The sequence below is a fragment of the Streptomyces sedi genome, assembly GCF_006335015.1.
In the GTDB taxonomy this organism is placed as follows: domain Bacteria; phylum Actinomycetota; class Actinomycetes; order Streptomycetales; family Streptomycetaceae; genus Streptomyces; species Streptomyces sedi.
Window position 1 is genome coordinate 1 of the sequence record NZ_VDGT01000006.1, and the last position, 114,394, is coordinate 114,394.

The 114,394-nt window shown below is 73.7% G+C and carries 106 protein-coding genes, 1 pseudogene and 1 riboswitch (1 of these 108 cut by a window edge); of the genes and pseudogenes, 38 read left to right on the plus strand and 69 right to left on the minus strand.

Annotation, left to right across the window (positions count from 1 at the left end):
• Positions 1–511 (minus strand): hypothetical protein (locus FH715_RS09780; protein WP_139643119.1); only part of this gene is annotated, 511 nt, incomplete at its 3' end.
• Positions 512–673: 162 nt separating this feature from the next.
• Here FH715_RS09780 and FH715_RS09785 point away from each other — a divergent pair.
• The 5 genes from FH715_RS09785 (at position 674) to FH715_RS09805 (ending at position 6,599) form a co-directional block, all read left to right on the plus strand.
• Positions 674–2,215, plus strand: coding sequence for a PstS family phosphate ABC transporter substrate-binding protein (locus FH715_RS09785; protein ID WP_139643121.1), 1,542 nt, complete (start codon positions 674–676; stop codon positions 2,213–2,215).
• Positions 2,216–2,603: 388 nt separating this feature from the next.
• Positions 2,604–3,908 (plus strand): ABC transporter substrate-binding protein, encoded by a 1,305-nt coding sequence (locus FH715_RS09790; RefSeq protein ID WP_139643123.1) that lies wholly within the window; start codon positions 2,604–2,606, stop codon positions 3,906–3,908.
• Positions 3,909–4,084: 176 nt separating this feature from the next.
• Positions 4,085–5,035: a carbohydrate ABC transporter permease gene (locus FH715_RS09795; protein WP_139643127.1), complete on the plus strand. Its 951-nt coding sequence runs from the start codon at positions 4,085–4,087 to the stop codon at positions 5,033–5,035.
• Positions 5,032–5,967, plus strand: a complete 936-nt coding sequence (locus FH715_RS09800) for a carbohydrate ABC transporter permease (RefSeq protein ID WP_139643130.1) — start codon at positions 5,032–5,034, stop codon at positions 5,965–5,967. The genes FH715_RS09795 and FH715_RS09800 overlap by 4 nt, the downstream gene beginning before the upstream one ends.
• A 5-nt stretch (positions 5,968–5,972) precedes the next feature.
• Entirely contained in the window at positions 5,973–6,599 is a 627-nt protein-coding gene (locus FH715_RS09805; RefSeq protein ID WP_139643135.1) for a hypothetical protein, read from the plus strand.
• A gap of 23 nt (positions 6,600–6,622) precedes the next feature.
• Here the strand turns inward: FH715_RS09805 and FH715_RS09810 are convergent, their stop codons facing one another.
• Both FH715_RS09810 and FH715_RS09815 read right to left on the minus strand, forming a co-directional pair.
• Complete coding sequence (locus FH715_RS09810; protein WP_139643136.1) at positions 6,623–7,633, minus strand: LppU/SCO3897 family protein; 1,011 nt, start codon at positions 7,631–7,633, stop codon at positions 6,623–6,625.
• A 164-nt stretch (positions 7,634–7,797) separates the two neighbouring features.
• Complete coding sequence (locus FH715_RS09815; protein ID WP_139643140.1) at positions 7,798–8,706, minus strand: LysR family transcriptional regulator; 909 nt, start codon at positions 8,704–8,706, stop codon at positions 7,798–7,800.
• A gap of 123 nt (positions 8,707–8,829) precedes the next feature.
• Between FH715_RS09815 and FH715_RS09820 the strand changes: the two genes are divergently transcribed.
• The 3 genes from FH715_RS09820 to FH715_RS09830 all read left to right on the plus strand — a co-directional run bounded on the left by FH715_RS09820 (position 8,830) and on the right by FH715_RS09830 (position 12,291).
• On the plus strand, positions 8,830–9,561 hold the full coding sequence (locus FH715_RS09820; RefSeq protein ID WP_139643143.1) for a succinate dehydrogenase cytochrome b subunit: 732 nt from the start codon (positions 8,830–8,832) through the stop codon (positions 9,559–9,561).
• Between the two features lie 82 nt (positions 9,562–9,643).
• The gene (locus FH715_RS09825; RefSeq protein WP_246108678.1) at positions 9,644–11,554 is read left to right on the plus strand and encodes a fumarate reductase/succinate dehydrogenase flavoprotein subunit; all 1,911 of its coding nucleotides are present in this window, start codon (positions 9,644–9,646) and stop codon (positions 11,552–11,554) included.
• On the plus strand, positions 11,551–12,291 hold the full coding sequence (locus FH715_RS09830) for a succinate dehydrogenase/fumarate reductase iron-sulfur subunit (protein ID WP_139643149.1): 741 nt from the start codon (positions 11,551–11,553) through the stop codon (positions 12,289–12,291). Before FH715_RS09825 ends, FH715_RS09830 begins: the two co-directional genes overlap by 4 nt.
• Positions 12,292–12,304: 13 nt before the next feature.
• Here FH715_RS09830 and FH715_RS09835 read toward each other — a convergent pair whose 3' ends face one another.
• The 5 genes from FH715_RS09835 to FH715_RS09855 all read right to left on the minus strand — a co-directional run bounded on the left by FH715_RS09835 (position 12,305) and on the right by FH715_RS09855 (position 17,328).
• Positions 12,305–12,784, minus strand: a complete 480-nt coding sequence (locus FH715_RS09835) for a universal stress protein (RefSeq protein WP_139643152.1) — start codon at positions 12,782–12,784, stop codon at positions 12,305–12,307.
• Positions 12,785–12,837: 53 nt separating this feature from the next.
• On the minus strand, positions 12,838–14,085 hold the full coding sequence (locus FH715_RS09840) for an SLC13 family permease (protein ID WP_246108659.1): 1,248 nt from the start codon (positions 14,083–14,085) through the stop codon (positions 12,838–12,840).
• Positions 14,086–14,191: 106 nt separating this feature from the next.
• Positions 14,192–15,082 carry a carbohydrate ABC transporter permease gene (locus FH715_RS09845; RefSeq protein ID WP_139643157.1) on the minus strand — a complete coding sequence of 297 codons (891 nt, stop codon included), beginning with the start codon at positions 15,080–15,082 and terminating at the stop codon, positions 14,192–14,194.
• Positions 15,083–15,088: 6 nt separating this feature from the next.
• Positions 15,089–16,015 (minus strand): carbohydrate ABC transporter permease, encoded by a 927-nt coding sequence (locus FH715_RS09850; RefSeq protein ID WP_139643160.1) that lies wholly within the window; start codon positions 16,013–16,015, stop codon positions 15,089–15,091.
• The gene (locus FH715_RS09855) at positions 16,012–17,328 is read right to left on the minus strand and encodes an ABC transporter substrate-binding protein (protein ID WP_139643163.1); all 1,317 of its coding nucleotides are present in this window, start codon (positions 17,326–17,328) and stop codon (positions 16,012–16,014) included. Before FH715_RS09855 ends, FH715_RS09850 begins: the two co-directional genes overlap by 4 nt.
• Positions 17,329–17,542: 214 nt before the next feature.
• Between FH715_RS09855 and FH715_RS09860 the strand changes: the two genes are divergently transcribed.
• Both FH715_RS09860 and FH715_RS09865 read left to right on the plus strand, forming a co-directional pair.
• On the plus strand, positions 17,543–18,619 hold the full coding sequence (locus tag FH715_RS09860; protein ID WP_139643166.1) for a LacI family DNA-binding transcriptional regulator: 1,077 nt from the start codon (positions 17,543–17,545) through the stop codon (positions 18,617–18,619).
• 44 nt (positions 18,620–18,663) lie between these two features.
• On the plus strand, positions 18,664–20,529 hold the full coding sequence (locus FH715_RS09865) for a beta-L-arabinofuranosidase domain-containing protein (protein WP_139643194.1): 1,866 nt from the start codon (positions 18,664–18,666) through the stop codon (positions 20,527–20,529).
• Between the two features lie 49 nt (positions 20,530–20,578).
• On the opposite strand, the gene FH715_RS09870 is transcribed toward FH715_RS09865, so the two are convergent.
• Positions 20,579–21,406 carry an NAD(P)H-binding protein gene (locus FH715_RS09870; protein WP_139643197.1) on the minus strand — a complete coding sequence of 276 codons (828 nt, stop codon included), beginning with the start codon at positions 21,404–21,406 and terminating at the stop codon, positions 20,579–20,581.
• Positions 21,407–21,493: 87 nt separating this feature from the next.
• Between FH715_RS09870 and FH715_RS09875 the strand changes: the two genes are divergently transcribed.
• Positions 21,494–22,363 (plus strand): AraC family transcriptional regulator, encoded by an 870-nt coding sequence (locus tag FH715_RS09875; RefSeq protein WP_139643198.1) that lies wholly within the window; start codon positions 21,494–21,496, stop codon positions 22,361–22,363.
• An 89-nt stretch (positions 22,364–22,452) separates the two neighbouring features.
• Here FH715_RS09875 and hisF read toward each other — a convergent pair whose 3' ends face one another.
• Genes hisF through hisD form a run of 8 tightly spaced genes read right to left on the minus strand, consistent with a single transcriptional unit; the run spans position 22,453 to position 28,217 of the window.
• Positions 22,453–23,223: an imidazole glycerol phosphate synthase subunit HisF gene (hisF, locus tag FH715_RS09880; protein ID WP_139643201.1), complete on the minus strand. Its 771-nt coding sequence runs from the start codon at positions 23,221–23,223 to the stop codon at positions 22,453–22,455.
• Complete coding sequence (locus FH715_RS09885) at positions 23,223–23,621, minus strand: Rid family hydrolase (RefSeq protein WP_139643204.1); 399 nt, start codon at positions 23,619–23,621, stop codon at positions 23,223–23,225. The genes hisF and FH715_RS09885 overlap by 1 nt, the downstream gene beginning before the upstream one ends.
• Positions 23,618–24,376 carry a bifunctional 1-(5-phosphoribosyl)-5-((5-phosphoribosylamino)methylideneamino)imidazole-4-carboxamide isomerase/phosphoribosylanthranilate isomerase PriA gene (gene priA, locus FH715_RS09890; RefSeq protein ID WP_211367519.1) on the minus strand — a complete coding sequence of 253 codons (759 nt, stop codon included), beginning with the start codon at positions 24,374–24,376 and terminating at the stop codon, positions 23,618–23,620. Before priA ends, FH715_RS09885 begins: the two co-directional genes overlap by 4 nt.
• Positions 24,373–25,023 (minus strand): imidazole glycerol phosphate synthase subunit HisH, encoded by a 651-nt coding sequence (gene hisH / locus FH715_RS09895; protein WP_139643844.1) that lies wholly within the window; start codon positions 25,021–25,023, stop codon positions 24,373–24,375. Before hisH ends, priA begins: the two co-directional genes overlap by 4 nt.
• Positions 25,017–25,178: a hypothetical protein gene (locus FH715_RS28165; protein WP_170184687.1), complete on the minus strand. Its 162-nt coding sequence runs from the start codon at positions 25,176–25,178 to the stop codon at positions 25,017–25,019. Before FH715_RS28165 ends, hisH begins: the two co-directional genes overlap by 7 nt.
• Complete coding sequence (hisB, locus tag FH715_RS09900) at positions 25,175–25,765, minus strand: imidazoleglycerol-phosphate dehydratase HisB (RefSeq protein WP_139643207.1); 591 nt, start codon at positions 25,763–25,765, stop codon at positions 25,175–25,177. The genes FH715_RS28165 and hisB overlap by 4 nt, the downstream gene beginning before the upstream one ends.
• Entirely contained in the window at positions 25,762–26,886 is a 1,125-nt protein-coding gene (locus FH715_RS09905) for a histidinol-phosphate transaminase (RefSeq protein WP_139643211.1), read from the minus strand. The genes hisB and FH715_RS09905 overlap by 4 nt, the downstream gene beginning before the upstream one ends.
• Entirely contained in the window at positions 26,883–28,217 is a 1,335-nt protein-coding gene (gene hisD, locus FH715_RS09910; RefSeq protein ID WP_139643214.1) for a histidinol dehydrogenase, read from the minus strand. The genes FH715_RS09905 and hisD overlap by 4 nt, the downstream gene beginning before the upstream one ends.
• Positions 28,218–28,310: 93 nt before the next feature.
• Here hisD and FH715_RS09915 point away from each other — a divergent pair, with 93 nt between their 5' ends.
• Both FH715_RS09915 and ybaK read left to right on the plus strand, forming a co-directional pair.
• Complete coding sequence (locus tag FH715_RS09915; RefSeq protein ID WP_139643217.1) at positions 28,311–29,093, plus strand: LON peptidase substrate-binding domain-containing protein; 783 nt, start codon at positions 28,311–28,313, stop codon at positions 29,091–29,093.
• Positions 29,094–29,121: 28 nt separating this feature from the next.
• Positions 29,122–29,619 (plus strand): Cys-tRNA(Pro) deacylase, encoded by a 498-nt coding sequence (ybaK, locus tag FH715_RS09920; RefSeq protein ID WP_139643220.1) that lies wholly within the window; start codon positions 29,122–29,124, stop codon positions 29,617–29,619.
• Positions 29,620–29,635: 16 nt separating this feature from the next.
• Here ybaK and FH715_RS09925 read toward each other — a convergent pair whose 3' ends face one another.
• From FH715_RS09925 to FH715_RS09940, 4 genes are all read right to left on the minus strand, one after another.
• Entirely contained in the window at positions 29,636–30,304 is a 669-nt protein-coding gene (locus FH715_RS09925) for a GlsB/YeaQ/YmgE family stress response membrane protein (protein WP_139643223.1), read from the minus strand.
• A gap of 89 nt (positions 30,305–30,393) precedes the next feature.
• Positions 30,394–31,182, minus strand: coding sequence for an ABC transporter permease (locus tag FH715_RS09930; protein ID WP_139643847.1), 789 nt, complete (start codon positions 31,180–31,182; stop codon positions 30,394–30,396).
• Between the two features lie 32 nt (positions 31,183–31,214).
• Complete coding sequence (locus FH715_RS09935) at positions 31,215–32,231, minus strand: ABC transporter ATP-binding protein (RefSeq protein WP_139643849.1); 1,017 nt, start codon at positions 32,229–32,231, stop codon at positions 31,215–31,217.
• Between the two features lie 130 nt (positions 32,232–32,361).
• Positions 32,362–33,552, minus strand: a complete 1,191-nt coding sequence (locus FH715_RS09940; protein ID WP_139643230.1) for an NYN domain-containing protein — start codon at positions 33,550–33,552, stop codon at positions 32,362–32,364.
• Positions 33,553–33,737: 185 nt separating this feature from the next.
• Here FH715_RS09940 and FH715_RS28170 point away from each other — a divergent pair, with 185 nt between their 5' ends.
• On the plus strand, positions 33,738–33,881 hold the full coding sequence (locus FH715_RS28170) for a hypothetical protein (RefSeq protein WP_170184688.1): 144 nt from the start codon (positions 33,738–33,740) through the stop codon (positions 33,879–33,881).
• A gap of 246 nt (positions 33,882–34,127) precedes the next feature.
• Here the strand turns inward: FH715_RS28170 and FH715_RS09945 are convergent.
• From FH715_RS09945 to dnaE, 3 genes and pseudogenes are all read right to left on the minus strand, one after another.
• Positions 34,128–34,362: pseudogene (locus FH715_RS09945) on the minus strand (RNA polymerase sigma factor); the annotation flags it as partial.
• Positions 34,363–34,470: 108 nt separating this feature from the next.
• Positions 34,471–34,716 carry a hypothetical protein gene (locus FH715_RS09950; RefSeq protein WP_139643233.1) on the minus strand — a complete coding sequence of 82 codons (246 nt, stop codon included), beginning with the start codon at positions 34,714–34,716 and terminating at the stop codon, positions 34,471–34,473.
• 101 nt (positions 34,717–34,817) lie between these two features.
• Complete coding sequence (gene dnaE / locus FH715_RS09955) at positions 34,818–38,360, minus strand: DNA polymerase III subunit alpha (RefSeq protein WP_139643238.1); 3,543 nt, start codon at positions 38,358–38,360, stop codon at positions 34,818–34,820.
• Positions 38,361–38,719: 359 nt separating this feature from the next.
• Here dnaE and FH715_RS09960 point away from each other — a divergent pair, with 359 nt between their 5' ends.
• The 3 genes from FH715_RS09960 (at position 38,720) to FH715_RS09970 (ending at position 42,113) form a co-directional block, all read left to right on the plus strand.
• Positions 38,720–39,403 carry a hypothetical protein gene (locus tag FH715_RS09960; protein ID WP_139643241.1) on the plus strand — a complete coding sequence of 228 codons (684 nt, stop codon included), beginning with the start codon at positions 38,720–38,722 and terminating at the stop codon, positions 39,401–39,403.
• Between the two features lie 66 nt (positions 39,404–39,469).
• Positions 39,470–40,423 (plus strand): thioredoxin domain-containing protein, encoded by a 954-nt coding sequence (locus tag FH715_RS09965; protein WP_139643244.1) that lies wholly within the window; start codon positions 39,470–39,472, stop codon positions 40,421–40,423.
• A 130-nt stretch (positions 40,424–40,553) separates the two neighbouring features.
• Positions 40,554–42,113 (plus strand): serine/threonine-protein kinase, encoded by a 1,560-nt coding sequence (locus FH715_RS09970; protein WP_139643247.1) that lies wholly within the window; start codon positions 40,554–40,556, stop codon positions 42,111–42,113.
• A 13-nt stretch (positions 42,114–42,126) separates the two neighbouring features.
• On the opposite strand, the gene FH715_RS09975 is transcribed toward FH715_RS09970, so the two are convergent.
• Positions 42,127–42,690, minus strand: a complete 564-nt coding sequence (locus FH715_RS09975) for a dienelactone hydrolase family protein (RefSeq protein WP_139643852.1) — start codon at positions 42,688–42,690, stop codon at positions 42,127–42,129.
• A gap of 147 nt (positions 42,691–42,837) precedes the next feature.
• Here FH715_RS09975 and FH715_RS09980 point away from each other — a divergent pair, with 147 nt between their 5' ends.
• Complete coding sequence (locus FH715_RS09980; RefSeq protein ID WP_139643250.1) at positions 42,838–43,890, plus strand: mechanosensitive ion channel family protein; 1,053 nt, start codon at positions 42,838–42,840, stop codon at positions 43,888–43,890.
• A 30-nt stretch (positions 43,891–43,920) separates the two neighbouring features.
• Here FH715_RS09980 and FH715_RS09985 read toward each other — a convergent pair whose 3' ends face one another.
• Genes FH715_RS09985 through FH715_RS10000 form a run of 4 tightly spaced genes read right to left on the minus strand, consistent with a single transcriptional unit; the run spans position 43,921 to position 47,651 of the window.
• Positions 43,921–45,513 carry a Na+/H+ antiporter gene (locus FH715_RS09985; RefSeq protein ID WP_139643253.1) on the minus strand — a complete coding sequence of 531 codons (1,593 nt, stop codon included), beginning with the start codon at positions 45,511–45,513 and terminating at the stop codon, positions 43,921–43,923.
• Between the two features lie 10 nt (positions 45,514–45,523).
• Positions 45,524–46,465 (minus strand): RluA family pseudouridine synthase, encoded by a 942-nt coding sequence (locus tag FH715_RS09990; protein ID WP_139643256.1) that lies wholly within the window; start codon positions 46,463–46,465, stop codon positions 45,524–45,526.
• Between the two features lie 25 nt (positions 46,466–46,490).
• Positions 46,491–47,144, minus strand: a complete 654-nt coding sequence (locus FH715_RS09995) for a signal peptidase II (RefSeq protein WP_139643259.1) — start codon at positions 47,142–47,144, stop codon at positions 46,491–46,493.
• 42 nt (positions 47,145–47,186) lie between these two features.
• Entirely contained in the window at positions 47,187–47,651 is a 465-nt protein-coding gene (locus FH715_RS10000; protein WP_246108660.1) for a TraR/DksA family transcriptional regulator, read from the minus strand.
• 467 nt (positions 47,652–48,118) lie between these two features.
• Here FH715_RS10000 and ileS point away from each other — a divergent pair, with 467 nt between their 5' ends.
• A complete protein-coding gene (gene ileS, locus FH715_RS10005) occupies positions 48,119–51,259 on the plus strand; it encodes an isoleucine--tRNA ligase (protein ID WP_139643262.1) in 3,141 nt (1,046 codons plus the stop codon).
• Positions 51,260–51,370: 111 nt separating this feature from the next.
• Here ileS and FH715_RS10010 read toward each other — a convergent pair whose 3' ends face one another.
• The 16 genes from FH715_RS10010 to rsmH all read right to left on the minus strand — a co-directional run bounded on the left by FH715_RS10010 (position 51,371) and on the right by rsmH (position 69,639).
• Positions 51,371–52,723, minus strand: a complete 1,353-nt coding sequence (locus FH715_RS10010) for a DivIVA domain-containing protein (RefSeq protein ID WP_139643265.1) — start codon at positions 52,721–52,723, stop codon at positions 51,371–51,373.
• A gap of 49 nt (positions 52,724–52,772) precedes the next feature.
• Positions 52,773–53,060 (minus strand): YggT family protein, encoded by a 288-nt coding sequence (locus tag FH715_RS10015; RefSeq protein ID WP_097229029.1) that lies wholly within the window; start codon positions 53,058–53,060, stop codon positions 52,773–52,775.
• Between the two features lie 70 nt (positions 53,061–53,130).
• Positions 53,131–53,754 (minus strand): cell division protein SepF, encoded by a 624-nt coding sequence (locus FH715_RS10020; protein WP_139643267.1) that lies wholly within the window; start codon positions 53,752–53,754, stop codon positions 53,131–53,133.
• 134 nt (positions 53,755–53,888) lie between these two features.
• Positions 53,889–54,620, minus strand: coding sequence for a YggS family pyridoxal phosphate-dependent enzyme (locus FH715_RS10025; protein WP_139643270.1), 732 nt, complete (start codon positions 54,618–54,620; stop codon positions 53,889–53,891).
• Positions 54,617–55,348: a peptidoglycan editing factor PgeF gene (gene pgeF / locus FH715_RS10030; protein WP_139643273.1), complete on the minus strand. Its 732-nt coding sequence runs from the start codon at positions 55,346–55,348 to the stop codon at positions 54,617–54,619. Before pgeF ends, FH715_RS10025 begins: the two co-directional genes overlap by 4 nt.
• A complete protein-coding gene (gene ftsZ / locus FH715_RS10035; protein ID WP_139643277.1) occupies positions 55,345–56,580 on the minus strand; it encodes a cell division protein FtsZ in 1,236 nt (411 codons plus the stop codon). The genes pgeF and ftsZ overlap by 4 nt, the downstream gene beginning before the upstream one ends.
• Positions 56,581–56,873: 293 nt before the next feature.
• A complete protein-coding gene (locus FH715_RS10040; protein WP_211367524.1) occupies positions 56,874–57,683 on the minus strand; it encodes a cell division protein FtsQ/DivIB in 810 nt (269 codons plus the stop codon).
• Positions 57,684–57,734: 51 nt separating this feature from the next.
• Positions 57,735–58,826, minus strand: a complete 1,092-nt coding sequence (gene murG / locus FH715_RS10045; protein ID WP_139643282.1) for an undecaprenyldiphospho-muramoylpentapeptide beta-N-acetylglucosaminyltransferase — start codon at positions 58,824–58,826, stop codon at positions 57,735–57,737.
• Between the two features lie 6 nt (positions 58,827–58,832).
• A complete protein-coding gene (gene ftsW, locus FH715_RS10050) occupies positions 58,833–60,245 on the minus strand; it encodes a putative lipid II flippase FtsW (protein WP_139643286.1) in 1,413 nt (470 codons plus the stop codon).
• 48 nt (positions 60,246–60,293) lie between these two features.
• Entirely contained in the window at positions 60,294–61,721 is a 1,428-nt protein-coding gene (gene murD, locus FH715_RS10055; protein ID WP_139643289.1) for a UDP-N-acetylmuramoyl-L-alanine--D-glutamate ligase, read from the minus strand.
• On the minus strand, positions 61,718–62,782 hold the full coding sequence (mraY, locus tag FH715_RS10060) for a phospho-N-acetylmuramoyl-pentapeptide-transferase (protein ID WP_139643291.1): 1,065 nt from the start codon (positions 62,780–62,782) through the stop codon (positions 61,718–61,720). The genes murD and mraY overlap by 4 nt, the downstream gene beginning before the upstream one ends.
• Complete coding sequence (locus FH715_RS10065) at positions 62,779–64,203, minus strand: UDP-N-acetylmuramoyl-tripeptide--D-alanyl-D-alanine ligase (protein WP_139643293.1); 1,425 nt, start codon at positions 64,201–64,203, stop codon at positions 62,779–62,781. Before FH715_RS10065 ends, mraY begins: the two co-directional genes overlap by 4 nt.
• Position 64,204: 1 nt before the next feature.
• Complete coding sequence (locus FH715_RS10070) at positions 64,205–65,887, minus strand: UDP-N-acetylmuramoyl-L-alanyl-D-glutamate--2,6-diaminopimelate ligase (protein WP_139643296.1); 1,683 nt, start codon at positions 65,885–65,887, stop codon at positions 64,205–64,207.
• Between the two features lie 152 nt (positions 65,888–66,039).
• On the minus strand, positions 66,040–67,920 hold the full coding sequence (locus tag FH715_RS10075) for a peptidoglycan D,D-transpeptidase FtsI family protein (protein ID WP_139643298.1): 1,881 nt from the start codon (positions 67,918–67,920) through the stop codon (positions 66,040–66,042).
• An 85-nt stretch (positions 67,921–68,005) separates the two neighbouring features.
• The gene (gene ftsL / locus FH715_RS10080; protein ID WP_246108662.1) at positions 68,006–68,668 is read right to left on the minus strand and encodes a cell division protein FtsL; all 663 of its coding nucleotides are present in this window, start codon (positions 68,666–68,668) and stop codon (positions 68,006–68,008) included.
• Positions 68,665–69,639, minus strand: a complete 975-nt coding sequence (gene rsmH / locus FH715_RS10085; protein WP_139643300.1) for a 16S rRNA (cytosine(1402)-N(4))-methyltransferase RsmH — start codon at positions 69,637–69,639, stop codon at positions 68,665–68,667. Before rsmH ends, ftsL begins: the two co-directional genes overlap by 4 nt.
• A gap of 316 nt (positions 69,640–69,955) precedes the next feature.
• Here rsmH and FH715_RS10090 point away from each other — a divergent pair, with 316 nt between their 5' ends.
• From FH715_RS10090 to FH715_RS10105, 4 genes are all read left to right on the plus strand, one after another.
• Positions 69,956–70,468, plus strand: a complete 513-nt coding sequence (locus tag FH715_RS10090) for a beta-class carbonic anhydrase (protein ID WP_139643303.1) — start codon at positions 69,956–69,958, stop codon at positions 70,466–70,468.
• Between the two features lie 136 nt (positions 70,469–70,604).
• The gene (locus FH715_RS10095; protein WP_139643306.1) at positions 70,605–71,597 is read left to right on the plus strand and encodes an AAA family ATPase; all 993 of its coding nucleotides are present in this window, start codon (positions 70,605–70,607) and stop codon (positions 71,595–71,597) included.
• Positions 71,597–72,910, plus strand: a complete 1,314-nt coding sequence (locus FH715_RS10100) for a DUF58 domain-containing protein (RefSeq protein ID WP_139643309.1) — start codon at positions 71,597–71,599, stop codon at positions 72,908–72,910. The genes FH715_RS10095 and FH715_RS10100 overlap by 1 nt, the downstream gene beginning before the upstream one ends.
• The gene (locus FH715_RS10105; protein ID WP_139643312.1) at positions 72,907–75,237 is read left to right on the plus strand and encodes a transglutaminase TgpA family protein; all 2,331 of its coding nucleotides are present in this window, start codon (positions 72,907–72,909) and stop codon (positions 75,235–75,237) included. The genes FH715_RS10100 and FH715_RS10105 overlap by 4 nt, the downstream gene beginning before the upstream one ends.
• Positions 75,238–75,454: 217 nt before the next feature.
• Here the strand turns inward: FH715_RS10105 and FH715_RS10110 are convergent, their stop codons facing one another.
• From FH715_RS10110 to FH715_RS10120, 3 genes are all read right to left on the minus strand, one after another.
• The gene (locus FH715_RS10110) at positions 75,455–75,853 is read right to left on the minus strand and encodes a DUF3040 domain-containing protein (RefSeq protein ID WP_139643316.1); all 399 of its coding nucleotides are present in this window, start codon (positions 75,851–75,853) and stop codon (positions 75,455–75,457) included.
• A 202-nt stretch (positions 75,854–76,055) separates the two neighbouring features.
• Positions 76,056–76,853: a class I SAM-dependent methyltransferase gene (locus FH715_RS10115; protein ID WP_139643320.1), complete on the minus strand. Its 798-nt coding sequence runs from the start codon at positions 76,851–76,853 to the stop codon at positions 76,056–76,058.
• Positions 76,854–76,894: 41 nt separating this feature from the next.
• Positions 76,895–77,365 carry an SAV_6107 family HEPN domain-containing protein gene (locus tag FH715_RS10120; protein WP_170184689.1) on the minus strand — a complete coding sequence of 157 codons (471 nt, stop codon included), beginning with the start codon at positions 77,363–77,365 and terminating at the stop codon, positions 76,895–76,897.
• Positions 77,366–77,506: 141 nt separating this feature from the next.
• On the opposite strand from FH715_RS10120, the gene FH715_RS10125 reads away from it, so the two are divergent.
• Entirely contained in the window at positions 77,507–78,133 is a 627-nt protein-coding gene (locus FH715_RS10125; protein WP_139643325.1) for a TetR/AcrR family transcriptional regulator, read from the plus strand.
• A complete protein-coding gene (locus FH715_RS10130; RefSeq protein ID WP_139643327.1) occupies positions 78,130–79,584 on the plus strand; it encodes a phytoene desaturase family protein in 1,455 nt (484 codons plus the stop codon). The genes FH715_RS10125 and FH715_RS10130 overlap by 4 nt, the downstream gene beginning before the upstream one ends.
• A 45-nt stretch (positions 79,585–79,629) precedes the next feature.
• On the opposite strand, the gene FH715_RS10135 is transcribed toward FH715_RS10130, so the two are convergent.
• From FH715_RS10135 to FH715_RS10155, 5 genes are all read right to left on the minus strand, one after another.
• On the minus strand, positions 79,630–80,748 hold the full coding sequence (locus FH715_RS10135) for a hypothetical protein (RefSeq protein ID WP_139643330.1): 1,119 nt from the start codon (positions 80,746–80,748) through the stop codon (positions 79,630–79,632).
• Positions 80,749–80,769: 21 nt separating this feature from the next.
• Positions 80,770–81,696: a methylenetetrahydrofolate reductase [NAD(P)H] gene (gene metF / locus FH715_RS10140; RefSeq protein ID WP_139643333.1), complete on the minus strand. Its 927-nt coding sequence runs from the start codon at positions 81,694–81,696 to the stop codon at positions 80,770–80,772.
• Positions 81,697–81,706: 10 nt separating this feature from the next.
• The gene (thiE, locus tag FH715_RS10145) at positions 81,707–82,375 is read right to left on the minus strand and encodes a thiamine phosphate synthase (protein ID WP_139643336.1); all 669 of its coding nucleotides are present in this window, start codon (positions 82,373–82,375) and stop codon (positions 81,707–81,709) included.
• A gap of 66 nt (positions 82,376–82,441) precedes the next feature.
• Positions 82,442–82,807, minus strand: coding sequence for a helix-turn-helix domain-containing protein (locus FH715_RS10150; RefSeq protein ID WP_139643339.1), 366 nt, complete (start codon positions 82,805–82,807; stop codon positions 82,442–82,444).
• A 32-nt stretch (positions 82,808–82,839) separates the two neighbouring features.
• Entirely contained in the window at positions 82,840–84,042 is a 1,203-nt protein-coding gene (locus FH715_RS10155) for an NAD(P)/FAD-dependent oxidoreductase (RefSeq protein WP_246108663.1), read from the minus strand.
• A 60-nt stretch (positions 84,043–84,102) separates the two neighbouring features.
• A riboswitch (TPP riboswitch) is annotated at positions 84,103–84,191 on the plus strand.
• 12 nt (positions 84,192–84,203) lie between these two features.
• Here FH715_RS10155 and thiO point away from each other — a divergent pair.
• The 7 genes from thiO (at position 84,204) to FH715_RS10190 (ending at position 91,961) form a co-directional block, all read left to right on the plus strand.
• Positions 84,204–85,418, plus strand: a complete 1,215-nt coding sequence (gene thiO, locus FH715_RS10160; protein WP_139643342.1) for a glycine oxidase ThiO — start codon at positions 84,204–84,206, stop codon at positions 85,416–85,418.
• Positions 85,415–85,627, plus strand: coding sequence for a sulfur carrier protein ThiS (gene thiS / locus FH715_RS10165; protein ID WP_139643344.1), 213 nt, complete (start codon positions 85,415–85,417; stop codon positions 85,625–85,627). Before thiO ends, thiS begins: the two co-directional genes overlap by 4 nt.
• 2 nt (positions 85,628–85,629) lie before the next feature.
• Positions 85,630–86,472, plus strand: coding sequence for a thiazole synthase (locus FH715_RS10170; RefSeq protein ID WP_139643347.1), 843 nt, complete (start codon positions 85,630–85,632; stop codon positions 86,470–86,472).
• Positions 86,473–86,710: 238 nt separating this feature from the next.
• A complete protein-coding gene (locus tag FH715_RS10175; RefSeq protein WP_139643350.1) occupies positions 86,711–87,748 on the plus strand; it encodes a septum formation family protein in 1,038 nt (345 codons plus the stop codon).
• 162 nt (positions 87,749–87,910) lie between these two features.
• Positions 87,911–89,845, plus strand: a complete 1,935-nt coding sequence (pknB, locus tag FH715_RS10180; protein WP_139643352.1) for a Stk1 family PASTA domain-containing Ser/Thr kinase — start codon at positions 87,911–87,913, stop codon at positions 89,843–89,845.
• 331 nt (positions 89,846–90,176) lie between these two features.
• Positions 90,177–90,998, plus strand: coding sequence for a transglycosylase SLT domain-containing protein (locus tag FH715_RS10185; RefSeq protein ID WP_139643355.1), 822 nt, complete (start codon positions 90,177–90,179; stop codon positions 90,996–90,998).
• Between the two features lie 63 nt (positions 90,999–91,061).
• Positions 91,062–91,961, plus strand: a complete 900-nt coding sequence (locus FH715_RS10190; protein WP_139643358.1) for a deoxyribonuclease IV — start codon at positions 91,062–91,064, stop codon at positions 91,959–91,961.
• A gap of 27 nt (positions 91,962–91,988) precedes the next feature.
• On the opposite strand, the gene FH715_RS10195 is transcribed toward FH715_RS10190, so the two are convergent.
• The gene (locus FH715_RS10195; RefSeq protein ID WP_139643361.1) at positions 91,989–92,615 is read right to left on the minus strand and encodes a sulfite oxidase-like oxidoreductase; all 627 of its coding nucleotides are present in this window, start codon (positions 92,613–92,615) and stop codon (positions 91,989–91,991) included.
• A gap of 196 nt (positions 92,616–92,811) precedes the next feature.
• On the opposite strand from FH715_RS10195, the gene bfr reads away from it, so the two are divergent.
• The gene (gene bfr, locus FH715_RS10200; RefSeq protein WP_139643364.1) at positions 92,812–93,294 is read left to right on the plus strand and encodes a bacterioferritin; all 483 of its coding nucleotides are present in this window, start codon (positions 92,812–92,814) and stop codon (positions 93,292–93,294) included.
• A gap of 30 nt (positions 93,295–93,324) precedes the next feature.
• On the opposite strand, the gene FH715_RS10205 is transcribed toward bfr, so the two are convergent.
• On the minus strand, positions 93,325–93,579 hold the full coding sequence (locus FH715_RS10205; RefSeq protein ID WP_139643365.1) for a (2Fe-2S)-binding protein: 255 nt from the start codon (positions 93,577–93,579) through the stop codon (positions 93,325–93,327).
• Positions 93,580–93,753: 174 nt separating this feature from the next.
• Positions 93,754–95,100 carry a class II 3-deoxy-7-phosphoheptulonate synthase gene (locus FH715_RS10210; protein ID WP_139643368.1) on the minus strand — a complete coding sequence of 449 codons (1,347 nt, stop codon included), beginning with the start codon at positions 95,098–95,100 and terminating at the stop codon, positions 93,754–93,756.
• Between the two features lie 315 nt (positions 95,101–95,415).
• Between FH715_RS10210 and FH715_RS10215 the strand changes: the two genes are divergently transcribed.
• On the plus strand, positions 95,416–97,380 hold the full coding sequence (locus tag FH715_RS10215) for an anthranilate synthase family protein (protein ID WP_211367528.1): 1,965 nt from the start codon (positions 95,416–95,418) through the stop codon (positions 97,378–97,380).
• A 16-nt stretch (positions 97,381–97,396) separates the two neighbouring features.
• On the opposite strand, the gene FH715_RS10220 is transcribed toward FH715_RS10215, so the two are convergent.
• Positions 97,397–98,119: a lysophospholipid acyltransferase family protein gene (locus tag FH715_RS10220; protein WP_139643371.1), complete on the minus strand. Its 723-nt coding sequence runs from the start codon at positions 98,117–98,119 to the stop codon at positions 97,397–97,399.
• Positions 98,120–98,258: 139 nt separating this feature from the next.
• On the opposite strand from FH715_RS10220, the gene FH715_RS10225 reads away from it, so the two are divergent.
• Entirely contained in the window at positions 98,259–99,041 is a 783-nt protein-coding gene (locus FH715_RS10225) for an alpha/beta hydrolase (protein WP_139643374.1), read from the plus strand.
• The gene (locus FH715_RS10230; RefSeq protein ID WP_139643377.1) at positions 99,038–99,514 is read left to right on the plus strand and encodes a hypothetical protein; all 477 of its coding nucleotides are present in this window, start codon (positions 99,038–99,040) and stop codon (positions 99,512–99,514) included. The genes FH715_RS10225 and FH715_RS10230 overlap by 4 nt, the downstream gene beginning before the upstream one ends.
• Positions 99,515–99,587: 73 nt before the next feature.
• Here FH715_RS10230 and FH715_RS10235 read toward each other — a convergent pair whose 3' ends face one another.
• The 5 genes from FH715_RS10235 to FH715_RS10255 all read right to left on the minus strand — a co-directional run bounded on the left by FH715_RS10235 (position 99,588) and on the right by FH715_RS10255 (position 103,761).
• Positions 99,588–100,280, minus strand: coding sequence for an endonuclease/exonuclease/phosphatase family protein (locus tag FH715_RS10235; RefSeq protein ID WP_246108664.1), 693 nt, complete (start codon positions 100,278–100,280; stop codon positions 99,588–99,590).
• A 17-nt stretch (positions 100,281–100,297) separates the two neighbouring features.
• A complete protein-coding gene (locus FH715_RS10240) occupies positions 100,298–101,239 on the minus strand; it encodes an ROK family glucokinase (protein ID WP_139643380.1) in 942 nt (313 codons plus the stop codon).
• Between the two features lie 76 nt (positions 101,240–101,315).
• Complete coding sequence (locus tag FH715_RS10245) at positions 101,316–101,867, minus strand: DUF5304 family protein (protein WP_170184690.1); 552 nt, start codon at positions 101,865–101,867, stop codon at positions 101,316–101,318.
• Positions 101,868–101,989: 122 nt separating this feature from the next.
• A complete protein-coding gene (locus tag FH715_RS10250; protein ID WP_139643383.1) occupies positions 101,990–103,303 on the minus strand; it encodes an ArsA family ATPase in 1,314 nt (437 codons plus the stop codon).
• Complete coding sequence (locus FH715_RS10255) at positions 103,300–103,761, minus strand: SRPBCC family protein (RefSeq protein WP_139643386.1); 462 nt, start codon at positions 103,759–103,761, stop codon at positions 103,300–103,302. Before FH715_RS10255 ends, FH715_RS10250 begins: the two co-directional genes overlap by 4 nt.
• 238 nt (positions 103,762–103,999) lie before the next feature.
• Between FH715_RS10255 and FH715_RS10260 the strand changes: the two genes are divergently transcribed.
• Positions 104,000–105,805 (plus strand): AMP-dependent synthetase/ligase, encoded by a 1,806-nt coding sequence (locus FH715_RS10260; RefSeq protein ID WP_139643388.1) that lies wholly within the window; start codon positions 104,000–104,002, stop codon positions 105,803–105,805.
• A gap of 34 nt (positions 105,806–105,839) precedes the next feature.
• Here FH715_RS10260 and FH715_RS10265 read toward each other — a convergent pair whose 3' ends face one another.
• The 5 genes from FH715_RS10265 to FH715_RS10285 form a co-directional block, all read right to left on the minus strand.
• Positions 105,840–106,460, minus strand: a complete 621-nt coding sequence (locus tag FH715_RS10265; protein ID WP_139643391.1) for a dihydrofolate reductase family protein — start codon at positions 106,458–106,460, stop codon at positions 105,840–105,842.
• Positions 106,461–106,551: 91 nt separating this feature from the next.
• Positions 106,552–107,706, minus strand: coding sequence for a glycosyltransferase family 4 protein (locus tag FH715_RS10270; protein WP_139643394.1), 1,155 nt, complete (start codon positions 107,704–107,706; stop codon positions 106,552–106,554).
• Between the two features lie 24 nt (positions 107,707–107,730).
• Positions 107,731–108,795 (minus strand): C40 family peptidase, encoded by a 1,065-nt coding sequence (locus FH715_RS10275; protein ID WP_211367530.1) that lies wholly within the window; start codon positions 108,793–108,795, stop codon positions 107,731–107,733.
• Positions 108,796–109,028: 233 nt separating this feature from the next.
• Positions 109,029–110,075, minus strand: a complete 1,047-nt coding sequence (locus tag FH715_RS10280; protein WP_139643397.1) for a C40 family peptidase — start codon at positions 110,073–110,075, stop codon at positions 109,029–109,031.
• Positions 110,076–110,514: 439 nt separating this feature from the next.
• Positions 110,515–111,891 carry an NYN domain-containing protein gene (locus FH715_RS10285; RefSeq protein WP_139643400.1) on the minus strand — a complete coding sequence of 459 codons (1,377 nt, stop codon included), beginning with the start codon at positions 111,889–111,891 and terminating at the stop codon, positions 110,515–110,517.
• A 248-nt stretch (positions 111,892–112,139) separates the two neighbouring features.
• Between FH715_RS10285 and FH715_RS10290 the strand changes: the two genes are divergently transcribed.
• The gene (locus FH715_RS10290; RefSeq protein WP_097229077.1) at positions 112,140–112,421 is read left to right on the plus strand and encodes an Lrp/AsnC family transcriptional regulator; all 282 of its coding nucleotides are present in this window, start codon (positions 112,140–112,142) and stop codon (positions 112,419–112,421) included.
• A gap of 78 nt (positions 112,422–112,499) precedes the next feature.
• On the opposite strand, the gene trpD is transcribed toward FH715_RS10290, so the two are convergent.
• Together trpD and qcrB are read right to left on the minus strand one after the other, a co-directional pair.
• Complete coding sequence (gene trpD, locus FH715_RS10295; protein WP_139643402.1) at positions 112,500–113,564, minus strand: anthranilate phosphoribosyltransferase; 1,065 nt, start codon at positions 113,562–113,564, stop codon at positions 112,500–112,502.
• A 252-nt stretch (positions 113,565–113,816) separates the two neighbouring features.
• Positions 113,817–114,394, minus strand: the end of a protein-coding gene (gene qcrB, locus FH715_RS10300; RefSeq protein ID WP_139643405.1) for a cytochrome bc1 complex cytochrome b subunit. It continues 1,069 nt past the right edge of the window; 578 of the gene's 1,647 nt are visible here — the last part of the coding sequence; the start codon falls outside the window, past its right edge — the gene reads right to left on this strand; its stop codon occupies positions 113,817–113,819.

Here is a 114,394-nt window from a genome sequence, read left to right on the forward strand (position 1 = left end):
CCCCGCCCGCGACCCGCGTGACGGTGCGATAGCCGTCGGGGTCGATCTCCAGGGTGAACAGGCCGTCGACGGTGTAGAGGCCGCGGCCCAGGTTGCCGCCGTTCTCCGCGACGCCGACCAGCACGGGGCCGGCGACGGACCAGTGCTCCGAGCCGTCCGTGCCGTAGCGCACCAGCGCGGTGCCGCCGATGTCCGTGTCGTGGGCGGCGCCGGTCTCGGCATGGGTGACGCGCACCACCAGCGGACCCCGGTAGACCACGGCGGCGGGCGTGCCGTCCGCGTGGGTCGACAGCACCAGCCGTTCGACCTCGTCCACCACCGGCACCCCGGTCACCGGCGCGTCGCAGCGCTCCCCCGCCGGCATCTCCCACGGCGCGGACGGCGCGGGCTCCCAGCCTCCGGCCTCCGCGCCGTCGACGGTCGCGCCGGCCGCCGGCGGGGCGCCCGCCCCCAGCAGCAGGGCGGCGACGGCAGCCGCCAGCAGGGGAGTTCGCCCGTTCCTCAGTCGCATCTTTCTCTCCGTTCGACGAGACACGACGCGGCGCACTCGGCGCGCCACTCGCGCCCCGCGTCCCACGCGGGCGCGGGCGCCTCGTTGACGCCCGGATGAACAGCCGTCGACGGCTGGACCACCTTGCCCACGCCCCGTCAACCTAGGTCATACGTTTGCCGGGTGGACATCCTTCGGTGGGACGTCTTCCTCACCGTTCTCGGTGTGGTGGTCCCCATCTTCGCCGCGCTCTACGAGTTCGTCTTCGTCGGCCGCAAGCGCCTCGGCTACCGGGTCCAGATGGACACCATCGCCAGTGACGAGGTGCACTCGGCGTACGCCGGCTCGCTCCAACGGCTGGAACGCGACGACGGCGACCCGCTGGTCGACCCGTCCTTCGTGCTGCTGCGCTTCGAGAACAACGGCGCCACCCACATCGACGAGACCGACTACGCGGTCCTCGACGACGACCGGGTCGGCATCCGCGTCGTCTTCCCCGGCCGGAGGGTGGCGGGGCTCGTCGTCACCGAGCTGAGCCACGACTATCTGCGGCCCTCGTTCGAGGGCGACTCGGGGCTGCATGTCAGGGACGGCGTCATCCAGTTGCCCCGGGTGCCGATGAACCGGGGCACGCACTACAAGGTGTTGGCCACGCTGGAGCGCGAGCCGGGCGAGAACCGGGCGGCCGGCGCCGCGTTCGCCCCTCCCAAGGTGATCGGCGGGATCAAGGGCGGCGTCGGCTCGGGCGACATACCGGAGACCCGCAGCCGCACCGGCACCTCGGTCCCGGCCATCGCGCTGGTCTGCTTCCTGGTGACCATCATCGTCACGCAGTTACTCATCTCGCTCAACGACGAGAACGCGCCGCTCGACTGCGCCTCCGGCAGGCTGACCCTGACGGGATCCACGGCGTTCGAGCCGGTGCTCGAAGACGCGGCGGAGATGTACGAGAGGACCTGCCCCGACGCGACGATCGCGGTCGAGACCCGGGGCAGCAGCGACGGACTGACCGAGCTGGAGAGCGCCGGTCGCGACCACGAGCGGGGCAGACCCCCGATGCTGGCCTTCTCCGACGGCCCCAAGCCGGAGGACCACCCGCTGCTGCTGCCGCGCCCCGTCGCCCTCTCCCTCTTCACCCTGGTGGTCAACGAGGAGGCCGGCGTCCTGGATCTGACGCCCGAGCAGCTGCGCTCCGTCTTCGACGGCACGTACACCAACTGGTCCCAGCTGGGCGGCGAGGACATGCCGATCCGGGTGGTCGGCAGGGACGACGGTTCCGGCACCCGGCGGGTCCTCCAGCACCAGGTACTCGCCGGCGACCGCGAGCCGGGCAGCACCTCGGACAACTGCCGCGACCGCGACCCCGGCGCCCCGGTGACCCGCTGCGAACGCCGCTCGACGCCCGAGGTGTTGGACGCGGTCACGGAGACCCCCGGCGCGATCGGCTACGCCGAGCTGGGCGCCGCCCTGAACCGCGAGGAGCTGCCCCGGCTCCGGCTCTCCGGGCACGAGGCGTCGACCGAGACCGCCGACCACGGGGCCTACCCGTTCTGGGAAACCGAACTCGCCTATACCTATGGCGAGTTGGACGCGGATTCGCTGGCCGCGAGCTTTCTGCGCTACCTCACCAAGGACGTCGGCCGCGACCTCATCCGCGCCCAGGGCCACCGCCCCTGCACGGAGCTGCGGAACCCGGTCCTCTGCCGTCCGGCGTCCGGGGAGTAGGGGCGCCTGCCGCGCCCCGCCCCTCCGCGGCCCCGCGCCACGGCCGGACGGGCGCGGGGTCGCGGAATACCCCGGGTGGAGGGCGTTCAATGAAGCGTTTCACGCCATTCGAGCGGGCTCGGACGCGACCTGTGGCGCGCCTCGTTCGGTACTGCGGACGAGCGGCGCGCGACGCGGCGGGCGGAGCGCCATGGGGCCCTGCACACCCCTTGACGGGGACAAGTTGGCGTTGTCAGACTCCGGGGACCCGAGCGCTCGCCGATCACCCAGGGGGGCGGGTGCTGGGGCCCCTCTTCCCATCGCTCAGCCGTGCCGTTCTCCGGCCGTTAAATGAATCGATTCACGGCGGGCCGTTCCCGTTTTGTTCACCGAGCAAGGAGGCTCTTCGATGCCCAACACGAAGACCGCGCTGAGAGGGCTCGCCGTGGCCCTGGCCGGCGCGCTGACGCTGACCGCCTGCGGCGGCGACGGCGGGAGCGGCGACGGAAAGGTGACGCTCCGGTTCACCTGGTGGGGCACCGAGGGGCGGGCCGACCGCTACCAGGAGGCCGTCGACCTCTTCGAGGAGCAGAACCCCGACATCACCGTGCAGACCAGCTTCGCCGAGTTCAACGACTACTGGACCCAGCGCAGCACCGACGGCACCTCGGGCGAGCTGCCCGACGTGATGCAGATGGACCTCTCCCGCCTGCTGGAGTACGGCAACGGCGGGCTCCTCCACGACCTCGGCGAGTTCGAGGGCGACGTGTTGGACACCTCCGGCATCGAGGAGGAGCTGCTGGCCTCCGGGCGGGCCAACGAGCAGCTGGTCGCCGTGCCCACCGGCACCAACACCTTCGCGCTCTTCTACAACCCGGACCTGATCGAGGAGTTGGGCGTCGAGCTGCCCGAGTGGGACTACGACTGGGACGAGTACCGGGAGTTCATGAGGGCCACCGGCGAGGCCGGCGCCGGGGCGGACCCGCGGGTCCACGGGCCCAACGACTACACGATGATCTGGTGGCTGTTCATGATCCACCTGGTGCAGCAGGGGGTCGAGCCGTTCGCGGAGAACGGCGAGATGAACTTCTCCGAGGACGACATGCGGGAGTTCATCGGCTCGGCCGACGGGCTGCGGGAGCCGGAGAACCTCACCTTCCCCACGGCCCGCACCGAGCAGCTGCTGCCGAAGAGCGGCTTCACCTCGGCGGAGACCCCCGTCGAGTTCAACTGGGACAACATGCTCAGCCAGGCGTCCCAGGACGCGGGCAGCGACAACCTCCAGCTGATGCCGCCGCCTTCGGGGCCCGACGGCGAGAAGCACCTGTTCCTGAAGCCGACCATGCAGCTGGCGGTCGGGGCGAACAGCGCGCACCCCGAGGAGTCGGCGAAGCTGATCGACTTCCTGATCAACTCGCCCGAGGCCGGCGAGATCATCGGCACCGAGCTGGGCATCCCGGCCGCGCGGGAGCGCCTCGACTCGCTCCAGGTCGAGCCCGGCAGCCCCGACGAGCGGGTCGTCGAGTACGAGCAGCGGGTGCGGGACGAGGGGTATGTCACCGAGTCGGCCCCGTTCCACCCGGAGGGCTTCGGCGCGGTCGAGCAGGAGTACGTGCACGTGCTGGGGAACGAGTTCGGCTACGGGGACATGAGCGTCGACGACTTCGTCGAGCGCTGGTTCTCCGAGGCGCGGAACCTGCTGATCACCTACTGACCGGCCACTGACCGCCCCGCGGGCGGCCGGCCCCGGCGCCCCCACCGGCCCGGCCGCCCGCGCGGGCGTCCCCCTGGCACGCGCCCCCGTCGCGCGCGCTCCCTTCGCGCGCCGGGGCACGCGCCCCTCCCCCAGCCGGACCTCCCCCGCCGAACCCCCCCGAACGGAAAACGCCCATGTCGCTGTCCCCGCAGGCGTCCAGGGCCGCGCCCAAGCGCCGGCCAGGACCGCCCCGTTCCCGGCGGCGCACCGCCGAGACGCGGGCCGGTTACGCCTTCCTCGCGCCCTGGCTCCTCGGCTTCCTCGCCCTGACGGCCGGGCCGATGATCGCCTCGGCCTATCTCGCCTTCACCGACTACCACCCGATCAGGGGCGGCAGTTGGATCGGGCTCGACAACTTCGACCGGCTCCTCGACGACCCGCGCTTCCTGGACTCCGTCGAGGTGACGGCGACCTACGCCGTGGTGGGCACGCCCATCAAGCTGGCCGCCGCGCTGGGCGTGGCGATGCTGCTCAACTCGCGGCGCCGCGGGCAGGGCACCTACCGCTCGCTCTTCTACGCGCCGTCGCTGATCGGGGCGAGCGTCTCCGTGGCCATCGTCTGGAAGGCGATGTTCAACGACCAGGGCATCGTCGACGACATCGGCCGGTTCTTCGGGATGTCGGGCGGCGGCTGGGTGGGCAACCCGGACCTGACGCTGCCGATGATGATCCTGCTGGCGGTCTGGCAGTTCGGCGCGCCGATGGTGATCTTCCTCGCCGGGCTCAAGCAGATCCCCCACGAGCTGTACGAGGCGGCGCAGGTGGACGGCGCCGGGCCGGCGCGGCGGTTCTTCCGGATCACGCTGCCGATGCTCTCGCCGGTGCTCTTCTTCAACCTGGTGCTGGAGACGATCAACTCGTTCCAGATCTTCGCCTCGGCGTTCATCATCTCGGGCGGCCAGGGCGGTCCCGCCAACTCCACGCTCTTCTACACCCTCTACCTGTACCAGCGCGGCTTCGGCCAGGGGCAGCTCGGCTACGCCGCGGCGATGGCCTGGCTGCTGGTGATCGTGGTCGGGATCATCACCCTGGTGTTCTTCAGGACCTCCAGGTACTGGGTCCACTACTCGGGAGACGGCCGATGAGCACTCCACTTCAGACGGAACCGCGACCGGAGCCACACGGGAACCCCGAGCCGGCGCGGGAACCGGCGCGCGGCGCGCTCGCACGGCGCGCGGCGGGCCGCAGGCGCGGGCGCACGCTCGGCTTCCACCTCGCGGCGTGGGCGCTGGCGGTGGTGGTGCTCTACCCGGGCGTGTGGATGGTGCTCTCCGCGTTCCGGCCGAGCAGCGAGATCATCGGCCAGACGGGGCTGATCCCCGACCAGACCACCCTGGACAACTTCCGCAAGGCGTTCGAGGGCATCGGCGGGATCTCGTTCTGGACCTTCTTCGGGAACTCGCTCTTCCTGGCCGCCGCCTCGGTGATCGGCGTCTGCCTGTCCTGCTCGGTCTCCGCCTACGCCTTCGCGCGGATCGACTTCCCCGGGCGGAGCGTCTTCTTCGCGCTGATGATCGGGACGCTGCTGCTCCCGTTCCATGTGGTGATCATCCCGCAGTTCATCATGTTCAACGAGATCGGCTGGACGGACTCCTATCTGCCGCTGCTGGTCGGGAAGTTCCTGGCGACCGACGCGTTCTTCGTCTTCCTGATGGTGCAGTTCATGCGGAACCTGCCGCGTGAACTGGACGAGTCGGCGCGGATCGACGGCGCGGGGCATCCGCGGATCTTCGTCTCGATCGTGCTGCCGCTGATGCGGCCGGTGCTGGCGACGGCGTCGATCTTCGCGTTCATCTGGAGCTGGAACGACTTCCTGGCGCCGTTGATCTACCTGCGGTCGCCCGACTCCTATCCGCTGCCGCTGATGCTGCGGCAGTACACGGACCAGACGACGACGTCGGACTACGGCGCGCAGATGGCGGCGGCGGTGCTGGCGCTGGTGCCGGTGCTGATCTTCTTCGTGCTGTTCCAGCGGTACATCGTCGAAGGTGTCGCGACCCAGGGTCTGAAGGGCTGAGGCGGATGGCGGCGGCGGGGCCCTGCGGGCGGGGGCGGTCGGAACGGTCCGGCGAACGACGGGAACGGGCCGGCGGGCTCGCGCTCTTCGGCGAGGTGGTGATCGTCGGCGCGGTGGTCGCGGTGCTGGCCGTTCCGCTGGTGACGCTGCTGCCGGCGCTCGCCGCCGGGGTCGCCCATCTGCGGCGGCAGCTGACCGGGCACAGCGTGCGGATGGCGGATCTGCTGCGGGACTTCGCCACCGCGTGGGGTGAGCTGTGGCGGCTGTCGCTCGCGGCGCTGGGGGCCGCGCTGGTCCTGCTGTGGAACGTGTCGCTGGCGCAGGCCGGGCTGGTGCCGGGCGCCGGCGGACTGCGGGTGCTGACCTGGGCGCTGCTGCTGGCGTGGGCGGTGCTGCTGCTGCGGGTCGCGGCCCGGTGGCGCCCCGGCGCGGAACGGGGGGCCGCGCTGCTGCGGCTGTCCGCCGAGGAGGCGCCGCGCGACCCGGGCGGCTCCGCGCTGCTGGCGGCCGGGGTGCTGCTGTGCGGCACGTTCGTGTGGATGCTGCCGCCGCTGCTGCTGCTGGCGGGCGGGCTGCTTGCGCTGGCGTCGCTGGGCGTGGAGACGAGGGCCGCGGCCCGCGGCGAGGGCTGAGGGTTGCCGCGCGTCGCGCCCGTTCACAGCCACTGCCAGCAGACCGTGTACCCCAGCTCGGGGAAGTGCTCGTGCCGCCAGGTCGTCGCCCCGTAGTCGCCGCAGAAGTCGCCGCCGGGACCGCCGTCGGCACGGCCGGTGACATAGACGTTGGCCTGGCCGCAACCGGTGAAGGAGAACGTGGGCGCGTTCTCAGGGCCCGTCATCAGCAGGCAGTTGTCGACGGCCGCGAGGCCCGCGTCGTCCGGGTAGTTCATCCGCAGGCACAGCCGGACGTCCAACGTGTCCCAACCGGAGACCGAGAAGGACCGACCGTGGTGCCCGGGGGCGGAACGGTCGCAGTCGTCCCAGGAACTCTCGCCGTCGAAGCGGTCGACGACCGTGAAGTTGCCCGTCTGGCAGGGGGTCTCTTCCCACGGCGCGTCGTCGGTCTGACCGCCGTAGACGCAGCCGCCCGCCCCGGCGTGGTACGCGCTCCCCCCGCTGTGCCGGTAGGCGAGGCATAACCTGACGTCGAGTGAGGGGTAGGCCACGGTCCAGTCCACGGTCTCGGCGTCCGTGTAGTCCAGGCAGTCGGCGTGGGCCGGGATGACCTCCCTCACCTCGAACACGCCGTCACCGCAGGTCACGGGCTCCAGGTCGGCGTCGTCCGGCGTTCCCGCGTTGGCGAAGCAGTCGCCCGCCGACGCGTCCTCGACGGGGTGGGGCTCCGGCTGGGGCTGGGCGTCGTGGTCCTCGGCCGGCTCGTCCCATCCCGCCCCGGAGTCGGCGGGAGGCGGAGAAGGCGAGGCCGAGCCGCCCGGTCCCCGCTCGTCGTTCTCGGCGAAGGCCGCGAACAGGGCCAGCGCGACCAGCAGGAGGAGGGCGAGGCCGCAGCCGGAGCCCCTGTCCCGGCCCCCCGTTGCCCGCCCGCCCCCGTGGCCGTCTCCCGCTCCTCCCCCGCCTCCCCCCGTGAACCGGCTCCGCCCCCCTCCGTCGCCGAGCCAGTCGCCGTCGTCCCCGCCGAAGCCGCCCCCACCGTCGCCGTCACTCACGGGCAATCCCTCCTCGGCACACCGTGAACCCCCGCCCGGAACCACGCCGCCCGCGGGCTCGCCGGTTCCCGGGCCCGGGAGCGCTCGGGCCGTTACGGGAGAGGGGCCGCCCCGGGGACGCCATGCCGCGAAGGACGCGGGCGCGGGCCGCGGGCGGGCGTCCGCTACAGAAGGTCCCCGCTGTGGGTGAGGATGATGCGGCGGAGTTCGCGGGCCGCCCTCGGGGGTGAGACGTCGCCGCGGTGGGCCAGGGAGATCGTCCGGTTGAGGCCGGGTGGGACGAAGCGGGTCGTGCGCAGCCCCGACCGTTCGGCGACCGTGCGGGGGACCACCGCGATGCCGAGCCCGGCGCGGACGAAGCTGAGCACCGCGTCCATCTCGCCGCCCGCCACTCCGAAGCGCGGGTCGAAGCCCGCCGCCTGGCAGGCGGCCAGCGTCAGCTCCCGCAGGTCGTACCCGTGGCGGAACATTACCAGCGGCCGGTCCCGCAGCTCCTCGATCGCGATCGGACCGGCGGGCAGCGGCCGTTCGCCCTCGACCGGCGGCGCCTCGACCGGCGGCGAGATCACCACCAGCTCCTCGCGCGACAGCTCCTCCGTCGCCAGCGCCGGCGCCTGCCCGGTCAGCGGGGTGATCACCAGCGCGAGGTCCAGCTCGCCCGAGGCGAGCGCGCGGACCAGGTCCTGCGAGCCGTCCTCGTGGACCAGCAGCTCGATGCCGGGGTAGCGGTCGCGGAACTCGCGCAGCACGTCCGGCACCAGGCTGGCGCACAGGCTCGGCGGCGCGCCCAGCCGCACCCGGCCGCGCCGCAGCTGGGCGACCTCCTGCACCTCGCGCCGCGCGGTCTCGGTGTCGGCGAGGATGCGGCGGGCCAGCGGGAGCAGCGCCGCGCCCGCGTCGGTCAGCGAGATGTGGCCGCGCGCCCTGTGGAACAGCTCGGCGCCCAGATCCCGCTCCAGCGCGCGGATCTGCTGGGAGAGGGACGGCTGGGAGACATGCTCGCGCCGCGCGGCGCGGGTGAAGTGCCGGGTCTCGGCCACCGCCGTGAAGTACCTGAGCTGTTGCAGCTGCACCCGCCCGCCTCCTGTCTCTCACCCCGGTCACCAGCGGTTCATTCCAGAATAGCCATTGCCTATCGAAATCACTCGATCTATGTCTTGGACCGATGCGGTGGCCGCTCCCTACCGTCGTGTGTCATGGCACTGGCGACGCGCACCCGGCGCACCGAACGCGGCGAACGGCCCGAACGTCCCCCGCCGACCCTGGTCCGGCTCTGGCGTTCCACCGTCGGCAAGAAGACCGTGATGGCCGTCAGCGGCGCGCTGATGCTGCTGTACCTGGTCTTCCACATGCTGGGGAACCTCAAGGTGTTCTTCGGCCCCGACGACATGAACGGCTACGCCCACTGGCTGCGCACCGTCGGCGAACCGGTGCTGCACCACGAGTGGTTCCTGTGGCTGGCGCGGGTCGGGCTGCTGGCCGCCGTCGTCGCCCACGGGGTGGCCGCCTACCAGCTGACCCGCCGTGACATCGCCGCCCGCCCGGTCGGTTACCGGCACCGGCTGGCGCGCACCAGCTACGCGACCCGCACGATGCGCTGGGGCGGCGTGATCCTCGCGCTGTTCGTCGTCTGGCACCTGCTGGACCTGACCACCGGCCATGTGAACCCCAACGGCGAGGCGGGCCGCCCGTACGAGAACGTCGTCGCCACGTTCAGCACCTGGTACGGCAACGCGATCTACGGCGTCGCGATGGTGGCCGTCGGCCTCCATGTCAGGCACGGCTTCTTCAGCGCCGCCCAGACCCTCGGCGCCGGCTCCGTCGGCCGGGACCGCGCGCTGCGGCTGACGGCCGACGCGCTGGCGCTCGTGCTGACGCTCGGCTTCCTCGCCGTGCCCATCGGCGTGACCACCGGAATCGTGGAGTGAGACGGTGAACGGAACACCCCCCGCGGACACACCCCCCGCGGACGCATCCCCCGCCTACACCGACTACCGGGTCGGCGCGCCCGTGGTCGACGCCAAGGCGCCGGAGGGGCCGATCGAGGAGCGCTGGGCGCGCCGGCGCTTCGAGGCGAAGCTGGTCAACCCGGCCAACCGCCGCGCCCACACCGTGATCGTCGTCGGCACCGGCCTCGCGGGCGGGGCCGCCGGCGCCACCCTGGCCGAACAGGGCTACCGCGTCCTCCAGTTCTGCTACCAGGACTCGCCGCGCCGCGCGCACTCGATCGCCGCGCAGGGCGGGATCAACGCGGCCAAGAACTACCGCAACGACGGCGACTCGGTGCGCCGGCTGTTCTACGACACCGTCAAGGGCGGCGACTTCCGGGCGCGCGAGTCCAACGTGCACCGGCTGGCCGAGGTGTCGGTGGAGATCATCGACCAGTGCGTGGCGCAGGGCGTGCCGTTCGCCCGGGAGTACGGCGGGCTGCTGGACACCCGCTCGTTCGGCGGGGTCCAGGTGTCGCGGACGTTCTACGCCAGGGGGCAGACGGGGCAGCAGCTGCTGCTCGGCGCCTACCAGGCGCTCTCGCGCGGCATCGCCGCCGGCTCGGTCGAGATGCGTCCGCGCACCGAGATGCTGGACCTGATCGTGGTGGACGGCCGGGCGCGCGGCATCGTGGCCAGGGACCTGGTCACCGGCCGGATCGACACCCATCTCGCGGACGCGGTGGTGCTGGCCACCGGCGGCTACGGCAACGTCTTCCACCTCTCCACCAACGCCAAGAACTCCAACGCCACCGCGATCTGGCGGGCCCACCGGCGCGGCGCGCTCTTCGCCAACCCGTGCTTCACCCAGATCCACCCGACCTGCGTGCCGCGCTCAGGGGACCACCAGTCGAAGCTGACGCTGATGAGCGAGTCGCTGCGCAACGACGGCCGGATCTGGGTGCCCAGCCAGGCCGGCGACACCCGCGCGCCGGCCGACATCCCGGAGGACGAGCGGGACTACTACCTGGAGCGGATGTACCCCTCCTTCGGGAACCTGGTGCCGCGCGACATCGCCTCCCGCGCCGCGAAGAACGTCTGCGACGAGGGGCGCGGCGTGGGCCCCGGCGGGCAGGGCGTCTATCTGGACTTCGCCGACGCGCTGGCCCGGCTGGGCCGGGAGACGGTCGAGGCGCGGTACGGGAACCTCTTCGAGATGTACCAGCGGATCACCGACGAGGACCCGTACCGGGTGCCGATGCGTATCTATCCGGCCATCCACTACACGATGGGCGGGCTGTGGGTCGACTACGACCTGGCGACGACGATCCCGGGGCTCTTCGCCATCGGGGAGGCCAACTTCTCCGACCACGGCGCCAACCGGCTGGGCGCCTCCGCGCTGATGCAGGGCCTGGCGGACGGCTACTTCGTGCTGCCGGCGACGCTCGCCGACTTCCTCGCGCGCCACCCGCACGACGAGGTTCCGCGCGACCACCCGGCGGTCACCGACGCGGTGTCCGAGGTGACGGACCGGCTGTATCTGCTGCTCTCCAACAACGGCGACCGCTCCCCCGAGTCCTTCCACCGCGAGCTGGGCGAGCTGCTGTGGGACACCTGCGGGATGTCGCGTTCGGAGACGGGGCTGCGCAAGGCGCTGGAGCGGATCCCGGAGCTGCGCGCCGAGTTCTGGCGGCGGGTGCGGGTGCCGGGCGGCGGGAAGTCGCTCAACCAGTCGCTGGAGAAGGCCAACCGGGTCGCCGACTACCTGGAGCTGGCGGAGCTGATGTGCCTGGACGCACTGCACCGCGCGGAGTCCTGCGGCGGCCACTTCCGGGAGGAGAGCCAGACCCCGGACGGCGAGGCGGCGCGCAGGGACGGGGAGTTCACCTACGCGGCGGCGTGGGAGTTCACCGGGCCCGGCAGCGCGCCCGTACTGCACCGGGAGGCCCTGGAGTTCTCCCACGTCCACCCCACCCAGCGGAGTTACGCGTGAAGATCACCCTGCGCATCTGGCGCCAGTCGGGCCCCGAGGACCGGGGCGGGATGCGGACCTACGAGCTGGACGACGTCACCCCGGAGATGTCCTTTCTGGAGATGCTGGACACCCTCAACGAGAAGTTGATCGAGAACGGCGAGGAGCCGGTCGCGTTCGATCACGACTGCCGGGAGGGCATCTGCGGCGCCTGCGGGATGGTGATCAACGGCGAACCGCACGGCCCGGACCGCACCACCACCTGCCAGCTGCACATGCGGCACTTCGACGACGGCGCGACGGTGGACGTCGAGCCGTGGAGGGCGGCGGCGTTCCCCGTGGTCAAGGACCTGGTGGTGGACCGTTCCGCGTTCGACCGGGTGATCGGCTCCGGCGGCTACATCACCGCGCCGACCGGCTCGGCGCCGGAGGCGCACGCCACCCCGGTGGCGAAGGCGACGGCCGACGCCGCGTTCGAGAACGCCGAGTGCATCGGCTGCGGCGCGTGCGTCGCGGCCTGCCCCAACGGCTCGGCGACGCTCTTCACCGCGGCGAAGGTGGCGCATCTCAACGCGCTGCCGCAGGGGGCGCCCGAGCGGGAGAGCCGGGTGCTGGACATGGTGGAGACCATGGACGCCGAGGGCTTCGGCGGCTGCACCAACACCGGGATGTGCACCTCCGTCTGCCCCAAGGGCATCCCGCTGGCGTCGATCTCCACCATGAACCGCGAGTACCTGCGGGCCCTGCGCAAGGCGTGACCGGCGGCCGGCCTCAGTCCGGCGGCGGGGGCGGAAGCGTCGCCGCCTCGGGCGCCGGCCCCGGCCAGACCAGCAGCACCGGGCAGGGGGCGTGGTCGACGACGAAGCGCGCCGCCGGACCCAGGCTGTGCGGGCCGAGCCGGTCGCGTTCCCCGTCGCGGGCCAGCACCAGCAGCTCGGCGCCGACGGCCGCCCGCACCACCTCCCGTTCGACCCGGCCGGCCAGGCGGGCGGTGCGGCAGGGGCGGCCGAGCCGGTCGGCGGCGGCCTGGAGCAGCCGCTCGGCGTGGCCCTCGGCCAGCTCCTCCAGCGCGTCGCCGGGGTCGGCGTCGCCCCGGCCGAGCAACCCGGCGTAGGCGCCGTGCGCGGCGGCCGGCGGCCCGGGGTCGGTGACGTGCAGCAGCACGACCTCGCCGGTGGCCGGGGCGTGCGCGCGGGCGGCGTCCACGGCCGCGGGCCAGGTGTCCTCGACGAGCCAGACGACGGCGGACACGGGGGTCTCCCTTCGGTTGGGGGCGGGGGCGGGGGCGTTCACGTCGTGGGCGTTCATGCCGTGGGCGCGCCGATCAGCGCGAGCGCGGCCCACAGTGCCAGCACGGCGGCGGTCAGCGCGGGCACCACGGTCAGCAGGCCGAGCCGGGTGAACTCCCCGAGGCCCACCTCCTCGCGGTGCGCCCGCACCACGCGCCGCCACAGCAGCGTGGCCAGGGAGCCGGCGTAGGTCAGATTGGGGCCGATGTTGACGCCGAGCAGCACGGCCAGGACCGCGCCGGGGCCGAGCGGGGCGACCAGCGGCAGCAGCACCAGCACGGCCGGCAGGTTGTTGACCAGGTTGGCCAGCACGGCGGCCAGCGCCGCCAGCACCAGCAGCTCCCCCAGCGCCGCGCCGTCGGGCAGCAGCGGGCCCAGGACGTCGGCCAGGCCGTGGTCGACCAGCGCGCGGACCACCACCCCGAGCGCCAGCACGAAGAGCAGGAAGGTGGGCGACGCCGAACGCAGCACGGCGAGCGGCGTGGTGCGGCCCCTGGCCAGCCCGCGCGCGGCGAGCACGGCGGCGCCGGCCGCCGCCGCCCACACCGGCTCGAAGCCGAGCGGGGCGGCCACCACGAAGCCGAGCAGCGTGCCCCCGAGGACGCACAGCGCGAAGACCGGCACCGGCGGCGCGGGCGCTTCGGGGTCGGGGACGGGGGCCGCCGCCGCGAGGTCCGCGGCGAAGAACCGCCGCATCACCAGGTACTCCACGCCGATCGCCACCGCCCAGGGCAGCGCCATCAGCGCGGCGAAGCGCGGCAGGCTCAGCCCGCTGGCGGCGAAGGCCAGCAGGTTGGTCAGGTTGGAGACCGGCAGCAGCAGCGAGGCGGTGTTGGCCAGATGGGTGCAGGCGTAGACGTGCGGTCGCGGCCTGGCGCCGACCGCCGAGGCGGTCACGAAGACGACGGGGGTCAGCAGCACCACCGTGGCGTCCAGGCTCAGCACGACGGTGACCAGCGAGGCCGTCAGAAAGACCCGGCCGAGCAGCCGCCGCGGGTGTCCGGACGCGCCCCTGGCCATCCACCGGCCGCAGGCGGTGAAGAGACCCTCGTCCTCACACCCCTTGGCCAGCACGAGGACGGCCGCCAGAAAGCCGACGACGGGGGCGAGATGGCGCACCTCGGCGGCCACCGCGTCCCAGGAGACCGCGCCGACGGCGAGCGCCACCGCGGCGGCCGGGACGGCGAAGGCCGCCTCCGGCAGTCCGCGCGGCCGGAGCACCGCGCCGGCGAGCACGACGAGCAGCAGCAGGACCGGCAGCACCTCGACGAGCGGAACGTTCAGCCTGGCCTCCGGGCGGCGCGCGGTCGGTTCCCCACCGCCGGGCGGCGGGGAGCGGTCGCCGGATGCTATCGGGCACCGCGCGCGCTCACCCCTTGACGGCCCCGGTGGCCAGGCCGGCGACGTAGAAACGCTGGAGGGCGACGTAGAGCACCACGCACGGCACCATCGCGATCACCGCACCGGCCGCCAGCAGCCCGAAGTCGACCTGACCGTAGGTGCCCTGCTGGAGGTTGGCCAGCGTCACGGGCAGGGTGTACAGGTCCTGGTCGGTGAGGAAGGTCAGCGCGCCGAGGAACTCGGTCCAGGAGACCAGGAACGCGTAGAGCGCCACCGTGGCCGCCCCCGGGGTGACCAGCGGGCGCAGCACGGAGGTCAGCATCCGGAGCGTTCCGGCGCCGTCCACGTGCGCGGAGTCCTCCAACTCGCCGGGCACGGCGGCGAACGCGTTGCGCATCACGAAGACGCCGAACGGCAGGTTGACCGTCGAGTAGAACAGGACGAGCCCGAGCAGCGAGTCCGTCAGCCGCATCGTATTCATCTGGAGGTAGAGCGGGGTGAGGATCGCCTGGAACGGGACCATCATGGTCAGCACCAGCACGCTGAAAAGCCCGCCCCTGCCCCGGAAGGAGAAGCGCGCGAAGCCGTAGCCGGCGAGGGTGGCCAGCAGCGCCGTCAGCGCGGCGGTGGCGAGCGAGACGAGCAGGCTGTTGAGGATGGGGCGGGCCAGCTGCCCCTGGTCGAGCAGGGTGGTGAAGTTCCCGGCCGACCAGTCGAAGAAGGTGTCCAGGGTGGGGCGTTCGACGATGACCGCGTTCGACTGGAGCGAGCGGGCCAGCGCGAAGGCCAACGGCATGAGGAAGACGAGCGCGGCCCCTCCCCCGCCCAGCAGGTAGAGGGTGCGCCGCAGCCGGGGTTCCGTGTCGCGGCCGGTCGCGCGGCGGGGGGCGGTCGCGCGGCGGGGGGTCTCGGTGGTCATGGGCTCTCAGTCCCTCTCGCGGAACAGCCAGAACTGCGTGGCCGTGATGACGGCGATGATCGCCACGAGGATCAGCGACATCGCGGCGGAGGCGCCCAGTTGGAGGTCGATGAACGCGCGCCGGTAGATGGACATCACCACGGTGGTGGTGTCCGAGCCGGGTCCCCCCTGGGTGAGGATGTAGAACTGGCCGAACGCCAGGAAGCTGCCGATCACCGAGATCACCGTGGCCAGCACCAGCGAACGGCGCACCATCGGCAGCGTGATGTCGCGTTCGGTGCGCCACCAGCCGGCGCCGTCCAGCTCGGCCGACTCGTAGACCTCGCGCGGGATGCCCTGCATGGCCGACATCAGCAGCACCATGGTCAGCCCCGAGGTGCCCCAGACGACCAGCGCCACGATCAGCCCGGTGGCCATCGGCCCGTCCGCCAGCCAGGCGGTGGTGCCGTCGGTGAGGCCGAGCGCCTTGAGCAGCACGTTGACGCCGCCGCTGTTCGGTTGGGCCTCCAGCAGCATCACGAAGCTGATGGTGGTGAGGCCGATGATGTACGGCAGGAAGAAGACGGTGCGCAGCAGCTTCGCCCCGCGCCGGTGGGAGCGCACCAGCACGGCCAGCGCGTAGCCCAGCAGCAGGATCGGACCGGTGACGATCGCCGTGTACAGCAGCGTGTACAGGATCGATCGGCCGAAGACCGGGTCGGACCAGGCGAGTGCGTAGTTGCGCAGTCCGATGAACTCGTAGTCGCCGATCAGCGGGAAGTCGGTCAGCGAGATGTAGACGGCGACCAGCAGCGGGGTGAAGACGAACACGACGACGAAGAGCACGGCCGGCAGCACCAGCGCCAGCCCCGTGCGCGCCGGGTGGGTGAGGGAGCCCGCACGCCCGCGCGGCGGCCGGCTCCCGGCGTCGGTGGCGGTGTCGGTGGTGGTCACGCGTCCCCCTGTCGCAGGATCTCGTCGAAGCGGGGCTGGGCCGCCCGCAGGGCGCGCTCCACGCCGTCGCCGAAGACCGCCTCGCGGATCATGGCGAGCCAGGGGCCGTCGTTCTGGTTGTAGATGCGGGCGTAGGCGAGGGAGAGCGGGGCGTGGCCGGCGTCGAGTTCCAGCAGCGGGGGCGCGGCCAGCGGCCACCTCGCGCGGAACGCGTCGGTCGCGGCGTCGGCGCGGACCGGGATGTAGCCGGTCTCCGGCAGCGAGGTCTGCTGCTCCAGCTCCAGGCAGAACGTGACGAACTCCCATGCGCCGACCGGGTTGTCGGAGCCGTTGGGCAGGCAGAGGTTGGTGCCGCCGTCGAAGAACGAACGGCCGCCCTCGGGCCCGGCCAGCAGCCGCACCTCGCACTCGGCGAGGAGTTCCTCGCTGGCGTCGGCGGTGACGATGCCGAAGCCGCAGGGCATCATCCCGACGCGGCCGGCCTGGAACTGGGAGGCCCAGCGGGAGCCGTCGTCGGAGTCGACCGCCGGCGGGGTCAGCCCCTCGGTCCACAGGGTGCGCAGGAACTCCAGGGTGGCGCGCAGCGGTTCGTTGCCCAGGACGTGGGCGCGCTGGGCGCCGACCTCGCCGGTGATCAGGTCGGCGCCGCCGGCCCAGACGTGCGGCTGGACGGTGAAGGCGAGGGCGCCGGCGGCGTTGCCGGGGAAGAACCAGCCGTGGGTGTCGTCGCCGAGCCCCGCGACGGCGCGCGCCGCCTCCAGATAGCCCTCGAAGGAGCCGGTGGTCTCGTCGACGTCGACACCGGCCCGTGCGAAGAGCGCGGCGTTGCACCAGAGCGTGGAGTTGTCGGCGAGCGAGGGGGCGCCGAACGAGCGGCCGTCGCGGGCGCTGAGCGCGAGATGGCCGGGGCTGAGCCGGTCGCGGTAGGGCAGCGCGTCGATCAGCGGGGTGAGGTCGGCGAAGACGCCGCGGTGCACGAAGAGCGCCGAGTTGATGTCGTCGATGTCCACCAGGTCGGGCACCCGGCCGCCGCGGATGGCGGTGGCGAGCTTGGTGACGTACTGGCCGTCGGGCACCGGGGTGAGGTCGACGCGGACCCGGTCCTGGGCGGCGTGGAAGCGGTCGACGAGCCGCTGGGTGGTGGGTTGGAGCCCGCCCCGGCACCAGAGCCGGACGGTGCCGGAGGGTTCGGTGTCGGCGAACTCCGGCGCGGTGACGTCGATCGGCGGCGGCGAGCTGGCGCAGCCGCCGAGCAGCGCCCCGGCGGCGCCGGCCCCCATGAGTCGGAGGAACTGCCCTCTGCTGAGTCCCATCGTCGCCCCATCTCCCGTTCCCGGACTCGTCTTCCGGCCATTCCGTCGGCGGTTTTCGGAAACGAAGGAAACCGATGTCCGGGACCCTAGAAAGGCACCCCCGAGCGCGTCAACCCTCTGTAAGCAGGGGAAAATAGAGACGTCAGGCACCCTGGACAGCTCCCGTTCCGCCACTGCTACGGTGCGTGGGAACGGGCGGAAACTCGGAGGAATCATGAAGCGCGACGCCAGCCGTGGTGCCGGACACGGTGCCGGGCGCGACGTCAGGACCGTGCGGATCACCGACGTGGCCCGCGCCGCCGGCGTCTCCCCCAGCACGGTGTCGAAGGCGCTCAACGGCTCGGGTTCGCTGCGCGAGGCGACCCGCGAGCGGGTGCGGGCCGCCGCCGAACAGCTCGGCTTCGTGTCGGACGCCGGCGCGCGCGCCCTGTCGATGCGCCGCACGTTCATCGTGGGCCTGCTCTCCACGGACAACGTGGGCCGCTTCAGCCTGCCCGTGATGCTCGGCGCGGAGAACGCCCTCAGCGTCGGCGAGATCTCGACCCTGGTGGCGACGGCCCGGCGCGGCTCGGTGCAGGAGCAGCACCATCTGCGGACCCTGGTCGCGCGCCGGGTGGACGGCATCATCGTCACCGGCAAGGCGACCGACCCGAGGGAGCCGATATCCGTACCGGTGCCCGTGGTCTACGCGTTGGCGCCCTCGACCGACCCCGACGACATGTCGGTGGTCCCCGACGACGCGGCCGGGATGCGGCTGGTCGTCGACCATCTGCGGACCCTCGGCCACCGCCGGGTCGCGCATGTCGGCGGCCGTCCCGAGCACCGCACCTCCCGGGTGCGGCTCGCCTCGCTGCGCGCGTCGCTGGCCGAGGCCGGGATGGAGCTGGTCGGCGAGCCGCTGCTGGGCGAGTGGAGCGAGCCCTGGGGGCGGCAGGCCGTCGACCTGCTGCTCCGCCGCGACGGCGACGCCGCCGCGCGGCCCCCCATGACCGCCGTGGTCTGCGCCTCCGACCAGCTGGCCCGCGCGGTCGGCGACCGGCTGCGTGAGCGGGGCGTCCGGGTGCCGCACGAGGTGGCCGTCACCGGCTACGACAACTGGCAGGTCATGTGGGAGGCCAGCCGGCCGCCGCTGACCACCGTGGACATGGACCTCGAAGGACTCGGCCGGCGCGCGGCGGAGCGGCTGCTCGCCGCGATCACCGCCGAACCCGGCGGAGGGTTCGCCGACGCCGGCACGGAGCTGGTCCCGCCCCGGCTGGTGGTGCGCGGCTCCTCCATGGCGGACGACTGACACCGGGCGTCCGTTCGGCACCGACGAGAGGGATCGATCAGCACATGGGTACCCGTCACACGCAGCTCGCCCTCGGCGAGATCCGGCCCGCCGGCTGGCTCCGCCGCCAACTCCGCCTCCAGGCCGAGGGGCTGACCGGCCGGGTCGAGGAGATATGGCCCGACCTCGGCCCCGGTTCCGGCTGGCTCGGCGGGCCGGGCGAGGACTGGGAGCGCGGCCCCTACTACCTCGACGGGCTCGTCCCGCTGGCGCACGTGCTGGACGACGCGGCCCTGCGCGAGAAGGCCGCCAGGTGGATCGAGTGGATGCTGGCCAGCCAGCGCCCGGACGGCCAGTTCGGCCCGGAGAGCAACGACGACTGGTGGCCGCGGATGGTCGCCCTCAAGGTGCTGGTGCAGCACGCCGAGGCCACCGGCGACGCACGCGTTCCCGGCTTTCTCGCCCGTTACTTCACCTACCAGTTGGCGCACCTGCCCGGCCGCCCCCTCACCGAGTGGGGCGCGGTGCGCGCCACCGAGAACGTGCTGGCCGCGCTCTGGCTGCACGCCCGCGACCCCGACCCGCGCTGGCTGGCCCTCTCCGAACTGCTGCTGGAGCAGAACGCCGACTGGGTCGGCTACCTCACCGGCGACGAGCTGATCACCGGCCCCGCCACGGTCTTCGAGCACCGCACCCACGGGCCGAACGTCGCCATGGGTCTGAAGGTCCCGGCCGTCCGCGCGCTGCTCGACGAGGCGTCCGGGCGCGGAGGGGAGGGCGGCTACGCACGGCTCACCGCCTGCCTGGCCGCGCTGGACCGCTGGCACGGCCAGGTGCACGGCATGTTCTCCGGCGACGAGTGGCTGGCCGGCCGAGAGGCGCACCACGGCATCGAGACCTGCCAGGTGATGGAGTACCTCTTCACCCTGGAGCAGTCGGCGCTCGCCTTCGGCGAGGGGGCGCTCGGCGACCTGGCCGAGCTGGTCGCGTTCAACCACCTGCCCGCCGCGTTCGACCCCGAGATGCGCGCCCACCAGTACCACCAGCAGGCCAACCAGATCTCCGCCACGGTCGCCGAGCGCCGCTGGACGCTCAGCTCGGACGACGCCAACATCTTCGGTCTGGAGCCGCACTTCGGCTGCTGCCTGGCCAACATGCACCAGGGCTGGCCCAAGTTCGTCGCCTCGCTGTGGATGCGGTCGGTCGGCGACGACGGGCTGACGGCGTTCGCCTACGGGCCCAGCACGGTGCGCACCCGGGTCGGCGGGACCGAGGTGACCGTCGAGCAGACCACCGACTACCCGTTCGAGGAGACCGTCCGCCTCGACGTGTCGGTCTCCGCACCGGTCCGCTTCCCGCTGCGGCTGCGCGTCCCCGGCTGGTGCCGCGGCAGCGCCACCCTCACCGTCGACGGCGAACCCCACCCGCTCGCACCCGGCGCGGACGGCTACGCCGTCCTGGACCGCACCTGGTCGGGCGGCGAGACCCTGCGCCTCACCCTTCCCATGCGGCTGCGCAAGGAACGCCGCGAGCGCGGCGCGCTCGGGCTGCGCCTCGGCCCGCTGGTGCTGGTCGCGGCCGTGCCCGAGTCCTGGCGCCCGCTGCCGGACGCGCGCGGGCTCGGCGAGTGGGAGGTGGTGCCGCTCGGCTCGTGGAACCACGGCCTCTACCTCGGCGACGGCCTGGAGAACTGGCCGATCCGACGCACCCCCGTCCCCGAGGTCCCGTTCGCCGCCGCGACCGCACCGGTCACGGTGCGCGGCCGGGGCGCCCGCGTGTACTCCTGGCGCATCGAGGACAACTCGGCCGCCGTGCCGCCCGACAGCCCCGTCCCCGTCGGCTCCCCGCTCGGCGACCTCCGCCTTGTCCCCTACGGCTGCGCCCGCCTCCGCCTCGCGGAACTCCCCACCGTCCTCCCGCCCCGCCGCTGACCCGCGCGCCCCCGCACGCTCCTCGCGGAGCGCGCGGGGGCGTTCCCGATCAGGACCACGTCCCCCGCGCCGCCTCCTCCGCCACGAAGTCCTCGAAGGCGATCGGCTCGCGCCCCAGCACGCGGCGCACGTCGTCCGAGGGCTCGGCCAGGTGGCCGGCGCGCAGCATCTCGAAGGTGGTGACGAGTTCGGCGAGTTCGTCCCCCGTGATCCCCTCGGCCCTCAGCTCGGCCACGTACTCCTCCGGGGTCAGGTCGACGAAGTCGATCCGGCGTCCTGAGGCTTCGGCGATCAGCCGGATCGCCTCGCCGAAGGGGAACGCGCGCGGCCCTGACACGTCGTAGGCCCGCCCGTCGAGGCCGTCCCCGGTCAGCAGCGCGGCGGCGACCTCCGCGATGTCGCGGGTGTCGACGAACGGCTCCGGCACGCCCGCCGTGGGCAACGCCAGCCGGCCGGCCCGCAGCGGGTCGCGCCAGTAGTCCTGCGAGAAGTTCTGGTGGAAGTTGTTGGCCCGGATGATCGCCCACTCCACGCCCGACTCCCGCACGGCCCGCTCGGCCTCGGCCATCTCCGGGAACGAGCCGGGCGGGCAGTGCTCCATGCCGCGCCCCGAGAGGGCGACCAGCCGCCGCACCCCGGCGTCCACCGCCCGCCGGGCGAGAAGCCCGTTCCGCCCGGGCGGCCCCGCGACCAGATAGAGGGCGCGCGCCCCCTGGAGCACCGCCGGCCACGTCGACTCGTCCGCCCAGTCGAACCGCACCTCGCCGGAACGGGACGCCGGCCGCACCCGGTGGCCCGCGTCCCGCAGCGCACGCGTCACCAGCCGCCCGGTCTTGCCGGTACCGCCGAGGACCACGATCTCTTCGTTGTTCGTCATGCCCCCAGTCAACGCGCGCCGCCGCGCGGGGGGCATGGTCGACGGTACGCGGAACATCCGCGGCCGTCCGGCCGTTGAACCCCGGCGATGGACCCCTACGACGAGCTGCTCCGCGGTGTCCGGACGGACGAGGTCCGCTTCCGGCGCTTCGCGCTGTCGCCCCCGTGGACGCTGCCGCTTGAGGGCGGCGCCGGCTGTCTGACGCTGGTCGCGCCGCTGCGCGGCGGCGGCTGGGTCGAGGGCGCGCCGGGCGAGGACGGCGCACGCCCCCGGCGCTTCGGCGCGCACGACGCGGTGGTCCTCCGTGGCCCCGGCCGCGGCCGGCTGACCGACCACCCCGGCGGGGGCAGGCCCGCCGGCGGGCGGGAGCCGACCGTGCTGCTGGTCGGGACGTACCGGGTGACCGGCGAGCTCTCACGGCGGCTGCTCGGCCTGCTGCCGCCGACGCTGCTGGTGGACGGCGAGGAGGACGACTGCGCCCCGCTGATGGACTTCCTCGACACGCAGGTCGCGGCCTCCCCACCGGAGCAACAGGCCGTGCTGGACCGGCTCTTCGACTGGCTGCTGGTCTGCACCCTGCGCAGCTGGTTCGACGGTCCCGAGGCCGCCGCCACGCCCGGGCTGCTCCCCGCGCTGGGCGACCCGGTGGTGGGCCCCGCGCTGCGCGCGCTGCACGCCGCGCCGGCACGCCCGTGGACGCTGGCCGCCCTCGCGCGGGAGGCGGGGGTGTCGCGGACGACCCTGGCGGGCCGGTTCACCCGGCTCGTGGGCGAGCCGCCGCTGACCTATCTCACCGAGTGGCGCATGTCGCTCGCCGCCGAGCTGCTGACCGAGTCGAAGGCGCCGCTCGCCTCGGTGGCCCAACGCGTGGGCTACGCCGACGCGTTCGGCTTCAGCACCGCCTTCAAACGGGTCCACGGCACCAGCCCCAGCACCTACCGCGCCACCCGCGCCTGACCGGCCGAGCAGGGGGCGCGGGGAACGGCGCGAGCGCCCCACCACCGGGCCGCGGACGGCAACCCCGCCGACGCCCCGCGCGCCCGCGGCTAGCGGACCTCGTGGCCCGCCGCCCGCAACGTGGACTTCACCTCGCCGACGCGCAGCTCACCGAAGTGGAAGACGGAGGCCGCCAGCACCGCGTCCGCGCCCGCCTCGACGGCCGGCGGGAAGTCGGCGAGGCCGCCCGCGCCGCCCGAGGCGATGACGGGGATCACGACCCGCGCCCGCACCGCCGCCGTCAACTCCGTGTCGTAGCCGTCCCTGGTGCCGTCCGCGTCCATCGAGTTGAGCAGGATCTCCCCCGCCCCCAGCCCGGCCGCGCGCTCCGCCCACTCCACCGCGTCGATCCCGGTGCCGCGCCGCCCGCCGTGGGTGGTGACCTCGAACCCGGACGCCGTCTCCGTGCCGGGCGGGCAGCGGCGGGCGTCGACGGAGAGCACCAGCACCTGGCGGCCGAAGCGCTCGGCGATCTCCCGGATCAGCTCGGGCCGCGCGATGGCCGCCGTGTTGACCCCGACCTTGTCGGCGCCGGCCCGCAGCAGCCGGTCCACGTCCTCGGTGGTGCGGACGCCGCCGCCCACGGTCAACGGGATGAAGACCTGCTCGGCGGTGCGGCGCACCACGTCGTAGGTGGTCTCCCGGTCCCCCGACGAGGCGGTGATGTCGAGGAACGTCAACTCGTCGGCGCCCTCCGCGTCGTAGACCTTCGCCATCTCCACCGGGTCGCCGGCGTCCCGCAGGTTCTGGAAGTTGACGCCCTTGACCACCCGGCCGGCGTCCACGTCCAGGCACGGGATCACCCGCACCGCCACGCCCATCAGGAACCGCCCCCCCGGTACGCCTCCAACTCGACCTGGACCAGCACCCGCGAGTCGGGGAAGCCCACCACCAGCACCGTGCACACCGGCCGCACCCCGCCGAACACCTCGCGGTGCGCCAGCGTCGCGTCCTCCGCGTCCCGGCCGTGCGCCAGGTAGAGACGGGTGCGCACCACGTCCGCCGCGCCGAGCCCGAACGGCTCCAGCGCCGCGACGGCGTCGGCCAGCGCCGAACGCGTCTGCTCGTACGGGTCGCCGAGCGCCGCCGCCCCGGCCGCCGGCGGGAGCGTGCCGCCGACCAGCACCAGCGGGCCGGCCGCCACCGCCGTCGAGGCGCCCACCGCCCGCTCCCACTCGGCCTCGCCGCCCTCACGGCGCACCGCCGTCGGCTCGGTCATGCGGCGGCCACCGTCTCCAGCGCCTCCTCCAGGCTGAACGCCCGCGCGTACAGGGCCTTGCCGACGATGGCGCCCTCCACGCCCAGCGGCACGAGGCCGGCGATGGCCCGCAGGTCGTCCAGCGAGGAGACCCCGCCGGAGGCCACGACCGGGCGGTCGGTCGCGGCGCAGACGTTCCTCAGCAGGTCGAGGTTGGGGCCCTGGAGGGTGCCGTCCTTGTTGATGTCGGTCACCACGTACCGGGCGCAGCCCTCCGCGTCGAGCCGCTCCAGCGTCTCGTAGAGGTCGCCGCCGTCCCGGGTCCATCCGCGCCCGCGCAGCGTGGTGCCGCGCACGTCGAGGCCGACGGCGATCCGGTCGCCGTGCTCGGCGATGGCCCTGGCGACCCACTCGGGGGTCTCCAGCGCCGCCGTGCCCAGGTTGACCCGGGTGCAGCCGGTGGCGAGCGCGGCGGCCAGGGTCTCGTCGTCCCTGATACCGCCGGACAGCTCGACCTCGATCTCCATGGCGGCGGTCACCTCGGCGATCCGCGCGCGGTTGTCCCCGGTGCCGAACGCGGCGTCGAGGTCGACCAGGTGCAGCCACCGGGCGCCGGCGCGCTGCCAGGTGAGCGCGGCGGCCAGCGGGTCGCCGTAGGAGGTCTCGCTGCCCGACTCGCCGTGGACCAGGCGGACCGCCTGGCCGTCGCGCACGTCGACGGCCGGCAGCAGCTCCAGCGTGCGGGAGGCGGGGGTGGTGTCGGTCTGGGTCGTCACAGGGTCTCAATCCAGTTGGTGAGGAGGTGGGCTCCGGCGTCACCGGACTTCTCCGGGTGGAACTGGGTGGCCCACAGCGGGCCGTTCTCCACGGCGGCGACGAAGGGCCGGCCGTGCGTGGACCAGCTGACCTTCGGCGGCACGACGGCGGCGCTCCCGGAGGGCGGCAGGGGGAAGTCGTGGACGGCGTAGGAGTGGACGAAGTAGTACCGCTCCTCGGGCCCGAGGCCGGCGAAGAGCCGCGAGCCCTCGGCGGCGTCCACCGTGTTCCACCCCATGTGGGGCACGACCTCGGCCTTCAGCGGGCCGACGGTGCCCGGCCACTCGGCCAGGCCCTCGGACTCCACGCCGTGCTCGACGCCCCGGGCGAAGAGGATCTGCATCCCGACGCAGATCCCCAGCACCGGCCGGCCGCCGGCCAGTCGGCGCTCCACGGCCCAGTCGCCCCTGGCCTCGCGCAGCCCCGCCATGCACGCGGCGAACGCGCCGACGCCGGGGACCAGCAGCCCGTCGGCGGCCAGCGCGGTCTCCAGGTCCCGGGTGATCCGCACCGAGGCGCCGGCGCGCGCGACCGCGCGCTCGGCCGAACGGACGTTGCCGAAGCCGTAGTCGAAGACGACCACGGACTTCTTCGGGGCGCTCACCAGACGTCCAGCCGCAGCACGCCGGCCACCAGGCACAGCGCGCTGGCGATGGCCAGCAGCACGATGACGCCCCGGGGCAGGCCCTGCTTGGCGAACGAGTACACGCCGGTGCCGAGGAAGAGGCCGGCGGCGATCAGCAGCGTGGACGTGCCGTTCACAGGGCGCCCTTGGTGGAGGGCACGCCGGTCTGCCGGGGGTCGATCTCGCTGGCGTAGCGCAGCGCCCTGGCCAGCGCCTTGAACTGGCACTCGACGATGTGGTGCGCGTTCCTCCCGTAGGGAACGTCGACGTGCAGCGCGACCTGCGCCTGGGCGACGAAGGACTCCAGGATGTGGCGGGTCATCGTCGTGTCGTAGGAGCCGATCATCGGCGCCATGCCCGCCGGCTCCGAGTGCACCAGGTAGGGGCGTCCCGAGAGGTCGACGGTGACCCGGGCCAGGGACTCGTCGAGCGGCACCGAGGCGTCGGCGAAGCGCGTGATGCCGCGCTTGTCGCCGAGCGCCTGCCGGAACGCGGCGCCCAGCGCCAACGCCGTGTCCTCGATGGTGTGGTGGCTGTCGATGTGCAGGTCACCGTCGGTCTTGACGGACAGGTCGAAGAGACCGTGCCGCCCGAGTTGGTCCAACATGTGGTCGAAGAAGCCCACCCCGGTGGACACCTCGACCGCTCCCGTGCCGTCCAGATCGATCTGGACGGTGACGGACGTCTCCTTGGTGGTGCGCTCCACCCGACCCACGCGGCTCATTCGTCGCTCTCCTTCGTCACTGCGCGTACCGCGTCCAGAAACGCGTCGTTCTCCGCCCGGGTGCCGGTGGTGACCCGCAACCGCCCCGGCACGCCGTTGTCCCGCACCAGCACCCCGTGGTCCAGCAGCCGGCGCCAGACGGCGGCGGCGTCCGCGAACCGGCCGAACTGCACGAAGTTGGCGTCCGACTCGGTGACGTCCAGGCCCAGCGCCCGCAGCTCCTCGACCACCCGGTCCCGCTCGCCCTTCAGCTCCTCGACGAAGCCGAGCAGCGTGTCGGCGAACTCCAGGGCGGCGCCCGCCGTGGCCTGGGTGACCGCCGACAGGTGGTACGGCAGCCGCACCAGCTGGACGGCGTCCACCACGGCGCGGTCGGCCGCCAGATACCCGAGCCGCAGCCCGGCGGCGCCGAACGCCTTGGACATGGTGCGGGTGAGGACCAGCGTCGGCCGGCCCTCGATCAGCGGCAGCGTGGAGGGGCGGTGGCTGAACTCCGCGTACGCCTCGTCCACCACCACCAGCGCCCCGCGCCCGTCCACGGAGCGCCGGGCGTCCTGCGCGGCCTCGTACAGCGCCAGGATCGTCTCCGCCGGCAGGGCGGTGCCCGTCGGGTTGTTCGGCGAGCAGAGGAAGACGACCTCGGGGCGGCGCTCGCGGATGAGGGCCTCGGCCGCCGCCACGTCGATGGCGAACTCCTCGGTGCGCGGCCCGGAGATCCAGCCGGTGCCGGTGCCCCTGGCGATCAGGGAGTGCATCGAGTACGACGGGTCGAAGCCCAGCGCGGTGCGCCCCGGGCCGCCGAACGCCTGGAGCAGCTGCTGGAGCACCTCGTTGGAGCCGTTGGCCGCCCAGACCTGGGCGGGCTCCAGCGGATGCCCGGTGGTCGCGGTCAGATAGGCGGCGAGCTGGGCGCGGAGCGCGACCGCGTCCCGGTCCGGGTAGCGGTTGAGCGTGCGCGAGGCGTCGGCGACCCGCTCGGCGATCCGCCGCACCAGCGCCTCGGGCAGCGGGTGCGGGCTCTCGTTCGTGTTCAACTGGACGGGAACGTCCAACTGCGGGGCGCCGTAGGGGGACTTGCCGCGCAGCTCGTCCCGCAGGGGGAGCTGGTCGATGCCGGTCACGTGCGGGGAGGTACCTTCCACTCGAACCTGGCCCTGACCGCCGACCCGTGCGCCGGCAGGTCCTCGGCCTCGGACAGCGTCACCACCTCGGCGGCGACCCCGGCCAGCGCCTCGCGGTCGTAGGCGACGACCTGCACGCCGCGCAGGAAGGAGCGCACCGAGAGACCGGAGGAGTGGCAGGCGCAGCCGCCGGTCGGCAGGACGTGGTTGGAGCCGGCGCAGTAGTCGCCCAGGGAGACGGGGGCGTGCGGCCCGACGAAGATCGCCCCCGCGTTGGTCACCCGGGCGGCGACGCCGGCCGCGTCCTCGGTCTGGATCTCCAGGTGCTCGGCGGCGTAGGCGTCGACGACGGCCAGGCCGCGGTCGAGGTCGGCGACCAGCACCGTGTACGACTGGCGTCCGCCGAGGGCGGTGGTGATCCGCTCGCGGTGGCGGGCCGCGGCGACCTGGGTGGCCAGCTCGGCGTCGACCGCGTCGGCCAGCTCCTCGGACGGGGTGACCAGCACGGCGGCGGCCAGCTCGTCGTGCTCGGCCTGGCTGATCAGGTCGGCGGCGACCAGCACCGGGTCGGCCGAGGCGTCGGCGAGCACCGCGATCTCGGTGGGTCCCGCCTCGGCGTCGATGCCGACAACGCCCTTGAGCAGGCGCTTCGCCGCGGCGACATACACGTTCCCCGGGCCGGTGACGAGCCGGACGGGGCGGCACTCCTCCGTGCCGTGGGCGAACATCGCCACCGCCTGGGCGCCGCCCGCCGCGTGCACCTCGTCGACGCCGAGCAGCGCGCAGGCCGCCAGGATCGTCGGGTGCGGCAGGCCGTCGCTCCACTCGACGCCCGGGGTGCGCTGCGGCGGGGAGGTGACCGCGAGGGAGCCGACGCCCGCCTCCTGGGCCGGGACCACGTTCATCACGACGGAGGACGGGTAGACCGCCTGGCCGCCCGGGACGTAGAGGCCGACCCGCTCGACCGGCACCCACCGCTCGGTGACCGTGCCGCCGGGGACGACGGTGACCGTGCGGTCCTCGCCGCGCTGCGCCGCGTGGACCGTGCGCGCCCGGCGGATCGACTCCTCCAGGGCGGAGCGGACCTCGGGGTCCAGCTCCTCCAGCGCGCGCGCCAGCGCCTCGGCCGGCACCCGGGTGCGGGTGAGGGTGACGCCGTCGAACCGCCGCGCGTAGTCGATCAGCGCCGCGGTGCCCCGATGGCGCACGTCCTCGCAGATGGGCCGCACCTTCTCCAGGGCGGCCTCGACGTCGAGTTCGGCGCGGGGCAGCAACGCGCGGTCGACGGCCCCGGAGGCCGGGTCGTCCCGCAGATCGATTCGCTTCAGCACGTGTCACAGTCTCGCAGACGGGTACGACAGCGCCGCGGCACGTTTCACGATGCGGTCCCGGCGTTCCGGCTCGTACGGATAGGCTGGCCGGTTGTGACGACCACCCGCCTGCCTCTGTTCCCCCTCAACACCGTGCTGTTCCCTGGGCTCGTCCTGCCGCTCAACGTCTTCGAGGCCCGCTACCGCGCCCTGCTCCGCGACCTGCTGGAGCTGCCGGAGAGCGAGCCGCGGCCCTTCGGGGTCGTCGCCATCAGGGACGGGCGGCTGGCCGTGCCGCGCGGCACCGGGCTGCCGGACGAGAACGAGGAGCCAGCGCCCGACCCGACGGCCGGCTTCGACGCCGACCCGATGCGGAGCTTCTACGAGGTGGGCTGCGTCGCCGACGCCTCCACGATCCGCCCGCGCCAGGTCGCCGGCGAGGGCGGGGAGGCGGCGGAGGGGGGCGACGGCCCGGCGAGCTACGAGGTGCTGGCCACCGGCACCAGCCGCTTCCGGCTGCTGTCGGTCGACACCTCGGGCCCCTATCTGGTGGGCGAGGTGGAGCCGCTGGAGGAGGTCGCCGGCGAGGGCGCCGGCGCGCTCGCCTCCGGGGTGCTGCTCGCGTTCCGCCGCTACCAGAAGGCGCTGGCCGGCGCGAACGAGCGGACCCTCGGCCCCGCGCAGGAGGCGCCGGACGACCCGGTGGTGGTCTCCTACCTGGTGGCGGCGGCGACCGTGCTGCACACCGCCGACAAGCAGCGGCTGCTCCAGGCGCCCGACACGGCCACCAGGCTGGCGGACGAGCTGCGGATGCTGCGGCAGGAGGCGTCGTTGATCAGCAAGCTGCCCTCGGTGCCGGGCGCGGAGTACACCATCCGCCCGACCAGCCTGAACTGAGGGAACGGACCGACCGGCGGGAGGCGACATGGGCGGCGGACGCGGGAGGCGCGGCGAGGGCGGCACCCGGGCGACGGTGGAGGCGAGCCGCGCGGGGGTGGCGTTCACCCTCCACGAGTACCGGCACGACCCCGCGGTGCGGGCCTTCGGCGAGGAGGCGGCGCGGGAGCTGGGGCACGACCCGGCGCGGGTGTTCAAGACGCTGGTGGCCGAGGTGGACGGCGCGTGGACGGTGGCGCTGGTGCCGGTCTCCGCGTCGCTGTCGCTGAAGGCCCTGGCCTCGGCGGTCGGCGGCAGGCGCGCGACGCTCGCCGACCCGGCGGCGGCCGAGCGGACCACCGGCTATGTGCGGGGCGGCATCTCGCCGCTGGGGCAGCGCAGACGGCTGCCGACGGTGGTGGACTCCTCGGCGGCCGAGCATCCCACGGTCATGGTCTCCGCGGGCCGCAGGGGGCTGGAGATCGAGCTGTCCCCCGCCGACCTCGTGGCGTTGACCGGGGCGCGCACGGCACCGATCGCGCGCTGACGGCGGGCGCCGCCGCTCAGCCCTGGTGCGGCGCGGGGCCGGAGGGCGTCTCCCAACGGGGCGGGTGCTCGGCGGGGCGGGGTCGCTCGTCGCGCGGCCCGAAGCCGGCGACGCAGAGCAGGTGGACCAGCAGCGCGCCGAACGGGAGGCCGAACAGGACGCTGGGCGCGTTGAGTTCCAGGGGGGCGTCGAAGACCGTGCCGTCCTCCATGCCGGCGACGCGGGCCGCGAGGTCGTCGCCCGGCCCGAGCATCATCCCCAGCTGCCAGGCCAGCCAGGCGCCGAGCACCGCGCCCATGGCGAGGCCGATCACCACCGCGACGCCCCCGGAGCGGCGCGCGAGGAAGGTCACCAGCCCGGCGACCGCGCCGACGACGAGCCCCAGCAGCAGAAAGGTGCCGTCGGCCGCGATGGACTGCTGCCCCTCGGAGTTGGCCAGCAGCACCTCGTCGCCGCGCAGCTCCAGCGGCACCCGCGGCGCCCGCCACACCCACAGCAGGCCGAGCGCGACGGCCGTCACCACGGCCACCGGCACCGCGACCAGTGCCAGCTGGCGTATCTCGTCCACCCAGTCGCGGACGCTCCCGGGGGACGGCTGCGGCGGCGGGGTGGCCCAGGGGTCGTGGGGTGCGGCCTCCGTGCTGGTCACGGGGCGGTGCTCGGGCGTCGGCTGGGGAGAGTCCACCCCGTCATCCTGCCAGGTACGGCCACCTGTTCGGCCCCGGGGAGGACCGTTTGGCTGATGAGCCCACCGGTGCGTCTCCCCGGGCCGGGTCAGGCCCGGGCGGCCCGCCGGTAGGCCCAGGTGGCCAGGGCCAGCGCGAGCACACCGACCCCGGCGCAGACCCCGAGGTGGGCGACGACGAGCCCGGCGTCGGGCGCCGGCTCGAACATCTCGGCGAGCGCGTCGACCCCGTAGCTGGACGGCAGCAGCTCCCTGGTCCAGCGCAGCGGCTCCGGCAGCCGGCCGGCCGGGAGCACCCCGAGCAGCAGCGCCGCCGACATGCCCAGCTGCCCGGCGAGGGTGGCCAGTTCGGGCCGGGGCGCGAGCAGCCCCAGCGCCGCGCCGAGCCCGGCGAGCGCGGCGCCCGCCAGCGGCACCACCGCCAGCAGCAGCCACAGCCCGCCCAGCGGCAGCTGGTAGAGCAGCGCGCCGGTGACGGCGGTGACCGCGACGCCCGGCACCGTGAACGAGGCGTAGGCGGCGGCGGTCCCCAGCACGACGGCGGCGGCCGGCACCGGCAGCGTCGCGTAGTGGTCGAGCCCGCCGGTGCGCAGCTGCCCGAAGTACTGGGCGAGGAGGTTGAGCGCCACGAACGCCACCACCAGCACCGAGGAGCCGGCGACCACCGCGTTCGCCTCGGCGCCCGCGCCGCCGTCCACCACCCCGCGCATCAGGATCATGATCCCGACGGACTGGAAGGTGGCGACGAACAGCAGCGGCATCCGCGCCACCCGCGCCCGGGAGAGCTGCGCCCGGTAGACGGCGGCCAGCGCCGGCAGCGGACGGGCGGACGGGGCCAGCGGGGCGCGCCCCTCGGGGGCCTGGGCGGCCTCGGTCATGGTGTGGTCGTCCCGGACTCGTGCGATCAGGGTCACTGGCGGGTCAGCCCCTCGCCCCGGCCGCCGAGGGCCAGATAGACGTCCTCCAGGCTGGGCGTCGCGAGGGTGAAGTCGTCCAACGCGGCGAACGCCTCACCCCGGGTGACGGTGGCGACCACCTCCCTGGCGCGTTCCTGCGGCAGCCGCAGCGTCCAACGCCGGCCGGTGATCCGCGCCTGGGAACGCAGCCGGTCGATCTCGGGAACGGCCGACGGCGGCTCGCCGCGCCACACCAGGTCGAGGCGGACATGCGCGTCGACCAGCGTCTTCAGCCCGGAGGGGGTGTCGCAGGCGATGACCCGGCCGGCGTCGAGCACCGCGACCCGGTCCAGCACGGTCTCCGCCTCCAGCACGTTGTGCGTCACGAGCAGCACCGTGGCGCCCCGCTCGGCGCGGCGGCGGTCGATCGCCGCCCACACGGCCCGGCGGGCCACCGGGTCCATCCCCGCGGTCGGCTCGTCCAGCACCAGCAGCGGACGGTCACCGGCGAGGGCCGCGGCCACACAGGCCAGCCGCCGCTGCCCGCCGGAGAGCCGCTTCAACGGACGGTCGGCCAGGGGCTCAAGGCCCAGCTCGCCCAGCACGTCGTCCCGGGCGGCGCGGGCGGCGACGACATCGAGGCCGCGCAGTCTGGCCGTGGTCTCCGCGGCCAGCGAGACCGTCAACTCGTCGAGCGCGCCGGTCTCCTGACCGAGGTAGGCCAGCAGTCTTGAGGCCAGCTCGGGGTGGCGGACCACGTCGTGGCCGAGCAGCGAGACGGTGCCGGCGTCCGGCCGCAGCAGCCCGGTGAGCTGGCGCACCAGGGTGGTCTTGCCCGCGCCGTTGGGCCCGAGGAGGCCGAAGATCTCGCCGGTGGTGATCCGCAGATCGACGGCGTCGTTGGCCGGGCGCGGCGCGGCGTCGGCGGCCCCGCGGCGCCAACCGCGCGGCGCACGGTAGGTCTTGGTGAGGCCACGCACGGTCACCGCGGCGGGCGGGGTCGCTGAACTGTCCGGAGCGCGCGGTGCCATCGTGGTCTGGGGCCCGGCCCGGCCGATGGAGGAGGCCACGGGCCCGAGCCTACGCGGCGGCGGGCACGCGGCGGACGCCGGGGCGCGCTTGCGGGGCGGCGCCGGGCGGCGTGCGCGCGCCGGGGGAACGTCAGGAAGAGGCCCGCTCGGCCCCGCTGCGGGTGTCCACCTCGCGCCAGAAACCCGCCCTGATGGCGTAGCGGTCCTGCTCGTCGATCTGGTCGTCCTTGTGCGCCAGCAGGCCGAACCTGGCCGCGTAGCGCAGCAGTTCGCCGTCGATGCGGTGCGGGATGCGGGGGTACTCGGTGGCCAGCTGGCGCAGCGGGGACTCGCCGGGCAGCCGACCGGTCCAGCGCCGGGCGAAGACCTGCCCGACCTCGAACGGGTCGCCGCCGACCGCGGTGATGTCCTCCTCGCGGTCGGCCCAGCGCTGCTCCGCCGTGGTGAGCTGGGCCAACGTCGGCAGCGCCGCCGTCTCGGCCGACTCGTCCGAGGGACCGCGCTCCACCCAGCCCCGGTCGGACGACCAGCGCAGCGTCGCGGTCGCCGGCGGCGGCAGCGGGCGACCGAGCGAGGCCAGGTCCTTGGGGGTGGGGACGCCCTTGGCGCTGGGCGCAGCCGCCGTCGTGTCCTCGTCCTCGCAGCCGGGAACGGCGGGCGTCGCGCCGTTGGCCTGGGGGGCGGCCGGCTGGTCGGTGGGCTTGCCCTTCTCGGGGAGCGGGGCCGCCAGGATGGCGGCGATGTCGCTGGCCAGGCCGCCCTCGGCGCGCGGCTCGCTGACCCGCACCGCGCGGGTGATCCAGGCGCGGTCCAGCACCCGGCGCTCGTCGGCCTCGGCGACCAGGTCCTCGGACTGGTTGTAGTCGCCGTCGGCAGCCTGCACGGCCCACAGGTGGACGGCGACCCCGTGCTCCTTGGCGGACATCAGCCCGGGCAGCAGGTCGCCGTCGCCGGTGACCAGCACGATGTCGGCGCAGGCGCGGTTGCGTGCCAGCTCGGTCAGCTCGGCGTGCATCGCGGCGTCCACGCCCTTCTGCGCCCAACGCCCGTCGCTGCGCGTCAACGCGCCGAGGCGGACGGTGACTCGGGGCATCACCCGGAGCCTGCGGTGCTCGGGCTGGGGGACGCGGTCGGGGGCACCGTCGAACCAGTAGATCCGCAGCAGGTCGCAGCCGGTGTCGGCCTCGGCGCGCTCCCGCAGGCCCTGGATGAGTCTGGCGTGGTCCACGGTGATACGCGCACGCGCTGGCTCTCCGGCGAGGAGGCTGGCCGCGGCGCCCAACAGGTAGCCCGCATCGACCAACACGACGCAGCGGTCCACGTGGCACCTTCCCTTCGCCGAACGTTTCACTGAGTCTGCCCGACGGGACCGCCGTTATCTGTGCTACTCGATCTTCGGCGTGGCAAACAGCCGTTCCGTCCCCGGAATGCGAGGTATCGACTCACATGTGAACCTGGTGAAGGCGCCTAACTTCAGCCGGGGGATCACCCAGCCAGGAGGCGATCATGGCCAAGGAGAGGAAACGCGAGCGGGAGGCCGAGCGGGACCGCAGGCCCGAGCCGCCCGCCAGGACGGACGCGCCCGCCCCGGACTCCGCCGAGCAGTCCCGCGGCGGCAAGAAGCGCGAGCGGAAGTTCGGCCACAACTGACGGCCGGAGCCCCGGGATGCCGCCCCGGCCGCGCGGGCCGGGGCGGCGACCGGTCGGACGCCCGGTGCTGAGGGGATCAGCTCACCGGCACCTCCGCGCAGGCACCGTCCACGAAGCTGATGCTGCCGTAGGACGGCTCGTCCACCATCAGCACGGTGTCGCCTTCGTGCAGCTGGTAGGTCGCGTCCTCGGAGAACTCGGTGTCACCGCCCCGGACATAGGCGACCTCGGATGAGGTGTCGGGAGCGGCCACGCCGAACAGCCAGGCGCGCTCGGCGCCCCTGTCCGGCCGGTAGGTGTGGCCGGAGTCGATCACCGCGAGAAAGACCTCGGCCGTCAGGTCGGCGACCGTGTGCGGATCCTGGCAACGCCGGGCCACGAGGCGGGTGACGGCGTCCACATGGCGCCGGTAGAACTCCTCGAAGAGCTCCGGATCGCGAGCCGCGGCGGGACCGCCGCGGCTCCTGGTGACGATGCGCACGACGCGCTCTCCCGTCCTCGTCCCGGCTTACACCTGTACTTGGACGGAGGGCGGTGGAGCGTTACGTCGGGGGCGCGGAACGCGGTGGCCGCGCGCCCCCGACGCCGTTCAGTCGCCGAAGGCGTGCCGCTCGTGCGCGGCGGCGAAGTAGCGGGCGTCGGCGATCTGGGAGGCGACCCGGGCCGCCGGGGGCCTGGCACCGTGCACCAGGTCGCACGCCTCCTCGGTGCAGCGCACCCGGTCCTCGTGGGCCGAGCCGGGGAAGTACCGTTCCAGCGCGTGCACGGTCTCCGTCGTGGAGGTGTGCGCCTCGCGCAGCAGGAACACCGCTTTCTCTATCATCCTGGCGTCCATCAGAACCACCCTCTTCCGGGGTCCGCCCACGGTTCTCGTGGCGCGGTCCCCGTTTTCGAAGGTAGCTCCGGGCCCTTCCCGGATCGGTAAAGCGGGCGCCATCATCCCGCCAAACAGGCGGGCCCCAGGAGCGCTTTGAGGTCGCCGAAGAGCGCCGGATCGGGTTGGACGCGGTGGCGGTCGAGACGGAGCACGGTGGTGCTGCGCGCGCCGGTCAGGCGCACCCGCACCTCCGTCGAGCCCCGGTGCTGCCCCAGCACCTCCCCGAGCCGCTCCACCAGCGGGGGGGTGACCTTGACCATGGGGATGGTGAGGGTGACCGGCGCGTTGGCCGACGCCTCGCTCAGGTCGGGCACCATCAGCTCCATCGCCACCAGCCGCGGCACGTCCTCCCGCTTGTCCAGCCGGCCCTTGACGAACACCACGACGTCCTCGACCAGCTGGGTGGAGACCAGCTGGTAGGAGGCGGGGAAGAACATGCAGTCGATCGTGCCCGCCAGGTCCTCGACGGTGGCGATGGCCCAGGCGTTGCCCTGCTTGGTCATCTTCCGCTGGAGCCCGGAGATGATGCCGCCGATGGTGACGATCGCGCCGTCCGAGTGCTCCCCGCCGTTGAGCGCGGCGATCGCCACGTCGGCCTTCTCGTCCAGCACGTGCTCGATGCCGAAGAGCGGGTGGTCGGAGACGTAGAGCCCGAGCATCTCCCGCTCCTGGGCCAGCAGATAGGACTTCTCCCACTCCTCCTCGGAGAAGACCACGTCCATCCCGAAGCCGGGGCCGTCCTGCGCGGCGTCGGCGTCGCCCATGCCGCCGAAGAGGTCGAACTGGCCCTCGGCCTCCTTACGCTTGACCTGCACCACGTTGTCGATCATCGACTCGAAGTGCTGGGTGAGGCCCTTGCGGGTGTGGTCCAGCGCGTCGAAGGCGCCGGCCTTGATCAGCGACTCGATGGTGCGCTTGTTGCAGACCACCGCCTCGACCTTGTCGAGGAAGTCGGGGAAGGAGCTGTACTTCCCCTTGGCCCTCCGGGTGGCCACGATCGAGTCCACCACGTTCTGCCCGACGTTGCGCACGGCGGTCAGCCCGAAGACGATCACGTCGTCCCCGCGCGGGGTGAAGACCGCCTCCGACTCGTTGACGTCGGGCGGCAGCACCCGGATGCCCATCCGGCGGCACTCGTTGAGGTACACCGCCGACTTGTCCTTGTCGTCGCGGACGGAGGTGAGCACCGCGGCCATGTACTCGGCCGGGTAGTTGGCCTTGAGGTACGCCGTCCAGTAGGTGACCAGCCCGTACGCGGAGGAGTGCGCCTTGTTGAACGCGTACCCGGAGAACGGCACCAGCACGTCCCAGACGGCCTGGATCGCCTCGTCCGAGTAGCCGTTGTCCCGCATCCCCTTCTGGAAGGGGACGAACTCCTTGTCGAGGATCTCCTTCTTCTTCTTGCCCATCGCCCGGCGGAGCAGGTCCGCCTGTCCGAGCGAGTAGCCGGCGAGCACCTGCGCGGCCTTCTGCACCTGCTCCTGGTAGACGATCAGCCCGTGGGTGACGTCCAGCACCTCGCGGAGCGGCTCCTCCAGCTCCTTGTGGATCGGGGTGATCTCCTGCTGGCCGTTCTTCCGCAGCGCGTAGTTGATGTGCGAGTTCATGCCCATCGGCCCCGGGCGGTACAGGGCGCCGACGGCGGAGATGTCCTCGAAGTCGGTGGGCTTCATCATCCGCAGCAGCGACCGCATCGGACCGCCGTCGAACTGGAAGACGCCCAACGTGTCGCCCTTGCCGAGCAGTTCGAACGTCTTCGGGTCGTCGAGCGTCAGGTCGAGCAGTTTGATGTCGACGCCCTTGTTCTGCTTGATCAGCTTGACGGCGTCGTCCATGATCGTCAGGTTGCGCAGCCCGAGGAAGTCCATCTTCAGCAGGCCGAGCGACTCGCAGGTGGGATAGTCCCACTGGGTCACGACCACGCCGTCGTTCTTCGGCGCGAACAGCGGCACATGGTCCACCAGCCGCTCGCTGGACATGATCACGCCCGCGGCGTGCATCCCCATCTGCCGGACCAGGCCCTCCAGGCCCTTGGCGGTGTCGATGACCTTGCGGACGTCCGCCTCGTTCTCGTACATCGACCTGACCTCGCCCGCCTCGCTGTAGCGGGGGTGGTCCTTGTCGGTGATGCCGGAGAGCGGGATGCCCTTGCCGAGGACGTCGGCCGGCATCGCCTTGGTGATGCGGTCGCCCATCGCGTAGGGGTAGCCGAGCACCCGGGAGGAGTCCTTGATGGCGGCCTTCGCCTTGATGGTGCCGTAGGTGCCGATCATCGAGACCTTGTCGGCCCCGTACTTCTCGGTGACGTAGCGGATCACCTCGCCGCGCCTGCGCTCGTCGAAGTCGATGTCGACGTCGGGCATGGAGACGCGCTCGGGGTTGAGGAACCGCTCGAAGATCAGGCCGTGTTCGAGGGGGTCGAGGTCGGTGATGCCCATCGCGTAGGAGACCAGCGAGCCGGCCGCCGAGCCGCGGCCGGGGCCCACCGCGATGCCCTGCTCCTTGGCCCACATGATGAAGTCCGCGACGACGAGGAAGTAGCCGGGGAACCCCATCTGGATGATGACGCCCATCTCGTACTCGGCCTGCCGCTGCCGGTCCTCAGGCACCCCGCCCGGGTAGCGCCTGGCCATGCCGCGCCGGACCTCCTCCTGGAACCAGGTGACCTCGGAGTACCCGTCCGGCACGTCGAACTTGGGCATCAGGTCGCGTGACTCGAACCAGCCGGCGATGTCGACCTGCTCGGCGACCAGCCGGGTGTTGGCGCAGCCCTGCTGCCAGGCGTCCGAGGAGTCAACGGCGTACATCTCGGCCGGGGACTTCAGGTAGTAGCCGCCGCCGTCGAAGCGGAACCGGTCGGGGTCGGAGAGGTTCTTGCCGGTCTGCACGCACAGCAGCGCGTCGTGGGCGTCGGCCTCGTGCGCGTAGGTGTAGTGCGAGTCGTTGGTGACCAGCGGCGGGATGTCCAGCTTGCGGCCGATCTCCAGCAGCCCGTCGCGGACCCGCTTCTCGATCTCCAGGCCGTGGTCCATGAGTTCGAGGAAGTAGCGGCCCTTCCCGAAGATGTCCTGGTAGTCCGAGGCCGCCTTCAGCGCCTCCTCGGGCTGGCCCAGCCGGAGCCTGGTCTGCACCTCGCCCGAGGGGCAGCCGGTGGAGGCGATCAGCCCCTCCGCGTACTGGGAGATCGTCTCCCGGTCCATCCGGGGCCACTTGACGAAGTACCCCTCGGTGTAGGCGTCCGAGGAGAGCCGGAAGAGGTTGTGCAGGCCCGTCGCGTTGGAGGCCCAGATGGTCTTGTGGGTGTAGCCACCGGAACCGGAGACGTCGTCCCGCTTCTGGTGCGGCTGGCCCCACTGCACCCGGCGCTTGTGGCGGCGGGACTCGGGGGCGACATACGCCTCGATGCCGATGATCGGCGTGATGTCGGCCGCGCGCGCCTGTTGGAAGAAGTCGTAGGCGCCGTGCAGGTTCCCGTGGTCGGTGACCGCGATGTGGCTCATGCCCATCTCCTGACAGGCACGGAACATGTCCTTGAGCCGCGCCGCACCGTCCAGCAGCGAGTACTGGGTGTGCACATGCAGGTGTGTGAAGGGCTTGCTCACTCCACGGGCCTTCCGGAGCTGGGACAGGGGTCGTCGCGGGCGCGAACGCCCGGGACCGACCGGCCATCGCGAGGGCGCGCGCCAGGACACCGACCCTACCTCTGGTCCCGCCCGTTGCCCCCGCTCTCCCCCGCCTCAACGGCCCGAGCGTTTCCGCAGGTCACATTGCGTTCGTCCGGCAACACCCAAGGTCAGCGACCGTCCCGGAACCGTTTCCGAAACCCTTGCGGAAACCGGCCGGAACGCCGCCCCGCGCACGGTCCGTGACCGTACCCGGCGACCCCGTCTCCCGCGCGCCGGCGGGTCCTGTCGTGCCCGGCCGTATCGCACCGCGTCCGGGCGTGGCACACTCGGCAACGATGGGCAGGTCGACTTCCGGTATACGCGTGCTGCGCGCGGCGGTGTTCGCCGCGCTCTGCGTCGCGCTCTCCGCCGGCGCCCACGTGCTGGTCTCCGGCCGCCCGCTGCCCGCGCCCGCCGTCGCGATGGTCGCGCTCGGCGTCTTCGCGCTGGCGTGGGCCCTGGCCGGCGAGGGAGAACGCGGCTTCGCCTCCATCGCCGCCCTGCTCGTTCCGACGCAGCTGGCCGCCGACACCGTCTTCACCGCGGGACAGGGCGCCTGTTACGGCCCCGGCGCGACCGCCACCCCCGGGCCGCTGCGGGTCTTCGGGCTGGACGTGGTCTGCGCGGGCGGCGACGTCGGCACCCCGTTGACCCGGCTTTTCGCCGGGGGGCACCAGCCGCTGGCCGACGCCCCCGGCAGCGCCTCAGGGCCCTGGCTGCTGCTGGCCGCGCACGTCGCGGTCGGCCTGGCCGCCGCCGGCTGGCTGCGCGGCGGCGAGCGCGCCGTGGGCCGGCTGCTGCGCGCGGCCGGCGCGGCGACGTTCCGGCCGCTGATCGTCGCCTGGGCGTGCGTCGCCCGCAGGACCGAGGAGCCCGGGCGCCCGGCGCGGGTCAGCCCCCGGCCGCAGCGGCCGACGACCCCGCCGCTCGTCCACTCGCTGCCGCGCCGCGGCCCCCCGCTCGCGCTCGCCGCGCGCTGAGGCCAGGGCCGGGCGCGCGCCAACACGGAAGCGGACAACCCCCCAGACGAAAGACGTCGATCACCCATGAGCAAGCGCAACTCACAAGAGGCCAAGCGCGCCGCCCGCGAACGGCTCCTCGCCGAGCGGCAGAAGCAGAAGAAGAAGGACAAGATCCGTCGGCAGCTGACCGTCGGTGGTTCGGTCGTGGGCATCCTCGCGATAGCCGCCGGCATAGGCGTCGCCGTCGCCAACATGGACAGCGGCGGCGACGGCGACGCCACCGACTGGAGCGCGGTCAGCACCGAGGTCGAGGAGAGCCCGGACGACGTGCTGGCCCCCTCCAACGCCACCGGCGACGACGGCCTGACCGTGCTGGTCGGCGACCCCGAGGCCGCCAACACCGTGACCCTCTTCGAGGACCCCCGCTGCCCCTCCTGCGCCAGCTTCGAGCAGGGCGTGGGCGCCGCGATCAGCGAGGACGTCGCCAACGGCGAGTACAACGTCGAGTACGTCTTCGGCACCTTCCTGGACAACAACCTGGGCGGCACCGGCTCCCGCAACGCGCTCTCCGCGCTGGGTGCCGCGCTGGACGTGAGCCCCGAGGCGTTCCAGGGCCTGCACGAGCAGCTCTACGCGGCGGACAACCACCCGGCCGAGAGCACCGACGAGTTCGGCGACGACGAGCGGCTCGTCGAGCTGGCGCAGAACGTGCCCGAGCTGGAGGGCAACGCCGAGTTCGAGAAGGCCGTCAACAACAGCACGTTCGCCGGCTGGGCGCTCCAGATGTCGCAGAAGTTCGACGCGGACGAGGAGGTGACGGGCACCCCGACCGTCAAGGTCAACGGCACGCCCATCGAGACGCCCAGGACCCCCGAGGACTGGGACGCCGTGCTGGCCGCCGCACTCGTCGAGGAGCAGCCGGAGGACGGCGGCGACGAGAACGCCGAGGAAGAGGAAGGCGACGGCGGGGAGAACGCCGAGGGCGGTTCGGGCGAGGAGAACGCCGAGGACGGCGAGGAGAACCCCGGCACCGAGTGACCGACGCCGGGTGAGCGCGCCGGCCCGCGGGCCGGGCCGCGTGCGAGGCACCGCGCGACGGGCGGGCGAGTCCCCTGGGAACGCCCGCCCGTTGGGCTGAGCGGCCACTCCCCTGCTCTACCCTGGACCCATGCGGGGGGCCGAGCGCGGACAGATCATCGACGGGCGTTTCGAGCTGCTGAGGCGGCTCGGGCGGGGTGGCATGGGCACCGTCTGGTGCGCCAGGGACCTGGCGCTGCACCGCGAGGTCGCGCTCAAGGAGGTGCGCCCCGCCGAGGACCTGGGAAAGGGCGCGCCCAGCCCCGAGGTGCTGCGCGAGCGGGTGCTGCGCGAGGCGCGCGCCCTGGCCCGGCTCAGCCATCCGCACGTGGTGCGGATCTACCACATCGTCGACGTGCTCCCCTACCCCTGGCTCGTGATGGAGCTGCTGCCGGGGGAGTCCCTGCACGACCGCGCCGACGGCGGCCCCGTCGCTCCGGCGGACGCGATCCGCTGGGGGCGCGACGTGCTCGCCGCGCTCCGGGCGGCGCACGCCGCCGGGATCCACCACCGGGACGTCAAGCCGGCCAACATCATGCTGCGCGAGGACGGTTCGGCCGTGCTCACCGACTTCGGCATCGCCGCGCTCGCCGGCTCCACCACCCTCACGGTCACCGGCGCGATCGTCGGCTCCCCCGAGTATCTGGCCCCCGAGCGGGTGCGGGGCGCGCCCGACCACCCGGCGGCCGACCTGTGGTCGCTGGGCATCACCCTCTACGCCCTCACCGAGGGCCACTCGCCGCTGCGCAGGGGCTCCACGCTGGCCACGCTGACCGCGGTGCTGGAGGAGCCGGTGCCGCCGCCGGTGCGCTCGGGCCCGCTGACCGCGGCGCTCGACGCGCTGCTCCAGCGGGACCCGGCCCTGCGCCCCGACGCCGAGGCGCTCGACCGGCTGCTGGCGGAGGCGGCGCGGAGCGCCGAGGCGGGGCCCGGCGTGCCGCCGACGCCGCCCGCGCCCGCGTCGCCCTGGGCGGCGCCGCCCACCGCGCCCCCGACTCCCCCGGCACCCGGCCCGGTGACCGGGCCGGTCGCGCCGCCAGGCGGCGGTCGCTCCCGCCGGGCGCCGCTGGCGATCGCCACGGCCGCCGTCCTGCTGCTGCTCGGCGCCGGGGCGGCCTGGCTGCTGCGCGACGGCGGCGGGGACGAGTCGGGCCCCGAGGCCGGCTCGTCCGAACGGGCCACGGCCCCCGGGGAGACCGGCGAGGAGAACGACAAGAACACCGGCGACGGAGGCGGCGATCCGGAGGAGGACCCCGAGGGGGACGAGGACCCGGAGGAGAACGAGAAGCCGTCGGACCCCGTCGAGTCGGAGACCGGGACCGAAGACCGCTGGGTGGCCCAGTTCCTCTCCGAGCCCGTCGCCAGCGGCACCGAGACCAGGGACGAGCGGCTGGCGGCGGTCCGCACCCTGGTCCCCGAGGCCCAGGTGCTGCGCAGCGACGACTACGCCTCGCTCAACCCCGGGTACTGGGTGGTCTACGCGCCCGGCCCGTTCGCCGACGGCCGCGAGGCCGTGGCCCGCTGCACGGAGGCCGGGCTGACCACCGCGGAGGCCTGCGTGGGCCGCTATCTCAGCCAGGACCCCGACGACATCGAGCTGGTCTGCGACCCCTACGACGGCGGCAGCGGCCGGTGCGTCAAGGAGGACTGACCGCCCCGCCGCCTCAGCCCAGCTCGTCCAGGAAGCCGAGCGCGACCCGCCAGGTGGCCTCCGCCGCCTCCGCGTCGTGGTCCGGCAGCCCGGGGTCGGTGTACAGGTGGCCGGCGCCCGGGTAGCGGAAGACCTCGACGTCGGCCCCGGCCCGGCCCATCCGCAGGTACCAGGCGGTCAGCCAGTCGTGCGGCTCGAACGGGTCGGGGTCGGCGACGTGCAGCTGTGTCGGCAGGTCGTCGACGGCCGTCTCGTCGGCGATGTCGGCCGTTCCGTGCAGGAGCAGCAGCCCGCGCGCCTTGGCGTCGTTGAGCGCGATGGTCTGCGCCAGCGAGCCGCCCAGCGAGAACCCCGCGTAGACCACGCCGCCGTCCGAGTGCGGGGCGGTCGCCGCGATCGCCCGCCGCAGCAGCTCGTCACGGCCGATCTCGTCCTTGATCGCCATCCCCTCCTCCACGGTCTCGGAGGTGCGCCCCTCGTAGAGGTCGGGCGTCCACACCCGGTGCCCGGCGGCCCGCAGCCGCTCGGCCGCCTCCAGGACCGCGGGCCGCAGGCCGTACGCGGAGTGGAAAAGCATGACATCGCTCACGGTCGCCTGGCCGCCTTCCTCGTCTGACAGGGCGCTCCCATCCTGCCAGTTAGCCTTGCCCGGGGAACCGTGCCCGACGAACCGAAACCGACCCGGCGGGGGACCGGGAAGCCGAGGGAAACGAAGAGGGATTCGATGGATGACGTGCTGCGCCCGCTGCTGGTGATCGGCGGCACCGTCACGCTCACCCTGGTCATAGGCTGGGTCATCGACCGGATGCTCCGGATCGCCGACGCGCGCCACGGGGAGACCCGCATCTGGGGGCTGCTGCGCCGCTGCCAGCTGCCGCTCCAGGTGCTGCTGGCCTCGTCGGCCGTGCAGATCGCCTACGACCTGTTCGATCTCGAACTGCGCCGCAACGACGTGTTCCACGGCGTGCTGGCCACCGTCACCATCGCCGCCGCCGGCTGGCTGGCGATCCGGGTGGCCAACGCGGTCGCGGAGAACGTTCTCACCCGCTACGCCTCCCGCACCCAGGACGAGGCGAGGGTGCGGCAGTTCCGCACCCAGCTGGCGATGCTGCGGCGGGTGGTCACCTCCGTGCTGGCCGTGGTCGCGGCGGCCGTGGCGATACTGCTGGTCTTCCCCGGGCTGCGCACCCTGGGCACGTCGATGCTGGCCTCCGCCGGCGTCATCGGCATCATCGCCGGCGTCGCCGCCCAGTCGATGCTGGGCAACCTGTTCTCCGGCCTCCAGGTCGCCTTCGGGGACTCGGTGAAGATCGGCGACACCGTGGTGGTCGAGGGCGAGTGGGGCACCGTCGAGGAGATCTCCCTGGCGTTCCTCACCGTCCGCATCTGGGACGACCGCAGGCTGACCATGCCGGTCTCCTACTTCAACAGCAGGCCCTACGAGAACTGGTCGCGCGGCGGCCACGAGATCACCGGCACGGTCTTCCTCCACCTGGACCACACCGCGCCCGTCGCCGCGCTCCGCAAGCACCTCCAGGAGTTCCTGCTGGGCCGCAAGGACTGGGACGGCCGCGCCTGGAGCCTGGTGATCACCGACACCACCCCCACCACCATCGAGGTGCGGGCCGCGATGTCGGCCAGGAACGCGGACGACGTGTGGACGCTGCGCTGCGCGGTCCGCGAGGAGCTGATCACCTGGCTGCGGGACCAGCACCCCTACGCCCTGCCCCGCGTCGCCACCTCCCCGGCCGCCGTCGCGCCGGCGCCCGAGGCGTGACGCCGGCGGCTGGGCGCGGCGGCCCCGCGGTCAGCCGTGCGGCAGGCTGCGGCGGTCCAGCGCGTTGAGCACCCGGTCCACCACCTCGGGGTCGGTGCCGGGCTCGGCCCTGGCGTCGAGCACCGCGCGCCGGGCCGCCGACAGCAGCTCGGCGTGGAGCAGCTGAAGCTCCCGCACCCGCTCCCCCCGGTGGGAGACCTGGTCGCGGCGGTCCTCCTCCGCCATCCGCGGGGAGATCCGCGTCCCCAGCTCGTAGGCGCGCCGCAGCAGCGCCTCGGTGACCTCCTCCGGCAGCTCGCGCTCCCGGGTGATCTCCCGCAGCCGGCCCTTGGCCGCCTTCGCCGCCCGCACCGCCAGCTCGTGCTCCAGCGCCTCCTCGGCGTTGCTGTCGCCGCGCACCCCGAGGCGGGTCGCCAGCCACGGCAGCGTCAGCCCCTGGATCAGCAGGGTGCCGAGCACCACGGCGAAGGCGATGAAGACGATCGCGTCCCGCTCGGGGAACGCGCCCCCGTCGTCGACCGTCAGCGGCACGGCCAGCGCCAGCGCCACCGAGGCCACGCCCCGCATCCCCGACCACCACATGATCACCGTCTCCCGCCAGCTGAGCGGGATGTCCTCCTGGAGGTCGGCCCTGCGGTGCAGCCGCTTCGCCAGCCAGGCCGCCGGCAGCAGCCACACCAGCCGCACCAGCACCACGGCCACCAGCGTCAGGCCGGCGGCGGGCAGCAGCTCGCCCCAGCGCCCGGTGGCGGCCGTCAGCACCACGTTCAGCTCCAGGCCGATCAGCCCGAACGCGACGCCGGTGACCAGCAGGTCTATCACCGCCCAGAAGCTCTGCCCGGTCAGTCGCCCGGTCACGTCGTCCGGGTCGGTGGCCCGCTCCCCCAGGAACAGCGCGGCGACCAGCACGGAGAGCACCCCGGAGCCGTGCAGCTCCTCCGCCACCGCGTAGGCCGCGAACGGCGCGAGCAGCGTCAGCCCGGTGCACAGCGTCGCGTCCCCCAGCAGCACCAGCAGCCGCGCCGTCAGCCAGCCGAGGGCCAGCCCCACCAGCACCGCGACCACCGCCGACAGCACCAGCTCGCCGCCGGCGCCCCAGACGGAGAACGATCCGGTGACGGCCGCCGCGACGGCCACGTGGTAGAGCGTGATGGCGGTGACGTCGTTGAAGAGGCCCTCGCCCTCCAGGATCGACACCATCCGGCGCGGCAGCCCCAGCCGCCCCGCCACCGCGGTGGCCGCGACCGGGTCGGGCGGCGCGACCAGCGCGCCCAGCGCGATGGCCGGCGCGAGCGGCAGGTCGGGCACCACCAGCTGGGCGACCACGGCCACCACGCCCGTGGTGACGAAGACCAACGCGACGGCGAGCAGCAGGATCGGCCGGATGTTGGCCGCGAACTGCCGCCAGGAGGTGCGCTGCACCGCCGCGTAGAGCACCGGCGGCAGCACCAGCGGGAGGATGAACTCCGGCGGCAGCGACACCTCGGGCACCACCGGCAGCAGCGCCAGGCCGCCGCCGAAGACGGTCATCACCACGGGTGCCGGGACGCGCAGCCACTCCGCCACCGGCACCATCACGACGGAGCCGAGCAACAGGGCGAAGAGCAGAGTCAGTTGGTCCACACGTTCCTTACTACGCGCTCTCCGCACGCAGAACGGTCAAGGCGTGGCCGAGATCGTCCGGATAGTCGCTCTCGCACTCCACCCAGCGGCCGTCCGCCGGGTGCGCGAACCCGAGCCGCACGGCGTGCAGCCACTGCCGGGTCAGCCCCAGGCGCTGCGCCAGGGTGGGGTCGGCGCCGTAGGTGAGGTCGCCGACGCAGGGGTGCCGGTGCGCCGAGAGGTGGACGCGGATCTGGTGGGTGCGGCCGGTCTCCAGCTTGATGTCCAGCAGGCTGGCCGCCCGGAACGCCTCGACCAGGTCGTAGTGGGTCACCGCGTGCTTGCCCTCGGCGACCACGGCCCACTTGTAGTCGGCGGTCGGATGGCGCCCCACGGGCGCCTCGATGGTGCCGGAGAGCGGGTCGGGGTGGCCCTGGGCCACCGCGTGGTAGCGCTTGTCCACGGTCCGCTCGCGGAACTGCCGCTTCAACTCCCGGTAGGCCAACTCGGACTTGGCCACGACCATCAGCCCCGAGGTGCCCACGTCCAGGCGGTGCACGATGCCCTGCCGTTCGGCGGCGCCCGAGGTGGCGACGCGGAACCCGGCGGCGGCCAGCCCCCCGATCACGGTCGTCCCGCGCCAGCCGGGGCTGGGGTGGGCGGCGACGCCGACGGGCTTGTCGACGACCACCAGGTCGTCGTCGTCGTGGATGATCCTCATCCCGGGGACCGGCTCGGCGACCACCCGCACCGGGGCCGGCGGTGCCGGCATCTCGACCTCAAGCCACGAACCGCCGGTCACCCGTTCGGACTTGCCGACCTCGGCGCCGTCCAGCCGTACCTTCCCGGCCGCGGCCAGCTCGGCGGCCTTGGTGCGCGAGAAGCCGAGCATCCGGGCGAGCGCGGCATCGACCCGCTCACCCTCCAGTCCCTCAGGTACGGGCAGGGTGCGGGTTTCGGGAAGCGTGCTCACCCGATCGAGTATGCCCGAAGCGGGATCAGTCCCGGTGCACGGTCCCGTCGGGGTCGAGGCCGCGGAAGGACAGCAGCACGATCAGGATGCCGCCGCAGACGATCGCCGAGTCCGCCAGGTTGAAGACGGCGAAGTGCTTCGGGGCGATGAAGTCGACCACGTGCCCCTCGAAGACGCCGGGGTAGCGCAGCAGCCGGTCGGTCAGGTTGCCCAGGGCCCCGCCCAGCAGCAGCCCGAGCGCCACCGCCCAGGGCGCGCTGTAGAGCTTGCGGGCCAGTCGGATGATCACCACGACCACGGTGGCCGCGATGCAGGTCAGGATGACGGTCAGCGTCTCACCGAACCCGAAGGCGGCGCCGGGGTTGCGCACCGCCTCGAACCGCAGCCACTCGCCGATGACGTCGACGCTGCGGTTGGGGTCCGGGTTCTCCAGGTACGCGACCGCCCAGCCCTTGGTCGCCAGGTCCAGCAGGTAGGCCAGCCCCGCCACCACGGCGAGCACCCCGATCCGGCGCCGCCCGCGCGAGGCGGCGGGCTCGCCCTCGGGCGTCGCGGCACCCTCCTTCGGGGCGGAGTCCTCCTCCGGCGTCGCGTCGTCCTCACGCACGGCGTCCCCCGGGGGCTCGACGGCCGGTGGGGGCTCTTCGGGGGTCTCGATGGTTCGCTCCGCCTCGCTCACGGAACGAGGGTACGACACGGCCGTGCGACGCTCGGAAGTCCGTCAGAACCGGCGCTCCTGCTTCTGCTTGCAGTCCACGCAGAGGGTGGCCCGCGGGAAGACCTGCATCCGCGCCTTGCCGATCGGGTTCCCGCACTTCTCGCAGAGCCCGTAGGTGCCGGCCTCCATGCGGCGCAGCGCGCGCTCGGTCTGGTAGAGCATCTCCCGGTTGTTGGTGGTCAGCGCCATCTCGTGCTCGCGGGTCACGTTCTTGGAGCCGGTGTCGGCCTGGTCGTCGCCCGCGCCGTCGCCCGAGTCCCGCATCAGGCCGGTCAACGCCTCCTCGGCGGCGCTGATCTCCTCGCGCAGCCGGTCGGCCTCGGTGGTCAGCTCGGCGCGGGCCTCCGCGACCTCCTCCGCGGTCCAGGGGTCCTCGCCGGCACGGACCGCCAGCCCGTCGGGGGCGGCCGGGTCCATGGTCGAGGTGGCCTCGGCCCTTCGCTGCGTGGTGCTCTTCTTCGTTGCCACCTGCTCGGCTCCTGTCTGCCCGGGCCCCCGCGTCGCTGACGCGATCCCTCACATAGTGTGATCTTGCTGGCGAATCGTGTCCGGAACGATAAATCGACCACGGGGCTCCGCCGTGAGGCCACGCCGGTCCGCACCTGCGTTGTGCCCCGCCCGGCCCCCGGGTAACCGGTCAACGAGGGGCCCCCAGCGCCCGTACACTGGTCGCAGCGAAAGGCGTGGATGGGGACGAGTAGCGTCGTCAGCGGCCCGAAGCGACCCGGGGACGGTGGAAGCCCGGGGGCCGCCCGATGTGAAGATCACCCCGGAGCCGCCGGCGGAAAGCCCCAGCGGGCGAGTAGATCCGGCATCGCGGCCCAACGAGCGGGCCGGGCCCAGCGGCCCCGGCCAAGGAGGGTGGTACCGCGGGAGCGCGTGCTCTCGTCCCTCCGACGGAGAACGCAACAGGTGTCCCGCCGGAGGACGGTCCGATGACTCAGTACCGCCATGTACCACCCCAGGTCGAACTGCCGGCCCTGGAGCACGAGATCCTGTCCCTGTGGGAGCGGGAGAAGACCTTCGACCGGAGCCTGGAGCAGTCCGAGGGCCGCCCCGAGTGGGTCTTCTACGAGGGCCCGCCCACGGCCAACGGCCGGCCCGGCACCCACCACATCGAGGCCCGGGTCTTCAAGGACGTCTTCCCCCGCTACCGCACGATGCGCGGCTACCACGTGACCCGCAAGGCCGGCTGGGACTGCCACGGGCTGCCGGTCGAGCTGGCCGTGGAGAAGGAGCTGGGCTTCACCGGCAAGCAGGACATCGAGGCGTACGGCATCGCCGAGTTCAACGCCAGGTGCCGCGAGTCGGTCACCCGCCACACCGACGCGTTCGACGAGCTGACCCGCCGCATGGGGTACTGGGTCGACCTGCCGAACGCCTACCGCACGATGGACCCCGAGTACATCGAGTCGGTCTGGTGGTCGCTGAAGCAGATCTTCGACAAGGGCCTGCTCGTCCAGGACCACCGGGTGGCCCCCTGGTGCCCGCGGTGCGAGACCGGCCTCTCGGACCACGAGCTGGCGCAGGGCTACGAGACGGTCGTGGACCCCTCGGTCTTCGTCCGCTTCCCGCTCACCTCGGGGCCGCTGGCGGGCGGGGCCTCGCTGCTGGTGTGGACGACGACGCCCTGGACGCTGGTCTCCAACACGGCCGTCGCCGCCCACCCCGAGGTCACCTATGTCGTGGCGACCGACGGCACGGAGCGCCTGGTGGTCGCCGAGCCGCTGGTGGAGCGCGCGCTGGGAGAGGGCTGGGAGCCGACGGGCGAGACGTTCACCGGCGCGGAGATGGAACGCTGGGCCTACCAACGCCCGTTCGAGCTGCTGGACTTCGGGGGCGCCGAGGCGCACTACGTGGTCAACGCGGAGTACGTCACCACCGAGGACGGCACGGGGCTGGTCCACCAGTCCCCCGCGTTCGGCGAGGACGACCTGCTCACCTGCCGCGCCTACGGGCTGCCGGTGCTCAACCCGGTCCGCGCGGACGGCACCTTCGAGGAAGGGCTGGAGCTGGTCGGCGGCCAGTTCTTCAAGAAGGCCGACGAGGCGCTGACCGCCGACCTCGCCGCCCGCGGCCGGCTCTTCGCGCACGTCGCCTACGAGCACAGCTATCCGCACTGCTGGCGCTGCCACACCCCGCTCCTCTACTACGCACAGCCGTCCTGGTACATCCGCACCACCGCCGTGCGCGACAAGCTACTGCGGGAGAACGAGCGGACCCACTGGTACCCGGAGTCGGTCAAGCACGGCCGCTACGGCGACTGGCTCAACAACAACGTGGACTGGGCGCTCTCCAGGAACCGCTACTGGGGCACCCCGCTGCCCATCTGGCGCTGCGACGAGGGCCATCTGACCTGCGTCGGCTCGCTCAACGAGCTGAGCGAGCTGACCGGCGCCGACCAGTCGGGGCTCGACCCGCACCGGCCCTACGTGGACGCGGTCACCTTCGGCTGCCCCGAGGACGGCTGCGCGGCCACGGCCACCCGGGTGCCCGAGGTCATCGACGGCTGGTACGACTCCGGCTCGATGCCGTTCGCCCAGTGGGGATACCCGTACCGCAACCGCGAGCAGTTCGAGCGGCACTACCCGGCGCAGTACATCTGCGAGGGCATCGACCAGACGCGCGGCTGGTTCTACACGCTGATGGCCGTCGGCACGCTGGTCTTCGACCGTTCGTCCTACGAGTCGGTGGTCTGCCTCGGGCTGATCCTGGCCGAGGACGGCCGGAAAATGTCCAAGCACCTGGGCAACATCCTGGAGCCCATCCCGCTGATGGAGCAGCATGGGGCCGACGCCGTCCGCTGGTTCATGGCCGCCGGCGGCTCCCCGTGGGCGGCCCGGCGGGTCGGGCACGGCACGATCCAGGAGGTGGTGCGCAAGACGCTGCTCACCTACTGGAACACGGTCGCCTTCCAGGCCCTGTACGCCCGCACCGGCGGCTGGGTCCCCGGCCAGCGCGACCCGGCGCCCACCGAGCGCCCGTTGCTGGACCGCTGGGTGCTGAGCGAGTTGAACGCGCTGGTCAAGATGGTCACCGAGGCCATGGACGACTTCGACACCCAGCGCGCCGGCAAGCTGGTCTCCACCTTCGTCGACGACCTCTCCAACTGGTATGTCCGCCGCTCGCGCCGCCGCTTCTGGCAGGCCGACCCGGCCGCGCTGCGCACCCTGCACGAGGTGCTGGAGACGGTCACCCGGCTGATGGCGCCGCTGGTCCCGTTCGTCACCGAGCGGGTGTGGCAGGACCTGGTGGCGCCGGTGACGCCGGGCGCGCCCGACTCGGTCCACCTGGCCAGCTGGCCGGAGGCCGACCTGTCGCTGGTCGACGCCGATCTCTCCAGCGACATGCTGCTGGTCCGCAGGCTGGTCGAGCTGGGCCGGGCGACCCGCGCGGAGTCCGGGGTGAAGACCCGCCAGCCGCTCAGCCGCGCGCTGGTCGCCGCCCAGGGCTTCGAGCTCCTCGGTGACGACCTGCGCGAGCAGATCGCCGAGGAGCTGAACGTCCTCACGCTCGGCGGGCTCGCCGAGATGGGCGGCTCGCTGGTGGACACGTCGGCCAAGGCCAACTTCCGCGCGCTGGGCCGCCGTTTCGGCAAGGGCACCCAGCCCGTCGCCCGCGCGATCGCCGAGGCGGACGCCGCGGAGCTGTCGGCCGCGCTGCGCGCCGGCACCGCCACCGTCGAGGTGGACGGCGAGCGGGTCACGCTCAGCCCGGACGAGGTCATCATCACCGAGACCCCGCGCGAGGGCTGGGCCGTCGCCTCCGACACGGGGGCCACCGTGGCGCTCGACCTGGAGGTGACCCCGGAGCTGCGCAGGGCCGGGCTGGCCAGGGACGTGATCCGGCTGCTCCAGGAGGCCAGGAAGAACAGCGGCCTTGAGGTCGCCGACCGGATCGCCGTCCGGTGGGCCGCCGAGGACCAGGAGACGGTGCGGGCCCTGACCGACCACCAGGCGCTGGTCTCCAGCGAGGTGCTGGCCGGTGACTTCGCGGAGGGCGACGGCGGGGAGGACTTCCTCGGCCCGTTCGGCGACGAGGCGTCGGGCGCCACCTTCTGGCTGCGCCGCCTCTGACCTCGTAGGTCTCACGCAAAGGGGCGGGGCCCGGACTCAGCGTCCGGGCCCCGCCCCTTTGATGATCCGACGACCTGATCCGGCCTGGTCCGACCGTCCCTGGTCAGAGGGTCAGTTGTCGTCCTCGTCGATCAGGAAGCCCCGCATCGGCGACGGCGCCTGCTGCATCGGCTGCGGGCCCTGGGGCCGCACCGGCGCCATCGGCTGGGTCATCGCCGGAGCCATCTGCTGCTGGCCGCCGTACGAGGAGGGTCCGTTGGGGCCGGGGCCGCCGTGGCCACCTCCGTGCCCACCGTGACCGCCGTGGCCACCCATCTGCTGGTTGCCACCGAGCGACTGGTGGCCGCCGAGGCTGCCTCCGCCGGGACCACCGGCGGGCGCGCCGGCCGACGCGAGCGACGGCTGGGGCGAGGGCGGCAGCGAGGGCGCGGGAGCGGCGGGCGAACGCGGCGGGGCGAGCGAGTCGTCCGACTGGCTCTCCAACTGCCGCAGCTGGCTCTCCAGGTAGGACTTCAGCCGGGTGCGGTACTCGCGCTCGAAGCCGCGCAGGTCCTCGACCTTGCGCTCCAGGGTGGCGCGGGCGGACTCCAAGGAGCCCATCGCGACCCTGTGCTTCTCCTGCGCGTCCCGCTCCAGCGCGTCGGCCTTGGCGCGGGCGTCCCGTTCCAGGCCCTCGGCGCGGCTGCGGGCCTCACCGACGATCTTGTTGGCCTCGGAACGCGCCTCGGCGATCGCCTGGTCGGCGGTCTGCTGGGCGAGCGAAAGCACCCGCGCGGCGCTCTCGTTGCCACCGCCCTGCTGGCCGGGGCCGCCCATGGGGCCGCCGGGGCCACCCATCGGACCGGGACCCCCGGGGCCGCCGGGCCCACCGGGCCCACCCATCGGACCCGGACCGCCGGGACCACCGGGATGCCCCTGCGGACCACCGGGACCGCCGGGACCGCCCGGGCCACCGGGACCGCCGTGGGCACCCATCGGCACCGGGGCGCCGGGGTGTTGCTGATGCTGCTGGCCGGGGCCGCCCATGGGGCCGCCGGGGCCACCCATCGGACCGGGACCCCCGGGACCGCCGGGCCCACCCATCGGACCCGGACCACCGGGACCACCGGGATGCCCCTGCGGACCACCCGGACCGCCGGGACCACCCGGGCCACCGGGGCCCGCGGGCAGCTGCGGCGGGCCGCCCATCTGCTGCTGCTGTTGACCCGGTCCCGATATGGCCGGCATCTGCCCGCCACCCGGTCGCTCCTGAGGCTCCGGCTTGCGCATGTTCTGCTGGTTCTGCGCGGCGGCCCTGGTCGCCGCGGCCAACTTCGCGCGCAGGTCCTCGTTCTCTCGGAGCAGCCTGGTCAGCTCCGCCTCGACCTCGTCGAGGAAGGCGTCGACCTCGTCCTCGTCGTAGCCCTCTCGCAGACGGACGGTCGTGAACTGCTTGTTCCGCACGTCCTCGGGAGTCAGCGGCATCTCTTCACCTCAACGTAAATCGTCGGCATAGCGGCAAGACCGTACTCGTTCACAGGCTGGCCACGACGTTGATCAGGATGTAGACGATGATCATCAACACGAAGAAGGACAGATCAAGGGCCACACCCCCGAAGCGGAGCTGCGGAAGGACCTTCCGCAGCGTCTTCAGTGGCGGATCTGTGACAGTGTAGGTGGCTTCCAGGGCGACAATCATCGGCTTGCTGCCGGGCGACCAGGATCGCGCGAACAACTGGACCCAGTCCATCACCAGGCGGAAGAGCAACAGCCCGAGGAAGCAGTACAAGGCGATCAACAGCACTTGTTGAACGATGCCCATCCCGCCGGTACCTCTCCCCTGGTCCGTGCCCGGCCCCTTGCCGGGTCACTCCGTCCTGCTCTGCCCGCTGTCAACTCTGGTTGAAGAACCCGCCCTCAGCGATCCGGGCCTTGTCCTCCGCCGTTACATCGACGTTAGCAGGCGACAGCAGGAACACCTTCTGCGTCACTCGCTCGATGCTGCCATGCAGACCGAAGACCAGACCAGCCGCAAAGTCGACAAGTCGCTTCGCGTCGGTGTCGTCCATCTCGGTCAGATTCATGATCACCGGGGTTCCCTCGCGGAAGTGTTCCCCGATGGTACGGGCCTCGTTGTAGGTCCTGGGGTGCAGCGTGGTGATCCGGTACGGCTCCCGCTCCGACACGACCTTGGGCATGATCACGGGCGCGCTCTTCTCCACGTTCGGTCGTTCTGGTGTGATGGAAGACACGGGAGCGATCCTCCCGGGTCGTCTGCTGTCCGTGAGCACGGGCGCGGGCGTCGGCTCCGTCTCCCGTTGGGCCGGCGGGTGGATCACCCGTGACGGCTCGTCCGCGCGTTCCCTCGCCGGTGGTTCGTGCGCCGGTTGACGCCGGTTGCGCTCCGGCTCCGGCTCGGGCTCGAACTCGTCGTCGGGGCCGTACCCCGGGCGGTCGTAGCCGTCGTCCTCCACGAGGCCGAGGTAGACCGCCATCTTGCGCATCGCGCCAGCCATCGCTGCGTCCTCCGCTCTGTGGTGGATCGGCTTCGGCCGGAAGGGCCGGGGAAGATCCACGATAATCTGCGCTAACCTGCCCGAATTCCTCGGGGATGACCATATTTTCGACTCTGGCCCCTCGTTTGGCGACGTTACCCGAGGGCGGGACGGACGCCGAGCACCGCGCTGCCGACGCGCACGTGTGTCGCCCCCGCCGCGATCGCCTCCTCCAGGTCGGCGCTCATACCGGCGGAGACCATGTTCGCAGCAGCATCGGCCGCGCGCAGGTCCCTGGAAATTTCTATCAGTCGGTCAAAGGCCGCCGCCGGGCGTCCCGCGAAGCTTCCGGAGAGCGGAGCGACCGTCATCAACCCCGCCAACCGCAGCCCCGGGGCGTCGGCGACCGCGCGGGCCAGCGCCCCGACCTCGGCCGGCGCCGCTCCCCCGCGCCCCTCACCCTCACCCGACTCCTTTTCGAGGGCGACCTGAATCAGACAGTTCAGCGAGGGGCGCTCCCGGCGACGCACCGCTGCCGAGAGGGCGTTGACCAGCTTTATCCGGTCCACGGAGTGCACATAATCCGCATAATCCACCACCGAACGGACCTTGTTTGTCTGCAACTGCCCCACAAAGTGCCAGACCAGGGAAAGATCCGCGCAGGACGCCGCCTTCTCCGCCGCCTCCTGGTCCCGGTTCTCCGCGAACTCCCGCACACCGAGCTCCGCGAGCCGCCGCACGTCCTCGGCCGGATAGGTCTTGCTCACGACCACCAGCCGCACCTCGGACCTGGCGCGCCCCGCGGCCTCGCACGCCGTTCGCACGCGCTCCTCCACCCGGGCGAGATTGGCGGCCAGTTCGTCGGCGCGCGCCCCCGTCTCCCTCATGGCGCCACCCACACATAGCTGGCCTGCCGCCCGGTGGTTGACGCGCGGCGGTAGGAGAAGTGGGCCTCGGACTCCCGGGTGCAGACCTCGGACGAGGAGATGTCGCCGACACCGGCGTCGGCCAACTGCCGGCGCACGCCCGCGGGGATGTCGATCGCCGGGGTCCCCCAGGAGGTCTCGGTCGCGCTGCCCGGCACCGCCTCGCCCGCGAGCCCGGCCAGCTCGGCCGGCACCTCGTAGCAACGTCCGCAGATCGCCGGCCCGGTGCGGGCCACCACGCGCTCGGGCCGCGCGCCCAGAGCGCGCATCGCCTCGACCGTCGCGGGCACCACCCCGGCCAGCAGCCCCGGCCGGCCCGCGTGGGCCGCGCCGGCCACCCCGGCCCCGGGGTCGACCAGCAGCACCGGAACGCAGTCGGCGGTGACCACGGCCAACGCAACTCCGCGATCCGCCGTCACCAGTCCGTCGACCCGCGGCGGTTCGCCGTCCCCTGACGTTCCGTCCACGACGGCGACCTCGCCGCCGTGGACCTGACGCATCCAGCGCACCCGGGCCGCGTCCAGACCCAACTCCCGTGCGGCGGCGCTCCTGTTGGCCGCGACCGCCGCCGGGTCGTCGCCGACCGCGTCGCCGAGGTTGGCGCTCGCACGGGGAGCGGCGCTCACCCCGCCCTCCCTGTCGGTGAAGGCGAAGTGGGCGCCGCTCGCGGTGCTCTCGTGGGTTATCACTTCAGGAAGTCGGGGACATCCAGCTCCTCGGCCTGACCACCCTCGTACGGGCGGGCCGAGGGGACCTGCGGGGAGCTCTTCGGGGTCTCACGCGCCGGCTCGGCCGGGGCGGGCTCGCTGTCGCGCTCGGAGAGCGAGGCCGGCTCGCGCGACGGCAGGGTACCGAGGCTGCCGAACGTCGGGCGCTCCTGCTCCGGCTCGCTCGGCCGCTCGGAGCCCAGGGAGCCGGACTCCTCCTTGGCGCCGTACGCGGAGAGGCTCTTGTCGCGGTTGCGCGAGGGCGGCTGGCCGCCGTCGAACCCGGCCGCGATCACGGTGACCCGGACCTCGTCGCCGAGGGCGTCGTCGATGACGGCGCCGAAGATGATGTTGGCCTCCGGGTGCGCCGCCTCGCTGACCAGCTGCGCCGCCTCGTTGATCTCGAAGAGACCGAGGTCGGAGCCACCGGAGATGGAGAGCAGCACGCCCCTGGCGCCGTCGATGGAGGCCTCCAGCAGCGGGGAGGAGATCGCCATCTCCGCCGCGGCCACCGCGCGGTCGTCGCCGCGCGCCGAGCCGATGCCCATCAGCGCCGAACCGGCCTCCGACATCACGGACTTGACGTCGGCGAAGTCGAGGTTGATCAGACCGGGCGTGGTGATCAGGTCGGTGATGCCCTGCACACCGGAGAGGAGCACCTGGTCGGCGGACTTGAAGGCGTCGAGAACGCTCACCTGGCGGTCGGAGATCGACAGCAGACGGTCGTTCGGGATGACGATCAGGGTGTCGACCTCGTCGCGGAGGCTCGCGATACCGTCCTCGGCCTGGTTGGCCCGTCGCCGCCCCTCGAAGGTGAACGGGCGGGTGACCACGCCGATGGTCAGGGCCCCCAGGGAGCGCGCGATGTTCGCCACGACCGGGGCGCCACCGGTACCGGTGCCGCCGCCCTCCCCCGCGGTGACGAAGACCATGTCGGCCCCCTTGAGGACCTCCTCGATCTCCTCGCGGTGGTCCTCGGCAGCCTTGCGTCCCACCTCGGGGTTGGCGCCGGCGCCGAGCCCCCTGGTCAGTTCGCGGCCGACGTCCAGCTTGACGTCGGCGTCGCTCATCAGCAGCGCCTGCGCATCGGTGTTGATCGCGATGAACTCGACGCCCTTGAGACCGACCTCGATCATCCGGTTGATGGCGTTGACGCCACCGCCGCCGATGCCGACGACCTTGATGACTGCGAGGTAGTTCTGCGGTGCTGCCACGTCGAAGGCCTCTCGCCTCGATTTACGTGTCGCCGCTCCGCGTGGTGCCGCAGTGCGCCGACTGATGCCGATGGGACGGGTGATAAGCCGCCCCTAACCCTAGCGTTCAAGTTTAGGGTTACCTGTGCTCGCCGTTCCTTGGATTCCTCGGAACGGACACTAAGTCGATAAGTGGTGCGCGTTCAACGAACACGCCGAACCTCCCGTTTTTCTTTTCACCCTATGTGATCACGGCCCGGAACCGTCAACCAGGTGCCTGGCCTGCGGTGATGCGTCCCGTTGTCAACCTGTCGTCAACCCCCGGACGCCGCTGGGACGCTGGGCGCGCTGACGTCGAAGTGCCGTGCGTCGGCGGCTGCCTGGAACAGCGTACGCAGCGCCTCCGCCTTGGCGTCGGAGTCCTCCGCGCTTCCCCAGCTGACGGTCCGCCCGTCCGACAACTCCAGCGTGATGGAGTCGAACGAGGCGACCGAGACCAGCCGCAGCTCCCCGCGCACCTCCTCGGGCAGCGCCGCGAGCACCGAGGCGGCCTCGGCGCGCACCCGCTCCTCGCCGAACCTGCGCCAGCTCGGGGTGTCGGCCTCCGCCAGCTCCAGCAGCGGGACGCCCTCCAGCGCCTCCGCGTTCTCGGCGAAGGCCACCCCGTCGTCGTCGACCTCGGCGAAGCCCTCGGCGGTGGCCTCCTGGAGCACCGCCGACCGCTCGACGACCTTCAGCGAGACGCCGTCCGGCCAGGCCCGCACCACGTCGACGCTGTCCACGCGCGGCAGTTCGGCACGCAGCCGGCCGCTGACGGCCCCCTTGTCCAGCGAGGCCATCGGGGAGCCGACCGGGACGGCGGCGGCCTGGAGGATCTGCTCCTCCGTCAACTTCTCCGGCCCCTCGGCCCTGTGAACGGAGACCCGGGAGATCCGCAGCCAGTCCGAGCCGTAGAGCGCCCAGGCGCCGAAGCCGCCGACCACCGCGAGCAGCGCCGTCCAGGCGATCAGCACCCGGGGCCTGGGCAGCCAGCCGGGACGCCGGCGGCGCTCCCCCGGCGGGGGCGGGCCGGCATCCGACTGACGGCGCGCTTCGCCGCGTTCGGCGGTCGTCGCTCCGGCCACGCTCTCCACTCCCTCGCTCCGCCGGCGGTCCGGCCGCCGGCAACCTGACCGCTACCCCCGTCGGGCCGCGATCGCCTCGTGCACCATGCCGACCAGCAGGTCGTCCGCGTCCCTGCGGCCGAACTCGGCCGCGGCCGTCGACATCGCGTGCAGGCGGCCCGAGTCGGTGAGCACCGGCAGCACGTTCTCCCTGACCCACTCGGGGGTCAGCTCGGCGTCGTCGATCAGCAGGCCGCCGCCGGCCTTGACCACGGGCTGGGCGTTGAGCCGCTGCTCGCCGTTGCCGATGGGCAGCGGGACGTAGGCGGCGGGCAGGCCGACGGCGGACAGTTCGGCGACGGTCATCGCGCCGGCCCGGCAGAGCATCATGTCGGCGGCGGCGTAGGCCAGATCCATCCGGTCCACGTACGCCAGCGGCACGTAGGGCGGCATCCCCGGCATGGTGTCCAGCTGCGGCAGCTCGTTCTTCGGGCCCACCGCGTGCAGCACCTGGACGCCGGAGCGCTGGAGCACGGGGACGGCGGAGGCGATCACCTCGTTGAGCCGGCGCGCGCCCTGCGAGCCGCCGGAGACCAGCAGCGTCGGGAGGTTGGCGTCGAGGCCGAAGGCGGCGCGCGCCTCGGCGCGGACCGCGGCGCGGTTGAGCATGGCGATGTTCCGGCGGAGCGGGATGCCGAGGTAACGCGCGTGCCGCATCTTGCTGTCCGGCGTGGAGACGGCGACGAAACGGGTGTAGCGGGCGCCGATCCGGTTGGCGAGGCCCGGGCGGGCGTTGGCCTCGTGCACCACGATCGGCACGCGCTGCCGCTTGGCCGCGAGGTAGCCGGGGAGCGCCACATAGCCACCGAAGCCGACGACGCAGTCGGCCTTGGTGCGTTCGATGATCTCCTCGGTGGCCTTGATCGTGCCGCGCAACCGGCCGGGGACGGTGATCAGTTCGGGGGTGGGTTTACGCGGCAGCGGCACGGCGGGGATCAGCCCCAACTCGTAGCCACGCTCGGGTACCAGCCGGGTCTCAAGCCCGCGCTCCGTGCCGAGGGCGGTGATGCCCACGGTCGGATCGTGTCTGCGCAGGGCGTCCGCCAGAGCGAGCGCGGGCTCGATGTGGCCGGCGGTCCCTCCGCCAGCGAGGACTACATGCACCGAATCTCACCGCTCTCCGGACGGCGCCGACCTCGCGCGCCGTCTCATCGTCCTTCTTCTCAGCCCGTGTGACCGCGCCGCCAGCGCCGCCTTCGCGGCCGGCTCGCCGCGCGCGAACGCGATCAGCAGTCCGACCGCGAACATGGTGGGCAGCAGGGCGGAGCCCCCGTAGGAGAACAACGGGAGGGGCACACCCGCGATCGGCAGCAGACCCAGCACCGCACCGATGTTGATCACGGTCTGGGTCATCAGCCACGCGGTCACGCCCCCCGCGGCGTACCTCACGAAGGGGTCCTCCGTGCGTCCGGCCACGCGGATACCCGCATAGCCTAGAGCCGCGAAGAGGCCGAGAACCGACAGCGTCCCCGCGAGACCCAGCTCCTCCCCGGTGATGGCGAAGATGAAGTCCGTGTGGGGCTCGGGCAGTTCGCCCCATTTCTCCACACTGGCGCCGAGACCGGAGCCGAACCAGCCGCCGGAGGCCAGCGCGTAGATCCCGTGCACCGCCTGCCAACAGCGGTCGTCGGGGCCCGGGTCGGTGGCGCCGAGACAGGCCAGCCGGTCCATCCGGTGCGGGGCGGTCGCCATGAAGAGCGCGAAGAGGGCTGCCGAGACGAACAACACCCCGACGAAGAGCCGGGTGGGCGCCCCGGCCATCCACAGCAGGGCGAAGAGGATGCCGACGAGGATCATCACGGTGCCCATGTCGCCGCCGACCATGATCAGCCCGCAGACCAGCAGCGCCCCGGGGATCAGCGGGATCAGCAGATGCCGCCACTGGGTGAGCAGCCCGCGTTCCCCCTTGCGGGCCAGCAGGTCGGCGCCCCACAGCAGCAGGCCGAGCTTGCCGAACTCGCTGGGCTGGAGCTGGAACGATCCGCCCACGGCGATCCAGCTGGTCGAGCCGTTGACCTCGACGCCGATGCCGGGCACCTGCACCAGCACCAGCAGCACCACGGCGAAGGCGAGGAAGGGATACGTCAGCGCGCGCAGCAGCCGCACCGGGATGCGGGAGGCGATCAGCAGCGCCACCGCGCCGAGCAGGGCGGCCAGCAGCTGCTTGCGGAAGTAGAACGTGGCCGGGTGCTGGAAGCGCAGGGCCTGGATCTGGGAGGCGGAGAAGACCATCACCAGGCCGAGCAGGGTGATCAGCGCGGCCGTTCCCAGCAGCACGTAGTAGGCGGTGAGCGGGCGGTCCCAGGCGGTCCGGATCCGTTCGACGAAACGCGGACGGCGCGGACGGCGCGGGGGACGCGGACGGCGCGCGGCGGGGGCGCCGCGCGCCGGTCGGCGCGGGAGAACGCGCGGGGCGCGCTCGCGTTGTGCGCCGCGCGCCGCCGGGCCGGCGCCAGCGCCGGCGTGGGCGACGGCGCCGGGGACGAAGCTCCCCGGGCCGTGCGCCCTTCGCGCCCTACTCACCTGGACCCCTCCTCCAGCCCGCGACGGCGGTCGCGGGCCGCCGGGGGGCTACTGCTCGTTCTCGTCGCGCTCCGTGGACAGCTGACGCATCGCCGCGGCGAAGGCGTCGCCGCGGACGGAGTAGTTGGTGAACATGTCCATCGACGCGCAGGCCGGCGCGAGCAGGACGGTGTCCCCCGGGCCGGCCAGTCCGGCGGCGGCACGGACCGCCGCCGCCATCGCCCCAGTGTCGGTCCGTTCGAGGTCCACGACCGGCACATCCGGTGCGTGTCGCGCCAACGCCTCGGCGATCAGCGCCCGGTCACGGCCGATCAGGACCGCTCCGCGCAGCCGCCCGGCCGCACCCCTGACCAGTTCGTCGAACGTCGCGCCCTTGGCCAGCCCGCCGGCGAGCCACACCACCGAGGGGTAGGCCCCCAGCGAGGCGGCGGCGGCGTGGGTGTTGGTGGCCTTGGAGTCGTCGACGTACTCCACCCCGGCGACACGGCCCACGGTGCGGATGCGGTGCGCGTCCGGCGTGAAGGCGCGCAGCCCGGCGCGGACCGCGTCCGGGCGCACGCCGTAGGCGCGGGCCAGGGCGGCGGCGGCGAGCGCGTTGGCCACGTTGTGCGGGGCCGGCGGGTCGACGTCGGCCACCTCGGCCAGCTCCTCGGCCACGTCGCGCCTGCCGGTGAACGCGCGGTCCACCAGCAGGCCCTCGACGACGCCGAGTTGGCCGGGCGCGGGCGCGTCGGTCGTGAAACCGACGGCCCGGCACCCCTCGACCACGTCGGCCGCCCGCACCAGCTCCTCCGTGGCGGGGTCGGCCACGTTGTAGACGCAGGCGACCTCGTTGCCCTCGTAGATCCGCCCCTTGTCCGCGGTGTAGGCGGCCATCGAGCCGTGCCAGTCGAGGTGGTCGGGGGCGAGGTTGAGCACCGCGGCCGAGTGCGCCCGGAGCGAGGGCGCCCAGTGCAGCTGGTAGCTGGAGAGCTCGACCGCGAGCACGTCGTGCGGCTCCTCGGCGAGGACGACCTCCAGCAGCGGGGTGCCGATGTTGCCCACGGCGGCGGTGCGCAGCCCGGCCGCCGTGAGGATCGACGCCAGCATCCCGGTGGTGGTCGTCTTGCCGTTGGTGCCGGTGACCGCGAGCCAGGGCGCCGCGTTCGGGCCGCGCAGCCGCCAGGCCAGCTCGACGTCGCCCCAGACCTCGACGCCGGCCTCGGCAGCCGCCGCGAAGAGCGGGTGCTCCGGCGGCCAGCCGGGCGAGGTGACGACCAGTTCGGTGCCCTTGGGCAGGGTGTCGGCCTCGCCCAGCAGGACGCGCACGCCGGCCGCCGTCAGCCGCTCGGCCTCGCCGCGCTGCCGCTCGCCGCTGCCGCCGTCGACGAGGGTGACCTCGGCGCCGAGCCGCACCAGCGCGCGGGCCGCGCTGGTGCCGCTGACGCCCAGCCCCGCGACGGTGACCCGCCGGCCGTCGAACTCGCTCCCGGTCACCAGTCAGCCACCCACGTTCCGTAGAAGATTCCGATGCCGACGATCACGCACATGCCCTGGATGATCCAGAACCTGACGACCACCAGCACCTCGCTCCAGCCCTTCAGCTCGAAGTGGTGCTGGAGCGGCGCCATCTTGAAGACGCGTTTGCCGGTGAGTTTGAAGGAGCCGACCTGGATGACCACCGACATGGTGATCAGCACGAACAGGCCGCCGAGCACGGCGAGCAGCAGCTCGGTGCGGGAGACGATGGCCAGTCCCGCCAGGGCGCCGCCTAGGGCCAGCGAGCCGGTGTCGCCCATGAAGATCTTCGCCGGTGAGGTGTTCCACCACAGGAAGCCGAAGAGGGCACCCATCAGCGCGGCGGCGACCACCGCCCCGTCCAGCGGGTCGCGCACCTCGTAGCAGCTGGCGCTCGCGGTGGCCATCTCCGAGCAGGTCTGGCCGTACTGCCAGACGCCGATGAAGACGTAGGCGCCGAAGACCATCACGGCGGCGCCGGTGGCCAGACCGTCCAGGCCGTCGGTGAGGTTCACGCCGTTGGACATGGCCAGGATCATGAACAGCGCCCAGAGGACGAAGAGCACCGGCCCGATCGACCAGCCGAAGTCCTGGGTGAACGAGAGGTGCGTGGAGGCCGGGGTCAGCTCGCGGGCGTCCTCGAAGTTGAGCGAGAGGATGGCGAACGTCACGCCCACGATGAACTGGCCGAGCATCTTGGCGCCCGCCCGCAGGCCCAGGCTGCGCCTGCGGACGATCTTGATGTAGTCGTCCAGGAAGCCGACCAGGCCCATGCCCGCCATCAGGAAGAGCACCAGCACGCCGGAGTAGCTCGGCGGTTCGCCCGTGATGACCTTGGTCACCGCGTAGGCGATCAGGGTGGCGAGGATGAACGCGATGCCGCCCATGGTCGGGGTGCCGCGCTTGGAGTGGTGGTCCCGCGGCCCGTCGTCCCTGATGTACTGGCCGTAGCCGCGACGGGCGAGCAGCTTGATCAGCAGCGGGGTGCCGACCAGGGTCAGGAAGAGCCCGATGGCTCCGGAGAAGAGGATCTGCCTCATCGGGCGGCGACCTCACCATCGGCGTCGGCCGCGAGCCGCAGGGCCACCTGTTCCAGGCCCACCGCCCTGGACGCCTTCACCAGGACCACGTCCCCCGGTCGCAACTGACCGCGCAGCAGCTCGACGGCTGCCTGTGCGTCGGACACACGCACCGACTCCTCACCCCACGAACCCTCGTTCTTGGCGCCCATGTCCAACCAGGCGGCCTCCTGACCGCCCACGGACACAAGCCTGTTGACGTTGAGTCGGACGGCCAGCCGTCCGACGGCGTCGTGCTCGGCGAACGCGTCGTCGCCGAGCTCGGCCATCTCGCCGAGCACCGCCCACGTGCGCCCGCCCTCGGGACGGGCCGCACCCATGTGGACCAGCGTGCGCAGCGCGGCGCGCATGGAGTCGGGGTTGGCGTTGTAGGCGTCGTTGACGATCACCACGCCGTCCGCTCGCTCGGTGACCTCCATCCGCCACTTCGAGAGCGGGCCCGCCTCGGCCAGGGTTTGCGCGATGGCCGAGGCGGACATGCCTACCTCATGCGCTACGGCCGCCGCGGCAAGCGCGTTCGACACATGGTGCTCACCGTACAACCGCATCGTCACATCGGCGCACCCGGTGGGGGTTACGAGCGTGAACGCGGGACGGCCGTCGGTCGTCAGGCGCGCGTTCTCGGCGCGCACCTCGGCGTCCTCGGCCTCGCCGTACAGCAGCACGCGCGCCCGGGTGCGCTCCCCCATCGCGCGCACCAGCGGGTCGTCCGCGTTGAGCACGGCCACGCCGCCCTCGTCGGCCGACGGCAGCGACTCGACCAGCTCGCCCTTGGCCAGCGCGATGGTCTCGCGGCTGCCGAACTCGCCGATGTGCGCGGTGCCGACGTTGAGCACGGCGCCGATCCGGGGCGGGGTCAGCTCGGTGAGGGCCCGGATGTGGCCGACGCCCCTGGCGCCCATCTCCAGCACCAGGTGACGGGTCGTCTCGTCGGCGGCCAGCACGGTCAGCGGCATGCCGATCTCGTTGTTGTACGAGCCGGGCGTCCAGACCGTGGGGCCCGTGGTGCGCAGCAGTTGGGCGATCAGGTCCTTGGTGCTGGTCTTGCCGGCGGAGCCGGTGAGGGCGACCACCGTGGGGCGCGCCTCGCGCACCAGGTGCGCGGCCAGCGCGCTGAGCGCGGCGACCACGTCGTCCACCACCACGGCCGGCACGCCGACCGGCCGGCTGGCGAGCACCAGCGCGGCGCCGTCGGCGACCGCGCCGGCGGCGTAGTCGTGCCCGTCCACCCGCTCGCCTGGCAGCGCGGCGAAGAGCGATCCCGACTCGACCTTCCGGGAGTCGATGACCACGGGCCCGGTGACGCGCGGCGGATCGGGAGGTATGTCGTGCGGGACTCCCCGCACGACCGTGGTGAGCTGGTCAACGGATAGGGGGATCACTTCAGCGGGCCTCGCCTGGCGTCGGGTGGTCGGTCGGGGGACGGGATCGGTCGTCGGGGTGCGGCCGGGCGCCCGGCGCCTGGGCGCGTTCGATGGCGGAGCGCAGCTCGACACGGTCGTCGAACGAGCGGATCACGCCGGCGATGTCCTGGCCCTGCTCGTGGCCCTTGCCGGCGACCACCACGGTGTCGCCGGCCTCGGCGCGGGCCACGGCGGCGGCGATGGCCGCGGCGCGGTCCTCCTCGACGAGGACGGTGCCGCGCTCGTGGACGGGCACCTCGGCGGCGCCGGCCAGCATGGCGGCCAGGATGGCCAACGGGTCCTCGGAGCGCGGGTTGTCCGAGGTGAGGACGGCGGTGTCGGCCAGCCGGGCGAGGGCGGCGCCCATCGCGGCGCGCTTGTGCGGGTCGCGGTCGCCGCCGCAGCCGAGCACGGCGTGCAGCCGGCCGTCGGTGACCTTGCGCAGCGCCTGGAGCACGGACTCCACGGCCGCGGGCTTGTGCGCGTAGTCGACGACGGCGAGATAGGGCTGGTCGGCGCGGACGCGCTCCAGCCGGCCGGGGACGCCGGGGACGGCGCCCACGCCGCGCGCCGCGGTCTCGGGGTCGACGCCCGCGGCCTCCAGCGCGACGACGGCGGCCAGCGCGTTGGACACGTTGAACGGGCCGGGCAGCGGCGCGCTGGCGCGCAGCGTGAGCCCGCCGGGGCCGAGCACGGTGAACGTGGAGCCGAGCGGGCCGAGTTCGACGTCGTCGGCGCGCCAGTCGGCGTCCGGGTGGCCCTCGGCGGAGTAGGTGGTGACCGGCACGCCGGCCTCGGCGGCCAGCCGGCGGCCCCACTCGTCGTCGATGTTGACGACGGCGGCCCTCGACCTGGCCTTGGTGAACAGCTGCGCCTTGGCCTGGAAGTAGTCCTCCATGCCGAGGTGGAAGTCCAGGTGCTCGGGGCTGAGGTTGGTGAAGACCGCGACGTCGAAGACGCAGCCGTCGACGCGCCCCATGGTCAGGGCGTGGCTGGAGACCTCCATGGCCACCGAGGCGACGCCGCGTTCGCGCATCACGGCGAAGAGCGCCTGGAGGTCGGTGGCCTCCGGGGTGGTGTGGGTGGACTTCACCCGTTCGTCGCCGATGCGGGTCTCGACGGTGCCGATCAGCCCGGTCGGCTCGCCGTCCTTGGCCGCCTCGCGGAGCCCGCCCTCGATCAGGTAGGCGGTGGTGGTCTTGCCCGCCGTTCCGGTGACGCCGATCTGGAGCAGGTCGGCGCCCGGCTCGTGGTAGATCGCGGCGGCCAGCGCGCCGATCGTGGCGCGCGGGTCGGCGACGGTGATCACCGGCAGCCCGGTGGCCTCGGCGCGCGCGGCGCCGCCGGGGTCGGTGAGCACGGCGACGGCGCCCAGGCTCGCGGCCTGGGCGGCGAAGTCGGCGCCGTGGAAGCGCGCCCCCGGCAGCGCGGCGTAGATGTCGCCGGGGAGCACCGCACGCGAGTCGTGGGTGATGCCGGTGACCGAGGGGCCTTCGGGGATCTCGGTGCCCAGCGGCCCGGCCAGGGCGGCCAGCGGCACCGGCCGCAGCTGCCGGGGACGGGGGGCCGCCGGTGAGTGATCAGCTTGTGCCACGGCGGTGAGCGTACCGGGCGGGCCGGGGGTGGAGCGAAACGAGGTGGACCGGTCGGTGGTGGTTCTCACGTGCCTGTGCTCCGCTTTCTTCGGTTCTCTCGCCGAGCGTGTCCTCGGGGCGCGGTCTCGGGGGGTGGGGTGGTGCGAGCGCCCGAGCCGCGCGACGGCGGTGGTCGCGGCGGCCGGTCGGCCGCCACGCGGCTCGTTCGGGTGGGGCCTCGCTACTCGTCCGGGTCGAAGGAGACGGGCAGTCCCCCGAACTCGGTTCCCGTGGGCGGCACCTGGAGCGCCGCCAGCGAGAACGCCATCACCTCGTTGAAGACGGGCCCGCAGACCTCGCTCCCGGTGTAGGCGCCCTCGGTCGGGTTCTGGACGGCGCAGTAGACCGTGACCCTCGGCTGGTCGGCGGGGGCGAAGCCGGCGAACGAGGAGGTGTAGCCGGAGTAGGCGCCGGTCTCCGGGTCCACCCGGTTGGAGGTACCGGTCTTGCCGGCGACCCGGTAACCGGGGATGCGGGCGGCCGAGCCGGTGCCGTCCTCGCTGGCGACCACGGTCTCCAGCATCTCGCCGAGTTCGGCGGCGGTCTCCTCGCTGACCACGCGGGTCCGCTCGGGCTCGGTCGCCTCCTCGAACTGGCCGTCCGGGCCGCGCCAGCCGCGCACCAGGGTGGGGTCGATCCGCTCGCCGCCGTTGGCGACGGTGGAGTACACGGACGCGGCCTGGACGGCGTTGATCGACAGGCCCTGGCCGAACGGGATCGTGTACTGCTGGGAGGCGTTCCAGTCGCCGGAGGGCGCGAGGATGCCCGCGGTCTCGCCGGGGAAGCCGAGCCCCGTGGGGCGGCCGAAGCCGAACGCGTCCAGGTAGGAGTGGAGCGCCTCGTTGGCCTCGGGCTGGCTCTCGCCCAGCTGCTCGGCGGCGAGGATGGTGCCGATGTTGCTGGAGTGGGCGAGCACGCCGGCCAGAGTGAGATAGAGCGTCTCGTGCTCCTCGTGGTCGGCGAAGTTGCGGTCGGCCCTGGGGAGGCGGTTGGGGACCGTGACATGGGTGTCGGTGTCGGCGGCCTCCTCCTCCAGCACGGCGGCCATGGTGATGAGCTTGCTGGTCGAGCCCGGCTCGAACGCGTCCTGGAGCGCCGGGTTGCCCAGCGCGTCGGGATCGGCCGAGGCGACGTCGTTGGGGTCGTAGCCGGGGGCGTTGGCCAGCGCGAGGATCTCGCCGGTTGTGGTGTCCTGGACGACCACGTAGCCGCCGTCGGCGTCGGACTTCTCGACCTGCTCGCTGATCGCGTCCTGGGCGGCCCACTGGATGTCGCGGTCCAGGGTCAGCTCCATGTCGGAGCCGGGGACCGGCGGTTGCTCGCGTTCCCCCGCGGTGGGGACGCGCCGGCCGCCGGACTGGGCGTAGGTGATGGTGCCGTCCTCGCCGGACAGCTCCGCTTCGAGCTGGGCCTCCAGGCCGCCGGCGCCCTCGCCCTCGCTGTTGACGAAGCCGAGCACGGCGGCGGCCAGGTCCTGGTTGGGGTAGACGCGCTTGGCGGTCTCCGTGGCGAAGACACCGGAGAGCACCTGCTCGCCGGTGCCCTTGCTGGCCTGCTCGGCGAGGGTGCCGCGCAGGTCGCGGATCTGCCGCCAGGTCTGCGGGGTCTGGGCCCTGGCGAGCACCACGTAGCGGTTCTCCGGGTCGTCCAGCAGCTCGGCCAGCTCGGCCTCCTCGCGGCCGAGGATCGGCGCCAGCAGCTCGGCGGCCTGCTGGGGCGCGTCGGGGACGCCGGACTCCTCCTCGCTGAAGAGCAGCGGGTCCGCCGTGATGTCGTAGGCGTCGACGGTGGTGGCCAGCGCGGTGCCCGAGCGGTCGGTGATGTCGCCGCGTTCCGCGGTCAGCGGCACCGTCACATAGCGGTTGACGGCGGCCTTCTCCGTGTAGGAGGCGGCGCCGACGGCCTGCACCTGGACGAGCCGGACCGTGAAGGCCAGCATCACCAGCGTCAGGCCGACGCCGATCAGGCGCAGTCGCGGGCGGTGGCTGGCCAGCCGCAGCGCGCCGGCCTGGTCGCGCTCCGCGCGACCGCCGCGGGGGCGGGGGGGCCGGGGGGAACTCATGGCGTCTCCGCTCCGCCGGGCGCCGCCCCGCCGGGCGCGCTGCCCGGCGCCGGGAGGGGGGCGGTGCCGGCCGGTCGGTGGTCGGTCACGGGGTCTGCGCTCCCTCGGCCGGCGGGAGCACGGGCGCGGCCTCGGGGGCCGGCGTCTCGACGAGGGTCTCGGGCGCCGGCGCCGGCGCCGGCGCCTCGGCGCCGGGGGCGGGCGTGGGCTCTTCGGCGGGCTCGGGACGTGGCTCGGCGGCGCCGCCCTGGGGAACGACCTCGGTCGGCAGCTCCCGCGGCTCGCCCTCCCCCGACTCGCCGTCCTCGGCGTCCCCGGCGTCCTCGTCGCCCGGGGAGTCGTCCTCCGGCGGCGCGGGCGGTTCGGGCGCCGGGGTGGGCGAGGCGTCGCCGAGCAGTCCGCCGTCCTCGCCGAGGAAGGCGGGCGGCCCGGCCGGCACCAGGCCCAGCTCCTCGGCGCGCTCGGCGAGCGCGCCGGGCGCCGAGTAGGCGTCGACCTCGGCCTGGAGACGCTGCTGCTCGTCGGTCAGCTCCTGGGTCTCCCGGCGCAGCTCGCTCAGCTGGAAGGAGCCCTGGTTGAGCGAGGCGTTGAGGATCAGCAGCGTCACCATGCCGGCGCCGAGCAGCACGACCACCAGCAGCACGAACGGGGTGCGGGCGGCCGTCGTGCCGCGCGCGGGCACCAGGCCGCCCAGCCGGTTCAGCCGGGTGAGACCGGCGAGAGTGGTGAAGCGGTCACGGTGGCTCATGCGCCCTCCCGCACGCGCTCGGCGGCGCGCAGCCGGGCGGGGGCGGCCCTGCGGTTGTCGGCGACCTCCCGCTCCGACGGCTGCTCGGCGCCACGGGTGAGCAGCCGCAGCCGCGGCTGGTACTGCTCGGGGATCACCGGGAGTTCGGCCGGCGCCGTGTGGGTGGCGCCGCGGGTGAGCACCCGCTTGACCAGGCGGTCCTCCAGAGAGTGGTAGGAGAGGACGGCCATCCGCCCGCCCACGGCGAGGGCGTCGACGGCGGCCGGCAGCGCCCGCTCCAGGACGGCGAGTTCGCCGTTGACCTCGATGCGCAGCGCCTGGAAGGTGCGCTTGGCCGGGTTGCCCCCGGTGCGCTTGGCGGCCTGCGGGAGGGCGTCCCTGATGAGGGCGACCAGCTCGGCGCTGCCGGTCAGCGGCGCGGTGGCGCGGCGGCGCACCACGGCCTCGACGATGCGGCGGGCGAAGCGCTCCTCGCCGTAGACGCGCAGCACGCGCACCAGCTCGCCCGGCGGGTAGGTGTTGAGCACGTCGGCGGCGCTGGGCCCGGAGTCCTGGTCCATCCGCATGTCGAGCGGGGCGTCCCTGGCGTAGGCGAAGCCGCGCTCCTCCTCGTCCAGCTGCATCGAGGAGACGCCCAGGTCGAAGAGGACGCCGGCCACCTTCGGGGTGCCCAGCCGGGCGAGCACGTCGGGGAGTTCGTCGTAGACGGCGGGCACCAGGGTGGCGCGCTCGCCGAAGGGGGCCAGCCGTTCGCCCGCCAGCCGCAGCGCGGCGCGGTCCCGGTCCAGGCCGACCAGCCGCGCCTCGGGGAACGCGGTCAGCAGCGCCTCGCTGTGCCCGCCGAGCCCGAGCGTGCAGTCCACGACCACGGCACCCGGGGCCCCCAGCGCCGGACCCAGCAGCTCCACGCAGCGCTGGAGCATCACGGGGCGGTGCCGGACTTCCGGCGAACGGTCGTTGCTGGTCGTCATGCGCCTTCCGGGGAACCTTCGAGGGCCTTCGGCGGTGATTCGGAGAGGGTCGAAGGAGGACGTGCCGCCCGGGGGCGGGGTCGGCGCCCCTGGGGCGCGCCTCTCCGTGCGCGTCACACTAGCCCACCTGCGTGCGCGGTCAATCACTGAGGTTGCTCGGGCCCGGCGTTTCGGCGCAACCGGGGAACGCGGGGGCGCCGCCCGGGCGAACGGCGGGGCGGGCGCGCGCCGTCGGACGCGCCACGAGCACGCGCTGTGAGCCGCGTCACCCGCATCCCCGCCATGCGGCGGCCCGCCGCGTACTACCGTCCTGGCTATGCCAAATTCGGTCACAGACGAGCTGGTCAGCGCCAACCAACGGTATGCCGAGGACTTCACCGACCCGGGCATGAACGCCAGGCCCGTGCGCGGCGTGGCCATCGTGGCCTGCATGGACGCCCGGCTCGACCTGCACGCGGCGCTCGGCCTCGACCTGGGCGACTGCCACACGATCCGCAACGCCGGCGGGGTGGTCACCGACGACATCATCCGTTCCCTGACGATCAGTCAGCGGGCGCTCGGCACCCGTTCCGTGGTGCTGATCCACCACACCAACTGCGGCCTTGAGCAGCTCACCGAGGGGTTCAGGGACGAGTTGGAGGACGAGGTCGGGCAGAAGCCCAGCTGGGCCGTCGAGTCGTTCACCGACGTGGACCGGGACGTGCGCCAGTCCATGGCCCGTGTGCGCACATCGCCGTTTCTCCTCCACACTGATGACGTACGCGGCTTCGTGTTCGATGTGACAAGCGGTCTGCTCAGGGAGATCGCCCCGTCGGAGGGCCAGGGCTGAGTCGTGGCGCGCGCCCCGCGCATGGTGTCGGGCGCGCGCCGCGCACCACGCCCCGTTCCGGACGGGGGGTCTCGGAGGTCCGATCGAGAGGCGTCGGGCCGGGGCCGAAGCATGGACAAGGGCGGAGGATGGCCGGTTGACGACCTATGAGGAGCACGCGAAGGTCTCCGATTTGAGCGCCACGGCCGAGCGGGTGCGGCGTTCGGTGGAGAGCGTGATCGAGGGCAAGCCGGAGGTCGTACAGCTGTCCCTGACGGTGCTGCTGGCCGGCGGCCACCTGCTGCTGGAGGACGTGCCTGGCGTGGGCAAGACGATGCTGGCCAAGGCGCTGGCGAAGTCGGTCGACTGCTCGGTGCAGCGCATCCAGTTCACCCCCGACCTGCTGCCCTCGGACATCACCGGGATCAGCGTCTTCGACCAGCGCGAGGGCGAGTTCGAGTTCAAGCCGGGCGCGATCTTCGCGCAGATCGTGATCGGCGACGAGATCAACCGCGCCTCGCCCAAGACGCAGTCCGCGCTGCTGGAGTCCATGGAGGAGCGGCAGGTCACCGCTGACGGGCGCAGCCACGCGCTGCCGGAGCCGTTCATGGTGATCGCCACCCAGAACCCGGTGGAGATGGAGGGGACCTACCCGCTGCCCGAGGCGCAGCGGGACCGCTTCATGGCGCGGGTCTCCGTCGGCTATCCCAGCCCCGAGGCGGAGCTGCGGATGCTGGAGCACCACACGGGCGCCTCGCCGCTGGAGACCCTGCGGCCGGCGGCGCACGCGGACGAGATCGTGAAGCTGATCGAGACCGTGCGCGAGGTGCATGTCTCGGACCCGGTGCGGCGGTACGCGGTGGACCTGGCCGTGGCCACCCGCACCCATCCCGAGCTGCGGCTCGGCGCCTCGCCCCGGGCCACCCTCCATCTGCTCCAGGCCGCCAAGGCCGCCGCCGCGCTGGCCGGCCGGGGCTTCGTGCTCCCCGACGACGTGCAGCGGCTGGCGGTCCCGGTGCTGGCGCACCGGCTGCTGCCCAGCACGCAGGCGCGGTTCACCCAGCGGACCACCGAGCAGTTCGTGGCGGAGATCCTGCGACGCACACCCGTGCCCGACCCGTACGGCACGCAGCGGACCCGGGGCTACTGATGACGACCCCCGGGCCCGGCGACGGCGCCGGGGACGAGCCGAACGGCGACGAGCCGGGGCCGCTGCGGGAGGCGTTCAGCGGGCTGACCACGCGGGGGCGTTCGTTTCTCGCGGCGGGCACCGCGGCGCTGGGGTGCGCCTATCTGCTCGGGCAGGAGGACCTGCTGCGGGTGGGCGCGCTGCTGGTGGTGCTGCCGGTGGTGGCGGTGCTGGTGCTGCACCGCACGAGGAACCGGGTGACGGCGACGCGACGCGTCGACCCGGCGCGGATGCCGGCCGGCGAGGAGGGCCGGGTCCGCCTCCAGCTGTCCAACGACGCGCGGGTGCCCAGCGGAATGCTGATGCTCCAGGACCATGTGCCGTATGTGCTGGGCCCCAAGCCCCGGTTCACGCTGGAGCGGATCGAGCCGGGCGGACGGCGGGAGGTGACCTACCGCATCCGTTCCGACCTGCGGGGGCGCTATCCGCTGGGGCCGCTCCAGCTGCGGCTGGCCGACCCGTTCGGGATGGTGGAGCTGACCCGCTCCTACCGGACGCGGAACACGTTGACCGTGCTGCCGCCCGTCGAGCCGCTGCCGCCGGTGCGGTTCGGCGGGCTGGCGCGCGGGGACGGGGTGGGGTCGCGGCGCTCGTTGGCCTCGGCCGGCGAGGACGACCTGATCCCGCGCGAGTACCGGCACGGCGACGACCTGCGGCGGGTGCACTGGCGCTCCACGGCGCACCGGGGCGCGCTGATGGTGCGCCGCGAGGAGGCGCCCCGCCGGGCGCGCTGCACGGTGCTGCTGGACACCCGGCGCGCCGGCTATGTGCTCGGCGGGGCCGCCTCGCCGTTCGAACGGGCCGTCGCCGGCGTCGCCTCCGCGCTCGCGCACCTGACGCGACAGGGCTACGAGGTGAGGCTGTTGACGGACGACGGCACGCGGCTGCCGGAGGCGGGCGGGGAGGGCGCCGACCCGTACGAGCTGACGGGCCGGCTGCTGGACTTCCTCGCGGTGGTCGACTACTCGGACTCCGCCGGCTTCGAACCGGCGCTGGAGGCGCGGCCGGTCGGCGGCGACGAGCTGCTGCTGGCCTTTCTCGGTTCGGTCGATCCCGGGCAGGCGGAGGTGCTGGGCCGGATGGCCGCCAGGGCCGGCGGCGCGGCGGCGTTCGTCGTCTCCGGGCAGTTGGACCCCTACGTCGAGGAGCAGAGGCTGAACGGGCTGCGGAGCAGCGGCTGGACCGCGCTCCCCCACCATCCGGGCGTTCCGCTGGGCACGCTGTGGCAGCGGGCCGCCGTCGAGGTGGCGGCCCCCGGCGGTGATCGGGGGTGAACGGGGTGCATGTGGGCGACATCCGCACGGCGCTGGCCGCCTGGCTGGCCACCGTGCTGGCCTCCGTCTCGCTGCTGCCGCTGGTGGACGGCGCGGACTGGCTGGTGCAGGGCGCGCTGCTGCTGCTGGTACAGGCCGGCGCGGGGGCGCTGCTGCGGCACTCCCGGCTGCCGGCGGCGCTGATCGCGCTCGCCCAGCTGACGACGGGCGTGGTGCTGCTGACGTTGGTCTCGGCCAGGGAGTACGCGCTGGCCGGGCTGGTGCCGACGCCGGCGGTCCTCGAACGGTTCGGGCAGCTGCTGGCGGCCGGCGGCGAGGACATAGGCCGCTACACCACGCCGGCGCCGGCGACCGAGGGCATCCGGCTGCTGATCTGGGCCGGCGTGCTGATGGTGGGGCTGCTGGTCGACCTGCTCGCGGTGCCGCTGCGGAACGCGGCGGCGGCGGGGCTGCCGCTGCTGGCGCTCTACTCGGTGGCCGCCGGGGTCGGCCAGGACGCCGCCGGCTGGGGGTACTTCGCCGCGGCCGGCCTCGGCTATCTGGTGCTGCTGCTCAGCGAGGGCAGGGAGCGCCTCAGCCACTGGGGCCTGTTCTACGGCGGGGCCGGCGGCGGTCGGTGGATGTCGCCGCGCGACACGGCGCTGTCCGCCGGACCCCGGGCGCGCGCCGGGCGGCGCATCGGGGCGCTGGCCCTGGGCGCGGCGCTGCTCACCCCGCTGCTGCTGCCGGGGCTCGGCGGCGGGCTGCTGAACGTGGACAACGAGGGGCGCTCCGGGGCGGGCGGGGACGGGACGATCTCCGTCGACCCGGTGGTGGCGCTGAAGGACCAGCTCAACCAGCCGGACAACGTCCGGCTGCTGACCTACACCACGAACGGCGACCCGGGGGAGATGTATCTGCGGCTGATGGCGCTCGACCAGTTCAACGGCTCGGAGTGGGCCTCGTCCGACTGGCACGAGGACGAGGTGCCCCCGACGCCGTGGACGGTCACCGGGCTGGGCCGCGGCATCGCCTCCACGCGCGCGGTCACCGAGGTCCGGGCCTCCGACGTCTACGCCCAGCCGTCGCTGCCGGTGCCCTACCCCGCCACCTCGATCGCGGCGGAGGGCGATTGGTCCTTCGACCGCGGCTCCCAGACGCTGGTCTCGGACGAGGCCGCGCTCAGCAGCAGGGGCCTGGGCTACCGGGTCGAGCATCTGACGGTCGAGCCCACCCCCGAGCAGCTGGCCGGGGCCTCCGAGCCGCCCGAGGACTTCCGCGAGTACTACACGCGGGTCCCCGACAACCTGCCCGACGAGGTGGCGGCGACGGCCGCCGAGATCACCGCCGGCGCGGAGAACGACCACGCGCGTGCGGTCGCCCTCCAGGAGTGGTTCACCCAGAGCGGGGGCTTCCGTTACGACACCCGGGTGGACTCCGGCACGGGGACGGAGGCGATCGTCAACTTCCTTGAGCGGCGCGAGGGGTTCTGCGTCCACTTCGCCTTCACCATGGCCGCGATGGCCCGTTCGCTGGACATCCCGGCGCAGGTCGCGGTCGGTTTCACCCCGGGTACGCGGAACGCCGACGGCGCCTACGAGGTGGGCGCGCACAACGCCCACGCCTGGCCCGAGCTGTACTTCGAGGGCGTGGGCTGGGTCCGGTTCGAGCCGACGCCCGGCCAGGGGAACGTTCCCGAGTACACCCGGCCGCAGCCGCCCGAGCGGGGGGACGAGACGGAGGAGCCGGAGCCGACCGAGCGTCCCGAGTCCACCGAGCCGGCTCCCGACCCCTCCTCGGCCGACCCGGAGCGTTGCGACCCGGCGGTCGACGGGGCGTGCGGGGAGGAGCCGCGCACGCCCGAGGACGACCGGGACGACGCCGGCTTCCCGCTGTGGCCGACGCTCGGGATCGGCGGCGGCGCGCTGCTGCTGGCGCTGCTGGTCGCGGGTCCCTCGCTGTGGCGGACCAGAGCCCGGGCGCGGCGGCTGGCGCCGGGGGCCGGCCCGTTGGGCGCCTGGCGCGAGCTGACCGACAGCGCGTGGGACTACGGGATCGTGCCCGACCCGAGCGAGACGCCCCGGCAGACGGCCGAGCGGATCGTGCGTGTCGCCCGACTCGAAACGGAGGCTGCGGCGGCGGTGTGGGAGCTGGCGACGGCGGTGGAGGCCGAGCTGTTCGCGCCGCCGTCGTCCGGCGCCCCGGAGGAACCCGTCTCACGGTCGGGGTGGGGGCGGCGGCTCGCCCTCGTCAGGGCGGGGCTGGGGACCGGGCTGCCCCGGCACTCGCGGCTGCGCGCGCTGCTGCTCCCCCGCTCGGCCAGTCGGGTGATTCCGCGCCGTGCGTGAGCGCCGGAGGCGCCCGGTCGCCCCAAAAGGGTGAACGCGCGCCCCGGCGCACCACCCCCGCACGGGTGCGACGGGCCCGCCCACCGAGTGGGGCGAGCCCGTCGGCGCCCGACCCCGCGAGGGGCCCAGGGAAAGCCGAAAGGGCCGCCCGGTGGGGGCGGCCCCTTGGAACACGCGCCGATCCGGCGCCGAGGGAAAAGCCTGGGTGACCCGGGGGTCACTCGTCTCGTGCGTCCCTGCGGCGCTGCCAGCGGTCCTCGATGCGGGTCATCATCGACCGACGCTTCGGGGCGCGCTGTCGCCGACCCCCCATGGCCGCGCGGGCCTGCGGGTCTCCCTGCTGCACCGGCGCCCTGCGCCAGCCGGTCACCGCGATCACCGCGCAGCCGAGCATGATCAGGAAACCGACCACGCTCAACCAGATGAGCTGGGCGACCATGCCCCCCATGAGGAGGCCGACGCCCAGCACAAAACCGGCGATCGCCTGGTAGACCCGCTTGCGCGTGACGGTGCGCAGCTCCGAGCCCTCAAGCGTCGTCGCGAACTTGGGATCTTCGGCGTACAGCGCCTGCTCCATTTGTTCGAGCATGCGCTGCTCGTGGTCCGAGAGCGGCACGGAGTCCTCCTACTCGTCGGTCGCGGTGGCGACCGTTTCCGACCCTTCAAGGATAGGCAGGTAAGTGTTCCTGTGAAACCCACCCCTGTACGCCAATTTCGCCCACCCCACCGGCTCACCGGACACCGGGGGTGGTCGTCTTCTTCCCCTGGTAGCCACGGGTCATGCCGGAGGGCTGATCCCGATGATACGAGGAGTCGGACTATGGTTCGCCCGGAAGCTCGGCCAACACGTGCAGCTGCCCCGCGACCGCCTGGAACGCGGGGTGCGTGGCGGCCTCCGACTCCAGCCGCGCCAGCGCGCCGGCCGCGTCCGACTCGACGTCCCACGGCGTGCCGGGGAGCAGGTCCTCGAAGATCCGCACCCCGTGCACCTGGCCGGGAAGAAGACCGGCCCCGGCCAGCAGGGCCGTCAGCCGCTCCACCGTGAACCGGTGCGGCACCGGGTCGCCGGCGCCCCACCGCCCCGACGGGTCGGCCAACGCCGTGCGCGCCTCGGTGAACCTGCCGGCCAGCGCCCGGGCGAGCACCGTCCCTCCGGCCCCGGCCGCCAGCACGCTCAACGTGCCACCGGCCGGCCGCAGCGTCGCCGCGACCGCGCGCAGCCCCGCGCCCGGGTCCTCGACGTGCTCCAGCACGCCGTGGCAGAGCACCAGGTCGAACGCGCCGCGCCCGGCCACCTCGGCGACGTCCTGGGTGTCGCCCTGGACGCCGCGCACCGCGTCGGCCACGTCCTCCTCGGCCGCCCTGCGCTCCAGGGCGAAGAGCGCGTCCGGGCTCGGATCGACGACCGTGACCCGGTGGCCGAGGCCGGCCACCGGCACCGCGAAGCTGCCGCTGCCGCCGCCCAGGTCCAGCACGTCGAGACCGTCCCCGCCGGCTCGCCGCGCGCGGTCGCGCAGCGCCCGCCGCAGGACGTCCCACACCACTCCCCCGCGCGCGGCGGCGGGCGGGCCGGACGACGGGTCGCCCGTGGGACGGGCGCGCGACGGTGACGGCATGGCGCGGTGCTCCTCGTTTGACGTGGGACGGCGCCACCAGCCTACTTCGCGCCCCGACCCCCCGCGTCGTGGTCGGCCCGCAGCACCGGCTGGCGCAGCAGCGCCTCCTCGACGAGCCGCAGGAAGAACCCGGCGGCGCGGCGGAGTTCGTCCGCTTCCGCGCGGGTGACCACGCCGCTTATCCCGGCGTCTATCCGCTGCCTGCGGTCCGCGCTGCCGGCGAAGAGCGCGCTCCACTCGGCGAACTCGGGGGCCACCTCGGGCAGCACCTCCCACACGCTGCGGATGCGGCGCCGCCCCCTGGGCGACAGATCGGGACGGGCGCGCACGGCGAGCACCGCGGCAGCCGCGCGCAGCGCCGCGAGGTGCGCCGCGACAAAGGCCTCGCCCACGTCGGGCAGGACGGACGCCTCCTCCAGGCCGCGCTCGGCCTGGCCCAGCAGGTCCAACGCGGCGGGCGGCGCGGGCGCCCGGCGCGGCACGGGGTGCACATCAGTCGGGAGTCCGGTCATGACGAGCCTCCAGTCAGTCGCCATTCAGCGGTCCAACTTCTCGATCGTTCTGCGCCGTACGCGCAGCTGTGGCACATGGTGGCCCATGGCACTGACAATCCCCGTCGCACGGCCTCTGGCCAGGGGCGAGACAATCCCTCCATGACAGATACGAGCCCTCGGCGCAGCGCCACCCGGCAGCGGATCTACCGCGCCGCCATACCTCTCTTCGCCGAACAGGGCCTCACGGCCACGACGGTGGAGCAGATCGCCGAGCGGGCCGGCGTCGCCAAGGGCACGGTGTACTACAACTTCGCGGGCAAGACGGAGCTGTTCGAGGCGCTGCTGCGGGACGGCGTCGAGCCGTTGACCTTCGCGCTGCGCCGTTCGGCCGCGCTGGCACCGGGCGGGGCCATGGCCGCGCTGGAGGGCATGGCGGGGGCCGGGATCGCCTTCGTCGCCGCGCAACCGGACTTAGCGCGGCTGCTGGTGACCGAGCAGTGGCGCGGCAGCAGGGCGGGCCACCCGATGCTGGCGGCGGCGCGGCGGCGGGTGGCGGGCGTCGTCGAGGAGGTGCTGGAGGAGGGGGTGAAGGCCGGGGAGCTGCGGGCCGACCTCGATGTGCGGCTGATCTCCGGCGCGTTGGTGGGCATGGTGGTGTTGGGGGCGCTCGACTGGCAGATGTTCCACCCCGAGCGCCGTCAGGACGAGGTGCGGCGGGCGCTGGCCACCGTGCTGCGCGGCCGGCTGGGCGCGGTGGACGAACGAGACGCGGGCGGTGGGAGATGACGGCGGACGGGCCGGTGGTGGTGGTCGGCGCGGGGATGGGCGCGCTCGCCGCGGCGGCCAGGCTGGCGACGGCGGGGCGCGCGGTCCTCGTGCTGGAGCGCGCGGGGACGCACGGGGGCGCGGTGGGGCGGCTGGCGCGCGACGGCTTCGCGTTCGACACCGGTCCCGGGCTGCTCCATCTGCCCGCGGTCTGGCGCGACCTCTTTCTGAAGACGGCCCCCCGGGGCCGGGGCCGGCCGCCCGGCGAGCTGGCCGACCGCGTCGACCTGCGGGAGGTGGCCGATCCCGCGGTGGAGCACCGGTTCGGCGACGGGCGGGTGGCGCGGCTGCCGGGGCTGTCGCCGGGCGGGGTACGGCGGGCGTGGGACGGGGTGTTGGGGGCGGGCGCGGGGGAACGGTGGGGCGCGTTGCTGGGGCGCGCGCGTGCCGTCTGGGAGGAGAGCCGGAGGCCGCTCTTCGAGGAGCCGCTGACCTCGGCGACCCGGCGGGACGCCCTGCACGCCGAGCGCTACCCCGCGCGCCGGCGCGGGGTGGTGCGCCGGCGCGCGCCGAGCCTGGCCGAGATGGCGCGGGCCGAGTTGGGCGACCCGGCGCTGGCCTCCGTGTTGCGGGCGACGGTCGAGGAGTACGGACTCGATCCGGAGCGCGCGCCGGCCGACGCCGCCGTGCTGGCCTATGTGGAGCAGACGTTCGGCACCTGGTACCCGACGGGCGGGATGCGGGCGCTGGCCGACGCGCTGCGGGAACGCTGCGAGGCGCGCGGGGTGGTCTTCCGTTTCGGTGCCGAGGTGACGGAGGTGCTGGGCTCGGGCGACCGGGTCGCCGGGGTGCGGCTGGCCGAGGGGGAGACCGTGTCCGCCGCCGCGGTGGTGTGGGGTGCGCCGCGCGCCGGCGTGCGCGCGGTGGGTCAGGGGAGGTTCACCCTCTTTCTCGCGCTGGACGGCGCGCGCCCATCGGAGACCGCCCATCGCACGCTGCTGCACGCCCCCGAGCGCGGCACTCCCGCGGTCCGGGTGCTGCGTCCCGACGACGCGACGCTGCGGCCGGGCCCCGACCGGGAAACCGCCGTGGTCTCCACCCCCGTGCCCGCGCACGGCGCGGACGGCCTGGACTGGTCGGACACCGCGCTGGTCGCCCGGTGGCGGGAGCGGCTGCTGACCGCGACCGAGCGGGCGGGCCTCGGGCTGCGGGAACGGGTGCTGTGGTCGGAGTGCCGCACCCCGCTGGACGTGGAGCGTGAGACGGGGGCGCCCGGCGGGATCATCGCACCCCCGGCGCTGGCGGGGGCGGACGGCGCCTATCTCGCCGCCGCCAACGACGGCCGGCTGGCCGGCCTCCACCGGGTCGGCGCCGCCGCACACCCGGGCGGCGGGCTGCCGCACGTGGGGATGTCCGGCGCCCTGGCCGCCGGGCTGATCGTGGAGGGTCCCGACTGGCGCGGCTCCTACTGACGCCGGGCCACGCACGGCAGTGCGGCCGTGCGCCGGTCAACGCCCTCAGTAGCGCCCGTCGTTGGGGTAGTAGCCCTGCCGCGAGGGGTCGTAGCCGGGCTGCTGCCCGTACGGGTCGGCGGCCGGTTGCTGCGGATAGCCGTAGCCCAGCGGGTCGTCGGCGACGCCCTCGCGCTGCTGTGGGACCCAGACGCCGCCGGGCGGGGTCTCCTGGTAGTACGAGGCGTCCGCCGGGCCCGCCGTCGGCCAGCCGCCGGCCGCCGGGTCGCCGTAGCCGTCCGCCCCGGTGTGCTGCTGCCCGGGGGCCGTCTGGTCGGCCCAGCCGGTCTGGTACCCGTAGCCGTCGGTCCCGCCGGCGAGGTACTGGCCCTGCTCGCTGTAGCCGGTGGCGCCGGCGTAGTTGTCCTGGTAGGCGCCCGGGTAGGGCTCGGCGTACGCGGTCTCGGCGGCCGGGTCCCGGTAGATGTCGCCGTAGCCGTCGCCGTACGCGGCGGCGTGCGCCGGTGCGCCGTACTCGTCGCGGTGGCCGGCGTCCTGTCCCGGCTGCCCGGGGAACGCGCCGTACTCGCCGTTGCCCGGGGTGTCGCGGGCGAACTCCTCGCCCGGGAGGCCGTGTTCGGCTCCGGGGACCTGCTCGGCGCCGAACGTCTCACCGCCGGGGGAACGGTCGTCCCCGAAGTCGCGGTCGTTCTCATAGCCGCGGTCGTTCTCGTAGCCGCGGTCGTTCTCGTAGCCGCCCTCGGCGTCGAAGCCCTGCTGGCCGCCGAAGTCCTGCCGGGGGAACTCCGCCGTGGAGAAGTCGCCCTCCGCCTCCCCGCCGGGGGCCGTCGGCGGCGGGGGCGGCGGCGCGCCGGCCTCGCCCTCGGCGTCCTCGGGACGCGGGTCGCGGCGCCGCCTGCTGGTGCCCGGCTTGCCGCCGAGCGCCCAGCCGGTCGAGAAGCCGCGCCGGAAGGAGAGCGTCACGAAGGTCTGCCCCGTGGCGAACGCCACGGCGCCCAGGGCGATCACCGGCACCGACGGCAGCAACACCCCCACCACCACGCCGAGGAAGCCGAAGAAGGCGACCAACCGCCAACGCAGTCTGGCCTTGTACTGGAGCAGGACCTCACCGAGCAGCCACAGGGCCACGAATCCGAACGCGATGTAGAGGACCGTCCAGCCCATGAGGCCCCTCTCCGCAATGAGCTAGGACCGCTGGTGCAGTCCCAGGTTCTTGTAGACGTCCAGCGTTGCCGTGGAGTGACTTGACGTGTTCAGCGTGATGAAGTGCAGGCCAGGAATGTCCTCGCCCATCAACCGCGCACACAACTCGGTGGCGAACTCGATCCCGACCGAGCGTACAGCCATCGGATCGTCCTTGACCGCGAGGATGCGTCTTTTCAGGTCAGGGGGGACGCTCGTGTTGCTGAGCTGTTGGAAGCGGTCGATCTGGCGGGCATTGGTGATCGGCATGATCTCGGGGATGATCGGCGTCGCGCAGCCGGCGGCGGCCACCCGGTCGCGCAGCCTGAGGTAGTCCTCGGCGTGGAAGAACATCTGGGTGATCGCGAAGTCGGCGCCGGCACGGCACTTCTCCACGAAGTAGCGGACGTCGCTCTCCCAGTCCAGGGACCTGGGGTGCATCTCGGGGAACGCGGCGACGCCCACGCAGAAGTCGCCCGACTCCTTGATCAGCCGCACCAGTTCGGCGGCGTAGCTGACGCCCTCGGGGTGGCGGACCCACTCGGCCATCGGGTCGCCCGGCGGGTCGCCGCGCAGCGCCAGCATGTTGCGGATGCCGGCGTCGGCGTACTGCCCGACGATGTTGCGCAGCTCGGCGACCGAGTGCTGGACGGCGGTGAGGTGGGCGACGGGGGTCAGGGTGGTCTCGGTGGCGATCCGCTCGGTGGCCCTCACGGTGCGCTCCCGGGAGCTGCCGCCGGCGCCGTAGGTAACGGAGACGAACGTGGGTGCCACCGCCTCGACGCGGCGGATGGCGTTCCACAGGGTCTTCTCGCCCTGTTCGGTCTTCGGTGGCGAAAACTCGAAGGAGAACGATCGCTCACCGGCGGCGAGTAGATCGCGAACGGTCGCTGCGCGACCCGACATGGTGCTCGGGATCCCAAGGGCCATGGCAGGAAGGCTACCGATCACCACCCCCGGCGGGGGAGACGCGTCCGAGGGTCGGACGCTCCCGCAGCCTGCGCGCCAGTCCGGCCGCCGCCGCCTCGGGGTCGTCGGCCTCGGTGATCGCCCGTACCACCACCACACGGCGTGCTCCGGCGTCCAGCACCTCGTCCAGATTCTCAGCGTCGATGCCGCCGATGGCAAACCAGGGCAGCCTCGGGGCACGGGAGGCGGCATAGCGGACCAGCGAGAGCCCCGGCGCGGGGCGTCCGGGCTTGGTCGGCGTGGGCCAGCAGGGGCCGACGCAGAAGTACCCGACCTCCGGGTCGGCGAGCGCCGCGTCCACCTCGTCCGGCGCGTGCGTGGAGCGGCCGATCACGGTGCCGGGGCCCAGGACGGCGCGCGCCGCGGCCACCGGCAGGTCGCCCTGGCCGAGGTGGAGCACGTCGGGCCGCGCGGCATGGGCGACGTCCGCCCGGTCGTTCACCGCCAGCAGCCGCCCGTGCCGGCGGCAGGCGTCGGCGAAGACCCGCAGGTACGCCAACTCCTCGGCCGCCTCCAGCTCCTTGTCGCGCAGCTGCACGACATCCACGCCGCCGGCCAGCGCCGCGTCCAGGAACTCGGGCAGGTCGCCCTGGCGTCGGCGTGCGTCCGTGCACAGATAGAGCCGGGCGTCGGCGAGCATCGCGGTCCCCCTGGGATTGGTGCCGGTGGCGGCCCCGGCCCACGGGGTCCGCCACCGGCTGGTGGGCTACACGGCGAGCGCCTGGGCGCGGCGCTTCACCTCCGTCCCGCGATTCTCCCGCAGGGCCTGCGCCGGGGTGCCGGGCAGGCTGTCATCCGGCGTGAAGAGCCACTCCAGCATCTCCTCGTCGCTGAAGCCGTCGTCCCGCAGGAGCGTGAGGGTACCCGTCAGGCCGCGGACGATCCGGTCCTCGCCGATGAAGGCGGCCGGCACGTGGAGCGCGCGGTTCTCTCCGCGGCGCACCGCGATCAGCTGGCCCTCCTTGACCAGCTGGCGGACCCGGGTGACTTCCAGGCCCAGGACTTCCGCGATGTCGGGGAGGGTCAGCCAGGCGGGGACGAGAGCGTCGGTCTTCGCATCAATCTCGGTCACCCCTCCAGCCTGCCATCTCCCACCGACAACCGTCAGCGGGCCGCCGACTTGAGGGGGACGTCGGGGTCGGCGAGCCGCGCCGGGTCGACCGCGGCGCGCCGGTCGACGAGCCGCCGCCCCTGGAGCAGGTCGCGCGGCCTGTCCACGGCCAGCACCGCCGCCAACGCGCCGTCGCGCAGCCAGCAGGCACTCCAGCCCCGCCCCGCGCCCCCCGGCTCGCCCCGCCGGACCAGCACGTCCCCCGCGCGGTGCTCGCCCACGTACTGGAGATACCGGCCGAACTGGCTGGACCAGAAGTACGGCACGGGATCGTGGGTGGCCGACTGGCCCAGCAGAGTGGCCGCGACGGTGCGCGGACCGACCAGCGCGTTGTCCCAGTGGTGCGTCAGCAGGCGCCGCCCGGAGCGCGCCGAGGGGTAGGAGGCGCAGTCGCCGACCGCGTACACGCCCTCGGCGCCGGTCGCCAGCGCGGCGTCGGCGAGCACGGCGCCGTCCTCGCCGAGCGGGACGCCGGAGCCGGCGAGCCAGTCGGTGTCCGGGCGGGAGCCGATGCCGACCAGCACGGCGTCGGCGCCCAGCACCGTGCCGTCGGCCAGCTCCACCTCGCCGTCCCGCACCGCGGTCACGGGCACGCCGGTGCGCAGCGCGGCGCCGGCCTCGGCGTACCAGCCGGCCATCGGCGCGGCGACCTCGGCGGGCAGCGCGCCGGCCAGCGGGTGCGGCCCGGCCTCGACGACGGTGACGGCGCAGCCGGCGGCGCGGGCCGCGGTGGCGACCTCGGCGCCGATCCACCCCGCGCCGACGATCACCAGGCTGCCGCCGGCGGCCAGCACCGGGCGCAGCCGTGCGGCGTCGTCCCTCGTGCGCAGTGTCACGACGTTCGGCAGGCCCGCCGTGCCCGGTAGGTCCAGTGCCAGGGCCCCGCAGGCCAGAACGACGGCCTCGTAGTCCAGCGGACCGCCGTCGGTCTCCAACCGGCGTGCCTCCACGTCGAGTCGCGTGGCGGTGCGGCCCAGCGCCAGCTCGATGTCGAGCGCGGCGAAGTCGACGGCCAGCTCCAGCTCCGCCGGCTGCCCCCGCAGCAGCTCCTTGGAGAGCGGCGGCCGGTCGTAGGGCCGGTGCGGTTCGGCGCCGAGCAGCGTCAACGGCCCCCTCCAACCGCCCTCGCGCAGCGCCTGTGCGGTGGTGGCGCCCGCCAGGCCGGCGCCGACTATCACGATGCGTCCCGAAGTCACGGCGCCAGCCTACGAGCCGCCGCCACCGCACCGGGTACTACGCTGGCTGGCGGAACGAACCCACGGGAGCCCGGCCGCACCGGGCTGAGAGGGAGGCTCGCGGCCTCCGACCGTACGTACCTGATCCGGGTCATGCCGGCGCAGGGAGGAGGCGAGACGCCGTGGAGGCGAGGACAGGCGCGCGAGCGCACGAGGACACCGAGGGGCCCGCACGCCCGGTCGACGTGGCCGTGGTGGGCGGCGGGCTGGTCGGGCTGGTCACGGCGTGGCGGGCGGCAGGGGCCGGGCTGACGACCGCCGTGGTCGACCCGGAGCCGGGCGGCGGAGCCGCCTCGGTCGCCGCGGGGATGCTGGCGCCCGTCACGGAACTGCACCACGGCGAGGAGGCGTTGCTCGCGCTCAACCTCGCCTCGGCCCGCCGCTACCCCGACTTCGTCGCCGAACTGGCCGCGCACGCGCCGGCCGGCGTCGGCTACCGCCCCTGCGGAACGCTGGCCGTGGCCCTGGACGCCGACGACCGGGCACTGTTGCGCGAGACCCATCTGACGCAGCGCCAGTGCGGCCTGGAGGCGGAGTGGCTGACCGGCCGCGAGTGCCGCCGGCTGGAGCCGATGCTGGCGCCCGGCGTGCGCGGCGGGCTGCGCGTCGACGGCGACCACCAGGTCGACCCCAGGATGCTGACCGCCGCGCTGCTCGCCGCCTGCCGCCACGCCGGGGTGCGGCTGGTGCGGCACACCGCGCGCGAACTGCTGGTGGCGGCCGACCGCGCGCTCGGCGTGCGCCTTGCGGACGGGACGCGGCTGGAGGCCGGGCAGACGGTGGTGGCCGCCGGCAGCCACAGCGGCCGGCTGGCCGGACTGCCGCCCGAGGTGGCGGTGCCGGTGCGCCCGGTGAAGGGCCAGATCCTCCGGCTGCGCGACCTGCCGGACCGGCCGCCGCTGCTGAACCGCACCGTGCGGGCCGTGGTGCGCGGCGAGGCGGTGTACCTGGTGCCGAGGGAGAACGGCGAGCTGGTGCTCGGCGCCACCTCGGAGGAGCGCGGCTGGGACACCGAGGTCACCGCGGGCGGCGTCTACCGGCTGCTGCGCGACGCCCACGCCCTGCTGCCCGGCATCACCGAGCTGCCGCTCGTGGAGAGCCGCGCCGGGCTGCGCCCGACCACACCCGACAACGGACCGCTGCTCGGCCCGACCGCGCTCCCCGGGCTCCAACTCGCCACCGGCCACCACCGCAACGGGGTGCTGCTCGCCCCGCTCACCGGCGAGGCCATGGCCGCCTCCCTCACCGGAGGCGCCCTGCCCGAGCCGGCCCGTCCGTTCCACGCCGGACGGTTCACCGACGCGGGCACCGCGCTCCGTTCGGGGGTGCCGGCATGAGTGGCACGGTCCGGGTCTCGGTGAACGGCGAACGGCGCGAGGTGGCGGCCGGGACCACCCTGGCCGCGCTGGTCGGCGAGTTGACCGCCGCGCCCTCGGGGATCGCCGCGGCGGTGAACGAGACGGTGGTGCCCCGCGGGCGCTGGGCGGAGCTGCGGCTGGCCGGCGGCGACCGGGTCGAGGTGCTCACCGCGGTGCAGGGAGGGTGAGGATGCACGGGACGGAGGAGGCGCCGGAGGCGCGCCACGACGACGGGCCGCTGGTCATCGGCGACCTGCGACTGGAGTCGCGGCTGATCATGGGCACCGGCGGCGCGCCCAGCCTCGCGGTGCTCCGCGACGCGCTCCGCGCCTCCGGCACCGGGCTGACCACGGTGGCGATGCGCCGCATCGACCCGGCGACCAGCGGTTCGGTGCTCTCGGTCCTCGACGAGCTGGGCATCGCGGTGCTGCCCAACACCGCCGGCTGCCAGACGGCAGGCGAGGCGGTGCTGACCGCCAGGCTGGCGCGCGAGGCCCTCGGCACCGGGCTGGTGAAGCTGGAGGTGGTCGCCGACGAGCACACCCTGCTGCCCGACCCGGTGGCCACGTTGGAGGCGGCGGAGACGCTGGTGGACGACGGGTTCACGGTGCTGCCCTACGTCGGCGACGACCCGGTGGTGGCACGGCGGTTGGAGGAGGTGGGGTGCGCGGCGGTGATGCCGCTCGGCTCCCCGATCGGCTCCGGACTCGGCATCCGCAACCCGCACAACTTCCGGCTGATCACCGAACGGGCCCGCGTCCCCGTGATCCTGGACGCGGGCGCCGGCACGGCGTCGGACGCCGCGCTGGCGATGGAGCTGGGGTGCGCGGGCGTGATGCTGGCCTCGGCGGTGACCAGGGCGCGGCGCCCGGTCGTGATGGCCAGGGCGATGCGGGAGGCCGTGTCGGCGGGGCGGCTGGCCGCGCTGGCGGGGCGCATTCCGCGGCGGCACTTCGCCGAGGCGTCCTCGCCGGCCGAGGGGCTGGCGCAACTCGACCCCGAACGGCCGGCCTTCGGAGCGGGCACCCCCTGATATACGCTTCCGCCACCGCCCCGGGCAGGGGGACGCCGCCGCACCGAGGCCGGCGCCCGGCCCGCGCGGGCACCACGTACTCGTCTCTCTCGTTCCGGGAGCCCAGTTGAGCACTCCGTTCCCGCCTGGGCAGCCGGCCGGCGGCCAGGAAAGACCCGAGCCCCCCGCGCCACCGCGGGTCCCGCCGCCCCCACCGCCGCAGGCGCCGCCTGAGCGACTCCCGCCGCCCCGGGAGCCGTTGGCCGTCTGGGCGTTCGTGGCCTCGCTGGTGGCGCTCTTCCCGGTGGCGCTGGCGCTGGGCGTGGTGGCGCTCGGCCGCCTGGCCGGCGGCCGAAGGCGCGGCCGGGGGTTCGCGACGGCGGCGCTGGCGCTGGCCGGCGCGCAGGTGGTGGCGCTGGCGGTGGGCGTCTCCTGGGCGGCCATGGAGGGCGACGTGTCCGGGAACCGCGTCACGGAGGCCCGTGAGCGGGAACGCCCGAAGGACGACGGGGGCGACGGCGACCTCCCCGACGACGGGCGGGGAGAGGGCGGCGAACGCGAGGAGCTCGTCTTCGGCGACGTCTACGCGGGCGACTGCTTCGACAGCGTGTACGGCTTCGGCACGTCGGCGGACAGCCTCACCGCGGTGCCGTGCGAGGGGCCGCACGAGGGCGAGGTGTTCGGGTCGGTCCAGCTGACCGAGTACGCCCCGGACGACGCGTTCCCCGGCGTCGACGAGCTGCTGGAGCACGCCGAGCGCGAGTGCTCCCGGCTCGTCCCCGAGTACGTGCTGGACACCTGGGCGATGCCGCTGGACGTGACGACGGCCTACTACCGTCCGGAGCCCGAGGGTTGGGAGTGGGGCGACCGGGAGATCCTCTGCTTCTTCGGCCAGGTGGACGGCGAGCCGCTGACCGGCTCGCTGCGCGGGGACCCCACCGCGCTGGACGGCGAGTCGCTGGCCTATCTGGAGCTGACGGCACCGCTGGAGGTCGCCGTCTGGGCCGAGCCCGTGCGCGGAACGGTGAACGTGGCGGGCGGCCGGCTCTGGGCGCGGGAGATGGTCGAGGCGATCGAGGGCGAGACCGACGCGCTCCCGGCCCACGACTGGTCGCTGATCGCGGAGCCGGTGGCCCGGCTGGTCGAGGCCAGGGAGGACAGCCTCGACACCTGGCGGGAGGCGGCCTCCGCGCGGGACGAGGACGCGTTCTGGGCCTCGGTCGACGAGGGGTACGCGACGATGGGTATCGGCGTGGAGTTCGAGATCCGCGGGCTCCTCGGCCTGGCGACGACCTAGACCCAGGGTCGCGCGGCCTGGGGCCGGCCGCCGGGCCGGGCCGCCCAGCAGTCGGCCGACCCCCGCCACACGGCGCCGTTTCGTCACCGTTCCGCTGCGGTCCTGCCGTCAACCCCTCGGCCGGGCGCGCGAGCGTCCGTGGCGGTCGTAAAATCGAGCGCTGTGGACGCCACCCTGCACGACCCGCTGATCGGACACGTGCTCGACGGCCGGTATCGGGTCGTCGAGCGAATCGCCGTGGGCGGCATGGCCACGGTCTACCGGGCGGTGGACACCCGGCTCGACCGGGTGCTGGCGTTGAAGGTGATGCACCCGGCGCTGGTCTCGGACGAGGGGTTCGTCGCGCGGTTCATCCGCGAGGCCAAGGCCGTCGCGCGGCTGGACCACGCCAACATCGTGGGCGTGCTGGACCAGGGGGCGGACGGCGCCTACGTCTATCTGGCGATGGAGTACGTCGACGGCTGCACGCTGCGCGACGTGCTGCGCGAGCGCGGCGCGCTGGCCGTGCGGCCGGCGTTGGAGATCCTGGAGCCGATGCTGGCCGGTCTCGCCGCCGCGCACCGCGCGGGGCTGGTGCACCGCGACATCAAGCCGGAGAACGTGCTGATCGGCTCGGACGGCCGGGTCAAGGTCGCGGACTTCGGGCTGGTGCGCGGCGTGGACAGCCAGACGTCGGCGGACACGGGGTCGTTGCTCGGCACCGTCTCCTACCTGGCGCCCGAGCAGATCGAGAGCGGCGCGGTCGACGCGCGCACCGACGTGTACGCGTGCGGCGTGCTGCTCTACGAGATGCTGACCGGCGGCAAGCCGCACACCGGGGACTCCCCCGCGCAGGTGCTCTACGCCCATGTGCACCAGGACGTGCCCGCCCCCTCGGACGCCGTGCCGGAGCTGGCACCGCAGCTGGACCAGCTGGTGGCCGCGGCCACCACCCGGGTCCCGGCACGCCGGCTGGGCGACGCGGCGGCGATGCTGGCGCAGGCCAGGGGCGCGCGGGCGGCGCTCAGCGACGCGCAGCTCGACGCCAGGCCGCCGGCCGCCAGGGACGAGGCGGGCGGCGCGGGCGGCGAGGGCGGGCCCGTCGGCTCGGAGGACAGGACGCGGCGCGTCTCGCGGCTGCCGGGCGTGGTCCGCCAGGAGCCGGCGGAGGTGCACCACACCGCCCGGATCGATCTGCCGGCGGGCCCCCCGCCGTCCGACCCGCCGGCGGTGCCCCGCCGCCGGCTCTCCCGGCGCGGGGTGCTCTCGCTGGTGGTGGCCGGGGTGCTGCTGCTGGTCGGCGGCATCGGCGTCTGGTACATCAACTCCGGTCAGTTCCAGCAGACTCCGGGCGTCTACGACCTGCCGCGCGCCGAGGCCGAGCAGCGGATGCGGGACGCGGGCCTGGGGGTGAGGGTCGTCGAGCGGTTCTCGGAGAACATCGAGGCCGACCACGTGATCACCACCGACCCCGAGCGCGGGGAGCGGGTGCGCAACAACGCGACCGTGACGCTCTTCGTCTCCCAGGGGCCCGAGGTCTCCGGGGTGCCCAATCTGCGGGGCGTGCCGTTGGAGGAGGCCAGGGAGCAACTGGCCGACGCGGGGCTGGTCGTCGGCGACGAGGCCAGGCGTTTCTCCGACGAGGTGCCCAGGGGCGCGGTGATCGGCAGCGACCCCGAGCCGGGCACCGAACTGCGCCCGGACAGCGCGGTCGACCTGGTGGTCAGCCGGGGGCGTGAGCTGTCCGTGCCGAACGTGGTGGGGACGGCCGAGGGCACGGCGATGCAGCGGCTGGCCGAGGCGGGCTTCGAGGTCGAGGTGGCGCCCGAGCGCGTGCACTCCGAGGAGGAGGCCGGCACGGTCGCCGAGCAGACCCCGGCCGCCGGCGAGAGCTGGGCGGAGGGCGAGACCGTCGAGCTGTCCATCTCCAAGGGGCCGGAGATGGTGCTGGTTCCCGACGTGCGCGGCGAGGACGAGGACGAGGCGGTCCGCGTCCTGGAGGACCTCGGCTTCGAGGTGAACGTCAACCGGCTCTTCTTCACCGGCCAGGTCTTCAACCAGTCGGTCAGGGACGAAGAGGCCGCGCGCGGTTCGACGATCACCCTCTGGGTTCGCTGAACGTACGCCGAACGCCGTCAATTGGCGCGGCTTTACCCACATTCACACGCCTGGATGCTTTGCCCTCGTTAAGCGGCCATTTCTGTGACCCGCGTCATAGGACTTTGGTCACATACGAAAGCGGTTAGTGCTCTCTTCGGGTTCCACGCTCCGTACTTAACGCGGCCAAACGGGTTTTTGCCGAGCGCGCCACACTACGCCATTTAGTACGTAGGGTTATTGCATTTGCTTTTTAAGGGCTGTTAACAAGGGCCATCGCGATCCGCGAGCACCACGCGAGAACAAGAGGACCCCTGAAATGCCCGCTCACCGTGGTCCGGTAGGGACCCACATGATCCGTTGGCGGCGGACCGCCACCGCCGCACTCGCCACGACGGGCCTGGCAGCCGCCGCCCTCGCCGTCACTCCGGCCTCGGCCGACTCCCCCGAGCAGACGGCATCCGGCACCGCGTCCTGGCAGGTGAAGGCCGCCGAACTCCCGGGGCAGGGCCGTGCCGCGCTGACAGCGCCGGACGGCGCCTCCGAGGAGACGGCGACCGTGTTGGCGGACGCCGCCCATCAGCAGCGCGAGAACGCCCTGTCAGGGGCGGATCCCAGCGCCCTCCAGGCGGAGATAGAGCGCCAGGCGGCCGAGTCCAGGGCGGCCGAACGGGCCGCCGACCGCAGCGCCGAACGCGCCGCGCTGGAAGCCGAGGCCGAAGCCGAAGCCGAGACCCAGGCCGCCGCCGAGGCGGACGCCAAGCCCGCGGCGGCGCCGGCGCCCGCGGCCGACCCGGCCCCCGAGCCGGAGCCGGAGCCCGCCCCCGAGCCGGAGCCCGCCGCGCCCCAGTACCCGGACAACCTCGACGGCTGGATCAACGAGGCGCTGGACATCATGACCCAGCACGGAATTCCCGGAACCTACGAGGGACTTCACCGGAACATCATTCGCGAGTCCAGCGGCGACCCGAGCGCGATCAATCTCTGGGATATCAACGCGATCAACGGAACTCCCTCCATCGGGCTGCTCCAGGTGATCCAGCCGACGTTCGACGCCTATCACGTTCCCGGCACGCCGTACGACCTTTACGACCCGGTCGCCAACATCGTTGCCGCCGCCAACTACGCCTGGGACCGCTACGGTTCCATCGACAACGTGAACGGCCCCTACTGACCGTTCCTCCCCCGCCCGGGGCCCCGGGCGCGGGCGTGCGGCCGGGCCTGGCAGGCTGACGTCGTGCAGCCACGAAGGAACGAAGTCCCGGCCCCTCGCCGTCCGATCGGCGGCCATGTCCCCGTAGCCGGGGGCCTGGCCGCCGTCGGCGTGCGGTACGCGCGTTCCATCGGGGCCGAGGCGCTCCAGGTCTTCGTGGCCAACCCGCGCGGCTGGGCGACCCCGCCCGGCGTGCCCGCGCAGGACGAGGCGTTCGCCGCCGCCTGCGCCGAGGAGGGGCTCCCGGCGTACGTCCACGCGCCGTATCTGATCAACCTCGGCTCGCACAACGCCGACACCGCCGCGCGTTCGGTCGTCTCGCTGCGGCACTCGCTGCGCCGGGCGCACGCCATCGGCGCGCTGGGGGTCGTCGTGCACACGGGCTCGGCCACCGGGGGCCGCCCGCGCGAGGTCGCGTTGGCGCAGGCGGGGCGGCTGCTGCTGCCGCTGCTCGACGAGTTGGACGCGTGGGAGGGACGGGGCGCCGGGCCCGTTCCGCGGCTGCTGCTGGAGCCGACGGCCGGTCAGGGCTTCTCGCTCTGCTCGCTGGTCGCCGACCTCGGCCCCTATCTGGCCGCCGTCGGGCACCATCCGCGCGTCGGGGTCTGCCTGGACACCTGCCATGTCTTCGCCGCCGGCCACGACCTCGCCGCCCCCGGCGGCGCCACCGCCACGCTGGACGCGCTGGAACGGGTCGCGGGCCCCGGCAGGTTGGCCCTGGTCCACGCCAACGACTCGAAGGCGGGCGTCGGCAGCAGGCTCGACCGCCACGAGAACGTGGGCGCCGGGGCCGTCGGCGCGGACGCGTTCGGCGAACTGCTGCGCCACCCGGCGACCGAGGGGGTGCCGTTCGTCATCGAGACCCCCGGCGGGGTCGAGGGCCACGCCGCCGACATCGCCCGGCTGAAGTCACTGCGCGGCTGAGCCCGCGCCGGCTCCGCCGGACGGCGCCTACGCCTCGGGGCCGTCGCCCGGCTCCTCCTGGTAGGAGTAGCGCTGCTCGCGCCAGGGGTCGCCCAGGTTGTGGTAGCCGCGTTCCTCCCAGAAGCCCCGGCGGTCGGCGGTCATGTACTCGACGCCGCGCACCCACTTGGGGCCCTTCCACGCGTAGAGCCGCGGCACCACCAGGCGCAGCGGGAAGCCGTGCTCGGCGGTGAGCAGTTCGCCGTCCCTGTGGGTCGCCAGCAGGGTGGTCTCGGCGGCGAAGTCGGCGAGCCTGATGTTGGCGCTGTAGCCGTACTCGGCCCAGACCATCACGTGGGTCGCCTCCGGCGCCGGCGGCGCCAGCTCCAGCACGGTCGCGGCCGGCACCCCGCCCCACTCGACGTCCAGCATCGAGAACTTGGTCACGCAGTGCAGGTCGGCGACGAGCGTGCGGTACGGCAGCGCGGAGAACTCCTCGTGCGTCCAGCAGCGCTTGTCCCCGTCAGCCGTGGCGCCGAAGACCCGGAACTCCCAGCGCTCCTCGCGGAATCGGGGAACGGGACCGTAGTGCGTCACCGGCCAGCCGCGTTGCAGCCGCTGCCCGGGCGGAAGCCCGTCACCACGGCCCTGACCACGGCGCTCCGGCTGACCCATGGGTCCATGGTGACAGACCGGCCCTCCCGGCCCGCACCGCCACCCCCCGGCGCTGCCAATCGGGTCAATTCGGTAAGCCTTCGCTTACTGGACGAACCGCCGCACCGGTGCCACGATGCGCGGACAGCGCGGCCAGTCGAGGAACGCGTCGCCGCGCACACGACCGCGGAAACACCAGAAAGGAGATCTCCCCACCATGCAGGGCGATCCCGAGGTCATCGAGTTGCTGAACGAACAGCTCACCGCCGAACTCACCGCGATCAACCAGTACTTCCTCCACGCCAAGATGCAGGAGAACTTCGGCTGGAGCAAGCTCGCCGCCTACACGCGCGCCGAGTCCTTCGACGAGATGCGCCACGCCGAGGTGCTCACCGACCGCGTGCTCTTCCTGGAGGGGCTGCCCAACTACCAGCGGCTGTTCCATGTGCGCGTGGGGCAGACCGTCACCGAGATGTTCCAGGCCGACCGGCAGATCGAGGTCGAGGCCATCGACCGGCTGCGGCGCGGCGTCGAGGTCATGCGGGCCAAGGGCGACATCACCTCGGCCAAGATCTTCGAGTCGATCCTCAAGGACGAGGAGCACCACATCGACTATCTCGACACCCAGCTGGAGCTGATCGAGAAGCTCGGCGAAGCGCTCTACCTGGCGCAGCAGATCGAGCAGCCCAAGGAGGCGTGAGCCCCGCGAGGGGCGCCGCCCCGGACCGGATCAGACCGGCAACGGCGCCGCGCGGCGGGACGGCACGGGTGCCGCCGGCTCGACGGCGACGGGCCGCGGGGCGGCGGCGGGGGGCGCCGGGGTCGGCTCGATCCGGCTCAGCAAACCCTGGATGCGCCGCACGCACGAGCCGCAGTCCGTGCCGGCCCGGCACTCGGCGGCCAGCCGCCGGGGGGTGCACGCGCCGGCAGCCGCGTGGCTGCGCACCTGTTCCTCGGTGACGCCGAAGCACGAGCAGACGTACACGCGTTACTCCCGGGAGACGGCCGACAACGAGGCCCCACGGTAGTGAGGTAAACCTAACCTTACTCTCACCGCTCGCGCGTGCGAAAGCGCCCCCGAGTGTGGTCAGCGCCACGCCCCGGGGCGCTCTCGTCGCCTCGGCTCCCCCCGCCGGCCGCGGCCGGCGGGGGAGACAGCTCAGGAGCGGTACATCTCCGCCACCAGGAAGGCCAGGTCGAGCGACTGGCTGCGGTTGAGCCGCGGGTCGCAGGCCGTCTCGTACCGCTGGTGCAGGTCGTCGACGAAGATCTCGTCCCCGCCGCCCACGCACTCGGTGACGTCGTCACCGGTCAGCTCGACATGGATGCCGCCCGGGTGCGTCCCCAGCGACTTGTGGACCTCGAAGAAGCCCTTGACCTCGTCCAGCACGTCGTCGAAGCGGCGGGTCTTGTGCCCCGAGGCGGCCTCGAACGTGTTCCCGTGCATCGGGTCGCACACCCACGCCACCGTCGCCCCCGACGCCGTGACCTTCTCCACCAGCGTCGGCAGCAGGTCCCTGATCCGGTCGGCTCCCATGCGGGTGATGAACGTCAGCCTGCCGGGGATCCGGTCCGGGTCCAGCCGGTCGATCAGCGCGAGGGCCTCCTCGGGCGTGGTCGTCGGGCCCAGCTTCACACCGATCGGGTTCCTGATCCGGGAGGCGAACTCGATGTGCGCCCCGTCCAGCTGCCGGGTGCGCTCCCCGATCCACACCATGTGGCCGGAGACGTCGTACAGCCGGCCGCTGCGCGAGTCGGTCCTGGTCAGCGCCGCCTCGTAGTCGAGCAGCAGCGCCTCGTGCGAGGCGTAGAACTCCACGGACTCGAACTCCGCCGGCTGCGCGCCGCAGGCCCGCATGAAGTTCAGCGCGTTGTCGATCTCCCTGGCCAGCGCCTCGTAGCGCTGCCCGGCCGCCGAGCTGCGCACGAAGTCCTGGTTCCACGAGTGGACCTGGTGGAGGTCGGCGTAGCCACCGGTGGTGAAGCCGCGCACCAGGTTCAACGTGGCCACGGAGCTGTGGTACATCCGCAGCAGGCGCCTCGGGTCCGGGACCCGCGCCTCCTCGGTGAACTCAGGACCGTTGACCGAGTCGCCCCGGTAACTGGGCAACGTGACCCCGTCCCGGGTCTCCGTCGGCTTCGAACGCGGCTTGGAGTACTGCCCCGCGATCCGCCCGACCTTGACGACCGGCACCGCGGCGGCGTAGGTCAGCACCGCGCTCATCTGGAGCAGGGTCTTGAGCTTCGCCCGGATCTGGTCGGCCCCGACCTGGTCGAACGCCTCCGCGCAGTCCCCGCCCTGGAGCAGGAACGCACGGCCCTGAGCGACCTGGGCGATCCGGTCCCCGAGCTGGTCGCACTCCCCGGCGAAAACCAGCGGCGGATAGGCCGCCAGCTCCTCGGTGACGGCGCTCAGCTCGGCGGCGTCCGGATACTCCGGCTGCTGCGCCGCGGGCAGGTCTCGCCAGGAGTCGAAGGAGTTGCTGCTGTCAGCGTTCACGGTCACGTCCCCCAGGTTACGGGTTGTGGCCGGGGCTCTTTCGCCCCTCTCGTTCCGTGAGACAGGAACCGGAGAGGACGCTGGCGCGCGCCGGCGGGAGTGCTCTAGAGTGCCGCCCGTGAACGTGCGACAGCTCACCTCCCGGTGGTGGACCGCTCCCGAGGCGGCCCACTGAGCGCGCGTTCCCACTGACGACGCGAAGGCCGCCCTCCGGGGCGGCCTTCGGCGTTTCCGCGACCCGCGTCGCGGGCCCACGGCTCCCCGGCCCGGCAGGACCCCGTGTCCCGACCAGCCCCGTGACCGTGGAGAGAGTGGAGAACCGTGGATTCGACGAAGAACCCGACCCCCGAGCCGGCGGACGCCGCGGCGACGCTGGCCGGGCTGCTGGCCGACGAGCGGCCGTTCGCCCTGCTGCGCCGGCGGACCCCGGGGCGCGACCCCGAGGTGGTGGAGGTCCTGCGCGGGCCGGTCGGGACCGTGGGGCGGCTCGCGGACATCCCGCTGCCCGGGACGGCTCCCGGCCCCGCCGCGCTGGCGCTGGTGCCCTACCGGCAGCTGGCCGAGCGCGGCTTCGAGGTGCGGGACGACGGGACCCCGCTGGCGGTGCTGCGGGTCGACGAGGCGCGCGAGCTGCCGCTGCGCGAGACGCTCGCCGCCCTGCCCGACCACCGGGTCGCGGTGCGCGGCGGGGCCTTCGACGTCCCGGACGCGCGGTACGCCGAGACGGTGGCGCGGGTGCTGCGGGAGGAGATCGCCACCGGCGCCGGCGCGAACTTCGTGGTCAGAAGGACCTTCACCGGCACCGTCGACGGCTTCTCCCGCCGGGACGCGCTGGCCCTCTTCCGACGGCTCTGCCTGGCGGAGCGCGGCGCGTACTGGACGTTCGTCGTGCACACCGGGGAGCGCGTGCTGGTCGGCGCGAGCCCCGAGGCCCATGTGCGGGTCGCGGGCGGCACCGTGGTGATGAACCCGATCAGCGGCACCTACCGCTACCCCGCCGAAGGGCCCTCGCTGGCCGGCCTGTTGGCGTTCCTCGACGATCCGAAGGAGATCGAGGAGCTGTCGATGGTGGTGGACGAGGAGCTGAAGATGATGTGCGCGGTGGGCGACCAGGGGGGCGCCGTCGTCGGCCCCCGGCTGCGGGAGATGGCGCATCTCGCCCACACCGAGTACGAGTTGCGCGGGCGCACCACCCGGGACGTGCGGGAGGTGCTGCGGGAGACGATGTTCGCGGCGACCGTCACCGGCAGCCCGTTGGAGAACGCGTGCCGGGTGATCGCGCGCCACGAGTCGGGCGGACGCGGCTACTACGCGGGGGCGTTGGCGCTGCTGGGCAGGGACGGCTCCGGGCGGCAGACGCTGGACTCGCCGATCCTGATCCGCACCGCCGACGTGGACGCCCGCGACGGCGCGCTGCGGGTGGCGGTCGGCGCCACCCTGGTGCGCGGCTCCGACCCGGCGGGCGAGGTGGCGGAGACCCACGCCAAGGCGGCCGGGGTGCTCGCCGCACTCGGCGCGCGCCCCGAGGCGCCCACGCCGGAGCGCGGCGCGGCGGAACGCGCTCCGCTGGGGGACCATCCGGAGGTGCGGGCGCGGCTGGCGGCGCGCCGCTCCCTGCTCTCGCCGTTCTGGCTGCGGCTGCGCGAGGCGGCGCCGCTCCCCGCCCCCGCGGCCGAGGCGGGAGGGGCCGCGCCGGCACGGGTGCTGGTGGTGGACGCGGAGGACGGCTTCACCTCCATGCTGGCCCATCTGCTCCGGTCGGTGGGCGCCGAGGTCGAGGTGGTGCGGTGGAACGCGCCCGGCACGCGGGAGCGCGCGCTGGCGCACACCGGCCCCGTGGTGCTCGGGCCGGGCCCCGGCGACCCGGAGGACCGCGCCGACCCCCGGATGCGGCGCTTGCGCCCGTTGGCCGCCGCGCTGCTGGCCGGACACCGGCACGGGCTGGTCGGGGTCTGCCTCGGCCACGAGCTGATCGCCGCCGAGCTGGGGCTGCCGCTGGTCCGCGCCGACCGGCCCCGCCAGGGCGACCAGCGGCGGATCGACCTCTTCGGCACGCCGCGGGTCGTCGGCTTCTACAGCTCCTACCGCGCCCACTGCACGGACGCGGCGGCCGAGGCGCTGGCGGCGCGCGGGACGCGGGTGAGCCGGGAGCGTTCCGGCGCGGTGCACGCGCTGCGCGGCCCGGGCTTCGCCGGGGTGCAGTTCCACCCCGAGTCGGTGCTGACGCTGGACGGCCCGGGGATCGCGGCCGAGCTGCTGCGGCCGGCGGGGGCGCCCGTGGCGTGAGCGGGGCGGGACGCGGTCACTCCTCGGGGGCCTCGGCCGCGTCCTTGCCCTTGGCCGCCTCGGCCAACTGCCGCTTGGCGACCGTCGCGTAGACGTCGACGTACTCCTGCCCGGAGAGCCGCATGATCGCGTACATCACCTCGTCGGTGAGCGAACGCAGGATGAAGCGGTCCCCCTCCATCCCCTGGTAGCGGCTGAAGTCCAGGGGCGCGCCGATCCGGATGCCCGGGCGCATCAGCTTCGGCACGACCTTCCCCGGCGGCTGGATCTTCTCGGTGTCGATCATCGCCACCGGCAGCACCGGCGCACCCGTGGCCAGCGCGACCCTGGCGAGCCCGCCGGACTTGCCCCGGTAGAGCCGGCCGTCCGGGGAACGGGTCCCCTCCGGGTAGATCCCGAACAGCTCGCCGCGTTCCAGCACGGCTATCGCGCTGGCGATGGCCGCCTCACCCGCGCCGCGCCCGCCGGTGCGGTCCACCGGGAGCTGGCCGACGCCCCGGAAGAACGCCGCCGTCAACCGGCCCTTGACCCCGGGGGAGTTGAAGTACTCGGCCTTGGCGATGAAGGTGACTCTGCGGTCCAGCACCGCGGGGAGGAAGAAGGAGTCGGAGAACGACAGGTGGTTGCTGGCGAGGATCGCCGGGCCCTCGGCGGGGACGTGTTCCTTCCCCTCGACCCAGGGGCGGAAGGTCGCCTTCAACCCCGCCCCGACGCTCACCTTCATCGCTCCGTACAACAAGTCGACCTCCCGTGTTCACCGATGCGGACCCTACCGGGCTTTCCGGTGCGTGGCGCGTCATCGGGCGCCCCACGTAGGCTGGCAGGCGCCGTCGCACCCCCACGGGTACCCAGACCCGCAGCGAAGGGAGCCGTCGCCGATGCACCTTCTGCCCGGTGCCGAGCCGTTCCACCACACGTCGCAGGACGAGGACCCCGTCGGGGTGCTGCTCTGTCACGGCTTCACGGGAAGTCCGCAGTCACTGCGGCCCCTGGCCGAGGCGCTGGCCGCCCGGGGGCACACCGTGTCGCTGCCGCTGCTGCCCGGACACGGCACCCGCTGGCAGGACATGGCGGTCACGGGCTGGCAGGACTGGTACGCCGCCGTCCACAGGGAGCTGCTGCTGCTCAACGAGCGCTGCGCGCGCGTGGTGGTCTGCGGGCTGTCGATGGGTGGGGCGCTGGCGCTGCGGCTCGCGGCGCGGCAGCCGGGGAATGTCAGCGGGCTGGTGCTGGTTAACCCGGCGCTCACCTTTCCCGCCGCCAAGGGGGCGGCGCTGCGGGTGGTGCGCCATGTGGTGCCCAGCACGCCGGGGTTGGTGGGCGACATCGCCAAGCCGGGGGTGCGCGAGGTGGGGTACGACCGGGTGCCGTCGCGGGCCGCGCACTCGCTGCGGGAGCTGTTCTCCCTGGTGCGCCAGGACCTGCCGCAGGTGACCCAGCCGCTGCTGGTGGCGCACAGCGCGGTGGACCACGTGGTGCCGCCCTCGGACTCGGCCCTGCTGCTGGCCAGGGTCTCCTCCCTGGACGTGCGGGAGGTGGTGCTGACGGAGAGCTTCCACGTGGCCACCCTGGACCACGACGCGGAGCGTATCTTTCAGGAGACGGACGCCTTCATCACTCACCTCGTGACCTCGCCTCGTGACAAGGAAGAGATCCCGTGACGGAACGTGACCAGGAGCGCGGTGACGGCCGCGACCCGATCGACGAGGAAGCCGCCTGGGCGGAGATCGTCGCCGGCTACGGCGAGGAACCGGCTGACCCGCCGGGCCACTGGCCGAGCGTGGAGGACGTCGAGCCGGTCAACCGCGTCGCGGCGGCCGACGGGCCGACCCGGGAGCGGTTGGGCGACGACGGGCCGCGCGACTGGGTCGCCGAGGAGGACGAGGACGAGGGCCACTTCGAGCCGCCCGAGCCGCCGCCGCTGCCCGAGACCGACCTGACCACCAAGGTGGCGTGGCTCGCGGTGCTGGGCGGCCCGCTGCTGCTGGTCTTCACCGTGCTGCTCCAGCAGCGGATGACCTGGTGGGTGGTGACGCTGGGTGTCGGCGGCTTCCTCGGGGGCTTCGCCACCCTGGTGAGCCGGATGCGGAGCGACGAGGACTGGCAGGACCCGGGCAACGGCGCGGTGGTCTGAGGCCCGGCGGCCCGCGCCCCGCGCCCCGTGCCCTGGGACGGGAACGGGGGCGGCGGCACGGGCGGGGCACCGGTCAGAGGCTGAGGACCGCCAGTACCGGCAGATGGTCGGAGGCCGCCGCCAGGTCGTCCGAGTCGGGAGCCGTCGGCACCCCGCAGGAGAGCGCGGTGACGCCGTCCGAGCAGAACACCCCGTCGATCCGCCGCCGGGGCGCCGCGGCCGGGAAGGTGAACTCCCCGCCCACCGGCGCCCGTTCCCGCGCGTCGGTGAGGGCGCCCGCCAGCCGCCGGAAGGTCGCGCCGGTCGGGCGTTCGTTGATGTCGCCCGCCACCACGGCCGGGGTGTCGAACGCCGCGACGCGCTCCAGCAGCTCCTCGCCCTGCGCGCGCCGTTCGGCGTCCCGCAGGCTGAGATGGCAGCTGACCACCGAGAGCCGGGCCTCGCGGCCGAAGCGCAGCCCGGCGACCGCGAGGCCGCGCCGGTGCTCGCCGCGCACCAGGGGGAACGTCGTCTCCTCGGTGCGCTCCACGGCGGCCCGCAGCCCGGAGAGGATCATCGTGCCGCAGCTGGGCGCCCCGCCGGTGACCGTCACCAGGCCGGTGCGCCGGGCCAGGTCGGCGGCGTGCTTGCGCCAGCGGAAGAAGCGCGGCGCCTCCTGGAGGCAGACCACGTCCGGCGCGCAGGCCCGGATCACCCGGACCAGCGCGTGCGGGTCGTCCCGCAGGGACCTGACGTTGTAGCTGAGAAGCCTGACCTTGACCGACACCGTCCGCCCCCGGCCGCTCAGCCCTGCCGGGCGAGGTCCGCGGCGCCCACCAGACCGGCGCGCCCGCCGAGTTGGGCGGCCAGCACCTGCGCGTGCGGGCGGTGGCGACCGCCCACCAGCCAACGGCGGAACGACTTGCGGATCGGTTCGAGGACCAGGTCGCCCTCGTCGGAGACACCGCCGCCGACGATGAACGCCGAGGGGTCGAAGAGCGAGGCCAGGTCGGCGAGGCCGGCGCCGGCCCAACGGGCCAGCTCACGGAAGGAGTCGACGGCCACCGGGTCGCCCGCCCTGGCCGCGTCGCTGACGTGCCGGCCGTCGATGCCCTCGGGGGTGCCGTCGCCGAGGCCCAGCAGCAGCCCCGCGTTCTCCGGGGTCGCGGAGGCCCGCTGGCGGGCGTAGCGGACCAGGGCGCGGCCGGAGGCGTACTGCTCCCAACACCCCTGGCTGCCGCAGCCGCAGAGCAGACCGTCCGGCACCACCCGCAGGTGGCCGAACTCGCCGGCGACGCCGAAGCGCCCGCGGTGCAGCCGGCCGCCGATGATGATGCCGCCACCGAGGCCGGTGCCGAGCGTGATGCAGACGACGTCGTCGTGGCCGGCGCCGGCGCCGAAGCGGTACTCGCCCCAGGCCGCGGCGTTGGCGTCGTTCTCCACGACCACGGAGAGCCCGACGCGCTGCTCGATCTTGTCCTTGAGGGTCTCGTGCCGCCAGCGGATGTTGGGGGCGAAGAGCACGGTGGCGCGCTTGTCGTCGACGTAGCCGGCGGCGCCGATGCCCACGGCGTCGGCCGAGGTGCCCTCGCCGACGGCGCGGACGGCGTCCGCGATCGCCTCGATCACGCCCTCGGGGGTGGGCGGGGTCGGTACCTGACAGGTGTCGAGGATCGAGCCGCCCTCGTCGACCACACCGGCCGCGATCTTCGTACCGCCGATGTCGACGCCGATCGTCAGTCCCATTTGTCCCTCAAGTGATGTCAGTGAAACCGCCTCCGACCCACGTTACCGGAGGCCGCCCTGGCTGGGCTGCCTGATATCAGTCGAGGTCGATACGGTGGCCGCCGCCGGCCCCCGCGGAATCGCCCCCCTCGTCCCGATTGCCCCGCCCCTCCCGGGAGTCGTCGCCCGCGTCCTCCTCCGCGCCCCGCTCGGCCGCCAGCCCCGCGCTCTCCGGCCGCTGTCCCTCCGCGGCGCCCTCCCCCCGGGTCCAGCGAGCCTCCTGCCCGAGCACGGCGGACTTGTAGGCGGCGAGCAACTCCTGCCCGGCCGAGGCGAGATGGCCTATCGCGTCGGCGTTGCGCTCGATCACCGGGTCGATCGCGGCCCTCGCCTGGTGCGCCAACGGCTTGGCCAGCGGCCCCAGTTGGGGCAGCCGGGAGCCCAGCTCACCCAGCGTCCCGGTCAGGGCGTCGGCCAGCCGGCGCAGCTCCTCGGCGGGGTCGGTCGGCTCGGGGCCGTGGACGGCGCGGCGGCGCTCCCGTTCGGCGGCCAGGTCCTCGGCGCAGGCGGCGGCCCAGGGATCGGCGTCCTCGGCCGGCTCGCTCCGGTCGGCCGGCCGCTCGACGGGGGGCTCGGCTGCGTCGCCCATCGCGACCTCCTGGTGCTGGGCGCCCCGAGGGGCGCGGGGTGAGCGTCCCCTTCGACGTTACCCGAACGCCGTGCCCCGGCCACCACCGTCGGCCGGCCGCTCCTCTCAACCCGCCGCCCCCGTCAGCCCGCCGTCTCCTCGCCGCGTTCGGTCCCGGTCCCGGTCTCGGACGCGGTCTCGGCCGGTGCGTCCGGCGCGGCCGGCGCCCCCGCCGGCACGTCCTCGGAACCGCCCTCGGCGCCCCTGGGCCAACGCTCGGGGTCGGGGGCGAAGCGCACCGCCAACTCACCGTGCGCGAAGGCCGCGCCGTCCACCACGCAGCGGCGCGGCGCGGACGGCAGGGGCAGCACCCGGCGGAACGGGCCCGTGGTGACGACCAGTTCGTCACCGCGCCGCACCAGATCCAGGTCGTGCTTGACGGCGCCGGGCAGCGGCAGCCGCCAGACCAGCCGGCCGTCCTCGGCCAGGCGGTCCTCCAACACCGGCTGGGGCCCGGGTATCTCGCGGTCGGCCGGCGCCGGCAGCAGCCCGGCCAGGGTGGCGGCGTCCGGGTCGGGGCCCATGTGCGGCACCCGCCGGGGCGCCTCGGCACGGCCCACGGCCTCGGCGAACCCGGATATCAGCGCGTCCTGCCGGGCCGCGAGCGCCCGCACCAGGCGGTCGGGGGAACGGCCCTGCACCAGCCGGTTGGCCAGCACCTCCTCCACCCCGATCCCGTGCAGCGCGAGACCGGCGTGCGCGGCGCCCAGCAGCGCGACGGACCGCGCGGTCGGCTCGAAGACCAGCCGGACCGCGAGCGCGGGATCGGCCAGCACCCCCTCGACCTCGGCGAGCGAGGCGTCCCAGCCCACGGCGGCGTCCAGCAGCGCCTCGGCGGGCAGCGGCACGTTCGCCAGCTGGGCCAGCAACGGCCGCAGCGCGCGGGCCGCCCTGCGCTCCCGCGGCAGCAGCCGGCGCAGATAACGCCGCGACTGCCCGGGCAGCGCCAGCAGTCGGACGGCGTCGACGGCGGGCGGCAGGTCGACCACGACCCGCGCCCACCGCTCGTCGGCGTGCGCGGCGCGCAGCGCGGCGAGCGTCGCCAGCTGCTCGGCACCGGGCAGCTCGGTCAGCTCGTCCTCCTCCAGGGTGGCCGAGCCCAGGGCGGCCAACGCGGTGCGCGCCTCCCGCTGCGCGGCCATGACGGCGGCGCGGAACGGCGGACCCGACACGATCCGCGCCGCCCACAGCCCGGGGGCGACCTCCACGGGCCCCCCGCCGGCGAACGCGTCGGCCGGAACGCCCAGCAGCGCGCCGAGCCGGTCGGCCGGCTCGCGGCTCAGGAGTAACGTCAGCCGCCCGGAGCGGGCGGAGGCCAGCGCCGTCGCCGCGGCCACCGTGCTGACCCCGTCTCCACCGGGGCCGGTGACCAGCAGCGTGCGCGGGGCGCCGCTCACCCGTCGGAGGGCTGGTCGGCGCCGCTCTCCACCCGGCTCTTCAGGCCGGCCAGGGCGCGGTCGATGATGACCTTCTCCGCCTTGCGCTTGATGCTGCCGAGCATCGGGATCTTCACGTCCACGGTCAGCTGGTAGGTGACCTCGGTCCGCTCCCCGCCGGCGACCGGCGCCAGCCGGTAGGAGCCGTCCAGCGCGCGCAGCATCCTGGACTTCACCAGGGACCAGCTGACCTCGTTGGCGTCCGGCCACTGGTACGCCAGGGTGTGCTCGTCCTTGATCGCGCCCGCGTCCAGCAGCAGCCGCACCTGCTCGGCCCTGCCGTTCCCGTCCCTGGCCAGCACCTCGGCCTCCTTGACCTCGCCCGTCCACTCCGGGTAACGGTCGAAGTCCGTGATGACCGCCATCACGTCCGCGGGGGCGGCCTCGATGGTGATACTGGACCTGGTGTGTTCGGCCATCGGCCTGGCTCCTCGCACTTATCTCCCGGTGCCGTCCGGGGAAGGCTACCGCGCCCCGCCGACAGCCCACGGCCCGGCGGACGATCCCCCGTTCCGCTCCGCCACGCTACCGGGGAGTAGGCTGCGCCGGGGGCGGGTCGAACGGTCACAGAAGGACACCGGACGCGGCACCCCGGGTGCGGCGACGGACACGACGGGCCGGCGCCCGGGGCGCCGAAGAGGTCGAAGAGGAGTGACGGTGCGCGAGTTCAGCCTGCCGGCGCGGTACACCGTGCCCACCGACGGTGGTCTGCCCGATCTGCTGGTGGCCAACGCCGCCCGCCATCCCCGTACGGCGCTGATCTCCCGCCGTACGCCGGACGGTTGGCGGGACCTGACGGCGACGGAGTTCCTCGCCGAAGTGCGCGCCGTGGCCAAGGGACTGCTGCGCTCCGGCGTGCGCCCCGGGGACCGGGTCGGGTTGCTCGCCGCCACCCGCTACGAGTGGACCCTGGTGGACTTCGCCGTCTGGACGGTCGGCGCGGTGACCGTGCCGGTCTACGAGAGCAGTTCGCCCGAGCAGATCGCCTGGAACCTGGGCGACTCGGGAGCCGTCGCCGTGGTCGTCGAGACGCCCGAGCAGCTGGCGACCGTGGAGTCCCTGCGCGACCGGCTGCCGGAGCTGACCCGGCGCTGGTGTCTGGAGCCGGTTTCGGGCCCCGGCGCGGTGGAGTTGCTGACGGCGACCGGCGCCTCCGTCAGCGACGAGCGGCTGGACGCGGCCACCGCGAGCGTCACCCCCGACTCCCCCGCCACCCTCGTCTACACCTCGGGCACCACGGGCCGCCCCAGGGGCTGCGTCCTGAGCCACCGCGCGTTCCTCACCACCTGCGGCAACGTGGTCGCCGCGCTCGGGCCGCTCTTCCGCACCGGGGAGTCCTCGGTGCTGCTGTTCCTGCCGCTGGCCCACGTGTTCGCCAGGATGGTGCAGGTGGCGGCGCTGCTCGGGCCGATCAGGCTGGGGCTGGCGCCCGGCGTCGCCCAGCTCACCGACGACCTGGCGACGTTCCGCCCCACCATCGTGCTGGGCGTCCCCCGCGTCTTCGAGAAGGTCTACAACTCGGCCCGCGCCAAGGCCGTCCAGGACGGCAGGGGCGCGTTCTTCGACCGGGCCGCCGAGACCGCCGTCGCGCACAGCCGCGCCCGGGACACCCCGGGAGGCCCCGGCATCGGACTGCGGCTGCGGCACCGCGTCTTCGACCGGCTGGTCTACCGCAGGCTGCGGGCGGTCCTCGGCGGCCGGGCGACCCACGCGATCTCCGGCGGCGCCCCGCTGGGCGAGCGGCTCGGCCACTTCTACCGCGGCATCGGCTTCACCGTGCTGGAGGGGTACGGGCTGACGGAGTCGTGCGCGCCGACGTCGTTCAACCCCTGGGACGCGCCCCGCATCGGCAGCGTGGGGCGGCCGTTGCCCGGCACGACGATCCGGATCGCGGACGACGGCGAGATCCTGCTGCGCGGAGAGCACCTCTTCTCCGGCTACTGGAACAATCCCGAGGCCACGGACGAGGTGCTGCGGGACGGCTGGTTCCACACCGGCGACCTGGGGCGGCTGGACGCGGACGGCTATCTGACGGTGACCGGCCGCGCCAAGGAGATCCTGGTGACCGCCGGCGGCAAGAACGTCGCCCCGGCCGTGCTGGAGGACCGGATCAGGGCGCATCCGCTGGTCGCCGAGTGCATGGTGGTCGGCGAGGGCCGCCCGTTCGTCGGGGCGCTGCTGACCGTGGACGACGACTTCCTGCCGCGCTGGGCCGAGGAGTCCGGGCTCGGTGGGCTGCCCCGGGCCGAACTCCTCGACCACCCCGCCCTGTCGGCCGCCCTCGACGAGGCGGTGGGCCACGCCAACGAGGCCGTCTCCCGCGCCGAGTCGGTCCGCGCCTTCCGGGTGCTGCCGGGTCACTTCACGGAGGAGTCGGGGCATCTGACGCCTTCGTTGAAGCTGCGGAGGCACGTGGTGACGAGGGACTTCGCGCGGGAGATCGACGCCCTCTACGGCGGGTGACCCGGCGGGTCGACGGCACGGGGGCCGCGCGTCGTCAGGGGTGTTCGGGCCCGTAGGCGCCGTACTCGGGGGCGCCGGTGACGGTGTAGACCTGCGCGGTGACCCCGGCGGGCGTCGTCTCGGACCGCTCCAGCCGCAGCCCGGCGGGCGCGCCGTCCGCCGGGAAGAGCCGCCGGCCGGCCCCGACCACCACCGGTGCGATCATCAGCCGCACCTCGTCGACCTGCCCGGCGGCCAGCAGCGAGGCGCCGAGCGTGGCGCTGCCGTGGATCTGCAGCTCGCGTCCCGGGGCCCGCCGCAGTCTGGCGACCTCGGCGGCGACGTCACCCGACAGGATCGTCGTCGGCGCCCACCCGGCCTCGGTCAGGCTCCGGGAGGCGACGTACTTCGGCAGGCCGTTGAGCTTGGTCGCGACGGGATCGGCGGGGTCGTCCATCGCCGGCCAGTCCCGGGCGAAGTTCTCGTAGGTGCGCCGTCCGAAGAGGAACCCGTCCACCTCGTCGAGCCAGCCGGTGACGATCCGGCCGAACGCGTCGTCCAGGTGCGGCACCAGCCAGCCTCCCCTGGTGAACCCGCCGCTGGTGTCCTCGTCGGGGGCGCCGGGGCCCTGCGCGACGCCGTCCAGCGACAGGAACTCCTGAAGCACCACTCTCATGGCGCGCTCCTTCCCTTATCCCGGGGCGCCTGCCGCCCCGGGAAAGGGAAGACCACGCGCGGGGCCAGAACTCATCGCCGGCCGCCGCGCCTCAGCTCAGCAGCTCCCGCAGCCGCTGCGAGAGCATGTCCCAGCCCCACTTCTCCTCGACCCACTCGCGGCCCCTGGCGCCCATCCGGCGACGCAGTTCGGGATCGCGCAGCAGCTCGACGACGCGGTCGGCGGTCTCGCCCGGCGCCGACGACCCGCCGCCGCGCACCACCCAGCCCGTCTCGCCGTCGAGGACGGCGTCCGGGGCGCCGCCCGAGTCGCCGGCGATGACCGGCAGACCGGTGGCGGACGCCTCCAGGTAGACCATCCCAAGGCCCTCCACGTCCATGCCCCGGTGGCGGGTGCGGCAGGGCATGGCGAAGACGTCGCCGATGCCGAAGTGCGCGGGGAGTTGTGCCCATGACACTTCGCCGAGGAAGCGCACCGAGTCCTGCACGCCGACGCGCTGCACCAGGCGTTCCAGGTCCGCGCGGTAGGAGCCGCCGCCGACGATCGCCAGCACCGTGTCGGGCTCGGAGGCGAGGATGCGGGGCATCGCCCTGATCAGCGTGTCCTGGCCCTTCCTCGCCACCAGGCGGGAGACGCAGACCACCACGGGGCGGTCGGCCAGGCCGAGGCTCTCGCGCAGCCGCTTCCCGCCGGAGTCGGGGTGGAAGAGCTTGTGGTCGACGCCCGGCGTCAGCTGCGTCATCCGGGCGGCGGCCTCGGGCGTCAGGGCGTCGGCGATCCGGCTCCTGGTGTACTCGCCGAGGTAGGTGATCACGTCGGTGTTCTCACCGATGCGACGCACCACCTGACGCGTGACCGGCATTCCCGCCCACCCCGCCTCGTGCCCGTGGCTGGTGGCCACCAGCCGCTCGGCGCCGGCGGCGCGCAGCGTCGGGGCCATCAGCCCCAGCGGCGCCGCGGCGCCGAACCACACGGCCGTGCACTCGTGCTCCCGCAGCAGCTCGGCGGCCTTGCGGGTGGTGGCTCTGGTGGGCAGCAGGGACGCCGTCCTGTCCCGGAAGACCGGGTAGGGCTGCTCGGCGTCGAACTCGGTGGTGGCCTCGACGGCTTCGGTGTCCCGGCGCCAGCTGGAGGCGTAAACCACCACCTGGCCCGGGTCCATCCGCAGCGCCATGCTGTGCAGGAACGCCTGGATACCGCCCGGGCGGGGCGGGAAGTCGTTGGTCACGATCAACGTCTTTCGCATCACCCGAACACTACCGACCTCTGGTCAGGGTCGTACCACCGAGGAGACCGGCATCATCCCGACTGCCTCGTAGCGCACGAAAGCTCCGCTATACGGCGCGTGCACCACTTGCCCGCCTCCGGCATAGAGCCCGACGTGGCTGGCGTCGGACCGGTAGACCACGATGTCACCCGGCTGGGCCTGGTCGAGCGGCACCCGGCGGCCGGCTCCCGCCTGCGCCTGCGAGGTGCGCGGCAGCGACACCCCGGCCTTGGCGTAGGCCCACTGCACGAGGCCGGAGCAGTCGAACGCGTCCGGTCCCGTGCTTCCCCATCCGTACGGGGCGCCCAGCACGCTCAGGGCCGCGCTCAGGGCGATGCCGCCCCGGTCCGAGGTGGCGACGGCCGGGGGGCGTTCGACGGCGACGGGGGCGGGGGCCGGTTCGGCGACGGTTCGCGCGCGGGGGGCGTCCCGACCGGCCCTGGCCTCCTGCTCGCGTTCGCGCTCGGTGAGCTCGTCCAGGCGGTCCCTGGCCTCGTCCAGGCGCCGCTCGGCGGCCTCCTTGCGACGCGACAACTCGGCGCGTTCCTCGACCAGTTCGTCCAGGCGCGCGTCGGCCTCGTCGCGGCGCTGGGTCAGCTCGCGCTGGGCGGCGAGGAGTTCCCTCAGCTCGGCGTCACGGCGGTCGCTCATCCGCTCGTACGTCGCCGACCTGGCCAGGTAGGCGTCGGGGCTCTCGGAGAGCAGCAGCGCGAGCGTCGGGGAGATGCCTCCGGCGCGGTAGTGGGCGGCGGCGGCCGAGCCGACGGCGCCGAGCTTCTCGTCCACGGCGCGCTCGCCGCGGTCGACCTGCGCGCGCCGGCGCTCGACCTCGGCCTCCAACTCCGCGACGCGTTCCGCGGAGCCGTTGTAGGCGTCCACGGCCCGGTCGGCCTCCGCGAACAGGCGGTCCACCTCGCGGGTGGCCTCCGCGGTGTCGTCGCGGTCCGACGGTTCGGCGGAGACGGGAACGGTGGAGATGACCGCCACGGCGGTGGCCGCCGCCGACCAGGTGGTCAGCCGCAACGCGAGGCGGGTACGCCGGGAGGGGAAGAGTCTGTCAACGGTCACTGCGAGCCGCGCTCCTTCGGTGGGGACCCGAGCGCAGCAGAATGTAGCCGTGCCCGGAGCCCGGGCACGGCAAGGCAACACCGCGCGGCCCGGCCGTGGATGCTCGGTGCGCAGGTCACGCGGGGCGCGGCGGTCGACAGCCGGCCCAGCGAATCACCTGGTTGGTGGAGTTGGCCCGGCGCCCGTTCAGCGGGCGGGCGCCGGCGCGGAGTTCGCGGTGGTGGCGCGCCGGGTCAGGCGACCCTGACGCCGAACTGGAAGGGCATGATGCTCAGGCTGGCGTACTCGACGACGCCGCCGGTGCTGGGCGCGTGCACCATCTGGCCGTTGCCGACGTAGATGCCGACGTGGGTGATGCCGGGGTAGAAGAACACCAGGTCGCCGGGGGCCAGTTCGCTCTGCGAGACCCGGGTGCCGGCGTTGGCCTGGTCCTGCGAGACGCGCGGCAGCGAGACGCCGGCCTGATTGTAGGCCCAGCCGGTGAGCCCGGAGCAGTCGAAGGAGCTGGGGCCGGTGGCGCCCCAGACGTAGGGCGATCCCAGCTTGGAGATCGCGGCGTTGAGCGCCGAGGAGGCCCTGCCGGTGGCGGTGCCGTCGGAGAAGTCGCGGTCGTCGCTGCGGCTGGCGCGCTCGGACTCCTCCGCCTCGGCCTGCTCGGCGGCGGCGATCTCCTGGCGCTCCTCCTCGGTGAGCTGGTTGAGCAGGGCCTGGGCCTCGCTCAACTTGCCCTGGATGCTGTCCTTCTTCTCGCCGAGGGTGGCGCGGACGTCCTCCAGCTCGGCGAGCCGCTCGCCGGCCTCCTCGCGCTGCTGGTCCAGGGTGCGCTGCTGGTCCTGGATCAGCCGGAGGGCCTCGGCCTGCTTGGCGGACATCTGGTCCAGCGCGGAGGCCTGGTCCAGGAAGTCGTCGGGGTCAGAAGAGAGGAAAAGCTGCATGGACGGGTCCAGCCCGCCGTTGCGGTACTGCGCGGAGGCCATGGAACCCATGCCGTTGCGCAGCTCGTTGAGTCTCTCCTGGCCGCGCGCGGTGGAGTCCTGGAGCTCGGAGATCTCCTCCTGGAGCTGCTCCTCGCGCTCCTGGGCCCCGTTGAACTCCTCGGTGATCTCCTCCGCCTCGTGGTGGAGATCGTCGACCTCCTCGCGGACGTCGTCGACGCTCTGACCGGGGTCGGCCGAGGCGGAGGTCGCGGTGACGCCGACGGTCGCGGCGGCGGAGGCAGCGGCGCCGAGGAGGGTCATTCGAGCGCGGCTTGGCTGCTTGGGACGACGGTGGGACGCCACTGGGGCGAGCTCCTTCTTCCTCAGCCGCCTGCCGGGTCGGGGGACTGTGGTCCCGGCTCCGCGCGAACTGCCGCGGACTAGGCGGTCCCTCGCGGCCACCCGGGCTGGGTGATCGACCGCGCGAAGGTTCGAGGTGACCCTAGCGAGGTGTGTTTGCCCGGTTCAAATCCTGGCGGGCATATTTTACTTACCTCACACTGACCGGGGTCGATTCCGCACCCTGTGTGGACGACATACGCCCGGCAACCCCCGCCAAGCGGGCAAAGCGCCCCAACGGGCCCCGGCCACCCCAACGACCCGAAACGCCCAACTCCCCGTCGGCTCCGGTCCCCTGGGGATACCCGTGCGGCGACCGCCGGAACCACCCGTTCGGCCCAGGCCGTCACCTCGCGGCCCCCGGCGCGGACTTGGACCCCGCCGGTGAGCGGGATGCGCGGGATCAGGTGCGGGCGAGCCTGTTGAGCAGCAGCCTGGAGGCCACCGGCCAGGCCCCGGACCTGGCGATCCCCTCGGCCACCTCGCGGTCGCTGGAGACCACCACCACCGGCCGGCCCGCCGGTTCGGCCCGCACCAGCTGCCGGATCAGCTCGTCCGCCGTCTCCCCCGCCGGGCTGAAGAGCACCCGCACCCCGCGCGGCGGCGTCAGCAGCACCGGGGCCGCCAACTCGGCGCCGTCGAAGACGCAGGTCATCTCCGCCCCGCTCTGCGCGGCCAACACCGCGAGACCCCGCATCAGCCGGGCCCGCTGCCGCTCCAGCGGCAGCGTCGGATAGCCGGTCTTGGTCACGTTGTAACCATCCACGACCAGATGCGCCTGCGGCAGCGCCAACAACTGATCGAGAACCGCCGGGTCCTCCCCGTCCAACGCCCGCCGCGCGATATCCCCCGGCCCCGGCTCCCCCGGGCTGACCGAGGCCACCGTCTCCGCGGGCAGCCGCCCCTCCCGCGCCGGCGGCAACGCCAACTCCCGGCGCAACCCCTGCGCCGCGTCCAACACCGTGTCCAACAGCAGCCGCAGCCGCGTGTCCTCGATCCCCCGCTCCTCGCGGACCGACCGCCGGCTCGCCTCCAGCGCCGCCTCGGCCCGCGCCAACCGGCCGCGCAACCGCCTGGCCTCGCTCTCCCCCGTCACCCGCGCCGCCTCGGCCGACGCCCGCACCTCGTCCAACTCGGCGCGCAACTTCCGCACCGACGCCTCCCCACGCCGCACGTCCGCGTGCGCGCTGCGCAACTTCCGGTGCAGCGCGTCGCCCTCCTTGCGCGTCGCCTCCAGCTCCGCCCGCAACCGCTCCTGCTCGTCGCGCGCCCCCTCACGCGCCCGCGCCAACTCCCCGCGCAACTCCGCCAGCTCACGCTCCCGCTCATGCCCCGCGCGCTCCTCCTGGGCGCGCTGCGCCTCCTCGCCCGCCGCGGCCACCAGCTTCGACCAGCCCGCCGGACGCAGCAGAAAGGCCGCCGCCGCCACCTCGACCGGATCGGCCGCCGGCGGCGGCGCGCCACGCTCCACCGCCTCCGCCAACTCGGGCGCGCCCGCGCGCAGCACCGCACCCACCCGGTGCCGGAAGACCGTGTCGGTCTCCAGAGCCGCCGCCATCGCCGAACCGCCGAACTTCACCCGACGGGGTGGCGTGAACCGCGCGTACTGCCGCAACGGGCCCGGCAGCTCGTTCAGGGTCAGGCCGTCGAACGCCTCCCCGGCGAGCTGGATCACCCGCCCCCTGACCCGCTCGGGCAGCGGACGGTCCAGGGTCTCGGCCGGCTCACCCTCCTCGGGCTCGGCCTGACCCCTCGCCTCCTCACCGTCCGTCGGTTCCACAGCTGCACACCATTCGTCGGTCCCAGCGGCGACCGGTCGGCCGGCGCTCCCCCTCCCCTACGTATCTCCGTCACACCGTGGTTCACCCTACGGCCTGGTACGCGCCACGTCTGCGGGCCCCGCCAGGCCACCCGGCCTCCCCGAACCGTCCCGCGCCACGCCCGCGCCACCCCCGGGAGCTATCGTGTGGCCAGCCGCGGGCACGTCCCCGTGCGAACGACGACGACCGACCGAAACGAGGCGCAGCCGTGATCACTTCGATCGTGCTCATCAAGACCAGCGTGGACCGCGTCCCCGAGGTCGCGGAGCGGATCGCGGCCCTGGAAGGGGTCAGCGAGGTCTACTCGGTCACCGGCCCCCACGACCTGATCGCCCTCGTCCGGGTGCGGGAACACGACCAGTTGGCGGACGTCATCCCCGCCCGGCTCAGCAAGATCCCTGGCGTGGAGTCCACCGAGACCCACATCGCCTTCCGCACCTACTCGCAGCACGACCTGGAGGCCGCGTTCGCCATCGGCCTCGACTCCTGAGCGCCCCGCGCCGAACGGACCGGCGCCCGCCCCCGACCGGGGTGCGGGCGCCCAGGGCCCGAGGGGCCCCCGGCCGACTCAGCGGTGGGTCGTGGCGATCCAGCGCTCCAACGCCGCTCCCGCGGCGCCCGAGTCGATCGACTCCGCCGCCCGCGCCATCCCCGCCGCGATCCGCTGCGACAGCGGCGCGTCGTCAGGCTCCGCGGCGGCCAACCCGGCCGCCGCGTTGAGCAGCACCGCGTCCCGCACCGGGCCGTGCTCCCCCTCCAACAGCCGCCGCGCCACCGAGGCGTTGTACGCCGCGTCGCCACCGCGCAGCGCCTCGACCGGGGAGCGCCCCACCCCCACCGACTCGGGGTCGAACGACTCCTCCGTCACCTTCCCGTCCCGCACCACCCACACCGTGGAGGTGCCGGTGACGGTCAGCTCGTCCAACCCGTCGTCGCCCCGGAAGACCAGGGCGGAACTGCCGCGTTCGGCCAGCACCCCGGCGAGGATCGGCGCCATCCTGGCGTCGGCGACGCCGGTCGCCTGCGCCCTCACCCGCGCCGGATTGGTCAGCGGGCCCAGGAAGTTGAAGAACGTCGCCACCCCCAGCTGCTTGCGCGCCGAACCGGCGTGCCGCAGCGCGGGGTGGAACAGCACCGCGGGGCAGTAGGTGATGCCGGCCTCGACCGCCACCTCGGCCACCCGCCGCGGCGTCAGGTCCAGGTTGACGCCGAGCTGCTCCAGCACGTCCGTGGCGCCGCTGGCGCTGGAGGCCGCGCGGTTGCCGTGCTTGACCACCCGCGTCCCGGTGCCGGCGACCACGATCGCCGACATGGTCGAGATGTTCACCGTCCGCGCCCGGTCGCCGCCGGTGCCCACGATGTCGACGGAGGGACCGGGCACCTCGATCACGTTGGCGTGCCGGTACATCGTCTCGACCAGTCCCGAGACCTCCTCCACCGTCTCGCCCTTGGCGCGCAACGCCACGGCGAAACCGGCGATCCGCACGTCGCCGGCCTCCCCGCTCATGATGCGCTCCATCGCCCAGGCGGTGTCGTCACCCGTCAGGTCCCGGCCGGCCAGCAGCGCGCTCAGCACGTCCGGCCAGTCGCGCGCCGCCCCGGTGTCGCCTCCGGCGGGGGTCACAACGCTCATGGGAATCACTCCTGGCGGTTCAGCTGGATGATCGGAAACCGGCTGGCCGGTCGCGGACACCCCCGGCGGGGGCACCCTTCGGCTGCCGTGGCACCGAAGCCTAGCGGCGGCCGGTGACGCGTGGGGCACCGCGTTCGGTCTCCGGACGGTCGTTCCACCGAACCGGGCCCGAACGCCCAAAGGGCCGTGGCCCCACCCGTGCGGTGACGGGTGGGGCCACGGCCCCCGGAAACCGGCCCTGCGGCCGCGACCTCAGTGGTGGTCGCCGTGGCCCTCGGTGATCTCCTTGTACTCCTCGCGGGTCGGCTTGCTGATCTGCGCCTGCTCCCCGAAGTACGCCTTGCTGAACCTGGCCCGCACCCGCTCCAGCGGGTTGACCGGGCGCCGCACGCCGTTCTTGTCGGTGTCGGGGCCCAGCTCCAGCGGCTTGTGCTGCTCGTGCGCGGTGAGGGTGTACAGCTGCTCCTGCGAGAGCGGCTCGTGCACCTCGACGAACTCACCGTGCGGCAGCCGCTTGATGATCCCGGACTCCCGGCCGTGCAGCACCTTCTCCGCGTCCCTCCGCTGGAGGCCCAGGCAGATCCGGCGGGTGATGAAGAAGGCCACGACCGGCAGCACGAAGAACCCGATGCGGCAGAACCACGTGATCGTGTTGATCGACAGGTGGAAGTGCACGGCCCACAGGTCGTTGCCACCGGCCAACATGCACACGCCGAAGGCGGTCAGCCAGGCCATGCCGAAGCCGGTCCTGGTCGGGTTGTTCCGCGGACGCTCGGCGATGTGGTGCTCGCGCGGGTCCTTGGTCACCCAGGACTCGAAGAACGGGTACA

Excerpts from the sequence above, each read along its gene's own strand:
- FH715_RS09790 (WP_139643123.1), top strand. The coding sequence starts at position 2,604 with ATGCCCAACACGAAGACCGCGCTGAGAGGGCTCGCCGTGGCCCTGGCC.
- FH715_RS09795 (WP_139643127.1), top strand. The coding sequence starts at position 4,085 with ATGTCGCTGTCCCCGCAGGCGTCCAGGGCCGCGCCCAAGCGCCGGCCA.
- FH715_RS09800 (WP_139643130.1), top strand. The coding sequence starts at position 5,032 with ATGAGCACTCCACTTCAGACGGAACCGCGACCGGAGCCACACGGGAAC.
- FH715_RS09805 (WP_139643135.1), top strand. The coding sequence starts at position 5,973 with ATGGCGGCGGCGGGGCCCTGCGGGCGGGGGCGGTCGGAACGGTCCGGC.
- FH715_RS09820 (WP_139643143.1), top strand. The coding sequence starts at position 8,830 with ATGGCACTGGCGACGCGCACCCGGCGCACCGAACGCGGCGAACGGCCC.
- FH715_RS09845 (WP_139643157.1), bottom strand. The coding sequence starts at position 15,082 with ATGACCACCGAGACCCCCCGCCGCGCGACCGCCCCCCGCCGCGCGACC.
- FH715_RS09855 (WP_139643163.1), bottom strand. The coding sequence starts at position 17,328 with ATGGGACTCAGCAGAGGGCAGTTCCTCCGACTCATGGGGGCCGGCGCC.
- FH715_RS09860 (WP_139643166.1), top strand. The coding sequence starts at position 17,543 with ATGAAGCGCGACGCCAGCCGTGGTGCCGGACACGGTGCCGGGCGCGAC.
- FH715_RS09865 (WP_139643194.1), top strand. The coding sequence starts at position 18,664 with ATGGGTACCCGTCACACGCAGCTCGCCCTCGGCGAGATCCGGCCCGCC.
- FH715_RS09870 (WP_139643197.1), bottom strand. The coding sequence starts at position 21,406 with ATGACGAACAACGAAGAGATCGTGGTCCTCGGCGGTACCGGCAAGACC.
- FH715_RS09875 (WP_139643198.1), top strand. The coding sequence starts at position 21,494 with ATGGACCCCTACGACGAGCTGCTCCGCGGTGTCCGGACGGACGAGGTC.
- hisF (WP_139643201.1), bottom strand. The coding sequence starts at position 23,223 with ATGGGCGTGGCGGTGCGGGTGATCCCGTGCCTGGACGTGGACGCCGGC.
- FH715_RS09885 (WP_139643204.1), bottom strand. The coding sequence starts at position 23,621 with ATGACCGAGCCGACGGCGGTGCGCCGTGAGGGCGGCGAGGCCGAGTGG.
- hisB (WP_139643207.1), bottom strand. The coding sequence starts at position 25,765 with ATGAGCCGCGTGGGTCGGGTGGAGCGCACCACCAAGGAGACGTCCGTC.
- ybaK (WP_139643220.1), top strand. The coding sequence starts at position 29,122 with ATGGGCGGCGGACGCGGGAGGCGCGGCGAGGGCGGCACCCGGGCGACG.
- FH715_RS09930 (WP_139643847.1), bottom strand. The coding sequence starts at position 31,182 with ATGACCGAGGCCGCCCAGGCCCCCGAGGGGCGCGCCCCGCTGGCCCCG.
- FH715_RS09935 (WP_139643849.1), bottom strand. The coding sequence starts at position 32,231 with ATGGCACCGCGCGCTCCGGACAGTTCAGCGACCCCGCCCGCCGCGGTG.
- FH715_RS28170 (WP_170184688.1), top strand. The coding sequence starts at position 33,738 with ATGGCCAAGGAGAGGAAACGCGAGCGGGAGGCCGAGCGGGACCGCAGG.
- FH715_RS09950 (WP_139643233.1), bottom strand. The coding sequence starts at position 34,716 with ATGGACGCCAGGATGATAGAGAAAGCGGTGTTCCTGCTGCGCGAGGCG.
- FH715_RS09960 (WP_139643241.1), top strand. The coding sequence starts at position 38,720 with ATGGGCAGGTCGACTTCCGGTATACGCGTGCTGCGCGCGGCGGTGTTC.
- FH715_RS09965 (WP_139643244.1), top strand. The coding sequence starts at position 39,470 with ATGAGCAAGCGCAACTCACAAGAGGCCAAGCGCGCCGCCCGCGAACGG.
- FH715_RS09970 (WP_139643247.1), top strand. The coding sequence starts at position 40,554 with ATGCGGGGGGCCGAGCGCGGACAGATCATCGACGGGCGTTTCGAGCTG.
- FH715_RS09975 (WP_139643852.1), bottom strand. The coding sequence starts at position 42,690 with ATGCTTTTCCACTCCGCGTACGGCCTGCGGCCCGCGGTCCTGGAGGCG.
- FH715_RS09980 (WP_139643250.1), top strand. The coding sequence starts at position 42,838 with ATGGATGACGTGCTGCGCCCGCTGCTGGTGATCGGCGGCACCGTCACG.
- ileS (WP_139643262.1), top strand. The coding sequence starts at position 48,119 with ATGACTCAGTACCGCCATGTACCACCCCAGGTCGAACTGCCGGCCCTG.
- FH715_RS10010 (WP_139643265.1), bottom strand. The coding sequence starts at position 52,723 with ATGCCGCTGACTCCCGAGGACGTGCGGAACAAGCAGTTCACGACCGTC.
- FH715_RS10015 (WP_097229029.1), bottom strand. The coding sequence starts at position 53,060 with ATGGGCATCGTTCAACAAGTGCTGTTGATCGCCTTGTACTGCTTCCTC.
- FH715_RS10020 (WP_139643267.1), bottom strand. The coding sequence starts at position 53,754 with ATGGCTGGCGCGATGCGCAAGATGGCGGTCTACCTCGGCCTCGTGGAG.
- FH715_RS10025 (WP_139643270.1), bottom strand. The coding sequence starts at position 54,620 with ATGAGGGAGACGGGGGCGCGCGCCGACGAACTGGCCGCCAATCTCGCC.
- mraY (WP_139643291.1), bottom strand. The coding sequence starts at position 62,782 with ATGAGGCAGATCCTCTTCTCCGGAGCCATCGGGCTCTTCCTGACCCTG.
- FH715_RS10075 (WP_139643298.1), bottom strand. The coding sequence starts at position 67,920 with ATGAGTTCCCCCCGGCCCCCCCGCCCCCGCGGCGGTCGCGCGGAGCGC.
- ftsL (WP_246108662.1), bottom strand. The coding sequence starts at position 68,668 with ATGAGCCACCGTGACCGCTTCACCACTCTCGCCGGTCTCACCCGGCTG.
- rsmH (WP_139643300.1), bottom strand. The coding sequence starts at position 69,639 with ATGACGACCAGCAACGACCGTTCGCCGGAAGTCCGGCACCGCCCCGTG.
- FH715_RS10090 (WP_139643303.1), top strand. The coding sequence starts at position 69,956 with ATGCCAAATTCGGTCACAGACGAGCTGGTCAGCGCCAACCAACGGTAT.
- FH715_RS10100 (WP_139643309.1), top strand. The coding sequence starts at position 71,597 with ATGACGACCCCCGGGCCCGGCGACGGCGCCGGGGACGAGCCGAACGGC.
- FH715_RS10115 (WP_139643320.1), bottom strand. The coding sequence starts at position 76,853 with ATGCCGTCACCGTCGCGCGCCCGTCCCACGGGCGACCCGTCGTCCGGC.
- FH715_RS10120 (WP_170184689.1), bottom strand. The coding sequence starts at position 77,365 with ATGACCGGACTCCCGACTGATGTGCACCCCGTGCCGCGCCGGGCGCCC.
- FH715_RS10125 (WP_139643325.1), top strand. The coding sequence starts at position 77,507 with ATGACAGATACGAGCCCTCGGCGCAGCGCCACCCGGCAGCGGATCTAC.
- FH715_RS10130 (WP_139643327.1), top strand. The coding sequence starts at position 78,130 with ATGACGGCGGACGGGCCGGTGGTGGTGGTCGGCGCGGGGATGGGCGCG.
- FH715_RS10135 (WP_139643330.1), bottom strand. The coding sequence starts at position 80,748 with ATGGGCTGGACGGTCCTCTACATCGCGTTCGGATTCGTGGCCCTGTGG.
- metF (WP_139643333.1), bottom strand. The coding sequence starts at position 81,696 with ATGGCCCTTGGGATCCCGAGCACCATGTCGGGTCGCGCAGCGACCGTT.
- thiE (WP_139643336.1), bottom strand. The coding sequence starts at position 82,375 with ATGCTCGCCGACGCCCGGCTCTATCTGTGCACGGACGCACGCCGACGC.
- thiS (WP_139643344.1), top strand. The coding sequence starts at position 85,415 with ATGAGTGGCACGGTCCGGGTCTCGGTGAACGGCGAACGGCGCGAGGTG.
- FH715_RS10170 (WP_139643347.1), top strand. The coding sequence starts at position 85,630 with ATGCACGGGACGGAGGAGGCGCCGGAGGCGCGCCACGACGACGGGCCG.
- FH715_RS10185 (WP_139643355.1), top strand. The coding sequence starts at position 90,177 with ATGATCCGTTGGCGGCGGACCGCCACCGCCGCACTCGCCACGACGGGC.
- FH715_RS10195 (WP_139643361.1), bottom strand. The coding sequence starts at position 92,615 with ATGGGTCAGCCGGAGCGCCGTGGTCAGGGCCGTGGTGACGGGCTTCCG.
- bfr (WP_139643364.1), top strand. The coding sequence starts at position 92,812 with ATGCAGGGCGATCCCGAGGTCATCGAGTTGCTGAACGAACAGCTCACC.
- FH715_RS10225 (WP_139643374.1), top strand. The coding sequence starts at position 98,259 with ATGCACCTTCTGCCCGGTGCCGAGCCGTTCCACCACACGTCGCAGGAC.
- FH715_RS10240 (WP_139643380.1), bottom strand. The coding sequence starts at position 101,239 with ATGGGACTGACGATCGGCGTCGACATCGGCGGTACGAAGATCGCGGCC.
- FH715_RS10245 (WP_170184690.1), bottom strand. The coding sequence starts at position 101,867 with ATGGGCGACGCAGCCGAGCCCCCCGTCGAGCGGCCGGCCGACCGGAGC.
- FH715_RS10255 (WP_139643386.1), bottom strand. The coding sequence starts at position 103,761 with ATGGCCGAACACACCAGGTCCAGTATCACCATCGAGGCCGCCCCCGCG.
- FH715_RS10265 (WP_139643391.1), bottom strand. The coding sequence starts at position 106,460 with ATGAGAGTGGTGCTTCAGGAGTTCCTGTCGCTGGACGGCGTCGCGCAG.
- FH715_RS10270 (WP_139643394.1), bottom strand. The coding sequence starts at position 107,706 with ATGCGAAAGACGTTGATCGTGACCAACGACTTCCCGCCCCGCCCGGGC.
- trpD (WP_139643402.1), bottom strand. The coding sequence starts at position 113,564 with ATGAGCGTTGTGACCCCCGCCGGAGGCGACACCGGGGCGGCGCGCGAC.